We start from the raw sequence: 115,343 nt of genomic DNA, 5'->3' as shown, positions 1-115,343 counted from the left end.
AAGGGCTTTTTTGCGGGAATCGGATTGCCGCATGGAAAATTTATATTGATAATAGTGACCATGGACGGCATCTATCATCTTTTGCGAAGTGATACAACCTTGCAAAACAAAAATCAATAAAAAGGTTATCACCGCAGTACCCCTTAATTTGCGAGGCAAATACTTAACTAATTGTATCTTGTTTCTATTTACCATTCATTATAAATAAAATTAACACCTTATAGAACGCCTCAAAACTAACGTTTTCTGACCAGTATCCAACTGTTTGCAACAGGCCGCAGCATTTTTCCTGAAGGACTGTTGCGTACTTTATATTGATCGGTGCCCGGTTGTTTTACAATCATAGTCGTTGAACCGCCGCCATCCAGATTGACGGCATTTTCAGCACCTAGAAAACGCATTAATATACCCAGATCGGTTAATGATATCCCATTGCTGAACTCAGGTTGTCTACCATCGACGGTTACCAAATAGACCGTTTGCTTGCCTGAAAGGCCAAAAGCAGTTCTTGGGTGGTGTACCTTACTTAGACTACTGCTATCCTGCGCAAGTAACTTTCCATCTTTTAATAGTAAGGGTCTTGCCCCCAGCGCCTCTGTCAATTTTGAAGCCTTTTTTATAAAAAGTAAAGAATCCCCCATGATTATACGCCCCGATTTTAAAACACCGACAAATGCCACCATTTGTCTACCCGTCCCCTTGATGACTGTCCGATCCTTTACAACGGGCCCTAATGGCGTTCCGTTCTTCATATTAAAAAAGTCAGCATTTACACCGGCTAAAACCTCTCTGTCAGGGCTGCTTTCGGCCTGCATTTCTTCTGGTACTACCTGGCGACTGAACTGGTCTTTATTATTTGGAGTGGCTGCTTCCAGTAATAGCCTGTTTTTTTTAAGTCTGGCTTTAATTACTTGTACGACGACCTTTTTACCTCCACTATCCAGATAGCGAATCTCCCGTTCTTGTATACGGGGCGTGATTTGCCAGCTACTATCGAGTAAAAGTTTGGTTCCTGGAAAGCTAGTCTGCCGCTTTTGGCCATATACCATCACTGTACCCGCAAACATGGTGATCAAAAATAGGATTCGTTTCATCTGCTTATACTTAAATTTCAATAATTGTGTGAAAATAAAACAATTCTCGAGGTTTTAGGGTTATACTTCTGTTATCCTGCAAATCATTTTCTGAAAAACCATGTGATTATTTGTTCTTTTTTCAGAAGTTCTGACGAGTTGAAACAAATATGCAAATTTTTGAGACAGGAAAGACCGTCTAAAAAGTGTAATTCAGTCAAATTTGTAGCCTGATTGGTGGAAACGGGTAACCAGCCTCACGCAAAATATGCACAAGTCTGGTAAAAACCACTTCCAGCTTAACTGAATCCTGCTGAAATATAAATACAATTAAAGAGTAAACGCAAATTATCAAAATTCATGAATGCACGCAAATTGACCAGAACGATTCAAAGAGTAGTCAAACAGGCAGCAGTGGCCGGATCTGTCGTTTTGGGGATCACCAGCAGTACTGGCGCCATCGCACAAACAACCGGGCAGCTGGCGCCCAGTTATCCACTGATTACACATACCCCATATTTTAGTATCTGGAGTAACAAGGATGTATTAACAGACGGTTCTACTGTACACTGGACAGGCAAAAGGCAATCCCTCATTGGTATTTTGAAGGTAGATGACAAATATTACCGTTTTATGGGCAAGGAAGTAAAAGCCTATACCACGATTGCGCCTGCAGGGGACCAAAGTGCAAATGTTCAGGTTTCTTATACTACAAAACAGCCGGCAGCGAACTGGCAGGAACCGGACGCATCCACCAGTGACTGGCAAACGGGGTTGCTGCCAATATCTGATGATCAAAAGACAGCACGTACCAACTGGAATACGGACGATATCTGGATCAGAAGGACTTTTGATTACAACGGAGCGGACATGCAAGGTTTAAAAATCAAACTGCGTCACGATGACAATATTGTTTTATACCTGAATGGTCATAAGATTTATCAAAAAGAAGGTTGGCAGGAACACTTCGAATACAGTGATTTTAATAATAAACTGACAAAATACCTGCAAAAAGGCACGAATGTACTGGCAGCCCACGTCAGAAATACGGCCGGAGGCCGCTATTTTGACATTGGCCTTTCCAGAGAGAGGCAATCTGATTATAATACAACCATAGACGTGGCTAAGCAAAAATCTGTAAAAATTGAAGCCATGCAGACCATTTATCAATTTGATTGTGGTGATGTTAATCTGGCGGTCACCTTTACTTCCCCTTTATTATTACAACACCTTGATATACTGACCCGTCCGATATCTTATATTACCTATAAAGTGAGCAGCAAAGATGGCAAAAAACACCAGGCCGAAGTATACCTGAGTGCCAGCTCTGATATTGCTGTCAATACCCCTGATCAGCCGGTTCAGGCAATGGGGCTTAAAAACGGTTCACTTGATTTGCTGAAAGTTGGCACCGTAGCACAACCTGTTCTTGGCAAAAAAGGCGATGATGTTCGTATTGACTGGGGGTATTTTTATGTTGGCGCTGCCGCCAATCATACAAAGCAATCACTTAGCAGTAGTGTAATGAAAGGCATCTCTGAATTTTTAAAAGGCGGTCCCTCTGCCAGTGCTTCTAATACAACGACTCTTAATGGCAAACAATTAAGCCTGAATACAACCGTAAATCTTGGGACGACCGATGCCAGTCATTTTGCAACCGGTCACATGCTACTCGGCTATGACGAAGGATATGCGATTCAATATTTCCATACCAATTTAAGACCCTGGTGGAACCGCGATGGCAAAGGCAATTTCCCTGATCTGATGCAAAAAGCTGCCGGTGATTATAGTGCCGTTATGGGACTTGTTCAAAAAGAAGATCAAAGGATTCGTCAGGAGCTACAGATCGCCGGCGGAGAAGATTATGCCAGATTAGCCATTTTGGCTTATCGTCAAAGTATCGCCGCCCACAATATTGTGGAAAGTCCTCAAAAAGAGTTGCTATTTCTTTCCAAGGAAAACTTTTCCAATGGTTCTATTAATACCGTTGATCTGACCTATCCTTCTGCGCCTTTATACTTAATGTACAACACGGAATTACTTAAAGGTATGATGCGGGGCATCTTCTACTACAGCGAAAGTGGCAAGTGGACCAAGCCTTATTCTGCCCATGATCTGGGGACTTATCCCATTGCCAATGGCCAGACTTATGGAGAGGATATGCCCGTCGAAGAAGCAGGTAATATGGTTATTCTGGCGGCAGCCATTGCCAAAGTAGATGGCAATGCCAACTTTGCAAAAAAGCATTGGAAAACAATCTCTATTTGGGCCGATTACCTGGCTAAAGCCGGATTTGATCCTGCTAATCAGTTGTGTACAGATGACTTCGCAGGTCACCTGGCAAGAAATGTCAATCTATCCGCTAAAGCCATTATGGCGCTGCGCAGCTATGGATACCTGGCTGAAGAGTTAGGCGAAAAAGCAACTGCCCAAAAATACATTGCACTGGCAAAAAGCATGGTCCCTAAATGGATGCAGTTGGCTGATGACGGGGATCACTATACGCTGAGCTTTGAAAACAAAGGCACCTGGAGTCAAAAATACAACCTGGTTTGGGATAAAGTACTGGATTTCAACATATTCCCACAAGAAGTTTATAAAAAAGAAATCAGTTATTACTTGAAGCGCCAAAACAGGTACGGTGTGCCATTGGATAGCAGAAAAAGCTACACAAAATCAGACTGGATCATGTGGTCGGCCACCATGTCAGCGGATAAACATACATTTGAGCAGTTTATGCGCCCGCTTATCCGTTACATTAGTGAGACACCCAGCAGGGTTCCACTCAGTGACTGGCATGACACAAAAGATGGCCGACAACAAAACTTTCAGGCCAGAAGTGTAGTAGGCGGCTATTACATGCAGGCATTTAATTACTGGTTACATCACAAAAAATAATTTTGGCTTCTAAACGAATGGCAACCCGGCATTTATGGCAAACACCTTAAGTTCCGGGCTTGCTATTTAAATGCAAACAGAAACTTAAGCCGGGAATGCTTTACAATTTTTAATTATTTTTGAATGCTTACTGAACGCAACTTAAGACATTCATCAAAATTGTACCAATAGAGGTAATTGTTACCTTCTGTTGAACAATTCAAAACCCAACTATTATGCCCATTAGCGTATTTACACCAAAATCAAGTTCAAGGCTATCTGCAATTAAGCGACCGGTATTGATGATGGCCACAAGGACTGCAGCGCTGGCTATGGCTTGTTCCATCATAAGCTATTCAGCTGCCGCTCAACACCACAAAAAACAGTTAGTTGACTACGTCAATACTTTGCAAGGCACGAATTCTTCCTTCAAATTAACGCACGGAAACACTTATCCCACAACGGCACTTCCCTTCGGGATGCATACCTGGACCCCTCAAACCGGGAAAAACGGAGACGGCTGGAAATATCAATATACTAAAAATACGATCCGCGGTTTCCAGCAGGCGCATCAATGCAGCTCCTGGACCAATGACTATGCGGTGTTTTCTTTTATGCCGGTTATTGATTCACTAGTGGTTAATGAAGACAGACGGGCCACCAAATTCAGTCACGATCATGAGGTGGCAAAGCCTAATTATTACAGCGTCACTTTTGATAATGGCATTCAAACAGAATTGTCACCCAGCACAAGAGGTGCACATTTAAGATTTAGTTTTCCAAAAGGTCACGCTGCTTACTTGATACTCGACGGTTATACAGGGCTTAGTGGTGTCAAAATTGATCCAGACGGCAAAACACTTACGGGATTTGTCAATAATGGCAGGGGATTCCAAAAAGGCTGGAAAAGCTACTTTATCGCTAAACTTGATCAGCCCATCTTAAGTTATGGCACCTGGGAAAATCACCATGACACCAAACAGGCCGGGCAAAAAAAAGCGACAGGCGAAGGGGTAGGGGCTTACCTGCAGTTCGCCCCCGGCACGACCGTTCAGATCAAGGTAGCTTCTTCTTATATCAGTGCTGAACAAGCAGCCCTGAACCTAAAAAGAGAATTAGGACCGGATAAAAACCTGGAAGCGACTAGGAAAAAAGCCGCCAGCGTCTGGAATAAACACCTGGGTATTATTACCATGGAAGGTGGCACCCAGGAGGATTTAAAGACTTTTTACAGTTGTTATTTCAGGGCCAGTTTGTTTTCCAGAAAATTTTATGAAATAGATGCCAGTGGAAGGCCCTATTATTTCAGTCCTTATGATGGTAAAATCCATTATGGCTATATTTTTACGGATACTGGCTTTTGGGATACTTTCAGGGCGCAGTTCCCACTGAATGCCTTGTTATATCCAAGGCAGGAAGGTCGTTATATGGTAGAATTACTGGAAGCACAAAAACAGTGCGGCTGGTTGCCATCCTGGTCTTTCCCCAATGAACAGGGCAGTATGCTGGGCAATCACGCGATTTCCCTTTTGGCAGACGCCTGGGCTAAAGGCATTCATAGTTTCGATCCCAAGCAGGCATTGGACGCCTATTATCACGAGGCCAACAATAAAGGCCCCTGGGGACCTGCCAATGGCCGCGATGGCTATAAATATTATAACAAATTAGGGTATGTTCCTTATCCAGAGGTCAGGGAAGCCACTGCTAAAACCCTGGAATATGCCTATGATGATTTTTGCGCCTATACACTGGCCAAGGCGACCGGCCAGACCAAATATGAAAAGATATTTGGCAGCAAAATCTTCAACTACAAAAATGTCTTCAATCCACTGACCGGATTTATGCAAGGGCGCAATGCAAAAGGCGAGTGGAGCAAAAACTTTGACCCGATAGAATGGGGAGGTCCTTTTACAGAGGGCAATGGCTGGCATTGGGTCTGGTCGGTGTTCCATGACATTAAAGGACTGATTCACCTCATTGGTGGTGATGAGGCCTTCACCGCTAAATTAGATTCTGTATTCACCGTAAAAAATGATGTAAAAGTCGGTACGTATGGTGGGATGATCCACGAGATGACAGAAATGGTGCAGGCCAATATGGGCCAATACGCGCACGGCAACCAACCTATACAGCATATGGCCTATTTATATGATTATGCAGGCCAGCCCTGGAAAACCCAACAACATGTAAGAGAGATCATGCGCCGCATGTATAACAGCACGGAGAACGGTTATCCAGGCGATGAGGATCAAGGTCAGACATCTTCCTGGTATGTGCTGAGTGCCATGGGTTTTTATAGCGTATGCCCGGGCACCAATGAGTATGTCATTGGCAGTCCCTTATTTCAAAAGACGACGCTTCATCTGGAAAATGGCAAAACCTTTCAGATCATCGCTAAAAACAATGATGCCCAGCATGTATATATTGAAAATGCGACGCTGAATGGCAAGCCTTTCACCAAAAACTATATTACCAATCAACAGATCATGAAGGGCGGTAAACTTGTTCTGGAAATGAGTACAACACCCAATAAAAAGCGCGCAACCAGTGAACAGGACAGGCCGTTTTCCGTATCCAATACAGCTATTGTACAATAAGGAATAAAACTTATATTCAACCATCCAACTCATTAAAGCGCAATATGCAGGCAAACAAAATGCAACGTTCCGTTCAATTTTCCCCATCCGGGCTGCTTTTCAAAGCAGCCCAGATGGGCGGGGCGTCTATCATTTGGTTGCTATGTTTTTTGATACCCAGGACAACCCGCGCACAAACGCTACCGCCACCATCTGCAGAAAATATCCCGAAGATAAAGGCATTAAATTTCAGGCACTACGAAGCGGAGGATGGTCTATCCAATAATACTGTTATTTGCAGCCTGCAGGACCAGAGCGGTTTTATGTGGTTTGGTACGCCAGATGCGCTGAACCGATTTGATGGGACAAATTTTAAGGTATTCCGTTATGATCCTAGTCTTGCTCATTCAATTGGCAGTGGAGGCATTACTTATTTATTCGAGGATGGTACCAGCAGATTATGGGTAGGCACCGGTAAAAGCGGCTTATATTTCTTTAACGCGGATATGGATAATTTTTGGGCCATCGATGCACTGAAGGATCAATACATAAGAGCAATAGCACAAGACCTGTCGGGTCGCCTATGGATATCCGCTGGTGGCCGGCTTTACACGCTGGATCTAATGGATTCAACGGGCGCGCCCAAGGATAAAGCTGCACTGACCAAGGCGCCGCTAAAATGGATTCAATACAAAGGGGCCGAAGTCACCTCGATCAGTCTGCAACCCGGTGGTAAGATCTGGCTTGGGACATTGGGGGGAGAATTATTATATGTCCCAAAAAATGAAAACCATCCGATTGCCAATCCTTCTAAGGAATTAACAGGCAGCTCAGTAGAAAGGATATTGCCGGTAGGGGCTGATAGTTTACTCTTAGGTACCTCCAAAAAGGGGCTGATTGCCTATAATACCACCTTGCATCAATTTAGCCCTTCGCTGCTTTATAACGAGAATGGTAGCACTGAAATCTATGTGCGGGATATATTACAGTTTAAACCAGGCAATTTTTGGGTGGCTACCGAGGAAGGATTATTTTGTTATCAAGTGGCAGATCCGGCAACGAAAAAAAAAGCCAGCCTGCAACAAGTAAGAAAAGTATATGGTGATCCCTATTCACTTTCAGATAATGCCCTTTACTCCATTAGTAAGGACAAGGAAGGCGGCGTATGGATTACCAGTTATTTTGGTGGAATTAATTACCTGGCAAACCGGTCCTTACAATTTGAGAAGTATTATCCCGGGCTGCGCCACCGATCTTTCGCGGGCAATGTTATCCGAGAAATCACTAAAGACCGTTATGGTCATTTTTGGATTGGAACCGAAGATGCGGGGCTTAATCAAGCAGATTTCAAACACCATAAGTTCCGCCATATTGTTCCCGGTCCCAAAGGTCAGGCCGCCCATACCAATATCCATGGCATATTGGCCGATCAAGACCTGCTTTATATCGGCACTTTTGAACATGGCATTGATGTAATGAATGTCAAAACGGGTGCCTATACCGGGCATTATACCACTGCCGATGGAAGCGGCTTATTCAGTAATTTCATCAATTTAATTTACAAAACCTCTTTGGATAGTATTATGGTCTGTACTTCCAAAGGCTTGTATTATTTTAATTCCCAAAAAAGGCAATTCAGCCTGGTAAGGCAACTGCCTTTCGAAGAATTCTATTCTGCTTTAACTGAAGACAAAGCAGGCAGAATTTGGGTGGGTACCCATACGCATGGATTATACTTTTTAGAAAACGGCACCTGGAAAAGACTTAAAATTACCAGAGCAGGCAAAGATTTATTACTGTCAACGAGAATTCTCTACTTAAAAGGGGATAATCTGGGGCGCCTGTGGATCTGCACAGAAGACGGATTATTTGTGGTATCCGAAATGAAAAAAGTAAGAATATTTGATCGTCATCATGGATTTCCGTCCAATACAGTTTATGCGACTTTAATGGACAGCCTGGATAATATCTGGGCCAGCACCTCCAATGGCCTGGTCAAAATCTCACCTAACGGTTCCGAGATTAGCGTATTTAATAAAGCAGATGGTCTACTGAATAATCAATTCAACTACCAGTCTGCCTACAAGGATACGGATGGTTATTTTTATTTCGGCAGTCTGAAAGGATTGATCAGGTTCAATCCCTATACACAGCAGGAAAGTAATTTTATTCCGCCTTTATATCTGACGGATTTCCATATATTCAACCAGGAAGTGATGGTGGACTCTATGCACTCTCCACTTAAAAGATCCATTATCAAAACAAATAAAATAGAGCTAACGCATAAACAGTCTACTTTTAGTTTTGATTTTGCAGCCCTCAGTTATAATTCGCCTTCCAATCTGCAATACGCCTATAAAATTGATGGCCTGGAAAATAGTTGGACTTCCCTAAAAGACGCACAAAGTCTTTATTTCACCAATCTGCCCGCCGGTTCCTATAAATTATCCATCCGCTCCACCAATAGTTCTGGCAAATGGATGGATAATCAAAAAGTCATTGATATTACCATATTACCGCCCTGGTGGAAATCGCACCTGGCCCTGGCCGGATATGGAATTATTTTGCTGATAATGGTTCTTATGGGTATATCCTATAATAACCAAAGACACCGCACGCAAAACCAACGCAAAATGACGCTTTATTCCCTTAGAAAAGAGAAGGAACTGTACCAGTCTAAGGTGGATTTCTTTACACATATTGCCCATGAGATCCGTACACCGCTCACCTTAATCAAGGGCCCTATGGAGCAAATATTAAAGGAAAAAGATCATTTGCCGCACCTGGAAGGCTATATCGACCTGATGCAAAGAAATACCAACCGACTGCTCGCACTGACAAAAGATTTACTGGATTTCAGGAAAATAGAATCCTCAATGATGACCCTGCAACTCAAAGACAAAGAAATGGGCAGCTGGCTGGAAGATTTTATTAAACCCTATCAGGACGCCGCCATCCAAAAAGAAATTCACTTTTTGTATTTACCACCGATGGGACCGGTTCATGCCAAAGTGGACGAAGCGGCCGTCGCTAAAATGCTCAATAACCTTTTGGACAATGCACTCAAATACGGAGAACATGTCATCATGCTCAGTATTGATTTGACAAATGCAGCGGACCATTTTATTATCCGCATTAAAAATGATGGCCATTTAGTTCCCGAGGACATGCAACAAAAGATTTTTGAACCATTTTTCAGATGGAATCGCAAAAGGCAGATACAGGGATCTGGCATCGGCCTGTTTGTTTCCAAATCACTTGCTGAGCTGCACGCAGGATCACTGAGCTTTTCTATTCAGGAAAATAAATACAACACTTTTTCACTGTTATTACCCGTCCAGGTCATGCAATAATGCTTTAAGCCACTCTTTGTAAATCCATTATCATGTCGTATATTTATTAGTCCATCAAAGACGCTTCTATCATGTCAGTATTAACCTTAGATCAAGATAAACCGGCCATCTTAGTTGTGGACGACCAAGAAGATATTCTCTTATTTTTAAGTAGCTTATTACAAAATAAATACAGGGTATATACCGCATTTGATGGTAAGGAAGCCTGCGCAATTTTGGAATCCAAAGGCATTCATCTGGTAATTAGCGATGTAATGATGCCAGAAATGGATGGTTTTGAGCTTTGTGACTGGATAAAATCACACGAAGAGTTATCACATATTCCGCTTATCCTGTTGACGGCAAAAGACACCCTGCAGTCTAAAATAGAAGGTTTAAAAATCGGTGCAGATGCCTATATAGAAAAACCTTTTTCTGCCGAACATCTGGAGGTTCAGGTTAGTAATTTATTAAAACCAGAAGCCAGCTGCAATCCTTTTATACCAAATCGCCCTTGGCGCATTTAAGTCTGGATACGCAGGCAAAAGCCAGTGAACCTTTTTTGGAAGAAATTAAAGAAGTAATATACCAACACCTGGATAACCCGGACTTAGACGTTGTATTTCTGGCTAATATGATGCATGTCAGCAGACCTACCTTATACAGAAAGATCAAAACACTGTTTAATCTTTCCCCCAATGAAATGATTCATTTTATCCGATTAAATAAAGCGGCCGAGTTGATTGCTGAAGACCGCTACCGATTAAGTGAGATTGCAGAACAAGTTGGTTATCATTCCCTCGGTCAGTTTGGCAGGAATTTTTCCAAACAATTTAATATGACACCCTCTGAATTTTTAGAGAAAATCCGTCGTGCCAGATAGTCTTCTCTCCATTACTGCTACACTGTACCCGCCCACTCAGATTGAATCAAAAGCGCAAATCTTTGACCCAATTTAAAGACTTGTTAGTTTAATAATCTATCATATTTGCTTAGGCTCTAAAAACAGATACCAAACGAATCAAGACTTGTTTGAGAGCCCTTCTGATGATCCATTTGTGTGACATAGCGGATAATTGGACTGTGCGCATCGAATCAGCCACAACAATAGCATCAGCAAAGAACCTCTTGACTTAGCATAAATTATTTGGGTTTAGGTGTAGTGAAAAACTTCTCCGGTGCCTCGTTTTACTTACCATTTAACGGGGCAGGAGGGGTTTAATTTCAAAAATTAAAATATGAAAAAACTAATTTTACTTCTTACCGGAACTTTTTTATGGATTGCTGTTATAAATGCACAAACCAAAAGCAATAGTTGGCTCATCGATTTTGGTCCTGCCGGCAATACGAATAATTGCAAACCTACTGAAAGTCCTGACGCTAACGGTTTATACTGGAATAACTTTACCGGTAATAATAGTGGGTCTCAACTTCAATTAATCGATACAAAAGGGGGAAATAGTAATCTGGGCGTTCAAACCCTTCAGTCTTTCGTGGTAAACGGCGGCGATCTAATGGGGCCAACTTCCACCAGTAAGCTGGGGGATCTTTCCGTCGGGACCGCCACCATGGACTTTTTCTTTGCCCAAAACAACAAACCCAGTTTAAAAATAACCGGCCTGGATCCGCATCTTGGTTATAAATTCTATCTCTACGGTAGCCGGCTCAGTGATGAAACGCGTATCACCACTTATACGCTTACCGGTGGCAATAGCGCCTCAGGCGATTTACAAACATCAGGCAAGGATCTGGAAGGCGCCGGGCTGAATGGCAATATCAGTAAGGTATACAGTTCACCCATGTTGTTTGCTGATCAAAATGGCGAGATCCTCTTAGAAATCAACAATAAAACCAGCGCTTTTGGTTATCTTAATGCACTAAAACTGGAAGCCTACACAGATGCCAAAATCGATATTAAATCCATTGAGCTCTCGGGGCCGCTATTACCACCCTTGGCGGGACCTCGCAAATAACTGCTAAGATTACCCCATCTGACGCCTCCGTAACTTCTCTTAACTGGACGGTTGACGATCCAACCGTTGCCACCACCGATCAAAACGGGCTTTTAAAAGCCAAAGCAGATGGCGTGGTCACTGTTACGGCTACCAGCATGGACGATCCCACGGTGAAAGGAACACTGCAAGTTCAGATTTCTGGTCAGACAAAAGCCAGCAATGAAATCCTGATAGATTTTGGTCCCGCCGGTAATACGAATAATTGTAAACCCACTGCCAGTCCTGACGAAAAGGGCAATTACTGGACCAATATTACGGATAATAAATCCGGTGCCAAGGCCAGCCTGACAGATATACATGGTCAGGCCACGGGTATTACCTTTACCAACCTCGGGGAATTTGGCGCAAACCCTGATGCCTTAATGGGGCCACTAAGCGTTTCTGATCAATTAGAAGAACTTGGTGTCGGCACCGCAACAATGGATTTTTTCTATGTAGAAAATAAAACAACTTCCTTTCAGATTGGTGGCCTGGATCCGGATAAAGGCTACCGGTTCACCCTGTTTGGCAGCAGAGTCACGACAGAAACCAGGGTGACCGGTTATAGTTTCCATGGCATCCAGACGACTACCGGCACTTTGCAGACTTCGGGTACTGATCTGGGCGGGGCCGGGAATCACACCAATATCAGTAGTACTTATATATCACCCATTCTCTATCCAGATCAAAATGGACAGATTATTTTGGATGTCAAAAATAACGCCAGTGCTTATGGCTATCTCAATGACTTGAAACTGGAAGTATTTGACAATACGAAAGTAGCAGTCGATCATATTGAATTAACCGGCAATCCAATAACAGAGGCCGGCGGATCTACTGAGATTACTGCCAAAATCTTTCCAGAAAATGCGACGATAAAAGCAGTATCCTGGGCGGTGGATAACCCTGAAATCGCTGTTATTGATTCTACAGGTCTGTTAAAAGCATTGGGCAATGGTACTGTCCAGGTCACGGCAACCAGCAAAGCTAACCCAGCGATTACGGCCTCTATTACCATTAAAATCTCCGGCCAAATCGAAGTCAAACAGTCCGTGCTGGTTGATTTTGGCCCAGAAGGCAATACCCAGAACTGTAAGCCAACGGCAAGTCCTGACCAGTTAGGTCATTATTGGAATAATTTCACGGGCAATAACCAGGGCAACGCAATTTCACTGATCGATGGGCAAAATCAGACAACTGGACTCACCCTTACAACCACAAAAACTTTTAGCGTAAATGCGGGTGACCTGATGGCGCCCACCTCAGCCTCCGCCCTTTTAGGACCGCTTAATATAGGTACGGCCACCATGGATTTCTTTTTTGTGGAAAACAATACGGGCACCCTGGAAATTACTGGATTAAAACCGCTGATGGGTTATCGTCTGCACCTTTTTGGTAGCAGAATCCAGGAAGAAATACGCAAAACGGAGTTTACGATAACCGGACTTTCCATCTTTAAGGACACCTTACAGACCTCTGGCAAGGACCTGGAAGGAGCGGGGCAGCATGGCAATATCAGTCAGGTTAGTACGACTCCTATAATATTTTCGGATTCTACCGGCAAACTCCAAATTACCTTAAAAAATGTTGCCAGTACGTATGGATACCTGAATGCCCTGCAGTTAGAAAGTATCCAGGTGCCGATTATTGACCCTGTCAGTATTGCCATCATTGGAGCAGACATCAGCACTCCGGGAGGAAGTGAAGATTTACAGGCAACCATCCAACCTGACAATGCGACGATTCAATCGGTCTATTGGTCTGTAGACGATCCCACCATCGCAAAAATAGACGCAGCAGGTCACCTTAGGGCTATTAAAAACGGGACGGTTACCGTTACCGCCAGATCGAAGCAATACGGATCTGAGGTGGCAGCCCACAAAAAAATTACCATCAGTAACCAGTTTCAACAGCTGTATGTAACGGGTTCTGCGTTGGCCGACAACAAGGACAGCACTGATTTTAATACGCTGCGCCTGATTAAAAAAGCAGATGGCACAAATAGTGGTATTTTTGAAATTTTCACGCGTCTGAACGCTACCGGTTCTTTTTATTTCCAGACAGAAAATACGTCAAGTGGCACTCATTATGGCATGGGCGCAACGGATAACACCGTTGTTAAAGACGGGGCTGCCTTTGCCAGTTCAAAAGCTGCCATTGTCCGCATTCTGGTGAATATGGCAGAGGGCACTGTCAGTATTTTGCCCATTGATCAGTTAAATGTGCAAGGAGCAGCAGGCGCTGTGCCCTTAAAGTATACCTCCCAGGGTATCTGGTCAGCTAACGTATCCATGGATCAGGTTATTACAGATGGTGATAAAAATTTCAATTTTCAAATCGGGCAGACGGATGGCTTGAGCATTTACCGGATACCTGGAACAACTGATCAGATCGTCACCTCCAAGGAGGCTGCCTCACTGGGATATGCAACGGAGAAGATCCCGGCGGATATGAATACCTATAGCCTGACGGTGGATCTGAACAACCAACGCTATACCATGGCTTGTGCCAGCCTGGATCCTTTAAAAATCACGATTATGGGCTCTTCGGTCGCTTTTGGATATGGCGCTACGGACAATCATGGCTATAACTACCTATTCGGGCAGTTGCTGGAAAAGCGCGCTCAAGGGGAAGGGAGCAAACACTGGAATCTTATTAATCATGCCATCAGTGGCAACAATACCATTAATGTACTTGACAGATGGAACCGGGATCTGGCACTTGGATGTGGTAAATATGTGATAATAGGCCTCTCACTAGGTAATGAGGGCATTCATGAAAGTCAGGACAAGGAAGCGACTTATAATCAGTTTAAAGAAAATTTGCTAAAAATGATGGCTATGGCCAGGGCAGAAAATATGATCCCGGTCATAAATAACAATTATACGCGTTCTGATTATACACCCGAAGATTACGACTATATTAAAAAAATGGACTTATTTATCCATGAACTAGATGCGCCAAGTGTCAACCTTTTGGGTGCCATTGACGATGGGCAGGGCCATTGGGTACAAGGCTACCGCTTTGACGACCTGCATCCCAATGACGCTGGTCACGCGGAAATGCTCTACACCATTGTCCCTTCACTATTCGATGCGCTGGATGAGGGTAAGCCGCTTCCTGTAAGAGAAAATTCAGTGGGGACTAACTTAAATAATACAGACTCCGTATTTCAGATTCATTTCAGGCCAGAATACATTGTACATCCCTTTACCATTAGTTTTAGTGTAAAAACCAAAGGCAGTGGATTATTAGCCTCTTTTCGCCAGCTAAATAATCTAGGTACCCTGGCGGTGGATTCCTTAAGCGGTGTCCTTAAATATAGCGGTCCCAAAGGGCAGACCATAAAATCCACAACAGCCATAAATGATGACAATTGGCACCAGATTACACTCACACATTTTTATGCCCGGGGTGTCACCATTTTATATATTGATGGCATAATGGCGGGGCAGGCTGATGAACAGCTCTTACCATCAGACTTCTATCTAGGTGATGTCAAAGCAGCAGATGCAATTAGTTTTAAAGAGCTGTTTTTCTATAGAGCCGGTATGAGCCCGGAAGCGATCGGGGCCATGCAAGCGGGCAAAATGCTAAAATCCAGCCTGGAAATTTATGCACCACTAAGTGATGGCAGTCTGGATAATCTAGCCCAAAGCACCAATACGCTGGAATGGTTAAAAACAGCCAAACCACATCCTACCTTTCCCACCGACCCAACGGACCCGACGCAGGTCGATCCTTCTCAAGGTCCTGTTATCTTGTATCCCAATCCAGTCAAAGACAAGCTGCAATTTAGCGGGCTGAAGGCCGGCGCCGGCTATCAGCTAAAAATCTATACCATTAGCGGCAAATTAGCTCTGGCGTCCACGCTAGCCAAAGGAGCATCTGTTTCCCTAGCCAAACTACCCAGTGGCAAGTACTTTATTGTATTAGTGGAGGACAATACAAAGCATAAACAAAAATTCAGCATAATTAAACGTTAGCCGGTTACATTAAGGGCTTATTGCCGGCAGTACATTTGCCTAACACAAAAGCAGCATGTGTTTATAAACCTAAACATGTGCTGTTTTTATGTAAAAAAACAGGCGGGAGCAGCCATTATTAACAAACAATCGTTATCTTTATAGCAGATTTATAAAAAACACGAAAATCTATGGATAAATCCTTTCAAAACGCTGAAAAGGCAATATATGATATTCAGGATGGGGATACCATCATGCTGGGTGGATTTGGACTTTGTGGTATTCCGGAAAATGCAATCAACTATTTGGTGAAATCAGGGGTAAAAAACCTCACCTGTATCTCCAATAATGCAGGCGTGGACGATTTTGGCCTCGGACTGCTGCTGCAGTCCAGGCAGGTAAAAAAAATGATGAGTAGTTATGTGGGAGAAAATGCTGAATTTGAAAGACAGTTGCTTTCTGGTGAGTTGGAGGTGGATTTGGTTCCGCAAGGCACACTTGTAACACGTATACAGATGGCTGCGATGGGTATCCCTGCTTTTTTCACCAGGGCCGGGATCGGTACAGAAGTAGCACAAGGCAAAGAAATCAGGCATTTTGACGGAAAAGATTATCTGATGGAATATGCATTACACGCCAAATTCGCTTTTGTAAAAGCCTGGAAAGGAGACAAAATGGGTAATCTGATCTTTAAAAAAACCACCCGCAATTATTCGATGGCCATGGCCAAGGCGGCAGACATCACTATTGCGGAAGTTGAGCATTTGGTAGAGCCCGGAGAGCTGGATCCGGACCAAATCCATGTAGCAGGTATTTATGTACACCGGATTTTCCAGGGTGCACAATACGTGAAACGCATTGAAAAAGTGACGACCAGCGACTAGGTAGATAATGTTTTTATTGAAGACAGTGTGCCTGCAGGCTGCTTTCTTCAATAAAAAAGGATTCAAATATTCTTTAAAGACAATTAATATTTACAATATTTAAAAATACAAATGGCTTTAACTAAACAACAAATTGCCATGCGCATAGCCCGTGAATTAAGGGATGGCATGTATGTCAATCTGGGCATAGGCATACCGACACTTGTGGCCAATTACATACCGCAGGACATGACCATTGTTTTGCAAAGTGAAAATGGCATGCTCGGCATCGGGCCCTATCCCACAAAAGAGCAGGTAGATGCGGATCTGATCAATGCCGGTAAGGAAACGGTCACGATCATTCCCGGAGGAGCATTTTTCGATAGTGCAGAAAGCTTTGGAATGATCCGGGCCGGAAAGATTGACCTTACCGTATTGGGCGCTATGGAAGTCAGCGAAAACGGCGATATCGCCAATTGGAAAATACCCGGTAAAATGGTTAAAGGCATGGGCGGTGCCATGGATCTGGTTGCAGGTTGTGACAACATCATAGTGGCCATGCAGCATACCAACCGGTCGGGAGAAAGCAAGCTCTTACCTGCCTGCACCTTACCACTGACAGGCATTCAATGTGTCAGAAGAATCGTATCTGATCTGGCCGTTATTGATATTACGAAGGAAGGGTTTTTACTTGTAGAAAGAGCCCCTGGAGTGTCTGTAGAGGAGATTCAATCAAAAACAGCCGGCAAATTAAAGCTGGCCAGTGACAATATTTTGGAAATGCAATTTTAAAAATACTCGGTAAGCCGCAACCACAGGTGTAATAACGTTAATAACTAACAATGGAGGCCTTCTTTTTCAAGGAGACCTCCATTTTGTTTTAGCTATTTTATAAGATTAAGCACCACAATAAAAACAAGTAGTCCTTACCAATCCTCGCCATTAGCTGGCGGTGCACCATTTTTCTTTTGCAATTTTTTTCTGGTTTCTTTTTCCTGGCTGCGCAAGGCCTGCAGTAATTTATCTGCCTGTTGCTTGGTCATTTTCTGAGGCTGATTTTGCTGTTGATCCTTTTTTTGCTGCTCTTTTTGCTGATCTTGTTTTTTTTGTTGATCCTGTTTGTTTTTTTGATCCTGCTTTTTATTTTGATCTTTAGGTTTATTTTTTTGTTGTTGCTTCTTTAACTCATTGAGCGCCTTTTGGAGGTTCTCTCTGGCATTACTGTCATCAGGCGTCTTTAGTAGCGTCTTTTTAAAAGCATCTACAGCCTCCTGATATTTTTTATTCTTAGCAAGCGTAACCCCTTTATCATAATTTAGGCGCGCTTCCATAGCGGCATTATTTTTATTGGCTTTTAATGCCTGATCAAAATTTTTGACGGAAGCGTCCGCTGCTTTAAGTTTACTTTGAGCGATGGCCAGATTAATGCGGGCAATATTATTTGCCGGATTAAGTTTTAAGGCCTCTTCGTATTTGGAGACGGCCGTTTTCAGATCTCCGGCCTTATAGGCTTTATTACCAAAATAGACATCCTTGTCCCCCTTCTTTTGTGCAAAAGCAGTCATGCAGGTAAACAGGCATCCTATCAGGAGTATCTTTTTCAAATTCTACTGGGTTTTCTTTCCGTAATAAATAAATCAACAATTAGCAACAGTAAACCCGCAGCGATAAACAAAGGAAAATATTGGTAAAAATTACGATTCCCCACCTTGCCTTCCACAATGATTTTCTTTTCCATTTTATCTATCCGACCAGTGATCTGGCCAATGGCCGCCTGATCATTATTTAATAGCACATAACTACCGCCGGTTTTAGCCGCTATTTCTTTTAGTTCCTTTTCGTTTAACTTGGAGATGACAATATTTCCATCCTTGTCCTTTTTATCCTGGCCTGTGGCCGGATCAAAAATGGGCGCCCCTTTTGGCGTACCGATGCCTACAGTAAATACAGTAATGCCACTTTGATAGAGTTTGTTAATCGCCGCATCAGTGCCCTGGTCATGGGTTTCTCCGTCCGTCATCAGGATAACAGCCTTGTGCTTTTTATCCGGAGATTGCAAGGCCGCTTCAGCTGTTAATAGGGCCTGCGCTACCGCCGTCCCCTGAATAGGGACCATATCTGTATTAATATTAGGTAAAAACATATTCACCGCGCCAATATCACTGGTCAGCGGCATCTGTAATATAGCCTGTCCGGCAAAAACCTCTAACCCGACGCGGTTACTGCCTAAATTAGCCGTCAGCGACCGAATGAGTTGTTTAGCCCGGTCTAGCCTGGTGGGCTTAATATCCTGGCTTAGCATACTTTTGCTGACATCCAGGGCTATAATAATATCTATACCGGCAGATTTTTCGCTCCCTTTATCGGAAGGGTAGCGCAGACCAGCTGCCGCTACGATGCCAAGCCCTAAGGCAATAAAGACCAGATAGAACTTCAGCTTAAACTTACGGGCATCATAATACCTAAGCAGCCGGGCAACGAGTTTTTTATCGCCCAACGATTTTGCCACTGTTTTTTTCCATTTAAGCAGTGCATAAAATAGAAAAATAAGTGGAATGAGCCCCAGTAACCACCACAAATAAGAAGGATGTGCGAATGATAACATAGATTTTTTGCCTTGCTGCCTGCAATCTATTTTAAAAAAACTACAGAAAAAAAAGGGTTAATGGATTTTAACTTTTGCTTCGCCTATTTTTTACCTTCAAAAAAGCCGTAATGTTTTAAAACGGCCTTGGCTGTCTTCAATAAAGAGCCCGTTTCTGGGCGGCCGCTTATGGGTTGGCCGTGGATGACAAAAAAGTAAACATGCTTATTTTCTTCAATCCAGCCAGTGATCCAGCCCGTGTATTGTCCATTGGGTAGTCTGTCCCAGGAGGATTTATAGGCAAGTGTGTATAAAGTATTTTCCTCGCGCGTCATTAATTTTCGTACAATCTGCTGCACACGCTTTTGGAAGGGCAACTGTACAAAATATAATTTAGCGATAAATCCTAACTGCTCATCCGGGGTAATTTTAAGGGAATCACCCAGCCAGACAGCCTCTGTATCACTTTGCAAATTGGCCTTGCCATAATGAAGCGAGTCCAACCAGTATTGCAAGGTATCTTTGCCTATTCTGGCAGTGACAGCTGCCAGGGCACTGTCATTATGCTGCAAAAAAGCATCTCCCAGACTAATCGAATCCCCCCCATATACAACAGGGCTTTTTTCATCTAAATAACGGCCGGTTTCAATCCCCAGCAGGGTAGCCAGTACCTGAAAGCTACTACCCGGCGCATAAGCAGAATCTCTATAGGCCTTTAGGTTATATACAGTGAACTGCTCATGAACATTATCTAATAGTGCAAAAGTACCTTGCAGGTTATTTTGCTTAAAAAAGGATTCAGGGGCGCTATCCTTGGCAACATTATTTAAAGTACAGCCAGCGAAAAAACCACTAAGCAATACAGCTGTGATCAGTAAGGAACCAAAAAACTTCATATTTAAATTTTCGCAAAAGTAACCAACTTTCCGCTAAAAACTGGTTTCTAAAGCCTAAATCGACTCCAAATCGGCGCCATAGCTGATTCGTTGGCATCTTACTGTACCTGGTAAGTCCTGCCCGCTACCGCTTTAAAGGCGAAAATGCCATTTTGATCAGCAACCTTATTAATGGGTTGGTCATTTTGAGCGTAGATCCGCTTACCAGCTGGCAATAATACCCGGCAAGTACCTGTACGCAGGGCCGTAATCTCGGCATTAAATAGCCTATGCTCCTGCCAAACCATATCCACGACAAAACCACCTCTGGCAGCCAGACCCTTTATGTGACCAGCCGCCCAGTCAGCACCGGAAGGCAGTGCGGGTAAAAACCGGATCACATCGCCTTTGCCATGGCTTTGTAGCAGCATTTCTGCAATGCCTGCAACCGCCCCAAAATTACCATCAATCTGAAAAGGAGGGTGCGCATCAAATAAATTAGGATAGGTTCCGGCGCCCCCTTTCATTTTAAGATCCAAATTGGACACTGGCGTCAACAAACCTTTTAAGAGTTTAAAAGCGTGCTCTCCATCGCCCAACCTGGCCCAGAAGCTTATTTTCCAGGCCCTGGACCAGCCGGTTCCGCCATCTCCTCTGAGTTCCAGTGTCTTTTTTGCTGCCTTTGCCAGATCAGGCGTATCCCAAGGGGTTATTTCATCATAAGGAAAGAGCCCGAATAATTGCGAAGTATGGCGGTGATGCGGATCCGTGGACGGCCAGTCGTCCAGCCACTCCTGGACACCTCCATCGGTTGGGCTGATCTGATCTGGCGCCAATTGGGTAATGATCCCTTGAAGGCTATCTGCAAAAGCCTGATCACGTCTTAGTATTTGCGCTGCCTGGATGGTAGCAGAGAAAATATCTCTGCATATTTGCATATCCATCGTAGGCCCCATACAGGTTTGTCCTACAAATCCATCAGGCATCTTATAGGCATTCTCAGGAGAATTTGAAGGAGCGGTGACCAGCCAGCCATGTTTAGGTTCCCTTATTAAAATAAAGGTCAAAAACCGGGCTGCTCCTTTTAAAACGCTATAATATTGCCTTAAAAAGGCTGTATCCCTGGTAAAGCGGTAGTGCTCCCAAATATGATCACAAAGCCAGGCGCCGCCTGTCAGTGTAGAGCCCCAATCTGCCCCTTCTCCAGGTGAGGTAAAAAACCAGGGGTTGGTGGCCACATGAGCCACCCAACCTTTTGCCCGATAATAATTCCAGGCCGTCTTTTGTCCATTAGGTACTAAATGACGAGTAAACCGAAACAAAGGATCTGCCAGCGCCGGTAGATTGGTGGTTTCTGCCAGCCAATAGTTCATTTGCAAATTGATATTTAAATGATAATCCGCATTCCAGGGCGCCTGATACTCAACTGCCCAAAGTCCCTGCAGATTGGCAGGCAATAAACCCGGTCTGGAAGAGCTGATAAGTAAATATCGTCCAAAATTAAAATAGAGCACGGGAAGTGTTGGATCACTGCTGCCTTTATAATAGCGGATCAATCTTCTTTCTGTGGTCATCCTTTTTATGCTATCTGCTTCATTGCCAGTGGGCAGATAGAGCCTGCAGCGGTCAAAATACAGCTGATAATCCTTAGAGCTGGCCTTTGCAGCGGCTTCAAAAGCCAGCTTTGGCCGCCGATCTATCCCTACGGACGCTTTTAACGCTGATCTGGTCAGTGTTTCGATATTTTTATCTGGCTTGCAGATGCCGGAAGAAGGATCGTAATCAGTTCGTGTATCTACCCGAATAATACAGGCACTGGCCCCTTTAACCAAAATACTGCTATCTGTTTTTAATAACGCTCCGTTACCATTTTCAAGTCTGATATCAGCAGTATTGAAAAAACGCATGCCTGGTTTATCCCCATTGGGCAATCTGCCTTTCATAACAATCTGATGCTGGGTTATTTTTACGGACTGTACATGTTCTTTTCTTTGTAGCATTACGGATAGAGACAGCCCTTGGGGATTGCTTGTACTGATACTGATCCAGGTCAAATCATTAATTCTATCCGTAAAAACGACCTCTTTAATTAAAAATCCATCCTTTTTGTAGCTAACAGTAGCAGTTGCGTGGCTGATATCCAGCTTTCGTTTATAATCTGTTACGGGGCCCTTCTTATCTTTAAAAGCAATCAGTAAATCGCCTGCCGTCTGATAGGAGCCATAGGGATCATTAGCGCCATTGCCAAAGCCAGTTCCTTTGCCTGCTGCGGTAAAATGCTTTTGCAAAAGCGCCTGAGCTTTTTTATTTTCTCCCTTCAGTAAATAATCTTGTATCGGCTTAAGATACAGATGGGCATCTTTGCGGTCCCCATCCTCAGGCCCGCCAGACCAAAGCGTAATCTCGTTCAAAGCAATGCGTTCCGTATCGGTACGGCCAAATACCATGGCGCCCAGGCGGCCATTACCCAATGGAATGGACTGTGTAAAGGCCTTGGCTGGCTGATCAAAAACAACCTCAACATCGGGCGAATCTGCCGGATTGTTTTGTGCACAAAGTACATTTGGCAGGAAGGATCCGATCAATAACTGCATGAACCCGAGTAAATAGAAGGTTCTCAATCGCCTGGAAAAAAATTGAATGAACATTAGATATTTTTTTTAGCTTTAAGCCGCGCTTTAATGCGTAAATGTACAATTTGAGGCAGGATTATTTCACCAATATCCTGTCAATAACTAATACTATTTTAATTTTTATCTTATGTTACCGCGTAGAAGATTTTTGCAGTTAAGCACACTTGGCCTTGGAGGAATAATTTCCTCAGCCAGTTTTGGAAAAACAGCATCCTTAAAATCAGTGAATAAACCTATCGTGATTTCCACCTGGGATGCAGGCATTGCAGCCAATGTAGATGCCTGGAAAGTATTGTCCAATGGCGGTCGCGCCCTGGACGCTGTTGAAAAAGGCGTAATGGTTACTGAATCCAGCATTAACTGCTGTGTGGGACTAGGAGCGAACCCCGATAGAGACGGTATTGTAACCCTGGACGCCTCCATTATGGATGAACACGGCAATGCAGGAGCGGTCGCGGCCATTGAAAGGATCAAGCATCCGATCAGCGTGGCTAGAAAAGTCATGGAGAATACACCCCATGTATTACTGGCAGGTGCCGGTGCACAGGAGTTTGCACTGTCTCAGGGATTCCCGCTGGAACCGCAGGAATTATCGCCTTCCGCCAAAAAAGCGTACAATGATTGGCTTAAAAAATCTGAATATAAGCCAAAATCAATATCGAACAGGGAGAGGGCGGCAATAAAAGCGCATTCGCACCGCTTAAATTGAACAATGGCGATTGGAACCATGATACCATTGGTATGCTGGCCCTGGATCAAAATGGAAATTTAAGTGGCAGTTGTACCACCAGCGGCATGGCCTTTAAGGTCAGGGGGCGGGTAGGAGACTCTCCAATAATTGGCGCCGGACTATATGTAGATAATACTTACGGTGCCGCCGTCTCCACCGGGCTGGGGGAAGAAGTCATAAAATCTGCTGGCACTCATTTGGTGGTAGAATTTATGCGTCAGGGTTTAAGCCCCGACAAGGCCTGTAAATTAGCTGTAGAACGGATTGTAAGCAGAACCGGGCATACAAAGGCTAAAACTTTTCAGGTGGCATTTATTGCGTTAAACAAGCAGGGGCAGGTGGGTGCTTATGCCATCCAAAAAGGATTTAGTTATGCCCGGCAAGACGCTATAATAAATAATGAACTTATTGCTTCCAAAAGTATGTTCTAACAGCGAACATACTTTCAATATTATTTATTATCCTTTTACCTTACGCTGTAAAAACAAAAACAGGAGATGCTTTTCATTTAATAGCAATGCCTCTCCTGTTTTTGTTATCGCCTCCTTTTAAATTAAACGGTGCCTAGATCCAGGCGTCTTGTTTTTAGTTACACACCAGGGTCTTTATGCCGCTAGTTTTCAAAATATAGAAGTCCCATCAAATCCTCTTTTCGTTGGATAACAACTTTTGCAAGACTCCCTATATAAATCCATTATTCTAAGAAATGCCATTGTCAAAATAGTGCAATATAGAATTCAATAATAACCCTAAATCTTTCCATAAGGGCAGCATAGAAATATTAACCTGAAAAAATAAGTGGCGGGTTTATAACTATTATCAACAAGATTATGATTGTTTGATTGACTTGTTTGATTGACTTGTTTGATTGATTTGCTTGATTGATTTGCTTGTTTGCTACTCTCCAATAGTCGACTACTTGTACTAGCCAATCTCAAATTGTTCAAACTGAGAATTATTATTTATAATTCTACATTCCGGGAGAAGCCATCCGGTAAAAACAAATGTCCAATAGGTTCATCCATAATTGTTATCTAGGATCAATTTGCTAGATAGGTTAACAGCCAGGTAATTAATAAAAAACAATTAAGCAATTAAAATAAACAACACCAATTAATTTTACACATTTAATAGATATTACAAATGCACTGCGACCAACAAATAAAATAAAGCATTTTATTAAAAAAATGGCTCATGGAGGAGCCGGCAACTAATTGGAAGACCGGCGCCATATTTATTTTATACGATTAGCGTTTTCTTGTTCCATTTGCGAACACTAGTTCATCAAAAAAAATGAGACCTGTTATCAAACGCTTATAGATTTCGTTTAAAACTGCCCACAGCCGATTAAACATAAAACCTACCGTTTACCCCTAAACTCACTATTTATAATACTTTCAAAGACCTACACTTGGTAGTTTTTAAAAATAAAACATGCCTAAACCGCCAGCCATTAAAATGTTACCGCCTATAAATGGAAATCACCACTAACCGAAAATTGCTTTTTTTATTAATTAAAAAATTTAAGCTTTGCTGTATAAATATTTACATAGCACGCAACCTATTTACAAAAATTATCGTCTTAGTTATAATCAGACTATATTTAAAACTAGAAAAATCATTATCATCTATTACGGGAAGTAGCCTTATCATTTATAATTATCATGAAATCTTTTATACTAATCCTCATCAGCACCTTTATCACATTAACCGGGTTCAGCCAATCTACCATAAAAGGTAAAGTGCTTAATCAGGATCAGCAACCACTAGCTTACACAGCCATTTCCGTCGGCAAAAAAGATTCAGTTGAACGTTACATTACTTCCAAAATAACAGACAGCCTGGGTTTATTTACCATCGAAGTACCAAAGGCGGGCACCTACATCGTAAGAGCCACCGCGCTGGGCTATAAAGACAAAGTCATAGAAATAACCACCGGAAAGCCTGGCAACTTGGTGCTAACAAGAACGGAGCATCAACTCAGTGACGTATCCGTCCATGCCCAAAAGCCGCTGATTCAAAGAAAAGCAGATCGACTGGTCATGAATATAGAAAACAATCCGCTGGCCACCGGCAAATCTTCCATGGAAGCCATCGGGCTTGCCCCAGGTGTGCTGGTTCGCGATGGCCAGATCATGATCAATGGGATGACCGGTACCAGAGTCATGGTGAACGGTAAACTCCTCAAATTAAGCGGAGATGATCTGACTAATTATCTGACCTCACTTCGTTCTGATGAAATACAGTCCATTCAGATCATAGCCCACCCACCTGCTGAATATGACGCAGAGGGTTCCGGTGGGCTGATCAATATTATTTTGAAAAAACAAACTGAATTAGGGCTTTACGGAACAGTCTATGGTAATTACGCGCAAGGTAAATACCCGGAAACCTCAGAAGGTACACAGCTAAATTTTAAAAAGGGTAGGCTTGGGCTCTTTGCCAACTACAGTTACAATTGGGAAAAAGGGTTTAATAAACTTAACCAATCAAGAACATTCCCCAGTGATGGCATTTATACGGCGCAAAACAGAGGCATCACCAAGTCTAAGAACCAAAGGGTCCACACAGGTGCAACCTTTGACCTGACTGATAAACAGTATATAGCCTTGGACTATACCGGTTCATTCTCCAGAGATCATGATGTGTTTAAGGCAACGACCTTTATCAATTATGCAGCGCATCCGGAGATAAATTCTACCTCTAAAGGCTTATTTCCCAGTACCTACAATAGTGATTATAATGATGTGGGTCTAAATTACCATATTACAACAGATACACTGGGTTCTAGCTTTGAATTTCTATCTGATTATACACTCAATCATGGCAATTCCACAAATGAGGCAAATAGCAGTTTTTATAATGCTGACAATCAGTTCGTCAGTGATACCACTTTCAAAAACCTGACGCCTTCCAAAGCCAAGATTTTCACAGCGGATGCCAAATACAAGAAAATCTTCAAAAACGGAAGTACCTTTGGATTTGGCTCGAAAGTCAGCCTGACCACGATTCATAACGCAGCCTATTTCTCCTATATGGACCAGGATAACTGGGTCTCCAATGATCCACAGAATTTCATTTACAATTATAAAGAGAATATTGTTGCTGGTTACCTCAACTATAGCGGTCATGTTCTGGATATGGATGTGCAATTGGGGCTCAGAGGGGAGAACACGCAGCTTACCGGGACACTCTACGATACAGCCGGCACTCAGAAAAATCCTAAAAATTATTTTTCACTTTTTCCCAGTCTTTACCTGGTCAAAAAACTCAATAAAGAAGGGACAAATAGTCTGAGCGCCTCTTATAACAGAAGACTTAACCGCCCAGGATTTTCCTCTCTGAACCCTCATATCAGTTATGTGGATAATTATACATCCGGCAGAGGTAACCCGTACCTTACCCCTGAATTCACCAATTCTTATGAGTTGAGCTATACCCTTAAAAACAAATACATTTTTACGGCGGCTTATACAGACAGTAAGGATGTGATCAACAATGCTATATTACCTGAAAAAGATGATCCGGAAAAAATGATGCAGCAGCCCATTAATTCCGGGGCATCAAAAATCTGGATGTTTACTGCCTTTGCGCCTTTTCGGATTACAAAGTGGTGGATGACACAAAACACTATGCAAATCAGTAATCAACATGCAATTGCCGAGACCTTTGATCTACAAGAAAATATAGCCATGTTGCAATCATCGCAGATCTTTCAGCTGGGCAATGGTTATACCGTCAGCGCATCGGCTTATTACTTAAATAAAATAATTTTCGCGAATGCTGTTCTGCATCACTTGTTTAACACAGATCTGGCCATCCAAAAAAAGTTCTTTAACAACAAATTGACCGTAAAACTCGCAGGGAATGATATCTTTGGTACATCAAAAGTGAAAGGTCGGTTCTTCTATAATGATTTCCGCCTGAATTTTAACCAATTACAACAAAAACAAAAAATAACGCTTGGTCTTACTTACAATTTTAATTTAGGAAAGGCCTTTAAGGCCAAAGCAATTAAAAGCAGTAATGCGGAAGAACAGAACAGGTTATAAAATCCATAGCCGCATCATTACTGCCCAGCAATTTGATTACCAGTGATCTTTAGAAAAAATAAAGCGACACGCAACTCTTTGTCTCATGTTCTTTTTTTAAAGTATTATAATTATACAAAATAAAAAAGGAACCCCGCTGAATGTCTATTCAGCGGGAATTTTTTTGAGACCTATTGAACCGACAAATGGCTTTTGTTCAGTTACGCTGACCGATCTACAATTTTCCTTTTGCAAGCATAAAGAATTCAATCTTTGCATTTTTAATTTTCTTTTTGCTTGTCATTGTCACTACTGGTCGTTTTTATTTATTCAGCATATCCATGGAACGCTCGCTATATCTGTCGCCCCTTATTGGATAGGCATTTACCAGGGCTTCTATTTTTTGTAAGATGGCCGGACTCAGCTCTAGCGCTGTCGCTGCAGCATTCTCTTCCAGATACTTAATCTTTTGGTACCGGGAATAGGAATAATGTCTTCTCCCTGACTGAGTACCCAGCCAATAGCTAATTGAGCTGGCGTAGCACCCATACTTTGTGCAATCTTTGCAAATCCCTGGATCAGCTTTTGATTATTTTCCCAATTATCCTTACTAAATCTGGGTAAACTTTTTCTAAAATCATTATCCGCTAAGGCAGTAGGCTCAGCAATGGTAGCTGTTATTAGGCCTCTGGAAAGTGGGCTGTAAGGAATCAGTGATATTTTTAGTTCCCGGCAAGTATCCAAAATTTCTCCTTCTATGTCTTTTGAAAGCAAAGAGTATTCACTTTGTAAAGCAGCAATCGGATGCACAGCAGATGCCCTTCTTAACGATTCAGCCGAGGCCTCTGACAAACCTAAATACCGCACTTTGCCTTCATGCACCAGATCTGCCATCGCACCGACGGTTTCTTCAATAGGTATATTTGGATCCACCCGGTGGGCATAATAAAGATCAATGGTCTCAATCTTCAGCCTTTTAAGGGAGTTTTCAACGGCCTGTTTGACATAGTTTGGCGAACCATCGATATAGGTATTTGGATCACTGCTGGTGCCGCTGCCCCGTTTTTATGACGAAACCCGAATTTTGTGGCGATAAAAATTTTATCTCTATTAGGCACCAGGACACCAGAGATCAAAGATTCATTGGCGCCGTTAGCATACATATCGGCCGTATCCCAGAAATTAATACCCAAATCAATGGCGCGTTCCAATAAAAGACTGCTTTGTTTTTGATCCACCTGGTGGCCATAGGCAAAGTTTAAACCCATGCATCCGAGTCCGATTGCTGAAAGTGCTTCATTTGTGTTTGAAAGTTTTCTAAATTTCATCTTCTGATTTTTTTAGTTTAGTAAGTAATTAACTAGAACACAAAATTAGCAAGCAGCTTTCCCTCAGCATAACAACAATCACATAACTCCTTATAAAAATCAAACAATAAACAAACAACGCCCATTTAGCCAATCTAAAAAAAGGAGGCCAACATCAGGATTATTAATTTTCTTAAGCCGTATTCATCAGGCAGTTACCCGGTAGGAGGCAGGGGTTCGGCCGGTTACTTTGCGGAAAAACTGATTAAAATAGGACGGATATTCAAAACCCAGGGCATAACCAATTTCACTGATATTCAAATCAGTCTGCAAAAGTAGCTGTTGCGCCTGTTGTATCAGCCTGCCCGTGAGCCACTCAGAAGTGGTCTTACCGGTTACTTCCTTTAATGCCCTGTTTAAATGGTTTACATGTATAGAAAGATGCTCTGCATAATCCGCGGCCTTTTTCAGTTGCAGCCCTTCCCTTATATCCACTGGAAACTGCCTGTCCAGCATTTCCATAAAAAGTGCCGTAATCCTGGCAGCTGCATGGCTCGTGTGATTTAATTCATGCGGCTGCTCCACCGCCTTTCGCTTACTGGCTTCATGGATTAAAATTTGCACATAACTATAGATCAAGGCTTCTTTTTGGGTATAATCCGACATCGATTCCTGATCCATTTGCCGAAAAATCCAGCTAATTTTTTCACTTGCTTGTTTATCTAAATAATAAACGGGCCGGGTCTGTTTTTTTGTAAACAAATCAGGGATAACGCCACCAGGGCTATTCCTTACCAGAAAATCTGCTGTAAAAACGCAGTAATGCCCTAATTGTTCCCCTGGCTGTGCTTCCCAGCAATATGGAATCAATGGGTTAGAAAATAAGAGTGTGGGCGGCTTTACCTCTATGACCTTATCTGCATAATGCAGCAGCCCCTTATTTAGGATCAATGTGATCTTATAAAAGTCCCTTCTTCTGTAAGGCGTTTTAAATTGACATAAACTTCTATCAAAGACCCTAAAATCACCTTCTTTATGCGTGAAATCTCCGTCAACCCCCATTGGGAGTAAGGCCCGGTAGTCTACATCAGCGCATTTCGCTTGCGCGTCATTTTTCAGTTTAATTTGCGTTTCCCGGTTTTCCATTCCCAAATGTATATTATTTGGCTGGATATCTGAGCGGATTTAGGACCACCTTTATTTGCCCACTTTGATCCACCACCACTGCCCGGCCATTATGAAAATCAAGGGCCTTTTCAAAATCGGGCCGAATCACCAGTCTGCCTTGTTTATCCATATAGCCCCAATTTTGATTGATCTTAACCGCTAAAAGCCCTTCATGGTAAGCAAGATTGCTGTCATACATGCACCCAGCGGTCGTACAAAAAGGAATTTTGGCTACCTGTTTGCCGCTCAGATCAATTAGTAACATATATCCATCCTTGCCACCGGACTGTTCACCCAGCACCTGTACGATACAAACCCCATCAGAGAACCTGGTAGGTTCATTATCAAAGCGGGCTGGTATAACCACCTTTGCTTTGGTGTTCATAAAACCCCATTTATTTTGCCTATCCTGAAATGCCAACAGTCCTTCTATAAATCCACGACTAATATCTGGACTGAAACTGGAATCTATAGGACAAATAGTAGCGCCGGTAGGATCAATCAGTGTCCATTTATAAGTAGGCGGCCCGGAGGGTAGATTTAAATAAAGACTATCCAGTGTAGATGATAATTCATCAGCATCCTCCTTATGATTATTCTTATTCCTATTCCTATCTATATCCTTAAGCTTATCCGGTAACCAGTTAGCCACCGTATCAAGTGCCACCAGGGCGACTCCATCTGTAAATCCATTTGCCCTTAAATATTTACAATCTATTGAAAGTCTGCCTGTCGCATCCATATAACCAAACTTGCCATCTTTTTGACAAAGCATCAGCCCCTCATGAAAATGCGGCGGTTCAATATCCTGCCAGGATTTCACTTCACCTGCTTCCCAAACCGGCTCTTCTGTTATCAGCAGGCTGTCAGACATTACTTTGTTACCAGTAGTATCTATTGCCTGCCAACCCTCCTGATCCGAATAAACAATCGCTAAGTGATTATAAAAAGGTTCTACTTCCTTATACCGGCAAGGAATCACCATTTTTCCTGCCTTATCTATAAAACCATATAAAAGCGTATCCCCAAAATATTTACCCACCCAGGCATACCCATTTTTAAAATCTCCTGCCACATCAAAATCCTTTCGGGGCTTTATGGCAAAGTGCCCACTGGTATCCAGATAAGCAATGCTATCGCCAATAGTCCTAACCTTAGCCACCCCTTCCTGAAAATTACTGATCTGGGCAAAATCTGCCGGTAAAGGTAAAAACCGGGTACTTTGCCCCTTGACGGGACCTTGGTAAAAAAAAAGACCTCCCGTCAGTAAAAGCACGGCTAGCAATTGCTTTAATAAATTATTTTTAATATTTATAAGATTAACTTCCATCTATCCATTTTAAAACTTTCCCTTGTCTATCCTCATTAAAAAATACGGTCAAAGATAATGCAACAATAGGCTGGAGCGCAAAAATCAAATCAGCCATTTAGTTTTTAATAGGCCCAAATACTTTCCTGAGCTCAAATCATCCATCTAAATTTAATAACAAATACGGCCATCAAAACAGTGGTTATCAATACTAAAACAAAAACTATCCAAGCCAGCCAGCTTTTGATATAAACCATAAGCCCCGAAAAAGACAGTATGAGCGCCACCCCCAAACTGATTAATGCCACCAAAACAACCCTATCCCATCCGCCACTACCCAGCCCCTGATATAAATTGGTTTGCAGGTCTATCCAAAAATTCAGCCAAGCCAATAAAGCAATAATTGACAGCCAGGAACAAAGCCGCAATTGACGACGATTATGTCTGATAATTTGTAGGGAGTGCATGATAAAAAAGATTTTCCCGGGCCGCTATGGCCCGGAAAAGTAAATTAAGCTGCTTTTGAGTAACAACTATTTTGTGAACAATCAACAAAAAACAGGCAGCAACAACCCTCAGAGAAAATATCCTTTTAGTCGTCCGGCTGCATTCCATTCCACTAATAAAAAGAGCGCTCTTTACCAACCTGCTAATAGTTGAACGCTTCATCCTGAATTGCTTTAGGCTCCTTTTAATTTGTATACAGACACCTCCTTTGATTGTAGCTACCACCTGTAATGCTAAAATTAGTGTAGTACCGCACGGTATTATTAGATCCGTTCCGCGTTCGATTTATGGGGCATACCTTTTTTGAAAAGCCTCAATCGCCAGGTTTACTGCATTGCCAGCCGCTGTAAACCCTTGATTGATGCCCAAAAGCAGCGCCTGCTGCTTAGTAGTTGTACCAGTATCCGCCTTGCTTCTCAAGGCTATCAAGGATTTATAAGGCCCTGTAATAATTGTTTGATAGGCCGTAAGACTGCTAATAACAGCCAATTGCAGCGCATTATCGCCATTATAATCCCCAGTAGCATGGGCTGATTTTATGGCTGCTTCCAGCTGCTGCTGCCAGTTAATGCGAACCGTTTCTGCCTTTGCGTAATCTGTGGCCCCCATGGCCGTATTCATTGCGGCAATCTCGGCCTCATTTTGATTCATCAAGGTAATAAGTTGATTGCTATAGGCAGCAGGGTCCTTTTTTTTTGCGCCGCATCCCACCATCTGACCTAAAAACAATATCCATCCCAGTACAAAACAATACGAAAAAATGGGCGTCAAAACACCTCGGTTTTTAATCTTAAGCGCCATTTTTTTAATTAAGGTGCTTTTCAGTTGATCGGTTTTCAGGAGGTTGTTTTTTATCAGACGTCTTTTCATATATGTATTTTTTGCCGTTTTTATCATCTTTGAATTTTAATTATAATTAAACTTTAAATGGTTAACATTAAATATAGGTGCTGAACATAGGTCGCAGCATTGAAAGCATTTAGACAAAACTCCTCATCACAACGCTACCCACAAAATAAACAGCAGCTACCAAAGGCCTACAAGCAGAAAATCACCTGTCTACAAACTGTCTACCAATGAACAAATATCCTCATTATCAAATGGGTAGAAATTAATTTTTCCCCTATAAATAACAGATCTGCTAATATTAGCTCCCTTGAATTCCTTAATTTTGATCCATATTTTTTTATCCTTTTTATCCACAGACAGCATTTACTAATGGTAATGTTATTTTCGCTATCCTATGACCACACACTTTCGTATAAACAAACAGGTCGCTATATTCCCTAAAAAAAAGCGTTCTGCATTGATTTCACAGCTAGGGCCTACTGATCAGAGCAATCTTATATTATCCTGTTTGGTGCCAGTAGTGACCCTGCTATTCATATTGCTGGCTCAATCAGTCAACGCCCAGCAACTCATTATTGATTCTCTTGAGGCAAGGTTAAATATGACTGGCCAGTTAAATGCTCACCAGCGCACACTAACCCTGATTCGGCTGTCCAGTGCACTAGCGACGGATAGTCCTGAAAAGGCTCAAATCCTCAATGAACAAGGCCTGGCACTGGCCCGCAAAACCAATGATCGGCCTGCCATCTCATTTGCTTTTGCCCATAAAGTTGCACTTGATGTAAAGACCGCCAGAGCTGACAGGGCTGGTCAGGATGCAGACAGCGCCATTTATTACAGCCAGGGTGCTGCCGCCTTGATTCAAGGAATAGCCTGGTTTTACAAAGGGTTTATTCAAAACATTCAAAATCAGCCCGATCAGGCTAGAAAAAGCTGGGAAAAATCCCTTAGCTTTTTAAAAGGCAACAAAGGTGCCTTATACAGGGCGAATATCTACTACCTGATCTACGGCATTTACGCGGAAAGAAATGACAATAACAATGCGGCTCTATATGCAAAAAACGCTTTACAGGATGCGCTAATCAGCGGGGACGCTGGTATGACAACAGCCGCCTGGCAAATCAACGGGACCTTATATCTGGATCAATTTAACCGTAATAAAGACTCTTCAGTGCTGGATTCAGCAGTGATGGCCTTTAAAAATGCGGTCAGCCTTTACCAGCAGCAATCCTTGCGGATTAAAAACCCAAGCGTTGTGGTGCTTCCAGCCCTTAATCTGGCTGACATTTATATGGACCATTATCCCCCCTGGTATAAAGACAGCATTTTACAATATGTCAACCTCTCCCTGGCCGTTTCCAGGCAAACAGGAAATTTAACCATGCAGGCCAACTGCTATGATGTGATTAGCAGACTCGCGCTCAGAAAAGGAGACTTCAATGGGGCCGAGCAGGCCCTTTTGAAGGAAAAAGTCTTAACCGACAGTATGCAGCCTCCGAATTTTTATCAGTCAATGACCCTATATCAGTCGCTGGCAACCATTAAAGAAAAGCAGGGCAACCTGCAGGCTGCGCTGGGTTATTACAAACAGTTCATGGCCTTTTATAAAAAGGAATTTAACCAACAGCAATACCAGACCATTCAGCAGTTGGAAGCCAAATATCAGGATGAGAAAAAAAATAAAGCCATGCAGCTGCTGGTCCAGGAAAGCAAATTCCAGAAAAGGCAGTTTTATTTATATATCGGTCTGGCGATACTAGCCATCATTGGATTATTACTGTTGTTTTTAGCCTACAAATTTCGCTTAAAATATTCCCTGGAAAGAGAAAGGTTAAGGGAGGAAGAGGCGGCCAGATTAAAGGCAGAACAAAAACTCATCGAGCGGCAAAAAGAACAACTACAAAAAGAAGTGTTGGCGGGGACCATACAGGTAGAACATAAAAACGAACTACTGCAAAACCTCAAAGAAAAGCTCACGGCGCATACGGATGTTGTGAGCCATCCTGCTGCCAGACAATTGGAAAAAATCATCCACGAAGAGCTGCTGATGGATGAAAATTTTGATGAGTACCGCACTGCCTTTAAGGATATACACCCGGACTTTTTTTCCTGGCTGGAATCCAGCGCCGCCAGTAATGGCGCTCAGAAATTAACCGCCCTTGATTTAAAATACGCAGCCTATATCTACATGAAACTCAACTCCAAACAGATAGCAGGATTGCTGCATGTAGCCCCTAAAAGTGTCCGTATGGCTAAATACCGATTAAAACAAAAACTGGGGTTTGGCAAAGAAGATGATCTGGAAAGTTGTATTGCAAACTGGCAAAAGCCTGGCTATTAACCCCATTTTATTATCAGCGCCCAATCAGGACTGATCTAGTCAGAAGCCAATAACAAAATACTAATTTACAGACAGTTACAAAAATAATCAATAATACTTTTCTACTACACCCAGGCCGAAAAGCGCAAAATCATATTTGGCCGGGTCTTTTTGATCCAGCACTTTAAGCTTTTGTGTAAGTTCAACCGCAGCCCGCCAGTCGGTTTGTTTTCTGTCTAGTAGGCCTAACTTGCGGGCCACTTTGGCCACATGTAAGTCGATGGGACAGATCAGTTCACTCATGGGTATTTTTTTCCAGATACCCAGATCCACGCCCTTATGGTCCTCTCTGACCATCCATCTAAGAAACATATTAAGCCGTTTACAGGTCGCATTTTTCTCTGGCGTGGCTATATGCTTGCGTGTACGGTAGGGGAGATGGGGTAAGGAAAAGAAATAATGGTAAAAATGAATCAGGCTGGTCTTCATTGAAAAAGGTGCATTTTGGGGTAACTCCATCAAAAAAGCCGATTCCAGGGACTTAAAACGGGTATAATGTGCTTGAAAAAAAGATACAAAATAGAGCAGATCCGTATCATTGAAAGTGCGGTGCTTAAAACCCAGCAGTCTTTTTAAATCCTGCTCCTTATGGTTTAAACAAAACGCATAAGGAGCATTATCCATCCTTTCCATGAGTTCTGTCGCTTTTTTGATAATAATTTTTCGATTGCCCCAGGCAAAAATGGCCGCAAAAAATCCGGCTATTTCCTGATCTTGTTTTAGGCTAAAACGATGGGGTATACAGATCGGGTCTTCCTCAATAAAGGAAGGCCGGTTAAATTCCATGACTTTACTGTCCAGAAAGTGTTTTAAATCCATTGAACGAAGTACGGGAATTTCTGGGTTATTTACCGTACATGACGGCCTTTTTCCGTTTATCTAAAAATAAGCTAATGACACCGTAAACCATATTATATTTGTTCATCTTTGTTGCTATTTGTTTGTATAATCAAGCAGATACGCAGAAAAAGGCCTAAATGTAAGACGATACATGAATAAATTAAAGCTATTAGCGGCATTTTTAGCAGCACCTATGTTGATCTTTGCACAGCAAAACGACACCTGGGATTTGCAAAGGTGCGTCACTTATGCCCTGGATAACAATATCTCTGTTAAACAATCTGATGTTCAGGCAAGGCTGGACGCCCTGAATCTCAAACAGGCAAAAAGCAACCAGATCCCGACCCTCAACTTCAATACGCAGGGTGGGTATAATTTTGGGCGTTCCGTGGATCCGACCACCAATCAGTTTACGACCAATCGGGTATTATTTCAGAGCTATAGCCTCCAAACAGGCGTTACTTTGTTTAATTTTTTCCGCCTCAAAAACGATATCAAATCCAAAAAAATCCAAAGTGAATCGTCCGAGGCAGATGTCAATAGGGCCAAAAGTGATGTCACGCTCAATGTGGCAGCCGCTTATCTTCAATATTTGCTGGCCAAAGAACAAGTGAATATTGCAGAAGGCCAGATAAAGCTCACAACCAACCAATTAGATCTTACAAAAAAACAGGTGGCAGCAGGCGCTCTTCCGGAACTAAATGCCGCACAGCTGGCCTCTCAACTAGCCACCGACAGTAGCACTTATATCACCAATGTAACCACTATGGAGCAAAACAAGCTTCAATTACTGGCTCTTTTAAACCTGAGTGCTGATACGCATTTTGAGGTATCTTTACCGGATGTAGATAAAATACCCCTGGAGCCTATCAGTGAATTGCAACCGGGCCTGCTCTATCAACACGCATTGACCACTCAATACCAGCAAAAGGTAGATTCCCTGAAAATACTGGCGGCCAAATATGCGGCTAAATCAGCCAAAGCATCCATGTATCCGACCCTTTCTGCCTTTGGTTCTGTAGGAAGTAATTACGCCAGTTCTTATATGACCCAGAGTGGCTCTTTTCCCTATACAGATACACTGGGTAGTGTGAATATCAACGGGCAGAATTATTATACCACCGCCCAGGGTCAGATCCCTGTTTATAGCAAGGCGGGATATGGCAAGCAGATTTTTGATATCAACCTTTCTCAAGCCATTGGCGTTTCCTTAAATATCCCGATTTTCAATAACCGCCAATCCAGAACAGCCTGGGAGCAGGCCAAACTAAATATCCATAACCTGGAATTGCAAAGTGACCTGAATAAACAAACCTTGCAGCAGGACATCTATACAGCCTATACCAATGCCAAATCCGGCATCGAAAAGTATAATGCTGACACGAAAGGTGCCTCCTATGCACAGTACGCCTATCATCTGGCAGAACTCAGGTATGAAAACGGTATGCTCTCTGCCTCAGATTATCTGGTCTCACAAAACAATCTTTATACGGCCAAGATTAATCAGTCCGCAGCCAGGTTTGAGTATATATTCCGGCTTAAGGTGCTGGAATTTTATAAATACAATCATATAAATTTATAAAGCATTTATAAAACGAAAAGCACTACCCGCTTAGCCCATACAGCTAAACGGCTAACGCCAAAGCACAAGCATTCAATCAGCCTAATATTCAATACTATATTTTATCATTATGAGTAAGAAATTTAAATGGATCATCGTCATACTGGTTTTAATCATTGCCCTTTTGATTGTACTCAGCAAAATGGGGGTCTTTGGAAAAGACGAAGGCATAAAAGTCTCTGCCGAAAAAGCGTCCAACAGAACAATTACCGAGCTGGTAACCGCTTCTGGCCAGATTTATCCGGTAACAGAGGTTAAAGTATCCTCTGATATCTCCGGTGAGATTGTAGATTTACCCGTCCAGGAAGGAGATACGGTTAGAAAAGGGCAGGTGCTGGCCAAGATCTATGCTGATATTTATGCCAGTCAGCGCGACCAGGCCGCAGCCGTAGTGGCACAGTCAAAAGCACAGGTGCAAAATGCCATTGACCAGCTTTCCGGTTTAAAAGCCACCTTGAATCAAACCGAGGAAGCTTATAACCGCCAAAAGATCCTGCTGGACCAAAAAGTCATATCTAAATCTGAATTTGAACAGGCGGAGCAAGCTTATCTATCCGCAAAATCCAATTATAAGGCCGCTCAGGCGACCATTAATGCCAATAAATATAATGTTCAAAGTTCTGAAGCCAGTTTGCTAAGAGCACAGACAGACGTGGAAAGAGCGACCATTGTCTCACCTATGGATGGCATTATCAGCCTGATGGACGTAAAAAAAGGGGAACGCGTTGTAGGAACCGCACAGATGACCGGTACAGAAATGATGCGTATCGCAGATTTAGGCCAAATTGAAGTCCGGGTCAATGTCGGTGAAAACGATATTCATAAGGTACGTATTGGCGATAAGGCAAATATTCAGGTGGACGCTTATAACCAACGTAAATTCAGGGGTGTGGTCACTCAAATTGCCAATCCCCAACCCAATGATGCCACCTCAGCCTCGGCCACAGCCTCCACTACAGCCACCAACTATCTGGTCCATATCCTTTTAGAACCAGATAGCTATCGGGACTTGATTGGCAAAGGCAAGCCTTTTCCATTTAGACCCAGTATGTCCGCCAGCGCAGATATAGAAACCAATACGGAACAGGGCGTATTGGCAGTACCTATTAATGCAGTTACCACCAGAGATGCCAATGATCTGAAAAATACGGATTCCAGCAAATCAAAAGCAGCTGCGGCCACAAAAACGGCCAAATCTGATAGTGGCAGCAATGCTAGTAGTTTAAACCAGGGCGATACCGCCTCGGGTGGCACCAGCATCGATGACGGTACCGCTGAAGTGGTATTTGTGATTGGCGCCGACGGTAAAGTAAAACCGGTGGTTGTCACCACCGGCATCCAGGATATCAATTATATCCAGATTACCAGTGGCCTGAAAGCAGGCGATCAGGTCGTCACGGGTTCTTATGATACTGTCAGCAAACTACTGAAAGCAGGCGACAAAGTAAAGGTGGTTGACAAGTCCCAGCTAATCGATATTACCACTAAATAATTAACTGGCAGCTGAGAAAAGAAAGAGAAGCAGTAAGAACAGCAGGAACAGCAGGAACAGAAAATACAGTAATATATACCCGGCAGGCCAGTTACATTTATTAAAAAAAATAAATGTAACTGGCCTGCCGGATTTTTAAGGCATTAAACCGGTCACAATATTTATTTTTTTATAAGGACAAAAAACACAACAGTCTGTTGAATGCGCATTCATTACCACCGCTTGCTAAAGTAATCCACATAGATTCTGCCTAAATGGAATTCAGCCAGGGCCAATCTAATACCCGTTGCATAAAAAAAATAACAGCTTTTTAAAGCCATGGTTGCCAAAATTTTGCGACATTGAGACTCGGATAGTGGGAAGTAGTTAGATATAGCTATGAGTGGCTAGTAGTTGTTAATAGTCCGCAGCTAAAGTGAAAGGATTAGCGCAGCATACAAGGCGCTGGAAAATCGAAAATCATTTTAAATTAACACGGCACTGGACCGCTTTTAGAATTTACAAATAAGGAAAATGCACATTCATTGGCCTTTTTTCCATTTTCTATCAAACGTATAAATTAAAACCTCATGAAACTAAAAAACCAAATAGCGATTGTTACAGGATCTTCCAGCGGCATCGGCAGAAGTGTCGCAGAATGTATGGCGGCGGAGGGCGCCAAAGTTGTTATCAACTATCCTTTTGAAAAAGGCAAAGAAGCAGCACAGCAAATCCTGGACGGTATCCAGGCAAAAGGGGGAGAAGGGATGCTCTGCCAGTGCGATGTCAGTCAGGAAGACCAGGTAATCGCCATGTTTGAAAACACCATTAAGGCTTATGGAACGGTGGATATCCTGGTAAATAATGCCGGTATCCAGGTGGATAGTGCTTTTGAGACCATGACACTAAAGCAATGGAATGCGGTTATTGGTGTAAATCTGACCGGACAGTTCTTATGTGCCAGAGAGGCGATTAAAGAATTTCTAAGAAGAGGCGTAGTGGCTGAAAAGTCTTGTGCTGCCGGCAAAATCATCCATATGAGCAGCGTACACCAGGTAATTCCCTGGGCCGGCCATGCGAACTACGCCACCAGTAAAGGCGGGATTGATCTACTCATGCAGACCATCGCTCAGGAATTTGCCGGCCGCAAAATCCGCGTGAACAGTATCTGCCCGGGTGCGATTCAGACACCGATCAATAAGGACGCCTGGAGTACAAAAGAAGCGATGGACAGCCTGCTAACCCTTATCCCATATAACAGGATCGGAAAACCGGAAGATATTGGCAAGGCAGCCGTTTGGCTGGCCAGTGATGACAGTGATTATGTGACCGGCGCATCCTTATTCGTAGATGGCGGCATGACGCTTTTCCCTGGCTTTAGAACTGGTGGATAAGATTTGCAGGTAGAAAATCACCTGATTTGCTAGCTGCATTAAAGTGGCACAGCAAATAAGCGACCAACAATGATTTAACGAAAGCACCTAAAAAGCGGTATTACGTCGCATTTATAAATCGATTTTTTAATCTTTAATTTACCGGGAAGTGTCCACACCTCCCGGTAAATTAAAGTCCTATTCGCTTAGCTCCCCTTTAAGGCGAGCGGCATTTTAGAAAGCATTATGGCAGCAAAGCAAACAACTCAGCATACACCGCAAGATCAAAGTCAAGCTAAAAATAGCACGAAAAATAACCCTTCGGCCCAAGACGCTGCTACACAGCAAAATGCACAGTCCCATTCAAAAAACCAGCCGGAGTCCCTGCTAAATGATACTGCGGAAGGCAAAAGGTTGCAAGAGGCCAATTGGAAAAAGTGGGGACCTTATGTCAGTGACAGGCATTGGGGTACCGTCAGAGAGGATTATAGCGCAAGTGGAGACGCCTGGCGTAGTACAACACATGAAATGGCCAGATCCAAAGCCTGGCGTTGGGGCGAAGAGGCAATAGGAGGTATTTGCGACAACATGCAATATCTTTGTTTTGGCTGGGCTTTTTGGAACGGACAGGATCCTATTTTAAAAGAAAGGTATTTTGGACTCAGCAATTATGAAGGCAATCATGGGGAAGACGTAAAGGAACTTTACTATTATCTGGATAATACGCCTTCCCATGCTTACATGAAAATGCTGTATAAATATCCTTTTGCCCAGTTCCCATATGAACAGCTGCTTAGTGAAAATGCCAAAAGAACGCATAAGGATCCAGAATTTGAGTTAATGGATACCGGTGTCATGGATAATGGCCAGTATTTTGACATTCAGATCGAATATGCGAAAAATTCTGCAGAAGACATTCTGATACAACTTAAAGTAACCAACCGTTCAAAGGACAAAACTGCAACGCTGCATGTGCTGCCAACACTTTGGTTCAGAAATTACTGGAACTGGCAAGAACAGCCTATTAAACCAACCATGCAGGCAGATGGCAATCACCAGATAAAACTTCATCAGGAAGCACTAGGAGAATATCATTTTTACACTGAGCCTACGGGCGCTTTACTGTTTTGCGACAATGAAACCAATAATAAGAAATTATATGGCAGTGAAAACAAAAGCGTTTTTGTAAAAGACGGCATTAATGATTATGTAATAGATGGCAATGAAAATGCAGTAAACAATCAGCAGGGGACAAAGGTCTCCGTTTATACCAAGCGGTCTTTTGACCCTGGCGGTGTAGAAGTGTTTCGTTTCAGATTATCAAAGACCGCTTTATCTAATCCATTTAAGGATTTTGACGCCATTTATCAAAACAGGGTTCAGGATGCGAATGAATTTTATGCTACCCTGCAGCAGATCATCTCTGATCCTGAGGAAAAAAAGATACAGCGGCAGGCCCTGGCAGGCATGCTCTGGTCTAAGCAATTTTATCATTATAACGTATCCAAATGGTTGCAGGGTGATCCCGGCATGCCACCGCCACCAGATGCCAGAAAAGAGGGCCGAAACAGCGGTTGGCAAAATATTGATAATTTGAATATCATCTCCATGCCGGATAAATGGGAATATCCCTGGTATGCTACCTGGGACCTGGCGTTTCATGCGGTGAACTTTGCCATGATTGATTCTCGATTTGCCAAAAATCAAATGAAAATCATTACCCATGAATGGTATATGCATGCCAACGGGCAACTGCCTGCCTATGAGTGGGACTTTGGCAATGTAAATCCTCCGGTACATGCCTGGGCCACCTGGAGAGTGTACAAAATTGACGAGAAAAATAATGGCAAGCCAGATACTGATTTTTTAAAACTAGTCTATCATAAACTACTACTTAATTTTACCTGGTGGGTCAACAGAAAGGATGCCGAAAAAAACAACATTTTTGAGGGCGGTTTTTTGGGACTGGATAATATTGGTGTCTTTGACAGAAATGACGCTACCGCCCATGGCGTTCAACTGGAGCAGTCTGATGCCACTGCCTGGATGGCTATGTTTGCCCTGAATATGATGCGCATTGCGCTAGAACTCTGTAAAACTGATATTGTCTATCAGGATATGGCTTCAAAATTCTTTGAACATTTTCTCTCCATTGCCTATGCCATGGAAAATGTAAAAGGAGATGGCGAAGGGCTGTGGGATGAACAAGACGAGTTTTATTATGATCAGATCCATACTAAATACGGCGAAAATATTCGACTTCGACTTAGAAGCATTGTTGGTATAATCCCAATGTTTGCGGTAGAAGTCATCGATGAAGCCAGTTTGAGACAAGCGCCGCTTTTTATTAAGCGCATGAACTGGATTTATGACAATAGACCTGAGTTAGCCAATCTGGTTTCCAGATGGAAGGAGCAAAATAGTACCCTGCATCTATTATCGCTTTTAAGGGGACACCGGATGAAAAAGATCCTGGAAAGGATGCTAGATGAAAATGAGTTTTTAAGTGATTACGGCGTACGCTCTGTATCAAAATATCATAAAGACCATCCTTATACCTTAAAGATCGGCAACTTAATCTATAATGTAGCTTATACGCCTGGAGAATCCGACTCCAATATGTTTGGCGGCAATAGTAACTGGCGGGGTCCGATCTGGATGCCCATTAATTTTCTGATCGTAGAAAGTCTGCAAAGATTTCATTTTTACTATGGCAAGGACTTTAAAGTAGAATGTCCGACTGGCAGTGGCAATTACCTGACAATTCTGGAAATTGCTGAGTTTTTGGCCTGTCGTAATCTGCAGCTTTTCGCTGCGGATAAATCGGGTAGGAGGGCTTTTCTAAATGGAGATGAAAAACAACAAAATGATCCTGAATTTAACCAGTATATTTTATTCCACGAGTATTTTCATGGGGATACCGGTCAGGGACTTGGCGCCGCTCACCAGACTGGCTGGACCGGAATTATCGCTAAAATGATTCAATCCAAATATAACCAGAAAAGGGCCAGAAAAGAAAAATAAGATAGGTGGGATTATAGGTTTCTGGTAAACTTTAAAAAAGCGATTCCCAGAAAATAACAGCATTAAGCATACAGCACTGGTATATATTTTATTTTTAAATTTGATTTAAAAATCCAATTACCGAAATATCCAATTGGGAAAGATTGGGCACCGCTGCATAGCTACCCGCTAAATACTCCTTCTCAAAAGACTCGTCCTTACGAATACCTTTGAATTCAATTAATGTTTTTAAAGTACTTCTGCCATATTGATCTTTATTGACTAATACAATCTGATCGCGTCGCAGTTTACTACCCCGCATTAATCCAACGTCATGTGTGATCACGATTAACTGGGCATTATTAGGATTTGTTATCTTAGAATTGAATAAATTAAAAATTTTAAGCCTTAGATTTGGATGCAAGCTTGAATCAAATTCATCAATTAACAATGCTTGCCCATTTTTCAGGGTTCTTAAAACAATTGCCCCTATACCTAATAATTTCACACTTCCTTTTGATTCCCATTTAAAGAAATCATCTTGATGTATTTTATTAAAAGGCTTGTTATTATCTCCATATTTCTGATGCATTGAATTCAAAGGCTTAAAACCACTTTTGTAGTCTTGCATCAGTGGATGCCGTGCGTCCCCTTGCGATGATAAGGGCAAATCAGCTAATAAAAAATCATGAATACCTATGTCGGAATACCTCATGAAATTTTTTAAGGATTGCAATTCACTAGGATCACCTTTATCGAGTATATGTAAGGCAAGTTGTAATCCTGGCTTAGAATTAGTTCCATCTATTGTTATTGCGTTTAGGATAGCCTCTCTGATTTTTTTAAAAGATTCCTGACCTTTTGCAGCCACACTGGTCAGGAATAAAACATCAGACCCGAAAGTACGCTCTGTTTCTTTATCTAATAATTGCAAATAGGCACTCCCTTTTGTAATATACTTTTCATTACATTCAATGCCTGAATTTTTTCTAAAATAATACGGCTCTTCAGACGCTAATTGACCAGCTTCCGTACGAAATAGCCATTCAGATTTTATTTTTTCATCCTGGATTTGAAACCCAAATCTGTAAATACCATTATCAAAGGTAAATATTAATTGAAAGGACATTGGAGTCTCATCCTTGTTACCATTTAATCGAAATCTTTCTGACCATATTTTTTTTACCAATTCTTCTTGTTCTTCAGTGCTTTTAACCATAAGCATAAATGCTTCAAATGCCTGCGCTATATTGCTTTTCCCGCTCGCATTAGCACCATAAATAGCCTTGGTTTTTAGCATGCGCAAATCAAAAGAAGTAGTGAACACATTTTCCTCATCCATCCCATTGTCATTTTTTCTCTTATGTGCAGCCCGCATCGAAAAAGTCTGGAATTCCAACAGGGACTTGAAATTACCAAATTGAAAGTCTATGATCATTGAACAAAAACACAATCAATTTGTGAATTTTTCACAAATTCCAAACCAATAATCGCCCATAGATGTAAATAGATATTTTCTTAAAATAGGTCTCAAACTTTGCCCACCCAAACTCAAAAAATCCTTTGTAAAATCTCCAATACTTACCTAACTTCGCATCCGAAATTTCCTCGGGGTGCTTTTTCCTTAAGTGGAAGGCTGAGATCAAACCCGTATAACCTGAACAGGATAATGCCTGCGAAGGGAAGGCTGAAACCGCCCATCTGCAGAATTGACCGATAGTTTTGCAGCAGCAGTTCCTCTAATCTCCCCTCAATTTAAAGCAAATCCGTTCACATTTAAAAAGTGATGAAAAGACCCATTGTTCTTTTATGTGCAGTATTAGGGACGGTATTAATGAGCTTCGTACCTGGACTATTAAGGGCTCAAAATATTGATTTACAAGGAACTGTACTAAATGCGGATCGACAGCCCTTAGAAGGTGCAACAGTTAAGTATATAGCGATCAATAACACAGATTCAGGACGCGTTATTGCCGACAATCAAGGTCATTTTGCGTTACAATTAGCAAAGCAAACCAGATATATAATTTCACTTTCCTCAGTTGGCTATGAACCTTTACAAAGGGAGGTGCGCATCACCAACCATTCAATAGAAAAGGTATTTTTCCTTGTTTCTATTTCTACCACGCTAGACCCACTGGAAGTCAGGGCCACCAGAGCAGCGGACAATGCTCCCTTTGCTAAAACCAATATCACTGCAGCCGACATCAAGGACAAAAACCTAGGCCGAGACTTGCCCTACCTGCTAAACCAGACGCCTGGCGTGGTCGTTAATTCTGATGCCGGTAACGGTATTGGCTATACAGGCATCCATATCAGGGGTTCAGATGCGGCCAGGACCAATGTTACACTCAATGGTATTCCATATAATGATGCGGAGAGTTCAGGTTCTTATTTTGTAGATATGCCTGATATCGCCTCCTCCGTTAATTCCATACAGGTTCAAAGAGGGGTAGGTACTTCTTCTAATGGTGCCGGTGCCTTTGGCGCCACCATCAATATCAGTACCAACCAAGTACATGAACTGCCTTACGCTACCTTCTCCAATAGTTACGGTTCTTATAATAGTTGGAAAAACACCGTTTCCGCAGGAAGCGGGCTGATAGATGGTAAATTTACCGCAGATATCAGACTAAGCCATATCAGCAGTGACGGGTATATCGACAGGGCCTCCAGTAAGCTGGAATCCCTATTATTTTCTACAGCCTATATCGGAAAATCCACCACGGTCCGGTTTAATTTTATAACAGGTAAAGAAAAGACCTATCAGGCCTGGAACGGGGTACCAGGGGATTCTATCATGCGTAATCCCACCTATAATGAACTAGGCTATATCAAATCATCCAAATCCTATTACCCGAATCAGACCGATAATTATACACAGAGTCATTACCAACTCTTTATAAACCACACCTTTAATAATGCCTGGTCCTTTGCCATCGCTTCTTTTTTAACCAGAGGTATTGGTTATTATGAGGAATATAAAAATGAGGCGGATTATTCAGAATATGGGATTACACGGGCAGCGGATGATACCGCTTCCACAGATCTGATTCGCAGAAAGTACCTGGATAATTATTTCTATGGCCAGACCTTTTCCTTAGAGAGGAAGCAGGCCAAAGATTTACTCACTCTGGGAGGTGCCTGGACCAACTATGATGGCGGCCACTATGGACAGGTGATCTGGACAGCTAATGGCGGCACTGCACCAGATTATGAATATTATAATACCCCGGCATACAAATATGACAAAAATGTATATCTAAAATGGATGCATGATTTTGGGCAGTACTTTCATTTGTTTGCAGATATGCAATACCGCCACGTTTGGCATAAAATGAAAGGATTCAGTGGCCATCCGGATTTGACTGTCGAAAGAAAATTTGATTTTTACAACCCAAAACTAGGTATTTCTTATGCCAAAAATGGCACCCGCGCCTATTTAAGCTATGCCATGGCGAACAAAGAACCCAACAGAGATGACTTTGAGGCTGGCCTGACACATCAGCCCAAAAGAGAACAGTTGCAGGATGTTGAACTGGGACTTGAAAAAAAGGCAGACAAATATTTTTACGGCATCGGGTTATATTATATGGGTTACAAAGACCAATTGGTGTTAACCGGAAAGCTGAATGATGTTGGAGAAGCGACCCGCATTAATGTTCCCAGCAGCTACCGGGCAGGTATTGAACTCCAAGGTAGCTACAAACTGGCTAAATGGGTAGATATAGCAGCTAACCTTTCACTCAGCCGTAACAAAATAGATAAATACACCGCTTATTACACCAATTATGATGCTAACTGGAATGAGCTGGATCCAAAAGCAGAGACACAAAGCAATACGGATATCGCCTTTTCTCCAAATATCGTCGGCGGTTACAGTTTAAATTTGCACCCAATCAAATCCCTCACATTTTCTTTGGAAGGGAAATATGTCAGTAAACAATACCTGGATAATACCCAAAACAAAGACCGGATACTAAAAGGCTATTATAATCAGGATATTAGAGTTGTTTATGGTTTAAGCGGCAATTGGTTCAAACACATTCAGCTGATAGGACAGGTATACAACCTATTTAGCACAAAATACTACACCAATGGAGCCACTTACCCGGAATATGAGGGCGGAGAGATCAATAATTACCTGTATTACTTCCCGGCAGCCCCCATCCATTTTATGGCGGGTATACAAATTGAGTTGTAAGCAGTAAGTAAATTTAGATTGAAATAAAACTTAACCTATATCCAGGTAAATTCCAAAGTGTTCACAGTCGTCTGGGCCCAGGCGACTGTGAACACTTTGGAATTCTTTTTTTCAATAAGCGAATTGCAGTCTTCTATTAATCGAGGCGCAAAACGCAATATAGTTTTACCAATTAGGCCTTGATTTTTCATCAAAGAAAACGACCTTTGCGCTTATGATTAAAGATCAAGCACTTAATTTCAAGGTATATGATGCCATGTTGAGGGATTTTAACGAATCCATTCGGCCAAAAGATGAAAGAATACGTGAAAAAGTAGATATGTGCTACCGTTGGGACGGCCGTCAGGCAATCCTCTTTGAGATCAGTCCAGATTTTCGGGATCCAAAAAGGATGATGGAACGCGCTTTCGCGAAAATCCGCTATATCAAGTCTAAAGATCTTTGGAAACTTTACTGGATGCGCGCTTCCGGCAATTGGGAAAGCTATGAACCCAATCCAGAAGCTAGCGAGTTAAGTCCGCTGTTGGAGGTGATCAAAAAGGATAAATATGGCTGCTTTTTCGGGTAGCATTAGTAGATAGTCCAGAGCATGGCCAGGTAAATTTGTATAATGCACTAATCACTTAAAAAAATCCAGAACTGCAAGGAGGGGGGATACCTCCTCCTAAAAAGCCTTGTTTGTGTTTAGGTACTGATGGTTCAGATGCTAAACAGTTCCAAAGTCAATAATAAATAGGACAAAACTATATGCTATATGCTTTCTCCTTTTGGCTGTTTTGAGGGATTTTTTTTATTAAAAGGCTTTTCTTAAGACTTCTTGCCCAAAATCTCCTGACACCAAACTGCCTTTAAAAAAATACGCAATTTTATAAAACTTCATTATATTTACATTAAATGCAGATTACTATGCAGCAAATGCTAATTAACAGGTTAAAAATTGTGCTCGCTGAAAAGGGCAAAACGAGCAAATGGCTAGCAGAACAACTGGCAAAAAACGAGACGACTGTATCCAGATGGTGTACCAATGAGGTGCAGCCAAGTCTTGAAACACTGTGCCAAATTGCAAAACTGCTCCAAATAGATATTAGGGATTTAATCAATTCCACCAAATGACGACCAAAATTAAATTTAATTGATCAATGGCTTATTCAATAGGACAACGCATAACTACCAGAGACGAGGATTTTATTATCAAACAAATAGAGGAAAATGAGGGAAGTGCCATTTTAACGGTAGAAGGCATTTCTGAGTTGGTAAAAACCAAGCAGTTTAAATTTGACACCAATATTGATAAAGATATTAAGACCTTGGACCCTGTCAATACTGAACTAGTGGCAGACACCCATTACGGTTACCGCAAAACAAAGCTTTTTGTCGAAAACCATATCCGCAATTCACCTGTATATAGCAAACAAATCACCATTGCTCAAAAAGCAGCCTTTAATCTGGCCAGTTACCAGTTAGAACCTACGCTTAAAGCCTTTCATTTACCAAGACCCAGGTTATTAATAGCCGATGGAGTAGGGTTAGGTAAAACAGTGGAAGTCGGGATTTCCTTTCAGAAATGATCAAAAGGGGAAAGGGAAAGCGCATTATGGTTTTAGCTTTAAAATCCATATTAGCCCAGTTTCAGCAGGAACTATGGGACCGGTTTGCGATTCCTTTGGTTCGGTTGGACTCAGAAGGTATTTCAAGGATTAAATCAGAGTTACCGGCAACTAAAAATCCTTTTGAGTATTATGATAAAACCATCGTTTCTATTGACACTTTGAAAAATAATGCAAAGTTTCAGCATTATATTGAAAAGACCAGGTGGGATATTATCGTCATAGACGAATGTCATACGGTAGCAAATGCCAGTTCCCAAAGGGGGAGCCTGGCTCAACTATTAAGTAAAAAGTGTGAATCTTTGATTCTTACTTCCGCTACGCCCCATAATGGCAAAAGAAAGAATTTTGCCAACCTGATTAATATGATTGAGCCGCTGGCCATTCAAAACGAGGACAACTTCACCAAGGAAGACATTGAGCCTTATTATGTCAGGCGATTTAAAAACGATATTGAGGACGACAGCGTTAGGCAGAATTTCCAGGAAAGAGTCGTCCGGTCCATTCATGCGGAACTAACAGATGAGGAAAATGCTTTCTTAGAGGTCCAACAAAAAATGAAATTTGATGCCCTGGATGGCTTAAATAAACAGGAGGTCAAAAAAGAACTTTTTGGTTCGGAGCATAAGCACAAAAAGCGGGATTTGCTCTTTGCCATTGGGCTGTTTAAATCCTACATGTCCTCTCCTGAGGCTGCCCTAAGCACTATCCTACACCGAATAAAAAAATTGGAAGAACTCGATCAAAAATCAGATATAGGTCAGACTCGAGATAATCTGTTTTTATTAAAAGACTTAGAGCAGCAACTAAAACATATTATAAAGCAAGGCAAGGACGCTAAGTATAACGCCTTTAAACAAGCATTGTTGCAACTAAAATGGCAGGGCAAGAAAAAAGACTTCCGAATTGTGGTTTTTGCAGAAAGAATTGAGACCTTAAATGCCTTAAGAAGAAAACTACAGGCAGATTTCAATCTGGATGGTGACACCATTAAAGACTTTAATGGGTCCCTAACGGATATGGAACAACAGCGATTAATTGAAGATTTTGGCAAGGAAGATTCTGATATCCGGGTACTGCTAACCTCAGACGCAGGGTCTCAGGGGGTCAATCTCCATTACTACTGCCATCATATGTTCAATTATGATATTCCCTGGTCGCTTATTACGTTAGAGCAAAGAAATGGACGTATTGATCGCTATGGTCAGACCGAGACCCCTTATATTCACTATATGATCGCAAAATCAGAATTAGAGGGATTAAAAGACGATCTGCATATTATTGGTAAACTCAAGGAAAAAGAAGAAATTGTACATAATTCCCTGGGAGACGCCGCCTCCGTATATAAACTCTATGACGCGAACCGAGAAGCCGAGCTAGTTACGCAAGCGATTGCAACAGGGGACGAAAATTTATTGGAGCATGCGCCTGGTAATGAGCTAGATGATGATGCATTTGATGCCTTATTTGATGATAGAACACCCAACCGAGAGGTAGCTCATCCCATTATGGACACCATCTCTTTATTTGAGTCAGACAAAGCGTATTATACGGCACTCATCGAGCAATTGAAGGCCGATAAGTATTTGAAGCAGGATGAGGCTAATTTTGATGAGGACTTGCTGGAAGTAAAAAACACCAAAGAGCTTGACCGCATCATGTATGATTTACCCAAAGAGGCTAAACCTGCTAAAATTGGAGATGTATACCAACTATCCTTAAACAAAGAGGATGTCCAAAAGGCCATAGCAGATGCCAGGAAGAAAAAAGGAGAATGGGCCAGGTTCCAGACTTTATATGAGCTGCACCCGATCATAAAATACCTCATGACACAGCTGGAGGCCTCAGTGGATAAAGATGTGGCACTGGTCAATAAAATAACCAGTCTTCCCAAAAGCATGGCCTATTACCTTATTGAAGGTTCTGTGGCCAATGATCTTGGACAGTCCATTATTTCAGATTTCTTTGTGATACCTATGGGTATGGATGGAGGAATGAGAGGTCAGCCGGTTCCATTTGAAAAATTCCAAGAAGACTACGCACTTTCTAAAGAACTCTATACCCAGGATATCCCTGAAAAAGAGCTGCAGCAATTAAAAGAAATACTTCCAGAGGCAATTGAGAATGCAAAAAGGCTGCATATGAGGCAAAAGACACTTCAATTGGAACACGAAATGACTCTCAAGATGGCGGTTTATGAAGAAAAAATGAACAATTGGCAAAGAAGCAAGAGCAAGCAGTTAGAACTTGATTTTGGGGAGCAACCAGAGTATGGTATCATAAAAAATCGCAAGGCAAATCAAGAGCATTACATCCAAACAATTTTAGATCAGTCTAGCAGGTATTTTAAAGACCTGACTAGCCTTAATAGTGATGCTTATTTAAAAGTTTTGGCCGTATTCTATAACAACTAACTAATCTGAGACAATATGATTCATTTCATTAATAATATAGGTGATTATTTTGCTTCCAACTATTTTGATGATGGCTTTAGCAAAAAAGTTATCGAAAAATCCGGGTATAGCCACGAGGCCATTAAAGAGATCAATAAAAGGATGGCAGCCGTTAAGCCGCATTATTTTAAACTAAAGCAACAGTTTATTGAAAATCACTTAAGGCCCAAGGACAAAGTCAACCTAACCCACGGTTTTCATACAAAGATTTTAAACGCTTTAGGGTATGATGGCCATCAAAATAACTATGGCGAGTTATTCCCCATTACCTATAACACGGTAATCCCTGTCAGACAGATTTTGTATAGAGGGGATAAACCGCACCTGATGGTCATGGAAATGCATGCCATGATCAAAAGAACTGCAGAAGACCAGCCAGAAGGCCTTTTTGAGCAGTCTTATGTGTCGGAAGAGGAAAACGGCGCAGAAAAATCCACCAAGGAACAAAAATACCATCGCAGTCAATGGGCCGACATTTTCACGGTACCTGAGGGAATGCATATTTCCCCCATGATCATCAACCAGGCCGTTGGCCAGATCTTCTTATTGGACGAGTACCGCAGGCCTAAATACATTTTGCTTTGTGCTGGTAACCAGTATTATCTATTAGAGTCTGAAAACTGGTTTAGAGGGTCCTATTTGGAACTGGATTTAGAAGCGCTTTTTGATGACGCAGCGACCAATAAAAATGATTACAGTGTTTTCTATCTGCTGTTAGGCAAGGAATTATTGGCCCCAACTGCAGATATTGTACTGATGGAATCCTTGGAAGAGGACGCCCATAAGGCAGCCTATGAAGTCACCAAAGATTTAAAAGAGGGCGTCATTCACGCTGTTGAAAGACTGGCCAATGAAGCAGTGGTTGATCTAGTTAAACAAGGGAAGCAATATGAAGACATCAATGCAGACTGGTTGAAAGAAGATTGCCTGAATATGGTCTACCGGTTGCTATTTTTGTTTTATGCAGAATCAAGAGAAGACCTGGCAATATTACCAGCTAATGATGAAGTTTATGAACATGGTTACTCCCTAGAAATGTTAAGAGAGCTGGAGCAAGTACCACTTATTACTGAATCCAGCATTAATGGACACTTTTTCCATAAATCCTTATTTCAGCTATTTGACCTGCTCCATACGGGCTACCGGGAACATTGGGCCACCAATAAAAGCTTTAAAATCAAACATTTGGATTCTCCGATGTTTGATCCAAAAGGGTTACATTATTTAAATAATGTCAAAATCAGAAATATTGTCTGGCAGGACGTGATTTGTGAACTTTCCTTATCCAAAAAACAACAAAAAAAGGGACGCGGACGTATTTCTTATGCAAATTTGGGCATTAATCAATTAGGTTCCGTTTATGAAAGCCTGCTCGCTTTCCGCGGTGTTTTAGCGGCAGTGGACAATATTGAAGTGCACAGAAAGAAAAAAAAGAATGAGACTTCGGAGCAGGTTGTAAGTAACGACGGGTCATTTTTAGTTCCTCGTAGCCGCCTTGATGAGTTTGACCATGATGAGATTTATTATAAAGAAATGGCCGATGGGTCCGAGCAGTTAAAAGTTATCCCCAAAGGCAGCTTTATCTACCGGTTAAATGGACGGGACAGGCAAAAGTCTGCTTCTTATTATACGCCAGAAGTATTAACCCAGACGACCGTTAAATACACCCTCAAACCGATACTAGAGAAATTAGAAAAGGGAGAAATTAAGGCATTAGACCTGCTGGACCTTAAAATTCTGGAACCCGCCATGGGGGCAGCCGCCTTCCATAATGAAGTCATTAATCAGTTGGCACAGGCTTATCTAACAAACAGACAAAAGGAATTAAACAAAAAAATAGACCCCAATCAGTACCAACAGGAGACCCAAAAAGTAAAAGCTTACATCGCCTTAAACAATGTCTATGGGGTGGATATAAACCCAACTGCCGTAGAATTAGGTAAACTTTCGCTCTGGCTGAATGTGATCCACAAGGACATGCAAACGCCCTTTTTTGGCTACCGGCTAGGGGAAGGGAATGCTGTAGTGGGTAGTTGGTTAAAGGCATACAAAGTAAAAGAGTTTTCCATTGAACCGACCGGCACCACCAAAAAAGGCAATACATACGTAAAAAAACAGTGGTGGACCAAAAAACCAGAACATTTAAAATTTGGCAAAAAGCGTATTTTGCGTGATGAAGACCAGATTTACCACTTTTTGTTGCCTGATGAAGATATGGCTTCCTCTGCAAATATTAAACTACTGAAAGAAGCCTATCCTAATAAAAGCAAGCGCCTAATTGAAAGACGCCGGGATTTTGTGCAGCCTTTAGACGCCGATGAAATTAACAAGCTCAAAAAAATAGCTAATGCAATTGATGCGCTCCTTATTGCACATTATAATATCCAAAGAGATATTGCCATTATTACAAAATCAAATGCCGTATTTTTTGGATCTGAAGACATTGCATACAAGATGTTAGACTCCTATTCATATCAACAAAAAAAAGAATTTGCGGATAACAGATTAAAACCCAATGCGCCATACTATAAGCTAAAACAAATCATGGATTATTGGTGTAGCTTATGGTTCTGGGATGTGCGAAGTGCCGAAGATTTTCCCACCAGAGCAGAATGGTATAATGACTTGATTCAAATCTTAAACCTGGACTTAGACAATATCCATCAGGACAGTCCTGAACAATTAATTGACGAGGAGTTAATAAAAAGCTACCGTAAGGATAAAAAATCCATTGTAAAACAACTTGCGGAGGCACTAAAACAATCCACCTCCTCGCTATTTACTAATCAACGTGCCCAGCTAATTCAAAAATATGCAGCGCAGTATAAATTCTTTCATTATGAACTGGAATTCATTGAAGTATTTGTAGACAGAAAAGGTTTTGATGTGGCTGTAGGAAATCCGCCATGGCTCAAGATTACATTTGAGGAAAAGGACTTGATGTCTGAGATCTATCCCGAGCTGGAGATCAGAAAGATATCTGCACCAAAGGTCAAAAAATTACAGGCCGAATTCTTAGAGAATCCAAGCAGGCAAGATTTATATTTTACTGAAAACATTGAAAACGATGCATCGGCCGTTTTCATGAATGCCTTTCAAAATTATCCATTACTCAAAGGCCAGCAAACCAACTTGTATAAATGCGTATTGGAGAATGGACTGCATTGGATTAATAACGACGGCTTCTTAGGGCTTATTCATCCCGAAGGCATTTATGATGATCCAAAAGGATATGCATTAAGGGAGGAGGTTTATAAAAGATTGAGGTATCACTTTCAGTTCCAAAATGCATTCAACCTTTTTGCAGAGGTGGCGCACCGTGAAAAATACGGAATCAACATCTATGCAGGAAAATTAGGTATTCAAAAATTTTACTCAATCAACAACCTATTCCATCCGGCAACGATTGAAGGTTGTTTTATTGAGAACCCAACAGCTGCATTAGAGCCCGTTCAAGGAATAAAAATCAAGGATAGTGCAACTGGAAATTTTGTCTGGAACACGAAACCTCATCCATCAAGAAAAGTACTCATTGATGAAGAGGTATTAAAAATATTAGCTGCAACCTTTGAAAATAGCAAAAATTGGCAGGGGTCAAAACTAGTCAGTATCCATGCAAAAGGCATTGTTGACGTAATTAAAAAGATTGGGGAGTTTCCAGGCAAAGTGGCAGATATTGAAAATAAAATATCCGAAGGTTGGCATGAGACCAACGATGTCACAGCAGGTTTTATACAAAGGGACACAAAATACCCGGATTTTAGTAAATACGAAATGATCTATTCCGGGCCACATTTATTCGTGGGCAATCCGATGTATAAAACCCCGAGGGCAATTTGTGTGGAAAAAGCTGATTATGATATTATTGATTTAACATCCATTAAAGCTGATTACGTCGCTCGCACGAATTACACCCCACTGAATGTAACTGCGGGTTATGGTTCCACCATTAAAGGGTTTGAAGACGAAAACGGCAATTGGTTGGGTTATTATAAGGTGGCGTTTCGGGCGATGTTAAGCCAGGCAGGAGAAAGAACCTTATCGGGTGCAATTATTCCACCCAAAGGGACTCACATTAACACCATTAAATCTATAATATTTAAATCTTTACATTCATTAATTGAATTTTCTGGAGTAACGTCTTCAATTGTTATTGATTTTTTCATTAAAACTATTGGCAAAGCAGGATTATATGACAGTAGTCAACTTTTAAACCTACCATTGAATATTAATAATAATTATAATAGCGCGTTATATGTACGAACTCTTCTCCTCAACTGCCTCAATACCCACTACGCTGAACTCTGGGAGGAAAACTATGATCCAGCATTCACTAAAGACGCCTGGTCCACCCAAGACAATAGATTAAAGCCTTTTTCCGCTTTATCTAAGACTTGGTCCTGGAATACCCCGCTACGTAACTATTTTGAGCGCCGGATGGCGCTTGTAGAAATTGACGTAATCACCGCAATGGCACTCGGTCTTTCACTAGAAGAATTAATTTTAATGTACAACATTCAATTCCCGGTTCTACAACAAAATGAGGACGACACCTGGTATGACACAAAAGGCAATATTGTCTTTACCTGTAGTAAAGGCTTAACAGGTGTCGGACTGGACCGACCTGACTGGGAGAAAATTAAAGACCTTCCAGCAGGGGAGCAGTATGAACACACCATTACAAAATCAGCGCTCTATAATGGAGAAAAGGTAATCTATTACGCTCCATTCACTAAATGTGACCGGGTGGCGGATTATAAGCGCGCCTGGGCGCATTTTGAAAGCCGTTTATGACTGGGTTAATCACTGAGGGTTTACTGGTAGGCAATAGACCGGGCTGACCGTTTAAATAAGAAATCAAGTTATGCTAAGTATTCAACAAGCACTAGAAATAAAAGAATCCATCAAATCCTACCTGACAACTACCTTTAGTTTTCGGGAAAGAAATGTTGCCAAAGGTTTTGAGGACTTCATTGAGCATCCAACAGGAGGCATGTTCAAAGGACCATATTTGTCATTAAAACTCAGGTTCGTCAAGGCTAACCAGCAGGCTATCGAGGCTATTCCACTCATGATTAAACCCAGCTGGTCCCCATACGATCACCAGGTAAAATCCTGGGAGAGACTATCTACCATTGGTAAAATACCAGAGCCCACTATCGTGACGACCGGCACAGGTTCCGGTAAAACGGAGTCTTTTTTATTTCCAATCCTGGACTATTGCCACCATTATCAATACCGTAAGGGCATAAAGGTTATCATATTATACCCTATGAACGCCCTGGCCACTGACCAGGCGAAGCGCCTGGCAGAAATCATTTATAATGATCCAAGGCTAAAAGATAAAATCACAGCAGGCTTATTTGTGGGAGAGGGCAGAGGCCCCAAAGGCCAAAAACCCAAAATCATGGGTGAAACGAATATTATAGAAAACAATGACTATATATTAGATGCGCCTCCAGACATTTTGCTAACGAATTTCAAGATGCTGGATTATGCGCTTATGAAAAATAACTATCATAAATTATGGAACCATAATCTTAAAGATACCACACTATTAAAGTTTTTGGTACTTGATGAACTGCATACTTATGATGGCGCGCAGGGTACAGATGTTGCGAATTTGATCAGGCGGCTCAAGCTAAAATTAAAATTACCCGCAGGTCAACTTTGTCCTGTGGGCACATCCGCTACCATCGGATCGGGGCCAGAGGCTGCTGTAAATCTGGCCAAATACGCCACCAAGGTATTTGGTGAAGAGATTACAGAAAGCGCCATTATTACAGAAAACAGGATTTCGCCGGATGAGTTTTTCCTGGAAGACGATAAACTCAGTACATTTCTGCCTGAGCTACCCGTTCTTGAAGCGCTACAGTACGATGAAGAGCGTGGCTACGACTGGTTTATTAATAAAACCATTGATGCCTGGCAATTAAATAAGACAAGCCTTGCCCCAGGCTTGATGGGCCTTAAAATCGTCAAAGATTTGGTTATTGTAATCAATAAAACAACGTCCATTAAAACCATCAAGGATATAATTAGGGATCTTACGACTGCAAATGAAGCCTTTCGCAATTTGCCAGAGCAGGTCTCAGGATCAGGTTCAGTCTTTGATCCCAGACAGCGGGTCATCGAGTCACTCTGTACGCTGATCTCAGAGGCGAAAGACATTGACAATCCCAGATCACCATTCATGTACTTACAGGTACAGTTATGGATCAGAGAGTTAAGTGGTGTCCAAATGCAAATGGGTAGCGAACCTGTCTTCACCTTTAGGGATCAAGTAGATGCGGATGAGGAAGTTGTGGCACTACCGCCCTGGTATTGCAGAGAATGCAATAGCGCTGGATGGTTAGGGGTAAAAAGGGAGAATTCGGACACCTTCAGTAAGGATGTCCATGAAATCTACGAAAAGTATTTTAGTAAGAATAAAAACGTTTATTATTTACTTAGGGCGGATTCCTTATCTCCAGATAATATACAAATATCCGGTTATCAACCTACTGACGCTAATTTCAATCTCATACTTGATCCTAAATACTTAAGTCCAGCTATTGAAACGCAGCAGGGAGCAGCTGTTCAGTCTTTTAGAAAGGTTAATGACAATAAAATGGAGCCAACCTGCCCCTGTTGCAACGGTTCTGATACAATTTCTATTATAGGGACAAAAGTACCAACACTCAGCTCTATTGCGGTTAGCCAAACACTAGCCACTGATTTGGACGCAACGGATGAAAAAGGTCGAAAAATTCTTGCATTTACAAACTCAGTGCAGGACGCCGCCCATCAGGCTGGTTTTGTAGAAAGCAGAAATTACCGATTTGCATTAAGAACGGCTGTTCAAAAAATAATCAACCAGCTAGATGAACCTATAAGGCTAAATGAGCTGGTCGACAAATTCCTCGCTTATTGGAAAGAGCACGGTGATGAATCCGGCAAGGCGCCTTTAGATGGATATCTTTATCGGTTTTTCCCAAAAGACTACCTGGGTAAGCTTTCTCCTAAAAATTTCATTCAAAATGGCCATTATTCCCAACAGTTTCTTAGGGAATTTGACCTCAGAGTCCGTTGGGAAATCTACTGCGAGTTCGGTTATAACGCCAGGGTCGGGCGTACCTTAGAGAAAACAGGGGCCTCTGCAGCCTATTTTGACGCAGAAAAATTGGAGCAAGGGTGGGAAGTTATGCAGCCTTGGCTTGCGAGCAATGATACCAGCCAGGAAATTAATAAGGATACATTTATCACCTTTTCCAACCTGGTTTTGCACCGGTTAAAAAACCGCGGAGGCATCGATCATGCGTTCCTATCCAAATATCGCCAAAAAGATTATAATATTTGGGATTTAAACTGGCAAAGGGACGACAGACATTTTTTAAATCAACGTTTCGCTGAAAGAACCAGGTTTCCCAAAATTCTGACAACGGGTTCCTCTCAAAATACTAAATTAGATACTACAAGAACCTCAACCAACAACTGGTATCACGCATTCTTCAAAAAGTCCTTTACAACCGGGGCTTTCCTGACGACTGATTTTATCAATGATTTTTACTTGGAGTGGACCCGGGCACTTACGCAGGCTGGTATCCTCAACCACCAAACAGCCAAAGATCAGGACAATTACGCGATAAATCCAGCAGTGATTTGGGTGAATAAAGACACCAATCAATACACCTGTGATACGTGTGAGGACACGCAGTTTAGTAACGGACCGGTAAATCTTGTCCAGCAAGGCGCCTGTCTTAGTTATAGATGCACTGGGCATTATAACGCCTCTCCCCAAAATGAGAGCAATTACTATAAGGAGGTATATAATAGAAATAGATCCCCCAGGGTATTCGCTAAAGAGCATACCGGACTATTAGAAAGAGACGCCAGAGAGGCACTTGAATATGATTTTAAAAACAGAGAAAAACCGAATTCAGTCAATGCACTGATCGCTACCAGTACCTTAGAAATGGGGATCGATATTGGTAATTTGAACACGACTTACAATAATAGCATTCCACCACTACCGTCTAATTTTTTGCAAAGAGTTGGGCGTGCCGGTAGAAGCTCCGGATCAGCCACTGTTGTGAATTTCGCCAAAAATCAAAACCATGACCTGTATTATTTTACAGATCCGTTAGCGATGATGAATGGTGAGGTAAGCACTCCTGGTTGTTATCTGGAAGCCAAAGACATTTTAAAGCGTCATTTCACGGCATTTTGTGTGGACAGTTGGACTTCAGAGAATCCTTCGGATAATACAATTCCCGGCCAAATAAGGCTTTTAAAGCTCACGCATACTAGCCTTATTGATCCCAGTTTTTTTGTGAACCGGTTCAACAAATTCATTGAGACCCATAAAAGCGAACTAATTAGTTCATTTTTAAGTCAATACGATACAAATATCCAATATAATATTTTCCCGGAAATTGAGCAAAGCTTAAACACGGGTACTTTCTATGATTCCCTAATAAAGGTATTCGAGCGCCTCAAAATAGACTTACAAAAATTAGATGATAGAAGAAAGGACATTAACCAACAAAAGCGCACACTTAATCTCGCCAAAGGAGATCCACTGTTTGAAGATTTAAAAAAAGAACAAAAGAACATAAATGGACTTAAATCAACCATATACAATAAAAACATTCTTGAACACCTAACCAATTGTGGAATTTTACCCAATTATGCTTTCCCCGAAACAGGTGTCACACTTAATGCCAGACTGCATAGTGGTTCCAATGTCAAACAAGAATCGATCAGTCAAGACAAGACCTTTGAAATCGTTCGACCAGCCGTCAGTGCACTCAAAGAACTGGCACCAGAAAATTATTTTTATACCCAAGGCTATCGGTTTCAAATTTCAGGGGTCAATACCTTTAATTGGGGAGACCGCGCGATAAAACACACCAAACGTTTTTGTTCAAAATGCGATCATTTAGCGGACGATGCGAGTGCCAGCGCCGGCAATTGCCCCAAATGTGGTGATCCTTCCTGGTCTTCTTCTGCCAATACGCATACCTATGTTCAAATGACAGGAGTGGGATCTTTTTCCAATAGAGGTAAAGCGGCGCTAGATGACAGAAGTGACGATAGAGAACGCTACCCTTATCAAATGATGAGCCACGTGCTGCTGGACAAAGCTAGCTCAGAGGGTGCCTGGGTATTAAAAGATATTCCCTTTGGTATAGAATATGTCAAAAACATCCGGATATTGACGGCCAATTATGGCAGAAGTGATAGCAGTGATTCCAATAAAATAAATATTAATGAGATTGAAATCTTAAGAAAAGGGTTTGTCACCTGCAAAACTTGCGGCAAATCCGTGTCATCAACCCAACTATATAATGATGCCAGCGATTATCATTACGGGTTCTGCCGCCATAGGGACATTGTCTATGATTCCAAGCACCTACGCACGGATGTTTTTGAGGAAATATTTCTTTTTAAGGAAATGCAGACAGAAGCCTTGAAAATTGTTCTTCCCATACAAGATTTTGAAACGGAAACAGATATCAGTCTTTTTCAATCCGGATTAGAATTAGGATTCAAAAAATACTTCAAAGGCAATCCCAGTCATATTCATATCCTGCCTTATAAAGAGTACAATCAGAAAACCGATAAAACAGACAGGTTTTTATTGGTATATGACACCATACCGGGCGGTACTGGTTATTTAAAAGAACTCTTCAGCCCCGAAAGTTTTTCCCAGTTATTAAGGCTTGGTTATGAGGCCATTAAAAATTGTGAATGTCAGTTAAATGGTCATGATGGGTGTTATAAGTGCATCTATAGTTATCATAATCAGTACAATAGAGAAGATCTAAGTCGTGCCAAAGCAGAAAAGTGGTTCGAGAAGATTGTCCAAAAAGCCGGTCAGTGGGACCAAACCAATGCAGGGCTGACCTCCATTACCAATACAGGTAAAATTGAAGAATCAGAACTGGAAGAACGTTTTATTAAATACATTGCTAAGTATGCAGAAAAACTAAAAGGCTATACTTTTTCTGCAGTAAAAGAAGAAGGCGTCGTTTCTTATAAATTGGTCATTGACTCAGAAGATATCAAGGCTATTTATTGGATTAAACCCCAGGTGGTATTAGGGCCAAAAGATAATATCCAATTTAACACAAGAACTGATTTTATGATCAGCTGCGCAAAGTACAAGTGCAATGGCCAGGATTATCACTCTGAAATCAAAAAGATAGCGATCTATCTGGATGGTTATCAATTTCATGCATCTGAACAGCATAATAATTTTGAAAAAGATATTCAATTAAGATCAGCCATTATAAAAAATGAGCAATATAGAACCTGGACCCTTACTTGGGATGACTTGAATTATTTTGAAAAGCAACTAAAAGGCGATAATTCCTTAGCGATTGACCCTTTAGCCGCTTATATTCACACGCATGTCAGTCCCAATTTTCAAAAACTGCTGCCACAAATTAAAGATTTACAGCAGGCTAGAATTCCATATGCATCTGCTATAAATAACGTAGATCGGTTATTCTTTCAATTAATTCATCCCCCCATTGCGCCCAACAAAACTGCATGGTTTTACTTTTTGGGCTCCTGGTCAAAAAGTTTTCTAAATGTATCCTATGATCCGACCCAATTAAAACAGGTTTATAAAAAACAGGATATTCCAAATAGTTATATTAAAACAAACGCCAAAAAAGATTTAAACGGGCTCATTCCCGTCAATCAACCAGAAAACAAATTAATCATCGACTGGGATATCCTGGTTAATATTGGCACAAAACAGGTATACCAACATTTAATTATAAATAATCTCCAGGCAATTGATAAAGAAGACTGGCAGTTCTTCTGGAATATTTTCAATCTATTCCAGACCCCTCATATTTACGAATATAATAAAGAAGAGGAGGCCTTGGAGCTGGAGGATGACAATTGGAGCGAAGAACTTTTTGAAAATTATGCTGATTATTTGCATCCTATCATAGCTCAAGCCATCGAAAAAAACATCATAACCGTCGACAATAAGGATTTTATCGACAGCTATCTGGATAAGAATGGTCATGTACTGGCAGATGGGGAGCTCATCCTACAGGACATTAAAGTAGCTATTAATCCCAGTACCCCTGAATCTAAAAAGATTTTGGAAGAAAATGGATTTAAGATTTACAACAATGATGATTTAGATAATATTGATCTTTAAAAATAATGAACAATTAAAATATGAAATTATTTATATACGATAAATTTTGGGATGCATTTATCAAACTCAGCAAGGAGACCCAGCAGGCCACTAGAAATTTTATTGAAAAATTCCAGCAAAATTCTAAAAGTGCTGCCATCCATCTGGAGTCCATTAGCACTTTTAAGGATAAGACGCTTAGAACGGCCAGGGTGAGTCAAAAATACCGCGCTATTTTAAAAGAAGTGGTCCCTGATGATTTATATCTATTCCTATGGATAGACAATCATGACGAAGCGATGGATTGGGCAAAAAACAAATTGATTTCCTGGAATGAAAGGACCCAAGCTTATCAAGTCATTACTGTGGACGAGACGCAGGTCATCTCGACTACCAATCAGAACGCCGAGCATTTGCCGCAATTATTCATGGGTAAATACCCGCAAAGCGACTTACTTGAAATCGGGGTACCGGAAATACTCATGCCTTCTGTCTTAAAAGCGCAGGATATTAATGATTTAGAACAGCTTGAATCTTATCTTCCAGTTGATGCCTTTGAAAATCTATTTTGTTTACTAGACGGCGGTAACATAGATGTGTTAAAAACCGAAATAAAAGAAGGCGCTGTTGATGAAATAGCCAGTAAGAATAACGCCAGGTCCTTTATTGAGCTCACCGACAATGAAATACTTAATGAAGCCCTTCAAGGCTCTTTACATAAATGGAAATATTATTTGCATCCATCTCAGTCGAGCATCGTTAATGCTGATTATAAAGGCCCTATCAAGTTATCGGGAGGGGCTGGAACCGGGAAGACTGTGGCAGCACTTCACCGATTGAAGTATTTGGCAAAAAACAAATCAGACCAAAAACCTATTTTATTTACCACCTTTACAAAGGAGCTCAGTGATAATTTAAGGGAATTAGCCACTGCTTTAGAGATCCCAGCGAGTAGTTATGAAGTGCACAATATTGATCATTTAGCCTTTGCGATGGCTAAAGAATATAATTTACTGGATACAGCGACCAAGATTTTTGGTTTAAATACCCAAAAAGACGCAAAAGAAATTTGGATGGAAGTCCTGGACGATAATCTTACTGAACTCGACGAAGGCTTTTTAATCGATGAATTTGAAGAGGTGGTACTGGTCCAAAATCTTCACAGCAAAGAAGATTATCTTAAAGCCAGTCGTGTAGGCAGAGGCAAAGCGATCTCTAAAAAACAACGTATAGAGGTCTGGGATTTAATCGAGCAGTTTAAAGAAAAGAAGGGCGAGTCAAAGTATTACTACAAGGAGGAGGTTTTTAATTTGGTTTCAACCTATTTAAAGGATCACGGGATCACCAAATATGCCCATGTCATTGTAGATGAACTCCAAGATTTCACCAACGTAGAACTCAATTATATCAGGGCGTTGGCCCCCGAAGGCATGAACGACCTGTTTTTAGTCGGTGACCCCTTACAGAATATCTACCGCCGCAAGATTAATTTTTCAAAGGCCGGCATCAACATCAGAGGAAACAGAAGTAAAAGGTTAAGGATAAATTACAGAACCACAGAGGAAATCAATAAACTTGCTTTTAGCCTAGTTTCCAAGGTGGATTTCGACGATTTTGATGGCAATTCAGAGGATAAAACGGGCTACTTGTCCTTATTTCATGGTATGATGCCCACTTATAAGCTATATTGGAACAAACAACAAGAATTAGAAAATGTGACAGCTGAAATAAAACAATTGTTACAACAAGGCGTCCATTATGAGGAAATCCTTATTGCAGCTCGCAGAAAAGATTGCGTCAATGACTTCCGTAATCATTTGCATCAGCAAAACATCCCTCATGTGGATAAAAAATTACTCACAACAAAATCTGAGGGGATACGTCTAGGAACATTTCATGGTATCAAAGGCCTGGAATTCAAACATGTATTCCTGGTTGATGTAAATGACCGGACTTTACCCTACACGCCCACTTTTATTATGGAGAAACTAAGTGCAGAAGAACAAGCCCAATATATAAAATCAGAAAAAGCGCTTTTTTATGTGGCCATCAGCAGAGCGATTCAAAAGGTGAATATCTCTGGCATTGGTGCACCTTCAACGTTAATCCCAACCAGCATCACTGAAACCAAAAACAAATAGAAATAGGCCTTCTCATGAATATTTTACATAAGTATCCAATTACATTGACTATAGGCGCCCTGATTTTTTTTACGCTACTGAGCTACTCAGTAAAATCACAGGTGCCAAATCAGCAGGTAAAATTCACGAAGGACATTGTATACAAAACCGTAAACGGATGGCAGGGAAGACTGGATTTATATCAGCCCGTTAAGAAAGCTAAAAATGCCCTGGTCGTTTACATCCATGGGGGCGGTTGGATTCATGGTAAAAAAGAGGAAGAATACGATAAAATAAAAGTCTTTATCGATAACGGATTTTCGGTAGCCAATGTCGAATACAGGCTTGCGGGACAAGCACCTGCTCCAGCAGCGGTAGAAGATGTTAACTGCGCCTTAGTCTATCTGCTAAGGCATGCCAGAAAGTATCATATCAATACCAAAAAGGTCATCATTATGGGCGCCTCCGCCGGCGCCCATCTTGCATTACTGCTTGGATTGCAAAACACGGGAAAACCCTCTCCCTATAACGGAGAATGTAGCTATCCAAAATTTAAACCTGCCGGCATCATTAGCAAATATGGTCCCACAAATCTTATCACCTGGAAGGCGGCGACCTCCGCCGCCAGTCCTTTTTCTCAGTGGTTGGGGGATAAGCGGCTAGATACTAGTTTTGTCAAAGCCATGTCGCCCATTTATTATGTAAATCCACAGGTCAAACAGATACCAATACTGCTTGTCCACGGCAAAAAAGACCATACTGTCCCATTCCAGCAGGCAGTCACATTTTACCAGAAATTAAAATCCAATGGCAACCCCGTCGAGTTCCATGTTGTAGAAAATGGCGGTCATGGCAGGTTTGCACCGAAAGACGATGTACTGATGAACACCGCCATGATTGAGTTTATAAAAAAATGTATTGCTAAGTAAATTTTAAATAAAATTACACTGCACAGCCCCTCCCCCAAAAAAGACTACATAAAATAAAATAGCGAATCAGTTAGAACGACACCCCATACCTCAAATCAAAAGCCAGGAATGTTTATCTCGTCTAATCCTAGTCGCTTATGACTTTACAAATACAGTAAAATTTTTTGAAACTTTTTTGAGGTCACCTTGAAAAAGATCAAAGGTGAAAACATTATCGCCGTTTATGGAGAACAAAGAAAATTTTATACTTGTTATTATGAGTAGTGAAAACCAGATGGTGTCTATAAGGACAGCCGAGCTGTCGTCCTTATGCCGGGTGATCTTATTACTTCTACGTTCAAGTTGGAAGCTTTGCACCGTTGAGCAGAAAAATTATATTTCCTCAAAGAAGAATCGAGCAGACAAAACTGATATTATCCCATAAGTCTTGCGTTCCCGCACAGCGGCGGACGGGCGTTACTACAACAAACGCTAAAGCTCCTCTACAAGATATTCTTCTACGCCCCGGGTCTCGGATGAAAAAGAAATGCCTATGGCTATTTTTTTTCTGGGGTCAGCCGCGTAGGGCTGCAAATATCCCTTTTCTTTAATTTGAGCAAGTGCTTCAGCAGCCGTCCCGTCCAGCTTTAATTCCAGGACATAAATATATTTTTCGGTTTTGATCAGTACATCACACCTGCCGCCAGCATTATGCACTTCGCAGTAGACCTTTACGCCTACAAGCGTAAAAGTGAGAAAGGAGATAATCGTAAATATAGACTCCGTATCCGCCCGCCAGTAATCAAAGGGAATTCTGGCAATCAAGCCGTTCAGTTCCTTCACCAACGCTGCAGTATCCTTAGTATGTAATGCGGCTCTGATATTTGCCGCAAGCCCCTTTGATTCTTTCCAGGGCGCTCCCCGATAAGCGCTCAAAAGACCGTCAACAAGGCTTTCTTTTACCTCTCTGTTGGGGTAGCCCAGTTTGTATAGATCACCGTCATCCAACGTGCCTTTAATGGTCAAATAGCCTGTCTGAAAGAGCAGGGAACCCGGATTGGGATGTTCAGTATCAAAAGTAGACAGGGATAGATCGCTTAGCACCATCCCTTCTATATCATAAATCGTATGTTTCCTTAGTATTTTAACCAGAAAACCTGGCGTGCCGGTTTCAAACCAGTAATTCTGAAACTTACGGTACCTCATGTATTTAAGCAGAGAAAACGGGTTATAGACGGAGGTCTGTAGGTCCCAGGTATAGCCGTTATACCAATCCTTGATCTGAGCCAGGATATCGGGCTCCTTTTTCTGCAACTCCGCAATTTCCCCGGAAAAATTCTCTTCTAATTCCTGCTGGGTAATTCCAACGATGTTCCCAAATTGCTCTTCGAGGGTAATATTATCCAAATTATTGAGCCCTGAAAAAATACTCACCTTACTAAACTGACTCACACCCGTAATCAATAAAAACCGAATATACCGATCTGCATCTTTCAAAATAGAATAAAAGCTTTGCATGGTTGATCGGTTGGATTCTACAACTTCCGGCTGATCCAGAAAATCAATGATCGGCTTATCATACTCGTCAATAAGAATCACCACCTTGCCTTTGAGGGACGCCTTTTCAATGAGTTCTTTAAAACAATCCTTAATGTTGTCGCCTGCAATTTCTACCCCAAGATTTTCTGCATTTTTGGCAATAGCACGATCAATGGCTTCGGTAAGTCCCACGTATTCATACGCTAAATTGGCAAAACTAAAATGAATCACCGGATTGGACCTGGTCCAGTCCCACTGGTCATGGATCCAAAGGCCTTTAAAAAGCTGCTGACTGCCGCCGAAGAGTTCTTCAATGGTATCTACCAATAAACTCTTACCGAAGCGCCTGGGGCGGCTTAAAAAATAATATTCACCGGTGGTGACCAGTTGATGGATCTCTTTGGTCTTGTCTACATAGACATAACCGCCCTGCCGGATTTTCCGGAAATTTTGAATACCAATGGGGTACTTTTGTAACATATAGCGAAGATACGCTTATTCTCACTGATTTTGAGCCCAATCGGGGCAAAATCAGTGAGAAGGGGGCAAGAACCAGCCAGCAGGATAAAATATTTTATTTAATGCGCCAGCCCTGTAACTACTATCTGTTCAACCATAACATGGCCCAAATTCCTTAACTTAGCGCCATGGAAAAAAAACTATTTTTACTGGATGCCATGGCCTTGATTTACAGGGCCTATTATGCACTTATCCGTAATCCACGCCTGACCTCTCAGGGTAAAAACACCAATGCCCAATTCGGCTTTACCAATACCTTACTGGAACTTTTGAGTAAATACAAACCTTCTCATATGGCGGTTTGTTTTGATACGCATGCACCCACTGAAAGGCACACTGATTTCGAGGATTATAAGGCCAACCGGCAAAAAGCACCGGAAGACCTGCTTGAATCCATCCCAGATATTAAAAAGATTATAGAAGGTTTTAATATTCCCTGCATTGAATATGACGGTTATGAGGCCGATGATATCATCGGTACCCTGGCCTGGCAGGCGGCAGACGTCGGCTACAAAGTCTATATGGTCACTCCTGATAAGGATTATGGTCAGCTACTGACAAAAGAGGGTGTATTTATCTACAAGCCTGCCTACATGGGCAAAAAAGAAGAAATATTAACCGCCGAAAAAATCTGCGAAAAATGGGACATAGAAAGGGTTGAGCAAGTCATTGACGTTTTGGGACTAATGGGGGACGCCGTGGATAATATACCAGGCATCCCTGGCGTAGGAGAGAAAACCGCCGCCAAGCTGCTCAAACAATATGGCAATCTGGAAAACATTCTGGAGCACGCCCATGAAATCAAAGGGGCGCTGGGCAAAAAAGTACAGGAAGGCAAAGAAAGCGCCATTTTATCTAAAAAGCTGGCCACCATTATCACTGATGTGCCGGTTAGTTTCCATGAAGAAGACTTCTGCATCAAGGCCTTTAACCAACAGGCACTGGCAGATATATTCTCCGAGCTGGAATTCAGAAGCCTGGGCAAAAGAATTCTGGGAGAAAGCTTTAAGGTTGATGTCCATGTAAGCGTTCAAAGAGATTTGTTTGGCAATGTTGTGGAATCCACGGCGTCCGTATCGGAGATGGCCAAAAGCGGCGGGGACGCTTTTTTGCCCACCGAGGAGGTAACTGTTTCCATGGAAAGCAAAACCATTGAAAATACACCGCACCAGTATCATCTGGTGCAAGGTGACGCAGCGATTAATGATTTAATTGATACCCTCAAACAACATAAAGAAATTTGTTTTGATACAGAAACCACCGGTACAGATCCCAATAATGTAGAACTGGTCGGCATGAGTTTTTCCGTCAAAGCAGGGGAGGGCTATTATGTTCCCATTGAAGCGGATCAGCGGGAAGCCAACCGACAAGTTGCCCTTTTCAGCGGCCTGTTTGAAAATCCTGCTATCACCTGGATTGGCCAGAACTTAAAATATGATCTTTTGGTCATGAAATGGTACAGCCAGGATTTTAAAGGGGAGATCTTTGATACCATGGTCGCCAATTATGTCATTGAGCCCGATGGCAGAAGAAGCATGGATCTGCTGAGCGAAAAATATTTAGGTTATACACCGGTATCTATTACAGAGCTGATTGGCAAAAAAGGTAAAAACCAGGGCAATATGCGGGATGTCCCCCCTGAAAAAGCGGCTGAATATGCTAGCGAAGATGCGGATATTACCTTACAATTAAAGCAAGTCTTTGAACCATTACTCAAAGAAAAAGGCGTAGATAATGTATATTATCAAGCAGACCTTCCCCTGGTGAAGGTTCTGGCTGATATGGAATTCGAGGGTATAAAAGTAGATGAGGAATTTTTAAAGAACTATTCGGCCATCCTGGAAAAGGAAGCCGCCATCTTTGAAAAGCAGGTATATGATGCAGCCGGCGTCCATTTTAACCTGGCCAGCCCTAAGCAACTCGGTGAAGTCTTGTTTGAAAAACTAAAACTGGATCCTAAAGCTAAAAAGACCAAAACCGGCCAATATGCCACCGGCGAAGACGTACTCTCCAAACTGGCCGTGCAGCATACGATAGCTGACGATATTTTAAGTTTCAGGGAACTGACCAAACTTAGAAATACCTATGTGGATGCCATACCCCAGTTGATTAATCCTAAAACCGGCCGGGTGCATACATCTTATAATCAGACAGTAGTAGTCACCGGCAGACTGAGTAGCAATAATCCAAACCTGCAAAATATTCCGGTCAGAACCGTCAGGGGCAAAGAGATCAGAAAGGCATTTATTCCCAGAGATACTGACCACCTGCTGCTCAGTGCCGACTATTCGCAGATTGAGTTGCGGGTAGTGGCTGCCATCAGTGGAGATCAAAACATGTGTAATGCCTTTAAAAGCGGGGCAGATATCCATAGTGCCACTGCTGCAAAAGTCTTTGGCGTGCCTTTGGAGGCTGTTACCAAAGAGCAACGTTATAAAGCCAAAAGCGTCAATTTTGGGATCATATACGGTCAGGGGGCCTTTGGACTCAGTCAGAACCTGGGCATTACCAGAACAGAGGCCAAAGAGATTATTGACAATTATAAATCAGAATTTTCCGGTATCGCAAAATACATGGAAGATACCATTGCACGTGCAGGCCAAAACGGCTATGTAGAGACCCTGCTTGGCAGAAAGGCCTGGATCCGGGATATTAATTCAGCAAACTTCACGGTTAAAGGGTTTGCCGAAAGAGTGGCCATTAATGCGCCCATACAAGGTACAGCTGCCGATATGATCAAGCTGGCGATGATCAGCATTCATAAAGCGATGCAACAAAGAAAATTAAAGTCCAGAATGATCTTGCAGGTTCATGATGAACTGGTCTTTGATGTCCATAAATCGGAGCTGGAAGAGATGCAGGCGCTCGTCCTAGAGCTGATGCAATCGGCACTGCTCCTGCCTGAAGAAGTACCCGTTAAAGCAGAGATTGGCACTGGTAATAATTGGCTGGAGGCACATTAAACAAGGTTTAAGTGAAAATCTGGAGAAAAGTGAATAAAAATTGCGAAAATAATTGAATAGGGCCTTGAATGAAAAAGCGCTTCAAAGAGTTGGCATTCACCTCGCCCCATGCTTATAGACCGGGCAATTTTTGCAACAAATCAGCGTTTTTAATAATTGTATTATAATTATTTGGAAACGCATTTCTAAACAAAAAGGCTGTTTAGTAGGGTAGGGCCGTATTAAAAATAAATACAAGCTCTACTAAGCAGCCACAAGATAAAACCTCAACAGGTCCAAAGTTAAATGAGAAAAAGGATTCATTTTGTTCATTTTGTCCGCAAACACCTACTTCCGGCACTCATTATTAGCTGCATTTTAGCTAGCATGAGCGGCTGCCAAAAAGACCAGCTTTTAACAGGTAATACACTTTCTTTATATAATTCAGTAGATTCGGTTCAATTTAATGAGGTCTTTACCACCCAGCTGCAGCCAACACAATCTGTCAAAATATTTAATGGTAGCGAGCAGGCCGTAAATGTCCAGGAGTTGCAACTGGCAGGTGGGAAAAATTCACCTTTTAAGATCAATGTCAATGGCCAGGCAGGTACTGAATTTAGCAGCCTGAATCTCCCAAAAAACGATAGCTTCTATGTCTTTGTCACCGTGGCGCTGCCAGAAAATAATAGTGACGCCCCCTTTGAAGTCAAAGACAGCATTATCTATAACTATGGTAGCAAAACCGGCAAAATCATCTTACAGGCCACAGGCCTGAATGCCTTTTACCTTTCTGGCGGTACCCTTTCAAAAGATACAACCTGGACAAACAAACGTCCGATTGTCATTAACGGCAATTTGGCTATTGCCCAAGGCGCTACCCTTAATATTGAGCCAGGTACCAAGGTCTACACCAAAGCAGGCAAGGGCATTCAAATAAATGGCCGTCTGCAGGCTCTGGGGACCGCAGACAGCGCTGGTCAGATTCTGCTTACCGGCAGCAGGCTCGACATTCCTTATAATAACATGCCTGGAAGTTGGCAGGGCTTAAGTTTTGGCCCGAATAGCAAAAATAATAGACTGCAATTTGTCCATATTAAAAATGCCGTCAATGCCATTGCAGATACCTCCAGACCAATTACCGGTGCCCACACAGGCGATGAAAGTTATTTAACCCTGGAGGGTTGCGTTATCCTGCAAAGTAGCAAAGAGGCGCTACTACTTAGACATACAAGTGCGGTGCTTACGAATTGCCTTATTTATAACTCCGGTATCGGGATCCGGGCCATGGGGGGTACTTACCACCTTCAATATGTGACCATGGCAGGCTATAGCAATGATTATATTTACCACACAGATCCTTTGCTTTATCTGGCAGATCATCATGAAAATGGTCAGGCGGATCCACTGACGCTAACCGCCACCAACTGTATTATTACCGGAGATAACGACCCACTTGATGAGCTCTATTTGGATAATATAAATGACGCTTTTGATCTGAACTTTAAAAATGACCTGATCAAGGCGGCTGCACTGCCACCACTCGGTCATTTTACGGATTGCCTGCTAAATGCAGATCCTGCATTTACTTTAATCGATAACAGAAGAGCAGAATATGATTTTCAGTTACTTAGCATCTCTCCGGCAGTAGCAGCTGGCCTGCCCATTGCAGGTATAACAACGGATATGGCCGGTAGGTCCCGTTCTGCCAGCAGTCCATCAATGGGCTGTTATGAATTTAAGGAAGCTGCAACAGAGTAAATAACGATCCTGGCGTATATTTGAGAGTCATTATTCATATCAAAATCCACTCAAACAATGAAAAAGTACTATTTCTTAGGCTTATTAAGTATAGCGGTCCTTTTTAGTATGTCCTTTTGCAGCACTGGTAATTCAAGCCCAGTAGGGCAGGGCGGCACTGCAAATAATACGAACACCGGGATTTCCAACACAAAAACTAAATCGACCATGGCTAAGACAATCTATGATTTCAAAATCGCCTCCATTGATGGCGGCACCATTGATTTTTCCAAATACAAGGGGAAGTATATCCTGATAGTCAATACGGCCTCTAAATGCGGCTTTACACCGCAATACAAGGGACTGGAAAAGCTCTATAAAGATTATGGAGATAAATTAGTCATTGTAGGTTTTCCCTCTGACAATTTCCATGATCAGGAGTTTCATGACAACAAAGACATCCAGGCATTTTGTGAAAAAAACTATGGCGTAACTTTTCCTCTAACCACTCGGGTGGATGTGAAGGGAAGTGATATCACGCCGGTTTTTGATTACCTGACCCATAAATCCGAAAACGGACAACTAGATGCGGTGATCTCCTGGAATTTCAATAAATTCCTGATCGATCCTCAAGGGAAACTCCTGGCGCACTTTGATTCTAAAATCACGCCGGAAAGCCCAGAAATCACCCATTATTTTAAATAAATCCAAGGCTGGTTTATACAGCACCAACCGCCAGTTAACTGCTTTTCCCAATAAAGCAGTTAACTGGCGGTTCTTTTTTGACATCTAATTGGCATGATATGACAGCAACTGACCTAATTCATGTCAAAATATGATAAGCCATTTTTTAAAATTTTGCTTGAATCTGACAAATTTTACATTACATTTTTTTATCATTATTTATTTATGTAATATAACAAATACAATATATAAGGTCGATATTTTGATAATATTCAATGAATCTAAAAATCCTTTGAATATTCTATAAACAAGTAGGCTCTTAACAAACATTAGTTTAAACATCTTCAAAATTTTTTGATGAATATTTAGAAAATATAAAAATTATTGTCTAATTTTATGCCTGTTCGTCAAAATTGACGGGTATATTCATTCACTATTTGTTGTAGATATGTCAAGACCAGAAAATCAGCAGGGACTTTATGACAGCTCCTTTGAGCATGATGCGTGTGGAGTGGGTTTTGTAGCCAATATTAAAGGCAGAAAATCCCACCAGAATGTTGCTGACGCTCTAACCATATTAGAAAATATGGAACACAGAGGGGCCTGTGGCTGTGAGCAGAATACAGGCGACGGTGCCGGTATCATGATACAGACGCCCCATGAATTCTTTTTTGAGGAATGTCTGAAAATGGGCATTCACCTGCCCGCCTTCGGAAAATACGCTGTGGGCGTTTTATTTTTCCCAAGAGATTTAAGATTAAGAGAAGAGTGCCGGGGTATTTTTAACAGGGCCGTCGAGACCTTGGGCCTGGAAATCCTCACTTATAGAAAAGTACCGGTAAATACGACTGATATCGGTAATACAGCACTTTCTGTAGAACCAGAGATGGAGCATGTCTTTATTGCCTGCCCCGATCATATCACAGACCCAGAAGCATTTGAAAGAAAATTGTTCGTGCTGCGTAATTATGCAGTGCATACAATATTAAATACCGTCAAAAATGATGAGATCGGTTTTTATATCGCATCGCTTTCTTATAAAACAGTCATCTATAAAGGGCAGCTGACCAGTGGTCAGGTGCGCACATATTTTAATGACCTGAATAATAAAAAGGTCGTTTCGGCCTTTGCACTGGTACACTCCAGATTTGCAACCAATACCTTCCCCTCCTGGAAACTGGCTCAACCTTTCCGCTACATAGCGCATAACGGCGAGATCAATACCCTCCAGGGAAACCTAAATTGGCTAAAAGCAGGTGAAGGTGATTTTGTCAGTGATTATTTTACCGAGGAAGAAATCGATATGCTGTTGCCTATCGTCACTTCACAGCAATCTGACTCGGCTTGTCTGGACAATATGGTAGAACTGCTCACCTTAACGGGTCGCAGTTTGCCGCATGTTATGATGATGTTGATACCGGAAGCCTGGGATGGTAATGATCTGATGGATCCTGTTAAAAAGGCCTTTTATGAATATCATAGCTGCCTGATGGAACCCTGGGATGGTCCAGCCACGATATCTTTTACAGATGGCAAAATCATTGGTGCCACACTGGATAGAAACGGCCTGCGTCCTTCCAGATTCTGCCTTACCAGCGATGACAGGGTAATCATGGCCTCAGAAACCGGCGCCCTTATTGTTGATCCAGCCACTATCATTCAAAATGGTCGCCTGCAACCAGGTAAAATGTTTGTAGTGGATATGGAACAAGGCAGGATCATCAGTGATGAAGAATTAAAAACAGAAATTTGCTCTGCTAAACCTTACGCGGAGTGGTTGAATAAATATAAGATCCGCATGGAAGAGCTTCCAGAACCCAGGGTACAGTTTACCCATCTGGAGGATGCGCAGATTTTTAAATACCATAAAGCCTTTGGCTATTCTCAGGAAGATATCCATGATATTATCTCCCCGATGGCTATAGGCGGCAAAGAACCAATCGGTTCCATGGGATCAGATGCTCCACTGGCCGTTCTTAGTGATCAGCCACAACATCTGAGTGCTTATTTTAAACAATTATTTGCCCAGGTCACCAACCCGCCGATCGATCCGATCCGGGAACGCATGGTGATGTCTCTGGCTACTTTTCTGGGCTCATCCGGTAATATATTAAAAGAAGAACCTGAATACTGCCACACCCTGGCACTGAAAAATCCGATTTTAAATAATATCGAGCTGGAAAAGATCCGCTCCATCGACACGGGCAGTTTCCAGGCCAAGACCCTGCAGACTTATTTCAGGGCCAATGGTGAACCTGGTGCCTTAAAAGCCGGCATTGACAGGCTTTGCCGTTATTCAGTAGACGCTGTTAACGACGGATTTGAAGTACTGATCTTAAGTGACCGCGCTATTGACAGTGAGCATGCCGCTATACCATCACTATTAGCAGTATCCTCTGTACATCACCACCTGATCCGTAAAGGACTTCGTGGCAAAGTAGCCCTGGTGGTGGAAGCTGGAGATATCTGGGAAGTACACCACGCTGCTTGTCTGATCGGTTTTGGTGCAACGGCGCTTAATCCATATCTGGCGCTCTCTACCATTCGCTCCCTGAAAATAACAGGCCGTCTTAAAACGGATCTGACCGTCCATGAGCTGAAAAAGAATTACGTGAAAGCCATCTGCGAAGGCTTGTATAAAGTCTTCTCTAAAATGGGTATTTCTACCTTGCAGTCTTATCAAGGTGCCCAGATTTTTGAGATCATCGGGATCAATAAAGAAGTTGTAGGTCGTCATTTTACCGGCGCTACCTCCAGAATTGAGGGCATGGGGCTGGATGAGATAGCCAAAGAGACTTTATATAAACACCGGTTTGCCTTCAGCAAAACGGAAATTCCCATTGACAGATTACCCGAAGGTGGCCTTTATCAATGGCGCAGAAAAGGCGAAGTGCACTTATTTAATCCTTCCACCATTCACCTGTTACAATACTCTACCAGGATGAATGATTACAAGATTTATAAGAAATACGCCAAACTGATCAACGAACAGGGCAAAAAAGCCGTTACCCTGCGTAGCCTGTTTGCCTTAAAACCAAATAGACCTTCTATCTCTATTGATGAGGTAGAACCGGCAGAAAATATCTATAAGCGCTTTGCGACAGGAGCCATGTCTTTTGGTTCCATCTCCTGGGAAGCACATACCACACTGGCCATTGCGATGAACCGCCTGGGCGGCAAAAGCAATACCGGTGAAGGTGGGGAAGATGAGATCCGTTACCAACCAATGGAAAACGGTGATTCTATGCGGTCTGCTATTAAGCAGGTGGCTTCTGCCCGTTTCGGGGTGACCAGCCAATACCTGACAGAGGCAGATGAATTACAGATCAAAATGGCTCAGGGCGCTAAACCTGGTGAAGGTGGACAGCTGCCAGGCCATAAAGTAAATGACTGGATCGGACGCGTGCGTCACTCCACACCAGGGGTTACCTTAATTTCACCGCCACCACACCACGATATTTATTCCATTGAAGATCTGGCGCAGCTGATTTATGACTTGAAAAATGCAAACCGCGCTGCCAGGATCAATGTAAAACTGGTCTCCAAAGCAGGAGTAGGCACCATTGCTGCCGGGGTAACCAAAGCCAAGGCAGACGTGGTACTGATTTCAGGTTTTGATGGTGGCACGGGTGCCTCACCGATCAGTTCCATTAAACATGCTGGTCTGCCATGGGAATTAGGGCTTGCAGAGACCCATCAGACCCTGGTGAAAAACAACCTGCGTAGCAGGGTTGTTGTACAGGCAGATGGTCAAATGAAAACAGGTCTTGATATTGCTATTGCAACATTACTGGGCGCAGAGGAATGGGGTGTCGCTACCGCTGCACTGGTGGTTGAAGGTTGTATTATGATGCGTAAGTGTCATTTGAATACCTGCCCTGTGGGCGTAGCCACCCAAAACGAGACCTTAAGAGGTCGTTTCTCCGGCAATGCTGATCATGTCGTGAACTTCTTTAAGTTTCTGGTTCAAGATCTTAGAGAGATTATGGCGGAATTAGGTTTTAGAACCATCAATGAAATGGTAGGCCAGGTAGATTGTCTGGAAAAAAGAGAAAATATCACGCACTGGAAATTCTCCAAACTGGATTTGTCTCCCATCTTGTATAAACAACCTACAGACAGTAACTGTAGTGGTCTGTACCAGACCGAGCTGCAAGATCATGCGCTCGAAGAGGTGCTGGACTGGCAACTACTTAAAACGGCTGCACCGGCTCTAGAAAATGGTACTCCGGTTAAAGGTGACTTTGTTATCCGTAATATCGACCGTACAGCAGGAACAATCCTGTCTAATGAGATCACCAAAAAATATAAAGCCGAAGGCCTTCCTGAGGATACAATTAAATTGCACTTTACCGGCACTGCCGGACAAAGTTTCGGGGCATTTAATACACGGGGCGTCACACTGGAACTGGAAGGTGATGCCAACGATTATATTGGTAAAGGGCTAAGCGGTGCCAAAATCATCGTCTATCCTTCCAAAAAATCAAGTTTTGTTGCAGAAGACAATATTATCATCGGCAATACCGCCTTTATCGGGGCAACTTCCGGTGAGGCTTATATTCGGGGAAAAGCCGGTGAACGCTTCTGTGTAAGAAACTCCGGCGCGAAGGTCGTGGTCGAAGGCGTAGGAGATCACGGCTGTGAATACATGACAGGCGGTGTGGCCGTCATCCTGGGAGAGACTGGACGCAATTTTGCCGCTGGCATGAGTGGTGGAGTGGCCTACATCTATGATGTCAAAGGGCAACTACCCACACTATTCAACAGTGAAATGGCCGAACTGGAACCACTGGAAGAACAAGATATCGCACCGCTCAAAGCTTTGATTGAAAAGCACCTGGCTTATACGGACAGTAAGGTGGCCAGCTTTATTATCAGCGACTGGGAAAATCAGCTGAAAAACTTTGTCAAAGCCATGCCACGCGATTATAAAAAAGCACTTTTGGCAGCAAAGCAAACAGCCGCTGCCACTAAATAAAAGTATTAGCGGCCACCCGTTTACATAGCAACTGTGGCCGCTGATAAGTCAATTTTTACCAATAATAGATTATTTTATAATAAGGGGACGATGGGAAAAATAACTGGATTTTTAGAGCACACACGCGAGCTTCCTGAAAAAAGAAGTATTGCTGAGCGTGTTAAAGATTATAAAGAGTTCAATCAGCTCTATAAAGGAAATAAACTAGAGCAGCAAGCTTCAAGGTGTATGGATTGTGGTGTTCCTTTTTGTCACAACGGTTGTCCTTTGGGCAACCTGATTCCAGAATTTAATGACGCGGTCTACCGGGAAGACTGGAAAGAAGCATTTGATATATTATCCTCCACCAATAACTTTCCTGAATTTACCGGAAGGATTTGTCCGGCTCCCTGTGAAAGCGCCTGCGTTTTAGGCATCAATCAACCGCCGATCGTTATTGAAGAGATCGAAAAACATATCATAGAAAAAGCCTTTGAACTGGGTCTGGTAAAACCACGCACCTCCATTGTGCGTACCGGCAAAAAAGTAGCCGTCGTAGGTTCCGGCCCTGCCGGTCTTGCCGCTGCAACGCAACTAAATAATGCAGGACACCAAGTGACTGTTTTTGAAAGAGATGATGCACCAGGTGGACTGCTCAGATACGGTATACCGGATTTTAAACTGGAAAAGCACATCATTGACCGCAGGTTGTCTGTACTTGAACAAGAAGGGGTCACCTTTAAACTCAATGCCAATGTCGGTGTAAATGTCAAGCTCAATGATATCTTAAGAGAAAACAATGCGGTGGTACTGGCGGGCGGTTCAACCGTTCCCAGAGATTTGCCCGTGCATGGCCGTTCCTTAAAGGGTATTTACTTTGCCATGGAATTCTTAAAGCAACAAAACAAACGTGTTGCTGGCCGGGATCCACTGGCAAAACCAGAAATTGAGAGTAATATTCTGGATGAAAATGTTACAGCCACAGGTAAACACGTCATTGTCATTGGTGGTGGGGATACAGGTAGTGACTGCGTGGGTACTTCTAACAGACAAGGCGCCAAATCCATCACTCAATTTGAACTGATGCCCGTACCTCCTAAAGAGCGTACTGAATTTATGCCCTGGCCAACTTATCCTATGATCCTTAAAACCACTTCTTCCCATGAAGAAGGCGCTCAACGACATTGGGCGATTGCCACCAAGGAATTTATTGGTGATGATAAGGGTAACCTGAAGGCCATCCGGGTAGTTGATCTGGAATGGAAATCAGAAAATGGCCGGCCTTCTCAGTTTTTAGAAGTCAAAGGCAGCGAAAGAGAATTACCCTGTGACCTGGCCTTACTCGCAATGGGCTTTTTACATCCGTTGCAAACAGGCATGGTCGATGAACTAGGACTTGATCTGGATGAAAGAGGTAATATTAAGGCCACGGAAAAAGAATTTGCCACATCCATTCCTAAAATATTTGCCTGTGGTGATATGCGCCGCGGCCAGTCATTGGTTGTCTGGGCTATCAGCGAAGGCAGGGAGTGTGCCAGAAAGGTAGATGAATATCTAATGGGACATTCTGTGCTGGAAAGCAAAGATGCCAATTTGATTGTAAATAATGTTTAAGCGGTTAGATGTAAGGTAATTTCAGGCAGCACTAAAACGCCTGCACGGGTTACACAACAAATTGACGCTTTATAAATACCTTGTTTTAAAAGACAAAAGCAATCTAAGAAAATTTAGATTGCTTTTTGTCTTTTGTCTTTTGTGATTGCAAGTACCTACGTATTGCAGATACTGCTGCCAAACATAAGTAAATGGGTAAATGGGGCGCGGGGAGCGGGGAGCGGTGCGTAGGTAGTGGTAAGTTCAGGATTCTTGCTGGCGCCTCATTAACCTTACATTGAAAAAGCCCCTTTAATATTTACATATTTAAAAGAGGCCTTTTTGTAACCAACTATCTTTATTGCGCTATCTATTGCTATATTTATGAGGCGCGCTTTATTGCGTTACGAGGGTGCCTACATTCTGGCCTTCAATTACGGCTCGCAGGTTACCTGGTTTATTCATATCAAATACAATGATTGGCAGCTTATTTTCCATACAAAGGGTAAATGCGGTCATATCCATAATCTTCAGATTATTGTCGATACATTCCTTGTAGCTGATGGTCTCATATTTAACTGCCTCAGGGTCTTTTTCAGGATCAGCGGTGTAAATGCCATCCACCCTTGTTCCTTTCAAAATAACATCTGCCTTGATTTCTATGGCCCTGAGTGACCCACCTGTATCTGTGGTGAAATACGGATTACCTGTACCTGCACCAAAGATCACGACTCTGTTTTTTTCCAGGTGTCGAATGGCTCTTCTGCGAATATAAGGTTCTGCAACCTGATCCATCTGCAAAGCGCTCTGCAGGCGGGTGAAAATACCAATTTTCTCCAACATAGCCTGCATGGCCATCCCGTTGATAACGGTTGCTAACATCCCCATATAATCACCGTGCGCTCTTTCAATACCACTTTCTGCCTCATTCATCCCCCGATAGATATTCCCGGCACCGATAACGACTGCCACCTGAACCCCCATATCAGTAATGCTTTTAATATCATTGGCGTATTGTTCAATGATTTTTGGATCAAAGGGTTCTGTACTATTCTCGGCCTTCAGGGACTCTCCAGAGAGTTTGAGTAAGACACGTTTATATTTAGGGAGCATGGTGATTGATTTGTTTGTCTGCAAAATAAAGGGATTTTTTATGTACCGCCAACTGCTAATACAGCTCCTTTTCCAAGTTGGGGACCAATCGTGCAGAAATTGTGGAAAAGTCATTCTATCCTAAGTGTTTCTGATAGAATACTTTGACAGTTAGAAAATTAATATTTAATATTGTACACGGCCAGTATAGAAAACCAAACCTAATGGCTCTTTTTGCAATGTCTTTTCAAATCAATGCCAGATACGTTGAACAAATTGTCTTTGAGAACACTGCTCCCAGAGAAATTTATGGGTTATTGCTGGAAGCCATCTCACTGATCGGCTGGTCGCTGGGACCGGTAGCTGAGGAGAACATCACTGCCTTCCCGGGGATTTCAATTGTACCTTTTGGAGAAGTAATCCATATGGAAATCAATCACGATACCGTAACAGTTGCCAGCAGCTGTATTATGCCCCAGCTCTGGAGCTTTGGGCAAAATAAGCGTAATATCCGAAAACTGGGCCGGGCACTCAACCATTTGCTTAAAAACCGGACTTCCGAGCAATTAAATAGGCAATATATCATCGCCAGTTCAACATTCATTGCCGCCCGTCACGAAAAAGCTGCAAATGAGCGTTTTAATCAAATAACCAATTCCACCAGCAAGATTTCCGGATTTATATCCATATTTAATCCCAAACCAGGTTATTTTATCACCCCCATTCTGATTGATCTGAATATTCTCTATTTTCTACTGATCGGTTTTGCTGGCGGAGGCTTTTGGCACTATTCACTAAGAGGCTTTGACTATTTAGGGGTCAATTTGCTGGATTTAACACTCACAAAGCATCAGTGGTGGCGGTTATTAAGCTATCAGTTTATACACGCCGGTTTTTTACATTTGATCGGCAATATGTTTTCGCTGCTCATGATAGGAGCCTATTTAGAACCGCTGTTAGGAAGAGCCCGGTTTTTATTTTTCTATCTTTTATGTGGTGCTATGGGCGGCCTTTTAAGTATTTACATGCACCCATTCAACGGATCTGTGGGTGCTTCGGGTGCCATCCTGGGTATGTACGGTGTTTTTTTGGCACTGCTTTTATCCGACCTGATCGAAAAGCACACCAGGAGGGCCATATTTTCTACCCTTATTTTTTTTATCGCAGTGCAGTTACTCAGCGGATTGCAAGGTGCAGTAGATAACAGTGCGCACGTAGGTGGTCTGATCACCGGTTTTTTGCTGGGGCTTATTGCTATTGGTGGCATCCGTACGGAAAACATTTGGACAACAGCCAAAAGGCTGTCCATTATTTTGGTCTGTTCGATAGCCATTGTCTTTTTTTCTTTAAAAAAAATGCCCAATCCCGCCAATACTTTCCGGTCGATTATACAGGAATTTAATATGAATGATATCAGGGCACAGCATTATCTAAGTCTGCTGGATGAGGTCTCCGACGATGAAATTGTCCTGGAAATTAAATACCAGAGCCTGGGGTTTCTAAAACAAAATGCCAGGGTACTGGACAGACTTGAGCAGTTGCCCATCGGTCAAAATGGGCATTACCGGGTAAATCTGCTACGTAAATATTTACTGTTGCAAGCCAAAAGAGCCGCCAGTGAAATGTTATGGATATATTATGGTCGCAGAAATAAAAAATATATGGACCAGATCCACGCCTGTGATACTGAATTACACCGAGTCACCTATGAACTGGAAAATACCACCTGGACCTTCCAATAATTTAATAAAATTGCTGTTTGGCTCTATGGGCTAATTCATATAGCTGCCTGTAGTCGACTTAATTAAAACGGCCCAGCATATGCTTGTATAAGAAAATGGTTTTCTCCAAGCGCACCCTGGGCCGTCTTTGCTTATTTTTTCTTTGCTTTTAAAGTGTCTCTTTCAACCAAGTGAAAAATTCTCTTTGCCATACCAGGGCATTTTGAGGTTGCAACACCCAATGATTTTCATCAGGGAAGTAAAGCAGCTTGCTTTTGATGCCTCTGAGCTGTGCAGCCTGAAAGGCCCCCTGACCCTGTTCAATGGGCACCCGGTAGTCAATGCCGCCTTGCACGATCATTATAGGCGTATCCCATTTGTCAACAAAATTTACCGGGGAGGCAGCGTAAGATGCCTGCGCGGCTTTATTGTCCTTTTCCCAGTAATAGCCTCCTTTTTCCCATTTTTCAAACCAAAGTTCATCGGTGGTCCCGGTCATGGAAACAAAATCAAAGACCCCGTCATGGGCAATAAAGGTTTTAAAGCGTCCTTCATGCTTGCCTGCTAATTCAAAAACTGAATAACCACCAAAGCTTGCGCCTACGCAACCAATTCTTGATTTATCCACATAAGGCGCTTTGGCAATATCATCGGTCGCATCTAAATAGTCTTGAATAACCTCACCGCCCCAATGTTTACTAACAGCCGCATTCCAGGCTGTTCCATAGCCAGGCATACCCCTTCGACAAGGAATGACGATAATATAACCTTTTGAGGCCATCAGTTGGAAATTCCAGCGATAAGAGAAAAATTGGGTCGTTGGAGACTGAGGGCCGCCCTGGCAATATAACAGGGCGGGATATTTTTTTGTTTTATCAAAATCAGGGGGATAGACAATCCACAGCATCATCTGATGACCGTCTTTGGTCTTGATCCATTTGCGCTCAGTGGTGACAGGTGCTAAATGACTATAGGCTTCATCATCCACATGGGACAATTGCTTTAGGGCACCCGTCTCAATATTTAACGCATAGACCTCCGCCGCTCTTGAAATGTCTTCCTTTTCTACAATCAGTTCGTCACCCACCTGGGCCAGGATAGATTTTACATCAAAGTCTCCTTTGGAGATCTGCCTGATCTGAGGCATCATCTTAGTCAGTCCTATATCCTGAACAGAGAACACCTGCATCGTTCCATCTACAGGGGCGACAAAAAACAAGGTCCGGTCATCTGAGCCCCATTTAAAGGAGGCGACATTGATCTGATCCTTAAATCCGGTCAGATTCACCGTTAAATCTCCCGTACGCACAACCAGGTCTGTTTTATCCGCTTCATATCCTGGAGTCTTCATTTGCAACCAGGCCATTTTGCCTTTTTTATTAAAAGCAGGGGAGAGGTCATAGCCCAGATTCTTTTCAGTAAGATTCTGTGTTTTGCCGGTAGCAATATCATAGGCATAAATATCCGTATTGGTACTCTCAGCATAGGCAGTGCCATATTGCTTTTTACAGACATAGATAATTTTTTTACTGTCGGGTGTCCAGATATAATCTTCGGGACCGCCAAAGGGTTGCTGCGGGCAGAAATAAGGCTCTTTTTCCATGATATCCTTTTTCTGTCCTTCTACTGGTTTGCCATCTTGGTAAGGTGCAAAAAAGACATGATCAAAGCTCCCCTTGAACCATTTATCCCAATGACGATAGTTTAAAGAAGTATATACTTGGGCAGAGGTCTTTTGCAGTTCAGGATAGCGGTCGCTACCCAGTACTTTCTCCAGCTTGACCGCTTCACTACTCAATATATATTTGCCATCCGGAGAAATCCGGTCGTTTGCGAGCAAGGCATTTTTTTCGTCTTCTGTAATTTTTGTAGCTGCGCCACCAGCCAGTGGCATCCGAAAATAAGCGCTTTCCATTTTATTGTCCTCAATATCTGGCGTGGATACTTTGTAGATAAGCGATTTTCCATCCAGGGTGATCCCCTGGGCGCTTACGCGCCCCAGGGACAATAACCCTTCGGGGGTCAAGGGAGCTTTTTGTGCGGTGGCCTGTAACATGGTGAATGCGGCTAATGTGATTAATATTTTTTTCATGTGTTGAAAATTAATGAAGGCCAGGGTAGCTGTTTTAACTTTAAATACCAAACCTACTACCTGTTAGCCAGGAGGGCAAAAATAGCTAAATTTAAAGGAGAAAGAAAATTGAGCAGCATTAAGGGCCAAATTGTTCTTAAAGTTGGTAGGGTTAAAAGCTGTTTTCTATCGAAGCTTATGTTAAAAGACAAATAAGTGACAGAGGCTATAGGTGGAAAAATAGGGAAGATCTTATTTTTGCAACACTTTTATAAGATACTTTTTATCAGGGCATTGCCCCATTTTATATCAAAGAATTTAAAACATGAGATTATTATCCCATTCAGTTGTACGAATGCTCTGCGGTGGACTATTCATACTATCCTCTTGTGGCAGCACCCAAAATAGTGAGGCCGCTAAAACCGCAGCCGCACAGCAAGTAATAGCGACAAAAGGTCATATTTTGCCTATAGATACGGCTGCCAGTAAGGTCCTTTGGAGAGGCTCTAAGCTGATCGGTGCTGACCACTCTGGCTATGTGCCGCTCTTAGAAGGCCAGATCAGCGTCCAGGGATCGCAGATAAGTGGTGGAAAAATCACCATGGATATGAAGGCGCTTCAACCAACTGATCAGGATCTGGAAGGTAATACCAAGTTAAAAGCGCATCTTTCTTCTCAGGATTTCTTTTCTGTGGATTCATTTCCGTCCGCTTCCTTTGAAATTACCAAAATCGAACCGGGGACCAGTACAAGCAGTGTTACACCGGATAGTGGAAAAGATGCAAAAGCCGCTGGTATTCAGACAAATACAACAGTAACAGGCAATATGACGATCAAAGGTATTACCAAGTCTATTACTTTCCCGGCCGAGGTGCATGCAGATTCCACAGCTGTTGACTTTCGGGCGGCCTTTGCCATTGACAGAACCAATTGGGGGGTTAATTACGGGTCTGAAAACTCCATAAAAGATAAGATAATCAACAAAAACATTGATTTTCAAATAAATATAAAAGCAGGCAAGTAATAGGTAGGACATATTAATCCCGCCTATCCATTATTTTTATTCTATATTTTTTCTTAATTTTATTGATAATAACCGGTTAGGGCCGATGATTATTTGTCTATGCCGGCTATTATTCGTAACTTTGCCGCCGATTTTGGGGATAATTATGTTATAATATTGAAAATTAAATATAATTTTGAAACAAATCGACCTTAGGGTACGTTTTATATCTATCATTAAAGCCATTATATAATATGAGGCAGCTTAAAATTGCCACTCAGATCACCAACCGTGACTCGCAGGCCGTAGAAAAATATCTTCAGGAGATATCCAAAATCTCTATGATTACACCTGAAGAAGAAACTACGCTGGCTCAGCGCATCAAAATGGGTGATCAATGGGCTTTAGACAAATTGGTTCAGTCCAATTTGCGCTTTGTGGTATCTGTCGCTAAGCAGTACCAGCACCAAGGCTTATCCCTTAGCGATCTGATTAACGAGGGCAACCTCGGCTTAATTAAAGCGGCACAACGCTTTGACGAAACCAAAGGTTTCAAATTCATCTCTTACGCCGTATGGTGGATTCGCCAGTCCATTTTACAAGCGTTGGCAGAGCAGGGCAGACTCGTCCGCCTGCCTCAAAACAAAATTGGCACGTATAACAAGGCTAACAAAGCCTACATGGCATTCGAACAAGAACATGAAAGAGAGCCAAGTACGGAAGAACTAGCCAGTATCCTGGAAATGAGCGAGACAGAAATCAACAACATTTTCCAAAGTAACACCAGGCATACATCTCTGGATGCACCAGTGCACGAAGCAGAGGATGTGGCCATGGGGGACCTTTTGGAAGGTGCGGATGACACCGATGATGATGTCATGAAAGATTCGCTGAGAGAAGAAATTCGCCGGGTACTAAAATCACTGAGCCCAAGAGAAGCGGAGATTGTCAATGCTTATTTTGGCCTGGAAGGTGAAAACGGTATCACCATTGAGCAGATCGGTCAAAAATACGATCTGACCAAGGAGCGTATCCGTCAGATTAAAGAAAGAGCGATTAAACGCTTACAAAAAGCCCGCTATAGCGGTGCCTTAAAATCCTATTTAGGATAAAGACCAGTATTATTTTTTAAAAGGTGCTTTTGCGGTTTAGCAAAAGCACCTTTTTTATTGCCCTTATCGCCTACATACTGCTCAACCTCCCTCCAAACAGGTCGTTATGCGTTTTACTATTGGACGATTGCGACGAAAGCAGACAATTGAAGAGGCGGGCACTAATATATATTATGTATAACATAATATATATTAATTGCTTATTTTTGTCTTGACATTCTAATTCAAGGTATCTTTGAAAATATTTTAAATGAATACACATAAATGGATAATGAAGTTTTTACCTCCATCAACAACAAAAGCCTGGTAGACCGGGTAGAGGCAAACCTGATAGATTTATTACATCAGCGAAAATTAAAAGTTGGTGATACGATTCCAAAGGAGCTTGAATTGGCAGCGGCACTAGGTGTCAGCCGAACGGTAGTCAGGGAAGCACTGATGCGCCTGCGTATGATGGGACTGATTGAAAGTAAAAAGAAAAAGGGTAGTGTTATTACCAATCCGGATATATTCGGTAATCTGGCCAAAAGCCTCAATCCTTATGTCTTAAGTGAAGATACGCTAAAAGAAATATTTGAGATCCGCCTGGTGCTGGAAATTGGGATGGCTGATTTGCTTTTTAAACATGTAACCCCTCAGGATATTAAAGAGCTTAAGGAAATTGTCAAAAATGAGCCCAGCTCCACCAGCGGCGAAAAGTTTGAGGCTGCTTATGAAATTAAGTTCCATGGCAAACTCTATAAAATCTCCAAAAATGAGACCCTAATAAAATTTCAAAGCCTTCTATTACCCATTTTTGATTTTGTGGAGAAAAGTGATTTAATTGAACCAGCTCAAAATCCCAAAAAATTTGTGTCTCATAAACAATTGGTCAGTATTTTAGAAAAGGGAACACCTGAGGATTTTAGAAGTGGTATGCGCGTGCATTTATCCAGCCATTTTGCACGCCTGGAAAGAAAAATAGGATCCTAACGGATTGCCATATCGTTCAATTAAGCAAAACAAACAAGCCGCAGATAATGGGTTAACCAAAACTGCGGCTTGTTTGTTAGTTCATTATTAATACTTTGGATATCCTGGTGTTTGTTGCAAGTCTCTATTATTGGTCAGTGCATTTCTGTCGATTGGCCAAAGGAGTTTATAGGCCTGTGAAGAAGAAAGCGATGTGTGTTCAAATACGTACTGATCACCCATACTTCTTAAATCATACCACCTTTTTCCTTCCAACATAAATTCCAGTAAACGCTCCTGTAATACCGCTTCTTTAGGGTCTGCGTCAATTGCCTGATTGGGATACCCCTGAACAGCTGCATTATAATTATCGCCAAAGGCGCGCTTCCTGACTAAATTTATATCTGTCGTCGGGTCCTGACCAAGCAAAATCTCAGCCTCCGCTTTTAAAAGCAACAGATCTGCATAACGGTAAATAGGAAAATCGTTGGTATAATTGCGGACACCTGAGGATTGCTCGCCAGCATATTTTTTCATAAAACAACCTGCTATGCTATAACTGCCATCCGAATTTTTATTATATGCTGGCTGGATGTTCCACCATTTTCTGGAATCCTTATCGCTATAGGCGCGAAAAGAAGCAATTCTTGTCGGGCAACGCAGCAGTCCACCCCAGTTATTGGTAGCATCAAATTTCATATGATGGACTGAATCATAAAAATTTTGAATCAGGCTTGCTTGCGGGACGAAATTGCCGATAAATCCCAGGGTTGATTCATTGAGTTTATTGGTACTGGCAAAAATAATTTCACTATTTCCTTTTTCGGTAAATACATCCCCATAGACGGGTAATAAGCTTAAAGTGGGAATATTTTTTTGAATATCAGTTAAAGCAGATTCGGCAATTGTCGCATCAGTCTTTCCTCCCTGTCTATTTGCCGTCCAAAGATACACTTCAGCCTGCAGCATGCGTGTAGCAGCCTTTGACCAGAAACCTTTGTCCTGCCTGAAGCTGTAATCATCGCCAAAATCAGCCAGCGAGCTATCAATATCAGTTTTAATCTGAGTCATTACATCCGCCGCAGGTGAGGCGGCCTTTGCCAATGTAGAAATATCAAAACTCGCAATTGGCTGCGTTTGTAATACCACGTCTCCCCAGCTTCTGTAAAGTTGAAAGTAGTAAAAAGCCCGCATACCGTAACCTATCCCCAAATAGTAAGCCTTATCCTCAGCTTTGACGAAAGAAATTGTCTTTAACTTACTAATAAGTATGTTCAGCTGATTGATATTATTATAAAAACCACCAAAATTACTGACCCCTGCATTATCCAGATCAAGGGTTTGATTCCACATATTTTCAAAACCCTGCGTGGCTTCACCAGTAAAAGCTCCGGAAGTTCCTGGATCAGGGCCATAAGACCCTGCTCTTAGCTCTCCTAGGTATAACATCGCCGCATTATCCGCTCTGAACCGGATATGAATACCGGTTACAAAGGCATCCACCTGATCAGCCGTCTTCCAATAACTGGCATCACTGACTGTACTTACCGGTGAGAGATCCAGCTGCTTGGAACAGGAACCCAACAAAAAGGCCCCGCCAATCATTATTAATAGAATATACTTTTTCATCTGTATATATTTTTATTTTATAAAATTGTTTTAAAGTCCGCAGAAAACGACGCGTTTTAAAAACTGATTTGTGCGCCAATAATAAGGGACCTTGGAATCGGGTAAGCGCCTACATACACCCCTGTAATCGTTCCACTCGCATTAGTAGGAGGTTCAGGAGATGGTCCGGAAAATCCACTTAGATAAAACAGGTTATTACAACTGATATATAACCTGGCCTCAGATAAAAGCCGAGTTCTTTCCAGCAATTGCTTTGAGAAGTTATAAGAAAGGGTAATCTCCCGGCACGCTAAATATCCACCAGGTTCGTACAAGTTAGAATTATTACTATTCAAGTTCGTTGCCGCATTATTAATCCGGGTGTAGTTTTTCTTACCGGCAGGGGCAGACACCTGGTCAGCATAATACACTTTAGGAATATCGGTATTTTCGTTATCTGGTGACCAGGATTGTTTTTGCAGATCGATATAATTAAAAGTTCCTTGATAGTTTCCCAAGGTTCTTGCCATCAAATCATTGTATATAATATAATTAGTTGCAAAATCAAAACGGGCATATAATGAAAGGTTTTTATAGGACAGATTTGTAGAAAAGCCCCCTGTCCATTTAGGGAATATATTACCCATATATACCTGATCCAGAGAATTGATCGTATCGTTACCATCAACATCCAGCCAATTTACATCACCTGCCGTAATTTTGCCGGAACCCCCTGTAATGCCGGGCCCCGAAATTTGAGCAACGGCGTCATAGCGTGTATTAGCGAGCGCCGCCACTTCAGCCTCATCTTTAAAAATACCTACTTGCTTAAATGCGTAAACATCGCCAATGGACTTTCCTTCCTGATAACCGCCAACCCAAATAGCTGAATTGGTTTTAGGATCCCAGATCTGCAGGCCACCTTGTCTGTTGTTTTCGTTACCGTTGTATGGTAGTTTTAAAATTTTGTTTTTATCATAAGAGGCATTGGCACTCATTGTCCAGCTAAAGCCATCAGGATCGTTGATAATATTTGCCTGCACACTAAATTCCAGACCTCTGTTTTGCAAGGTTCCCAGATTTGTCCTGAACGAGGAATAACCAGTATAACTTGGCAGCGAAAGATTAGTCAACAAATTACTGGTAACCCTGTTGTAATAATCAAAGGTAAAAGTAATTTTACCAGCAAGAAAACCAGCGTCCAGACCAATATCAGTGGTTGCGCTTTTTTCCCATTGCAAGTTTGTATTCACGACGCCAGTATTCAAAAAGCCTGCGCTACCATTATAATTGCCCTGAGAAGCATATACACCCTGTACTTCATAATAACCCAGACCGGCTATATTGCCATTCACGCCATAACTAATTCGGGGCTTTAAGGTCGTAATGACGTTACTGATTGCAGCATTTTTATAGAATTTCTCATTCTGGATATTCCATCCACCCGAAAAACCAGGGAAATAGCCCACGCGATTTTCAGGGGCCAGACTGGAAACGGCATCTGATCTGAATACAGCCGCAAATAAATACCGGTTGTCATAACTATACTGGAGTCTACCAAAAGTCGACACAATCGCAAACTGCGTCTGGCTGCTTCCATTAGATCCATCTGCCGGAAATAAGGTGGACGCATTGGCAGTGGTTATGTCATCCGTAGGCGCATTTTGTCCATGCACATACAATGAATAGTTTTTGAGTCCGTAATACTCCGCACCCGCCATGACACTAATATCATGCAGTCCGCCAAATGTATTATTATAGTTGATCGTTGCATTATATTGCTGTTGAAATGCCCGGTTATTTGTATTATACGCATCTCTTGTATAAGAGGAAAGCTTACCTGCAAACAGGTCGGTATAATTAGACGTCGGAAATTGATAAGATTGATTGGCTATGTCATTATAATAAATACTTCCAGTTCCTTTCACATATAGGTGCGGGACGATATCCCATTTTATGGAGCCGTTGGCCGTAATTTTATTATTGGTATTGGTCCTTTGCGTTTTTCCAAGCCAGTAAAGGGGATTGCCATCACTGACACCTACCCCTGGATTGGGCTGTGTGTGCGCTGAATCCAGCCAGGGATTAAAGGTAGGCCAAAGTGCCATTGTTCGGTAAATCACATTGGCGTCTGAGGTTGCAATACCATATTGACCTGCAGTAGATAAATTCACTCCTGTAGTGATTTCAACATTAGGCTTAATTTTATAGGAACCGTTAATGGTACCGGTAAACCTTTTATAGGAAGAACCAACGATAATACCGTCTTCATTATAATAATCAAAACTGGCAAAATATTTTCCCTTATCATTACCACCCATGGCGCTAACATAGTGATCCTGGGTGTGCGTGTTTCTAAATACCAGGTTCTTCACTTCCCCTGAATGATCCTTATAAATGATCGAGTCATTTCGCCCTTGACCGTCTGCATTATATGGGTCTGCCATTTTCTGCCAACCTTTTGTAAGCAGGTACCGATTATCATCGGATAATAACTGGATATCAAAAGATGCCAGGTTTGCAGCATCTGTCAATAAACCATATCCTCTTGATTGGTTGACCTGGGCGAGGGTACGGCCTGAATTCAGGTTACCCAGCCTATTATAATAAATATAATCATGTGCATTCAGATATTGATAATCACCTCCATTTTGATTGTAACCAGCGGTATATTTATAGGTAAGTCTTGAATGGCCAGCTTTGCCTTGTTTAGTGGTAATCAAAATAACACCGTTATTCGCGCGTGCACCATAAATTGCTGTGGCAGAGGCATCCTTCAAAATTGTAACGGAGGCGATATCTTCAGCAGCAATATCATTATAGGAGCGGATAATACCATCAATAACCACCAAAGGATCACCAGGTGCACTAATGGAGGCCCCGCCTCGTAAAATAATTTTAGGAGAGGCTCCGGGTGTTCCGCTAACATTTACAACCTGTAACCCAGGAACCGAACCTTGCAGGGCAGAACCAATATTGGCCCTGGGTGCGCTGGCGAGCGTTTGATTGTCCAGGGTAGCAATGGAGCTGGTCAAATCTTTTCTCTTTTGCGTGCCATATCCCACCACAATAATGTCATTTAGGCGACTTTCCTGTTGTTTTAAAAGAACAGTCAGCGTGTCGCTGGTGCCAACTGTAATCGTCTGCGACTCATAACCAGTAAATCCTATGGTGAGCTGCGCCTTCACTGCTGCCTGAATGACAAAGCTGCCATCAGGCCCTGAAAAAACGCCATGTGTACTCCCCACAGCAGAGATACTCGCACCTGATAAAGGTTGGCGATCAGCGGCTGACAATACGTATCCGTGTATTGACTTGGTTTGAGAGAAAAGCAGTAGCGGACAGCTCAAAATAATAAACAGCCACATTGCCACCACGTAAATGGTCTTCCCATTTATTGATTTGATTTTTTTATTTGATAGGGCATGTTAAAAAATTATTTTTTAAAAATTATTATGTATGACATAATTATTTTGCATAATTAGGTTAATTTTTATTAACAACCAAAAAAATGAACCAAATTTTTTAAATCCCTGAGTGACAGATCTTTCCCCCAAAATGACCATTAAAACAAACCGGCCCATTTCAAATTGAACCGATTTTTACTCCTTTGCATGATCAAAGAGCCTTCATTGTTAATTAAAATATGAATGGTGCATTTCGGTTGATTTCGCTTTGCATCAGCTTTTGCCGGCGCCTAAAGATTAAAATGGAGTGGCGTTTTGGAAGAGGACCAAAATATTAATTTTAAGGGTAATCAGGTAGGACAAAATAAAGCAATCAATGTTTTGTGCGCAGTCCAGTCTTAAATTAAATCCTGAGGTAAAATTGTGATAAGTTGTAATAAGCTGATTGTTAGGTCGTATAACACGGCCTAATCAATATGTATTTTTTGCCATTAAATAGGTAAGGGAACAGCCTTTTATCTGACACCCCGAATCGCCGCTTGAGCAATTATTTCAATCAATCCGTCAATATGATTACAATGATTTAGAAATGGCCTTCCATATATTAGGTAAAGCTGGTAGACAGAGATTTAACTACTTTTATTAAATAACATCTCTTCTTTGGTTAAATACAGGTGTTTATCTTACGGTTTGTATTGACCGTTAATATTGGGGGCTATGGCAACTACCTGCTCAAATAATACGTCACCGTATTGTCCATAATCAGTGGATATTCAGAAATCGTAAGTGAATCTTTGGAGAGTGCCCGGATTAAATAGCCTCTATTTGCCTTATTTAAAAACAGCACCCAGGCCGTATCCACCTTTTTTGTTGTACCAGCCTGTGCACCTGTTTTAGGCACAAAACGATAGCGATCCTTAAGTGCATTTTCTCCCTCAGTCATCCAACTGATCCCACCAAGTGAATCCAATTGCCACTGTTGTTCAATAGTCGTATCGCATTTTAAACCAACAAAGGAAGAGCGGCACATTCTGTCAAGTGTCCATGTTCCCGCAAACAATTGTCGGATGGCTGTTGTATCTGCACGCCGCATAGCCGTTTGTAGATTAAAAGCCCCTTTTGGGCTAGTTGTACTACTGATTGTTTGACTCGATTTTTTAACCGGACCACAACCAAGTATAACTGCGCCAATGGCCCAAACAAACAAAACCATTTTTGTTAAAAACATGCCTCTGTCTAGCACTTTACTGTCTTTTTGCATCATCTATTTTTTGTTAGCTATGGCAAATACTACATAAATCCTGCCATGCATATGCTAACGTCTCCAATAAAAAATAGCCCCCGGCGCATAGCCCCCGCATAATTATGCGACGATCTAATTACCAGGGGCTTAGGGCTCCATTTATCTAAAACTAACTAAAAACCATATTTAGGGATCACCATTAAAACCAACTACCTGTAAAGGCTTCACTTGTCGTCCTTTTATCCGCCCTGGCTTTTCTTCTTCGCACTTCCTTTTGTGCTTAAACATGGTATAAAATACCATCGGTAAAAATAGTAAGGTGAGAGGAGGTATTCCCATAAAGGAGACCCAGGTGCCCCCAAAATGTCTGCGCATTGGCCTTCTGAGCCGCTCTGCAATCAGGTACATCCCTGGCAGAATAAACAGGGTCATAAAAAATGCAAAGGCCAGTCCAAAGATAATGGTCCAGGAGAGTGGCTTCCAGAAAGAAGCATTGTCTCCACCAAAGAAAATATGTGGATTGAGATCAGAAAACAGGGTCACAAAATTAATATTAAAGCCAATGGCCAACGGTACCAAGGCTAAAATAGCAGCCAGGGCAGTCAACATCACCGGAATAATGCGCGTTTTACCGGCCTGTACGACGGCCTCTCTTGTCTTAAGTCCTCTGCTTCTTAATTCATCTGCAAACTCAATGACGAGTATCCCGTTTTTCACCACAATACCCGCTAAGCCCACAATACCGATGCCGGTCATCACCACCGATACTTCCATGCCTGTGATGGCATAACCCAAAATAACACCAATAACGCTAAAGAGAATTTCGGTCAGAATAATCACAGATTTGCTCACGGAATTAAACTGCAGTACCAGTAAGAAAACAATGATCATCAGGGCAATTAATAAGGCTTTACCTAAAAAGGCGCCTGTTTCTGCCTGTTGTTCCCCTTCACCGGTTTGTTTAATGGTAACGCCATCTGGTTTATGCTTAAACTGCTGAATGTGTTTGGCCAGTTGCTGGTTAACGGCAGTAGGGGTGAACCCTTGCAGCACATTGGATGTCAGCGTAATTACTCTTTTCTGGTTTTTGCGTTTGACACTACCCAGCGTATTGGTAAAATCAATTTTTACCAGCGAGCTGATAGGAATGGACTTAAACTGACCACTGGCCATATCCATAAAACTGATATTCATATTGAGCAGGTCACTTAAATTATTTCGCTGTGCCTTCTCATTGCGCAACTGGATTTTATATTCATCTTCTCCATCCTTAATTTTAGAGACTTCCAGACCAAATAAAGCTGTTCTGATCGCTTGGCCGATCTGTGCGGTAGAAACGCCTTCCCGCATGGCTCTTTCCCGGTCAACGGTAAAACTAATTTCTGGATTGGTAAGGTCCACATCCATTTTTAATTCCTCTACGCCTGGCGTCTGAATAGAATCCAGATAATTTTTTAAGGCGACTGAAGTACTGATCAGGTCATCAAAATTCTCACTGGCAACTTCAATATTGACAGGAGGATCAGTAGGAGGGCCATTTTGTTCCTTATTAACGGTAATCTCTGCCCCTGGAATTCCTTTAACCGCCGCGCGGATAGAATCCAGATAAGGCCCTGTTGGGACACCGTTTCTTTCACCAAACTCTACAAAACTCACCTGGATACGACCCAGTTCCGGACGGGTGCTTCTGTCACCGCTATTGGGATCGGCTGCGCCGATAGCGATATTGGTGATCACACTCTCTACGACGGGATTTTTTCGGCCATTGTCCATACCCAGAACATGATAGACTTTCTTCTCCAGGGTCTTTGTCACAGAATCAGTATAATCGACGTCGGTTCCTACCGGCATTTTTAAATAGACATAGATCTGATTGGGTGCACTATCCGGGAAAAATACCACCGGTACCTGTCTGGCTGCAAAAAACAGAAAAGACAGTATCATTAGTCCAAAGGTGGCCACTAGCAGCCATACTGGTCGCCAGCCTTTTAAGGCCCAGCGAAGCAGTCTTTCATAGCTGCGCATAATTGCCGGTAGCACCTTATGTTGAAATCCATGTATCCAGCCGTCCAGTACGTATTTATTCAGGATAGAAAGTAGTACAATAAAAATAATCAGGTTCCCGACAAAAGGCTGCCCGAAAATATCCAAAATAAGTCCTACGCCAAGCGCTACCCAGAAGATAGGTTGCTTGAAAATCGCTGATTTAGGCGGTTTATTTTCCTGTTCACTGTGATTCATAAAATCGACCGCAAAAACCGGATTCATAATAAAGGCCACTACCAGCGAAGCTGCCAGCGTAAAAATCAGCATGGTTGGCAGATAAATCATAAACTTGCCGATTATGCCCGGCCAGAATAGCAGCGGGAAAAAAGGCGCCAAAGTCGTTAAGGTCCCTGCCAGTACCGGTATAAAGACCTCACCAGCCGCCATTTTTGCCGCCTGTACGGAGGAGACCTTGCCTTTATTTTCCGAGAAGATTCGATGGGTATTTTCGATCACCACAATCGCATCATCCACAATAATCCCAAGGCCAAAAAGCAGGGCAAACAATACAATAAAGTTCAAGGTCACGGCCGAACCTACAATCAGATTGGCACCCGGCAAAAATACAAAGGCCACAAACATACTTAGCGGAACGGACAAGGCTACAAAAAATGCATTGGTCACACCCATAAAAAACATCAGGATAATCAATACCAGTACAAAGCCAATAACAATAGAATTTACCAAATCGGTAAATGAAGTTCTGGTCTTGGTACTTTGATCACCCGTAATGCGCACATCCAGGTCTTTGGGAAACACTTCCTGTTTGACCTCATCTGTGATCTTTTTCACCTGGTCGGAGGTCTCTATCAGGTTTTCCCCTGATCTTTTAATGATATTTAAGGTTATGACATTTTTACCATCCAGGCGTGCGTAACTTTCATGTTCCTTGACAGTATCTTTGATATCAGCAATGTCTTTCAGGTAAATGGGTGCGCCTTTGGAATTTCTAAGCACAATGTGACTAAGATCTTCAGCCGTCTTTATCTGACCTTTCACCTGCAGCGTTCTTTTCATATTGCCTACGCGAAGTAATCCACCGGAGACGTCCATATTCTCTCCTTGTACGGCAGAGGCAATATTGCTAAAGGTAATTCCGGCCGCCTGCATTTTAAGGTTGTCCACATTGATCTGAAATTCTCTTTCTGGTGCACCGACCATATCTACCCGGTTGATTTCGGGTAGTTCCTCTAAACGGTCCTGCAACTCATCAGCATATGCTTTGAGCCGCATCATATCATAGTTGCCACTAACATTGACATACATAATGGGTTGATCAGAAAAGCTCACTTCCATGGTGGTGGGTTCCTCTGTCAGGTCCGTAGGCAGATCTTGTTTGGCTTTATCGACCGCATCTTTTACCTTTTGCAGGGCAACATCTGTTTTTACATCCGTACCAAATTCAACGACGATGGCTGAATAATCTTGCTGGGAGGTGCTGGTTACTTTATTGATCTTAGCACCCGTGATTCCTTTAATTTGTTTTTCAATTGGTTGGGTTACCAGATTTTCAATATCCTTGGGCGAGTTCCCAACATAAATCGTCTGAACATAAATGGTTGGGATCACAATATCCGGGAACTGCTCCTTAGGAAGTGTCACAAACTGGAAAACCCCGGCGATGGAGACAAAAAGCATCAACAAATAGATCGATGTTTTATTTTTAATACTCCAGCTGGTTGGTTTAAATTGCTTGAAATTTCCATGTAAATTCTCTAAAGATGGCATATGCTTAGTTGAATGATTTATAAATGTGGTTTATCCAACGGGTTGAGACTATAGCCCACCATTATAGGCTGACCGTCATACAGACTCTGGAAGCCCTCACTGATAATGACATCACCAGGTTCCAATCCAGAAAGCACCTGCAGCTGGTCATGATACATTTGCCCTACTTTTACATACCTTTTTTTAGCCATCATTTTATCCCCTTGCCCAAAAGCCACCATGACATATTTGCCTTTTTCGTCGTTTTGGATGGTATTGGTAGGTATAGTGATCGTTTTTTCATCCGTATAATCTTTGATCCGCGCCATGGCGACCTGTCCTGGACGCAGCGCCGGATCCTCAGGCACTTTCCCTTCGATATAAAAAGTTCTGGTAATCGGATCAATAAGACGACCCACCACATTTACTTTGGTCACCAGGTCCTTATCGCCGACATCGGGAAGCGTTATATGCATCAGTGAGCCCATTTTTATTTTTCCGGCATAGTTTTCAGGAACATTGATGGTCACTTTTAAATCGTCATTATTGACAATCTGGATCTGATTGCCCGCCGTAAAGAATTCACCAACCTTTACGTTTAGGGTATTAATCACACCGCTGATTGCTGCCCGAACAGCCGTATTATTGACCTGTTCCTGCGCAATCTCCATATTGGCATTTGCGGCCTTGTATTGGCTCTGCAGGCTTTCCAAAGCCGTTTTGGCATTGAGTACCTGTAATTCGGTGCCGATATTTTCTTTCCACAGACTTTGCTGTCTTTCAAAAACAGTCTTTGCCTGTTCTAGTTGCGCCTTGATACCGGCTACCTGGCCTTGCGCCGCAATGACGGATTGCCTTTGTGAGGCATCATCCAGTTTTAAAAGCAATTCTCCTTTACTGACCCGGTCTCCCTGCTTTACATAGATTTGTTTAACAACACCTCCTTGTCCTTAGGAGCGACATAGGCTACATTTTGGGCATCAATCTTTCCCTGCAAGTCAATAAAATGATTAAAGGTACTGTTGGCAATCGTATCAAGTGCGACCAGTTTACGTTTGGCCTGAACTGCATTGGGATCAATCTGCTTGATTTCTTTTTGCAGCTTTTCAATTTTAGTCGTCAGTGCATCTTGATCAGATTGCAGTTTAGCCAGTGCTTCCTGCTTTTCTTTCAGCAATTTAGACTTGTCTTTACGATCATTACCACCACAGCTAGTCAGCAACAATAAAACTGCCATCAAAAATACAGTTAAACCAATACGAAAATTGGCCTGTAAGGCTGGTGCCGCCACTGCGCCGGTATACCTGGCAGGTACATTCTCATTCATTTTGACAGCGCTTGGTGTAGTAGGGGGGTATATCCAATTATTTTTCATCTATCGGGTATTTATTGATAATTGCTAAGAATTCTTTATTTAAAAAGTTTTTGTATTACCGTATGAAGTGATCTGTTTTACCTTATAATTTGCCAGTAGCTTTCAAAAAATCCACCTTTGCAATGACCGCATCATAGAGTGCACTGATATAATTAGTTTGAGCGGCCTTTAGATCTGTTTGTGCCGTATTAATCTCTGTCTGTGAGCCGGCACCAACTTCATATTTTTTCTTGGTCTGGTCATAGACTTTTTGCGCCAGTTCCATATTTTTTTTCTGGTAATCCATAATGGAAATAGCCGAGCTAAAATTGTTTTTGGCCGTCTGAATCTCATTGTCGATTGTCTGACGCAGATTAAAAAGCTGATTGTCTGCTTTTAGCAATTCAAAGCCGGCTTGTTTGATCTGGGCATTTTTAGAGAATCCAGAGAAGAGTGGTATATTTAAGCGCAGGCTGATGAACGAGGATGTAAACCAGTCTCCTGCAAAGCTAAGATCATTTTGTTGGTTTTGTTTGGAATAGGAGGCTGCCAGGTTCAAAGTAGGAATCTTGCTGTATTTATAGCGTTTAACATTGAATGCATCGAGCTTCCTTGAAAGTTGCAAGGCTTTATAATCATTACGTTGATTATAATTAAAATCATTACCAACAAGAATACCGGATTTGATCTGGTCCTCGCTTAAGGTATCAGTGAGTATCAGTTTATCAGAAATGGGCATACCAAGCAGTATTTTCAACCCATTATAACCGTTGGCAATGGTAACCAGTAGTTTTTGTTTTTCCGTTTCAAGGTTGGTTAATTGTACATCGCTTTTATCTATATCCAACTTCTCGGCTACTCCATTTTCATACATGAGTTGCGTATCATGCTTTAATTTGGAGATCCTGTCAATATTGGCCTGGATAAGTCCCATTTGTGTCCGGCTGACCACCAGCTGATAGTAGATTTTGTAAATATTGGTACGGATATTTTCTTTGGTTACATCTGCCTGCGCCTTTTTCCAGTCCATAGATGTCCGTCTTGCCTTTAACCCGATAAAAACCTGACCATCAAATAAAACCTGATTGGCATCTACACCCGCTGTGGTATTATAAGTAGTTCCAAAGGTAACTGGTACAAAAGTACCGGCCGGTTGCTGCATAAACTCACCAGGCAAAAGCACGGTCTGCAATTTCAGGTTATCTGTAATTGAGCCACTGGCTGTAACCGAAGGCAGGGCTGCGGCCGCTACTTGCCGGTTGGATTGCTCCTGGATTAGGATATCCAACAAGGCATTTTTAACCTGGGTGTTGTGTTGTTGGCCATACTGTAAAGCCTCCTCCAGGCTAAATCTGTGAACGGCGTCCTCAGGCAAGTCGGCTTTTACCGGACTATTCACGGACACGGGCCTTTCAAGTGAGTCCGCTACTTGCGCTCGGGCCACATTGTTTTTTGCCAGAACCATGAGACAACCAGCCAGTGCCAGTGATTTGAGCAAATGCTTCATAAATAAGTTCAGTTAATGATTAAAACACATATATTCAATAAAATAATTAAAATTCCCCTGCGATGAATTTGTATACCAGCATTCCCGGATACAGAACCATTCACCAAACGCGTAAATCAACGCCGCTGCTACACGAGTTTATCACTTTTTATACCAATTCCGGCGCCTGCCCCGCAAGGCCTCAGAAAGCTATCGCTTATATTAATCGTTTTTACGGCGCTTTTGCACTTCTATTGCTTCTCCTTTGTGGATCCAGTGCAAACACAAACGGAATAATGTTTTATTTGTTCTTGTTTTTCTTTTTGTCTTCGATTTTCCTTTCAGATCAGTTTAAACGCCACCACATTTTAGCTGCACGATTCACCTTAAAGAGCTTAGGTGCTTTTTACTAAAATCTCATTTACACTGTAATTATAGTGATTTGATAGTGATGCTATCCAATCCTTAATTAAATCTTGAACCGGCGTAAAAATAGCGGCAATATGGGTAATAGCCTATGATTATTAAGCGAATTGAGGGATTTTTTCGATAAACGGCGGGTTTTCCTCGGTAAGGAGCGAAATTAACCGAAACGAAGACCAATATTAAACGCAAAGACCAATGGATTGAGCTATATGCAGACACAAATTATTACTGAACTAAAAAAGGTGGCCATCACCTCTTCTGCATGGACTGGGAATATAAGGCAAGTATCGCTCAGATCATGATTGGCATTTTCGGCGACATAGCCGATCAGCCATTTTCTGATTGTTTTGGCGACGCCTTTAAATAGCCTGAATAGGCAGCTTTCCTTTCAGATTATTCAATATTTAATAAAGCAATTTAAATTGAATACGAGTGACTTAGACAAACGCCAATAGGATAATGCCTAACATTTGCTGGTAATTAAAGCTCATTTTAATGGCCATTAGCCATCTGTTTATCACCCCATTGTTTAAGGTAAGTGATAAATGGAATAAGCTCTTTGCCAAATGGGGCTAAGGTATATTCCACCTTGGGTGGCACTTCATGATACACTTTTCTATGGATCAAAAGATCACCTTCCAGTTCTCTGAGTGTTTGCGTCAACATTTTGGTTGTAATATCAGGCAGGGTTCTGCTCAATTCCCCATAACGCAATACGGTATGTTCATGCAAATACCACAAGATCCTGCCTTTATATTTACCGCCGATGCGCTTAAAAGCATAATCCACAGAACAAGTTGCTACCTCTGGACAAATTTTCTCTTTCTTTTTCATTTTTTATTGCATTGATAATCAATAATACATACATTTTGGTATGTAGCATACAAAAAAGTACATACTTGTTACAAAGATAGCATAAATCTACTTTTGCGGTTCATATAAAAATTATATAAAATGGATTTAAGATTAAAGGATAAAGTAGCCATCGTTACGGGTTCATCCAAAGGAATTGGCGCAGGGATTGCAAAAGCATTTGCTAAGGCAGGCGCCAAAGTTGTCGTCAATTACGCAAAAAATAAAGAAAGCGCCACTCAGGTAGTCAATTCCATCACAGTAAACGGCGGAACGGCTATTGCTATACAGGCGGATATTTCAAAATTTACAGATATCCAAAAGCTTTTTAAAGCAACCAATGATGCGTTTGGTCAATTGGATATTTTAGTTAACAATGCAGGTGTATTTAAAATTGAGTTATTGGATGTGATTACGGAAGAAAGTTTCCATTTGCAGGTCAATACCCATCTTATGGCGCCAATCTTAAGTATACAACAAGCAGTAAAAATGTTCAGCGCAAATGGCGGAAGTATTATTAACATAAGTTCTACTGTAAGTCAAAATCCGCTGCCTGGATTTATGGTTTACTCCGCCGCTAAAGCAGGCATTGATAATGTGACCAGAGTATTGGCAAAGGAATTAGGCCCTAAAAAGATCCGTATTAATGTGATTGCACCCGGAATTACAGAAACGGAAGGTAATTATGAAATGGGCATTCTTGGTGGCGATACAGAAAAACAGATGGTGCCGCTTACGCCTCTTGGCAGATTAGGTCAACCTGATGACATTGCCAAGGTCGCTGTTTTTCTGGCATCCGATGAGGCAGGTTGGATAACCGGTGAAAGAATTACCGTATCAGGGGGGCTTCTTTAATTGTTTAAAGGGTCTTAATAAAAAAGCACTTGCCTCAATTTTTTTTTGAGACAAGTGCTTTTTTATTATGCAATATTCAATTTTGCCAATTGTTGAATTTGATACACGTACATCTGGCAAATCCTTGGTGCTTTTGCAAAGTAAGATATCCAGGCAAATGACTATTGGCCTGTTTTTACACTTTGCCCACCTTATGACCTTTGATGGCAAAAAATAAAATAAACAAATAACATGGAATCAGTATCCAGAATGCAGATTGCATGCCTGTATGTGCGCCAATCATGGTCCACAATTTTGGCATAATGGCCCCACCGGCGATACCTACAATAAGCAGGGCAGAGCCGGTTTTCAGGTACCTGCCCAGTCCATCAATGGTCAGCGGCCAAATGGAAGGCCACATCGGCGCATTGGCCAGCCCTAGAAGCGCTAGTGAGGCGATAGAATAATAGCCAGGAAGAAAGATCACGCCGAGAGAAAAAATTACCCCCAGAATGGCAGATATTTTCAAGGCTTTAGCCTGGTTGATATATTTTGGAATCAGTACAATACCCGCCAGATAGCCTACCAACATACAGATCATGGTATAGGTCGTAAAGTGTTTGGCTTGTTCTATGGGAATATGTAGACCGGTATTCCCGTACAGCTGGATAGTATCACCAGCGATCACTTCTACACCAACATATAAAAACAAGGTAACAAAGCCCAGCCATAAATAAGGATATTTAAAGATACTTGACCGGTCTTTGCTATGATGCGCCGGATTGGTCTCTACCTCACTTTTAATATCTGGCAGGCTCGAAAAATAAATAGCGATCGCCAGAATTACAAAAACAATTGCAATAAAGATATAGGGGCCTATGATCTTGCCCGCCAGTTGATCAAGCAGTGCATTTTTCTGATCCAGAGATAAATGACTTAAGTTATCAGCGGAATAAGCCTCCATGCCATTTAGTAATAATGCACCCATGATCAAAGGAGCAATAGCACCCGCGCCTTTGTTACAGATCCCCATCACACTCATTCTTTTGGCAGCGCTCTCAATGGGGCCCAATATGGTAATATAGGGATTGGCCGCCGTCTGCAACAGCGCCATGCCGATCCCCATTACAAAAGCCCGGTTAAAAACATACCGAATGTCCTGGAACCAGCCGCCGGTATAAAAAGCAGTGCTCCTAAAGCCATAATGGCCAGCCCCAGCATCATGCCTTTTTTAAATCCTGTATACTTAAGTATCCCTGCTGATGGGAAGGCCATTACTGCATAAGCAATATAAGAGGCAAAGGTGACTAAAATTGCCTGGTTAGGGGTTAATTCACAGGCCGTTTGCAAATAAGGGATCAGGGTACTGTTTACCCAGGTAATAAATCCGAATACAAAAAACAGCACCCCAATAATAAGTGTCGGAATCAGATAGCTTCTTGATGAACTTTGTTGCATGTTAACATTTTTCTATTAAAATGCTAACTTATGTAAATTCGTATAATATCCCGGTCATAACAGGGACCTAATTTCATGCAAACGATTGATATAAGAGGGTCGGGGCGGCAAATGAGGGGATATATTTATCTTTACGATACCAAAGATCAATAAATACCTTCCCGGATCAAGTCATGTACATGCAAAAAGCCCAGAAAGCATCCATCTGGCTGTGTAACAATTAACTGACCTACATCCCATTTAGTAATCATTTCCATGGCATTGATAGCCAGCATATCGGCGGTGATGGTTTTAGGGTTTTGTGTATAAATATCTGAAGCCAAAATGCCTGATAGCGAATCCGTTCTTTCCAACATTCTTCTTACATCACCATCTGTTACAATACCTATCACTTTATCTTTGTCATCTAAAACAGCGGTGGCGCCTACACGCCCCTTTGAAATTTCAAGGATCACGGCCTTAAGATCAGTTTCCCGATGAACTGCCGGTCTTGCGTTATGGGTATACAAATCCGCCACTTTTAAATGCAATTTGCGCCCCAGATCGCCACCCGGATGAAGTCTGGCAAAATCAGCCGGTTTAAACCCGTTTATAGCCATCAGACAAATGGCCAGCGCATCTGCCAGCACCAACTGTGCAGTTGTACTGGAGGTAGGCGCCAGATTATGTGGACAGGCTTCCTTGGTGATACCAGTAGAAATTACAAAATCACTGTGGGTGGCTAAAAAGGAAGCTTTATTGCCCACAAGGGCGACCAGACCGCTGCAAAGTGTACGCACCAGGGGAGCCAATACCTTAATTTCTGCGCTTTCACCACTATTGCTGATCAAAAGTACCATATCCTCCTGGCTGATCATCCCCATATCGCCGTGAATCGCATCGGCTGCATGCAAAAATGTCGCTTTTGTCCCGGTAGAATTTAAAGTTGCCACCAGTTTTTGAGCAATAATGGCACTTTTCCCGATACCGGAAACAACAATATGTCCTTTGCAGGCCGACAGCTGCTGAACGGCCTTTTCAAAATCAGCATCGATCCTGTCCAACAACCCTTCAATTGCGTCTTTTTCCGTCTGGATGACGGTTGATGCAATTTGTAAAATATCACCGCGTTTGGTTGTGGTAAGACTGGGAGTCGCCGGTTGCTGTTTATGGTCACTCATGGTTCAAAATTAGGGATTCCCAACAGATTATAATTCAATGTGGGTATTATTTATATAGAAATTGACAATCAAGGGGTACCTACTTGCATGATAATAGAGATGGATAAGCTGGATATATTCCACGGCGGTAACACACTGCTTCACCTTGCTTTTTGCAAGGCGTCTTAGCCAGATTGTTAACTTTACATGGAAGAATCCTCTAATTATCATAGCATTTTAGTAGAGTATTAGCAAACCTGGCTTAAAGCCATAGCAACAACCGTTCGTCAGTGTTAAAATATATATACAATGTATAAGATATACCCAATCTATACTAACTTCGCCTACCTTAAAACAGGGAGCGGGTAATCAAGGTAAATTGCAAGATCCTAAGGAAATCTGAGATATTCTTCGTAGATTACTGCTCTATATTATTCAATATTGATTTAAAAATGGCAAAAAGCACAACTACTTCTAAGAAGAAGCCGACGGGTACTGCAACAAAAACAACAAAACAAAATCACACGCATGATATATCTGCCGGTCTGCAGTCCAATTTTGGATTTGATCAGTTTAAAGGCAGGCAGGAGGAAGCGATCCACAGCTTGCTTAACGGACACGACACCTTTATTATCATGCCGACCGGTGGAGGAAAAAGCCTTTGTTACCAGTTACCAGCCATGATTCTGGAAGGTTGTGCCATCATAGTCAGCCCACTGATCGCCCTGATGAAAAACCAGGTGGATCTGGTACGTGGTTATAGTGAAAATGAAAATGTGGCGCATTTTTTAAATTCATCTCTGAATAAAAGCCAGATCAAAGCCGTCAGAGATGATCTTACCGCCTGCAGAACCAAATTACTGTACGTTGCCCCGGAAACACTGACCAAACAAGAAAATATTGATTTTTTCAAAAGTATTCAGATCTCCTTTTTTGCCGTAGATGAGGCGCATTGTATTTCAGAGTGGGGGCACGATTTCAGGCCTGAGTATCGCAGGTTAAGAGAAATGATGGATATGATCGATCCATCCTTGCCGGTTATTGCGCTGACAGCTACTGCTACGCCCAAAGTGCAAAGTGATATCATCAAGAATCTGGGGCTGAAAAATCCCAATATATTTATCTCTTCTTTTAACAGAAAGAACCTGTATTACGAGATCCAGCCTAAGATCAAACTGGATCAGACCATTAAAAGCATTGTTCGTTTCATCTCCCAAAATAAGGGTAAAAGCGGCATTATTTATACACTGAACCGTAAAACGACAGAAGAACTGGCGGATATTTTGAACGCCAATAATATTAAAGCGGTCGCCTATCATGCGGGCCTGGATGCCAAACTCAGGGCCAATAGACAGGATGCCTTCCTAAAAGAAGATGTACAGGTGATCGTTGCTACTATTGCCTTTGGTATGGGGATTGACAAACCAGATATCCGTTTTGTGATCCATTATAATGTTCCCAAATCCATTGAGAACTATTATCAGGAAACGGGGCGCGCCGGCAGAGACGGCCTTGAAGGTAAATGTATCCTCTACTATTCTCATAAAGATGTCGCCAAGCTGGAACATCTGATGCGGGACAAACCGCTCTCTGAAAGAGAAGTGGGCGCCCAGTTAATTAATGAGACCCTGGCCTTTGTGGAAACTTCTGTTTGTCGCCGTAAAGTGCTTATGCACTATTTTGGCGAAGAATGGACCCAGGAAAACTGCGGACAGTGTGATAATTGCCTGAATCCCAAAGAAAAAATTGAAGCCAAGAAGGAAGCGATCAGCGTCCTTAAAGTGGTTAAGGCGCTGGACGAGCGTTTTAATATAGAATACAGCGTGGATATACTGACCGGCCGGTTGACCCCAACGGTTACCATGTATCGTCATGAACAATTGCCGGAATTTGGTATTGGCAAAGATAAAGATGCACATTTTTGGAACAGCCTCATCCGTCAGATGCTACTGGAGGATATTATTCGCAAGGATATTGAGGATTATGGCGTCCTTAAATTTACACCAAAGGCTGAAAAGTTCCTTAAAAAGCCTACCAGCTTTAAAATCGTACTCAATAACAACTTTGACGATGCGGTAGCGGATGATGAAGAAACAGAAACAGGCGGAGCAGGAGCCCATGCAACAGACGAACATCTCTTTGAAATGCTTAAAGAGCTCCGTCAAAAAGAGGCCAAGAAAAAAAGCCTGCCTCCATTTGTTATTTTCCTGGAGAGTTCCCTGCATGATATGGCAACTGTCTATCCGACCACTCTGGAAGAACTGGAAAAGGTATCCGGTGTTTCCAAAGGCAAGGCGCTGAAATACGGTAAGCCATTTGTGACACTCATCGCCCAGTATGTGGAGGAAAATGACATTACCCGCCCTGATGATTTTGTCATGAAAAGCGTGGTGAACAAAAAAAGCAATAAAATTTATATTATTCAGAACGTGGACAAGAAAATCCCGCTGGATACAATTGCTAAAAACAAGGACCTACGTCTGGATGAATTATTAGAAGAAATGGAGACCATTGTGGCCAGCGGAACCCGTCTGAACCTGGATTACGCTATTGATGATATGCTGGATGAAGATGAACAAGATGAGGTCATTGACTATTTCCGCAGTTGTGAAACTTCTTCTTTGGATCTGGCCCGTGAAGAACTGGAAGACAGTGATTATAACTGGGAGCAGTTAAAAATCATGCGAATCAAATTCCTAGTCGAATACGGAAATTAATTAAATTCTCAATATTTTTTGGATAGGGCCCGCACTAAAAACGGGTCCTATTTTGATAAAATCACTACCTTTCCATTTCAGGAGAACTTCTAAGTTAAGATTTCCGCAAATTAAACATTGTTTGAATGGGCATCGTACGCAGACAGAGTACTTATTCCACAATTTTCACCTATATAGGGTTTGCTATTGGTGCCATCAATACCATGATTCTTTTTCCAAAATTCTTCAGTACGGAGGCTTTTGGGTTAACAAGGATCATGATTGAATTTTCCCTGTTCTTTTCTGCATTTTCTACTTTGGGGAGTTTAAATGCGCTGTATAAATTCAATCCCTTTTATAAAGATTTTTTACCCAAAGGAAAAAATGACTTGCCTTATCTCACGCTGATGGCCAATTTGATTGGCTGCGTGCTGTTTTTAATTGCCGCGCTTGGATTTGAACCCTTTTGGGAAAAACATTTTGGACACGGCTCTCCACTTTTTGTAACGCATTTTCGGCTGGTCATTCCTTTTACGATCTCCTACACCTTTATCATGCTGCTAGAGGCTTATTGTTGGGTCATAAAAAAAACGATTATTACAAATATTGTTAAGGAGCTCTTCTACCGGCTGACCACCACTGTTTTTATTTTACTATACATCCTGCATTGGATCAGCCTGGAGACCTTTTTCACCTTATTTAGTTATTCTTATGTACCTGCTTTACTTGTATTAATTTATGTGATATACAAAAATGGCGGTCTGACCATATGTGCCAAAATCAGCCGGGCAACCCAGCGACTTTACAAAAAAATCCTGGTTTTTGTCACCTATCATTACAGTGGTATGCTCATAGGTGTGCTGCCCAGAACAATTGATGGGCTATTAATCGCAGGAATGACTGACCAAGGTCTTGAGAACCTGGCTATTTATAGCATCCCAATCTACCTGGCCAGCATTATGGATGGTCCTTTCAGAAGTATGGTGGGGATCACCACTACACTAATTGCGGAAGCCTGGAAAAATAAAGATATGGCCAAAATCAAGGAACTCTATCAAAAGACTTCTATTAATTTGTTGATTATTGGCCTGGCAATTTTTGGCATTTTACTTCCCAATATTGATAATTTGATCCGTTTTAACCCCGCTTACGGCATGGCCAAGGCTATATTTATTGTAGCCGGACTCGCCAAAATTATTGATCTGGGGATGGGGATGAATGCCCAGATTCTAGTATTATCCAAATACTGGAAGATGGATTTTTATTCTAGCGTGATTTTTATTGTGGTCAATATTATCCTGGATTATTTTATGATCCTGCATTTTGGGGTGATGGGAGCCGCCTATGGCAGTGCTATCGCCTTGATTTTTTACAATTTAATTCGTTTTTTCTATCTGTGGTGGCTATTTAATTTGCAACCTTTTGATCGTAAAACACTTTACGTGCTGCTTATTGCTGCGGCAGCGATATTTATTACCTGGCAAGTGCCATTTATGGGCAACCTGTTTTTAGATGCCATCATTAGATCTGTGATCTTTGGTCTGCTCTATGGTCCGGCCGTGCTTTATTTTAATATTTCTGAGGATATAAATGCCATGTATAAAGGAGTTGTGCAAAAATTCCTGCGTAAATCCTGATAACCTAACAAGTATTTGCCTAAATTGCTCAGGCATAGCATTAATTTGCCCACAAGTGCAAAAAAACAGTTAAAGCAAGGCAATTAAGAAAAGGGGTGTTTATTTTATTAATATTATTCTTATGGGTATAAAACTGCGGTTGATTTTTATGAATTTCCTCCAGTATTTTATCTGGGGAGCCTGGTTAATTACAATTGGCGTCTATTGGTTCCAACATAAGCATTGGTCCAGTACTGATTTTGGCGCCATCTTTTCCACCATGGGGATTGCCTCCGTTTTTATGCCTGCACTCACTGGCATTATCGTCGACAGGTTTGTACCGGCTCAGAAAATGTATGGATTTATGCACCTTTTGGGCGGTTGTACACTGCTCATGATTCCGTCCATTGATAATCCGGTCATATTTTTCTGGGCACTGCTGGTCAATATGATTTTTTACATGCCCACGATCTCTTTATCCATCACCGTGGCCTATAACGCACTTAAAAAGGAAAAACTGGATGTTGTAAAGGATTATCCACCCATTAGAATTTGGGGCACCATTGGCTTTATTGCAGCCCTTTGGGTAGTCAGCCTGACCCACAGTGAAGCCTCAGCCAATCAGTTTTATATTGCCAGCGGGACTTCCTTTTTGCTGGGTATATATGCTTTTACGCTACCAGACTGTCCACCACTAGGTAAACACACAAAAGGCAAAAGTTTTGTTGAAGCACTGGGATTGAACGCTTTTAAACTTTTCAAGGATAAAAATCTGGCCATTTTCTTTTTATTTGCTATGCTGCTGGGCGCCGCCCTGCAGCTGACCAATGCCTATGGCGATACCTATATCCACGATTTTGCCGGTGTTACTGCCTATAAGGATACCATCGCTGTTAAATATCCGGCGATTATCATGTCCATCTCCCAAATTTCTGAGACCTTATTTATACTGGCCATTCCCTTCTTTTTAAAACGATTCGGCATCAAATACGTAATGCTGATCAGTATGGTTGCCTGGGTACTCCGCTTTGGCTTACTAGGTCTGGGCAATCCCGATGATGGCTTATGGATGATTATCCTTTCCTGCATTATTTATGGGATGGCCTTTGACTTTTTTAATATTTCCGGGTCTTTGTTTATTGAAACTCAGACGGATCCCGGCATCCGGGGATCCGCCCAGGGCTTATTTATGATGATGGTCAATGGGTTTGGGGCGCTGCTGGGCAGCTATGGCAGCGGCATACTGATTGACAAGTTCTTTACCCATCCGGATGGAAGTAAAGAGTGGTTTGGGATCTGGATGACGTTTGCCGCCTATGCACTAATACTTGCGCTGGTATTTCCCTTTATATTTAAGGGAACTAAACTTAAGGCTAACAGCGAGGAAGTACTTTTAAAAGCGCCACACTAACCCAACAATTACAATAACAATTCTAGCCATTTATTCAGTCTTTGGGAGGTAAATATTACTGTCCAAATCTGGAGGTATTCTCAGCGTCTATGACACCAAAAATAGGGGCATGACAGTCAGATTAGTGTAGTGCTTAACTTTAGCAGAGAAGTCCGTTTGTCTTGACCTAATAAACCTTCTATTTATTTTTCTTTCCCCTTCGCTGGCGAATGTCCTCTTTCCAGCTATAACCTAACAACGAATCGTTGCCTTGTTAACCGATTTTAGGCCCAATCGGGTAAAAATTGGGACAATTTTCCACCTTACACTTGACATAAATTGTTAATCTATGCAGAACCCTTGCAGATCTTCAAAATCTTTCGTAAATTTCACTGAATTAATATTTTATGCGGGGCTACAACCCCTTTTGAATTTGTAAATTAACCCTTCCAAAGCCTGATAACCCGGGAAAAACAACTGATCCACCCACCAGGTAAGGAACTTCACATAATATTTGCAGCAGTATGTGCTGCATATAAGTCACTACAGTCTTATAAAGACGTAGAAAGAAAGAAAGCGAATGAAAACAAAGATATCAACTACAGCCAGTGGCTTACTTTTACGCATGCGGTCCTATTTTCAGGGGGAGAGCGTCCTGAAAAAAACTTATAAAGAGGAGCAGCCATTGCGCTCTGAACTGTTTAGTGCGTGGCAGATGCAAAAACATGGCACTAAGGTCGCTGCCAGCCACCGGGTTATGTCTGGCAAAAACAGCGACAAACTCCTTAAAAGACTAGACAAAAACGAAGATGTCTTATTGCAGGTACGGGATCTGCTGGTGGAAGCCCTTCGAGACAAACTTCCCCTGACGCCTGCCAGTGAATGGCTACTGGACAACTTTTACTTAATTGAAGAACAAATTTCCATAGGACGCAAGCATTTGCCAAAAGGGTATAGCCAGAACCTGCCGCATTTACTGACCGGCGCTAGCGCCGGTTTTCCAAGGGTTTATGATATCGCCCTGGAAATCATCTCACACAGCGATGGGAGAGTAGACCTGATCAATCTAAGCAGTTTTATCAATGCGTATCAGAAGCAAAGCAATTTAACCCTGGGTGAACTTTGGGCGATTCCTATTATGCTCAGGCTGGCCTTGATTGAAAACTTAAGAAGGGTGGCTGTCAGTATCGCACTTGACCGCATTGACCAGAATATAGCGGGCTATTGGGCTGGCAAATTACTGGAGGATGCAGAATCCCAACCCAAAAATATTATCCTGACAGTGGCTGATATGGCCAGAACCGGTCCGGTACTGTCCAGCTGTTTTGTGGCTGAATTTACCAGAAGGTTACAGGGAAAGGGCGCAGGGCTGGCCCTGCCCCTTAGTTGGGTAGACCAACAGCTGGTAGAAACAGGATATACCAGTTCCGAGCTGATCCATATGGAAAACCAATCCCAGGCAGCAGATCAGGTATCTATGCGCAACAGTATTGAAAGCCTTCGACTGCTGCGCACCACGGAGTGGCGGGATTTTGTAGAAAGCATCAGTTCTGTGGATCAGGTGCTAAAAGAAGATGCTGTCTATAGCCAGATGGACTTTACCACCAGGGATACCTATCGCCATGTCATTGAATCGATCGCCCAAAAAAGTCCGTTATCAGAAACGGATATTGCAAATATTGCGCTCCAGCTTTCGAAAAACAGTAAGGACAATCAAGAAGATTACCGCAAAAGGCATGTTGGTTATTATCTGATTGACAAAGGCATCGGACAAACGCAAAAAGAGGCCCGCATGGTCTGTACTTTTTCAGATAAGCTTAAGGCATTTGTGCTGGGTCGCCGCTTATTTTATTATAGCGGGGGTATTGTGATCGGCACACTTGTATTATGTCTTTTGGTCTGTTTGTTTGCATATCAACACCAGGTACATTACGGCATTATACTGATTGTTTTTATTTTAAGTTTTATAGGGGGTAGTCAGTTAGCTATTGCACTGGCTAATTGGATTGTTACCCGAACAGTAAAACCAAGGATGCTCCCCAAGATGGAGTATGGAAGTGCTGTGCCAGATGAAGACGCAACTTTAATTGCAGTCCCTTGTATGCTCACGAGCCTCACGGGTATAGAAGAATTGGTAGAAGCGCTGGAAGTACGCTATTTAGCCAATCCACATAAAAATCTTTTTTATAGCCTGATAGCAGACTATAAGGATGCAGATAAATCTGTATTACCCGATGACCACAATTTATTGCAACATGCTATTAAAAACATTGAAGGACTCAATAATAAATATAAAGGCTTCGTTAAGACTGAAGGGCAGATCAATGCGGATGGCCATACAAATCCTTCGGCTTCCAATACACCAGACATCTTCTATTTATTTGTACGTAACCGAGAGTGGTCTGAAGGCGAAAAAGTCTGGATGGGCCGGGAAAGAAAAAGAGGAAAATTAGGAGACCTGAATCAGTTTTTGCTGCAAAGAAAAAAAACTCAGCCAACGCAAAGCGATAATCATACGCTCTACCAAGACCAAGAGCAGATGCAACAGCCGCAATACATGGGTGCTTTTGCCTCCATTACTGGCAACTTAACGCACTTGCCCGCCATCAAATATGTCATTACCCTGGATGCAGATACGAGACTTCCCAGAGAAGCGGCTGCAAAAATGATCGCAACGATGGCTCATCCGCTCAATCAACCCCTGTATGACCTGACAAAAGGCAGAGTCGTTGCCGGTCATGGCATTTTGCAACCAAGAGTAGCTGTCACGCTACCTAAATCCACCAGTTCCTTATTTGTCAGAATGCACAGCATGGATTCTGGACTGGATCCTTATACCCGGGTCAGTTCAGACGTTTATCAGGATCTTTATGGCGAAGGCTCCTTTATCGGCAAAGGTATTTACCAGGTAGAGGTTTTTGAAGAGGCCCTGGCAGGCCGTTTTCCGGAAAACCGCATCCTGAGCCATGACTTATTGGAAGGTTGTTATCTGCGCTCTGGATTGATTAGCGACATAGCATTATTTGAGGATTATCCAGACAGATATCTTTTGGACAGCTCCAGGCAGCACCGTTGGATCAGGGGCGACTGGCAAATCCTGAGTTGGGCGCTTCCCTGGGCACCTGGCGCAGATGGTCGCCTGCACAAAAATCCGCTCTCCGGATTATCTAAATGGAAAATCGCAGACAATTTAAGGCGATCTTTGGTTGCCCCTTCACTGGTCATATTATTATGTATTGGATGGTTGATGCTTCCCTATCCCTGGCTATGGACAACCTGCGTGATTGCTGTATTTGTCGTGCCTATTTTATTAAATTCACTGTGGCATCTTCTACACAAGCCCAAGGATGTAGACATGAAACCTCATCTGCGGGAATTTGCCTGGAAGACCTGGGAAAACTTTTTAATTGAGCTGTTTTATATTGCCTGCCTGCCTTATGAAGCCTGGCAGCATCTGGAAGCTATAGCCATAACGATTTGGCGCATGACCTTCACCAAAAAACATTTATTGCAATGGACGCCTTCAGGCATGTTAGCACGTAAAAAGCGGCCCGCACTGACAGGGGTATACGCAGCGATGTGGACTGCACCTTTCACTGCCCTGGTAATCGCCATTTTTCTATATCAATTGTCTACGGATTCTTTTCTAGTGGCGCTTCCTGTGCTACTGTTATGGCTGTTTGCTCCGGCACTAGTTTGGCGAACCAATCAGCCCAAAAGACAAAATCGGGAAGTACTCAGCGAACAAGATCTCGATTTCTTACACCAGATCAGTCGAAAGACCTGGTTATTCTTTGAGACCTTTGTCACCAAGGAAGAAAATTACCTGCCTCCTGACAATTACCAAGAGGAGCCAAAAGCGGTCATCGCCCACCGGACATCCCCTACTAATATGGGGCTATCACTACTGGCAGCCTTATCAGCCTATGACTTTGGGTATATAGCTTTATGTGAGCTGATCGCCCGAACGGGTAGTACGCTAAAAACAATGCAGGGGCTTGAAAAATATCAAGGTCACTTTTATAACTGGTATGATACCCTTACCTTACAACCATTGCCACCTAGATATATTTCTGCGGTAGATAGCGGTAATCTGGCCGGTCATTTAATTACCTTAAGACAGGGATTACTGCAGCTTAGCTTTGATCCTATTATCTCCACTCAGGTATTTAAGGGATTAAATGATACCCTTTTAATGGACCAGGGACCTCACAAGGACCTTGATGTCTATCTAATTATGCAGCGCAAGTTGCAGGCTTGCCTGGCCACTGTACATGCCAACCAGCATGATCTATTATTCTATTACCGTAATTTTATGGAACTGGCGGCCTTATCAGAGCAGCTGATCCAACAGCATCAGACGAT

At 42.2% G+C, this 115,343-nt stretch carries 68 protein-coding genes, 1 pseudogene and 1 riboswitch (2 of these 70 running past the window's edge); of the genes and pseudogenes, 42 read left to right on the top strand and 27 right to left on the bottom strand.

Annotation, left to right across the window (positions count from 1 at the left end):
* Positions 1–78, bottom strand: partial view of a hypothetical protein gene (locus FSB73_RS16800; protein WP_146784787.1) — the 5' portion only. 459 nt of this gene lie to the left of the window's left edge; 78 of the gene's 537 nt are visible here — the first part of the coding sequence; it begins with the start codon at positions 76–78; its stop codon lies off the left edge, out of view.
* A gap of 158 nt (positions 79–236) precedes the next feature.
* Positions 237–1,094, bottom strand: a complete 858-nt coding sequence (locus tag FSB73_RS16795; protein WP_146784784.1) for a phosphodiester glycosidase family protein — start codon at positions 1,092–1,094, stop codon at positions 237–239.
* A gap of 339 nt (positions 1,095–1,433) precedes the next feature.
* Between FSB73_RS16795 and FSB73_RS16790 the strand changes: the two genes are divergently transcribed.
* The 10 genes and pseudogenes from FSB73_RS16790 to FSB73_RS16755 all read left to right on the top strand — a co-directional run bounded on the left by FSB73_RS16790 (position 1,434) and on the right by FSB73_RS16755 (position 17,472).
* Positions 1,434–3,971 carry a glutaminase family protein gene (locus tag FSB73_RS16790; protein ID WP_146784781.1) on the top strand — a complete coding sequence of 846 codons (2,538 nt, stop codon included), beginning with the start codon at positions 1,434–1,436 and terminating at the stop codon, positions 3,969–3,971.
* A gap of 215 nt (positions 3,972–4,186) precedes the next feature.
* The gene (locus FSB73_RS16785) at positions 4,187–6,547 is read left to right on the top strand and encodes a GH92 family glycosyl hydrolase (protein WP_225974099.1); all 2,361 of its coding nucleotides are present in this window, start codon (positions 4,187–4,189) and stop codon (positions 6,545–6,547) included.
* 44 nt (positions 6,548–6,591) lie between these two features.
* Positions 6,592–9,879 (top strand): ligand-binding sensor domain-containing protein, encoded by a 3,288-nt coding sequence (locus tag FSB73_RS16780; protein WP_146784778.1) that lies wholly within the window; start codon positions 6,592–6,594, stop codon positions 9,877–9,879.
* Positions 9,880–9,950: 71 nt separating this feature from the next.
* Positions 9,951–10,385 carry a response regulator gene (locus FSB73_RS25335; RefSeq protein WP_225974098.1) on the top strand — a complete coding sequence of 145 codons (435 nt, stop codon included), beginning with the start codon at positions 9,951–9,953 and terminating at the stop codon, positions 10,383–10,385.
* Positions 10,373–10,741 carry a helix-turn-helix domain-containing protein gene (locus FSB73_RS25330; protein ID WP_225974097.1) on the top strand — a complete coding sequence of 123 codons (369 nt, stop codon included), beginning with the start codon at positions 10,373–10,375 and terminating at the stop codon, positions 10,739–10,741. The genes FSB73_RS25335 and FSB73_RS25330 overlap by 13 nt, the downstream gene beginning before the upstream one ends.
* Before the next feature lie 355 nt (positions 10,742–11,096).
* On the top strand, positions 11,097–11,831 hold the full coding sequence (locus tag FSB73_RS16770) for a hypothetical protein (protein WP_146784775.1): 735 nt from the start codon (positions 11,097–11,099) through the stop codon (positions 11,829–11,831).
* A pseudogene (locus FSB73_RS27710) lies at positions 11,801–11,929 on the top strand (Ig-like domain-containing protein); the annotation flags it as partial. The gene FSB73_RS16770 and the pseudogene FSB73_RS27710, both read left to right, overlap by 31 nt.
* A gap of 15 nt (positions 11,930–11,944) precedes the next feature.
* Complete coding sequence (locus FSB73_RS16765; RefSeq protein WP_146784772.1) at positions 11,945–15,838, top strand: Ig-like domain-containing protein; 3,894 nt, start codon at positions 11,945–11,947, stop codon at positions 15,836–15,838.
* 170 nt (positions 15,839–16,008) lie between these two features.
* Positions 16,009–16,701: a CoA transferase subunit A gene (locus FSB73_RS16760; protein ID WP_146784769.1), complete on the top strand. Its 693-nt coding sequence runs from the start codon at positions 16,009–16,011 to the stop codon at positions 16,699–16,701.
* Positions 16,702–16,812: 111 nt separating this feature from the next.
* Positions 16,813–17,472: a CoA transferase subunit B gene (locus tag FSB73_RS16755; protein ID WP_146784766.1), complete on the top strand. Its 660-nt coding sequence runs from the start codon at positions 16,813–16,815 to the stop codon at positions 17,470–17,472.
* A gap of 134 nt (positions 17,473–17,606) precedes the next feature.
* Here FSB73_RS16755 and FSB73_RS16750 read toward each other — a convergent pair whose 3' ends face one another.
* From FSB73_RS16750 to FSB73_RS16735, 4 genes are all read right to left on the bottom strand, one after another.
* Positions 17,607–18,284: a tetratricopeptide repeat protein gene (locus FSB73_RS16750; protein WP_146784763.1), complete on the bottom strand. Its 678-nt coding sequence runs from the start codon at positions 18,282–18,284 to the stop codon at positions 17,607–17,609.
* Positions 18,281–19,285: a vWA domain-containing protein gene (locus FSB73_RS16745; protein WP_146784761.1), complete on the bottom strand. Its 1,005-nt coding sequence runs from the start codon at positions 19,283–19,285 to the stop codon at positions 18,281–18,283. Before FSB73_RS16745 ends, FSB73_RS16750 begins: the two co-directional genes overlap by 4 nt.
* Positions 19,286–19,368: 83 nt before the next feature.
* Entirely contained in the window at positions 19,369–20,160 is a 792-nt protein-coding gene (locus FSB73_RS16740) for a penicillin-binding transpeptidase domain-containing protein (RefSeq protein WP_146784758.1), read from the bottom strand.
* Positions 20,161–20,258: 98 nt separating this feature from the next.
* Positions 20,259–22,787 carry a glycoside hydrolase family 95 protein gene (locus tag FSB73_RS16735; RefSeq protein WP_225974096.1) on the bottom strand — a complete coding sequence of 843 codons (2,529 nt, stop codon included), beginning with the start codon at positions 22,785–22,787 and terminating at the stop codon, positions 20,259–20,261.
* Positions 22,788–22,899: 112 nt separating this feature from the next.
* On the opposite strand from FSB73_RS16735, the gene FSB73_RS26850 reads away from it, so the two are divergent.
* The 3 genes from FSB73_RS26850 (at position 22,900) to FSB73_RS16725 (ending at position 27,554) form a co-directional block, all read left to right on the top strand.
* Complete coding sequence (locus tag FSB73_RS26850; protein WP_262712355.1) at positions 22,900–23,481, top strand: isoaspartyl peptidase/L-asparaginase; 582 nt, start codon at positions 22,900–22,902, stop codon at positions 23,479–23,481.
* Positions 23,478–23,933: an isoaspartyl peptidase/L-asparaginase gene (locus FSB73_RS26845; RefSeq protein ID WP_262712354.1), complete on the top strand. Its 456-nt coding sequence runs from the start codon at positions 23,478–23,480 to the stop codon at positions 23,931–23,933. The genes FSB73_RS26850 and FSB73_RS26845 overlap by 4 nt, the downstream gene beginning before the upstream one ends.
* 1,233 nt (positions 23,934–25,166) lie before the next feature.
* The gene (locus FSB73_RS16725) at positions 25,167–27,554 is read left to right on the top strand and encodes an outer membrane beta-barrel family protein (protein ID WP_146784755.1); all 2,388 of its coding nucleotides are present in this window, start codon (positions 25,167–25,169) and stop codon (positions 27,552–27,554) included.
* A gap of 405 nt (positions 27,555–27,959) precedes the next feature.
* Here the strand turns inward: FSB73_RS16725 and FSB73_RS26840 are convergent, their stop codons facing one another.
* From FSB73_RS26840 to FSB73_RS16705, 5 genes are all read right to left on the bottom strand, one after another.
* On the bottom strand, positions 27,960–28,499 hold the full coding sequence (locus tag FSB73_RS26840; RefSeq protein WP_262712655.1) for an aldo/keto reductase: 540 nt from the start codon (positions 28,497–28,499) through the stop codon (positions 27,960–27,962).
* Between the two features lie 2 nt (positions 28,500–28,501).
* On the bottom strand, positions 28,502–28,861 hold the full coding sequence (locus FSB73_RS26835) for an aldo/keto reductase (RefSeq protein WP_262712353.1): 360 nt from the start codon (positions 28,859–28,861) through the stop codon (positions 28,502–28,504).
* Between the two features lie 186 nt (positions 28,862–29,047).
* Positions 29,048–29,986: a helix-turn-helix domain-containing protein gene (locus tag FSB73_RS16715; protein ID WP_146784752.1), complete on the bottom strand. Its 939-nt coding sequence runs from the start codon at positions 29,984–29,986 to the stop codon at positions 29,048–29,050.
* Positions 29,987–29,999: 13 nt separating this feature from the next.
* Entirely contained in the window at positions 30,000–31,337 is a 1,338-nt protein-coding gene (locus tag FSB73_RS16710) for a WG repeat-containing protein (RefSeq protein ID WP_146784749.1), read from the bottom strand.
* Positions 31,338–32,108: 771 nt separating this feature from the next.
* Positions 32,109–32,693, bottom strand: a complete 585-nt coding sequence (locus FSB73_RS16705; protein WP_146784746.1) for an LIC11966 family surface protein — start codon at positions 32,691–32,693, stop codon at positions 32,109–32,111.
* A gap of 436 nt (positions 32,694–33,129) precedes the next feature.
* Here FSB73_RS16705 and FSB73_RS16700 point away from each other — a divergent pair, with 436 nt between their 5' ends.
* Entirely contained in the window at positions 33,130–35,013 is a 1,884-nt protein-coding gene (locus FSB73_RS16700; protein ID WP_146784743.1) for a helix-turn-helix transcriptional regulator, read from the top strand.
* A gap of 87 nt (positions 35,014–35,100) precedes the next feature.
* Here the strand turns inward: FSB73_RS16700 and FSB73_RS16695 are convergent, their stop codons facing one another.
* Positions 35,101–35,871: a TIGR02757 family protein gene (locus tag FSB73_RS16695; protein ID WP_146784740.1), complete on the bottom strand. Its 771-nt coding sequence runs from the start codon at positions 35,869–35,871 to the stop codon at positions 35,101–35,103.
* Positions 35,872–36,043: 172 nt separating this feature from the next.
* On the opposite strand from FSB73_RS16695, the gene FSB73_RS16690 reads away from it, so the two are divergent.
* From FSB73_RS16690 to FSB73_RS16675, 4 genes are all read left to right on the top strand, one after another.
* Positions 36,044–37,474: a TolC family protein gene (locus FSB73_RS16690; RefSeq protein WP_146784737.1), complete on the top strand. Its 1,431-nt coding sequence runs from the start codon at positions 36,044–36,046 to the stop codon at positions 37,472–37,474.
* Positions 37,475–37,583: 109 nt separating this feature from the next.
* Positions 37,584–39,005 (top strand): efflux RND transporter periplasmic adaptor subunit, encoded by a 1,422-nt coding sequence (locus FSB73_RS16685; RefSeq protein ID WP_146784735.1) that lies wholly within the window; start codon positions 37,584–37,586, stop codon positions 39,003–39,005.
* A 569-nt stretch (positions 39,006–39,574) separates the two neighbouring features.
* A complete protein-coding gene (locus FSB73_RS16680) occupies positions 39,575–40,378 on the top strand; it encodes an SDR family oxidoreductase (RefSeq protein ID WP_146784732.1) in 804 nt (267 codons plus the stop codon).
* Positions 40,379–40,603: 225 nt separating this feature from the next.
* Positions 40,604–43,381, top strand: a complete 2,778-nt coding sequence (locus FSB73_RS16675; protein ID WP_146784730.1) for an MGH1-like glycoside hydrolase domain-containing protein — start codon at positions 40,604–40,606, stop codon at positions 43,379–43,381.
* 94 nt (positions 43,382–43,475) lie between these two features.
* Here FSB73_RS16675 and FSB73_RS16670 read toward each other — a convergent pair whose 3' ends face one another.
* Positions 43,476–44,702 carry an AAA family ATPase gene (locus FSB73_RS16670; protein WP_158639584.1) on the bottom strand — a complete coding sequence of 409 codons (1,227 nt, stop codon included), beginning with the start codon at positions 44,700–44,702 and terminating at the stop codon, positions 43,476–43,478.
* A 257-nt stretch (positions 44,703–44,959) separates the two neighbouring features.
* Positions 44,960–45,061, top strand: a riboswitch (TPP riboswitch).
* Positions 45,062–45,146: 85 nt separating this feature from the next.
* On the opposite strand from FSB73_RS16670, the gene FSB73_RS16665 reads away from it, so the two are divergent.
* The 9 genes from FSB73_RS16665 to FSB73_RS16630 all read left to right on the top strand — a co-directional run bounded on the left by FSB73_RS16665 (position 45,147) and on the right by FSB73_RS16630 (position 65,816).
* A complete protein-coding gene (locus tag FSB73_RS16665) occupies positions 45,147–47,564 on the top strand; it encodes a TonB-dependent receptor (RefSeq protein ID WP_146784725.1) in 2,418 nt (805 codons plus the stop codon).
* 214 nt (positions 47,565–47,778) lie between these two features.
* Entirely contained in the window at positions 47,779–48,132 is a 354-nt protein-coding gene (locus FSB73_RS16660) for a DUF3024 domain-containing protein (RefSeq protein ID WP_146784722.1), read from the top strand.
* Positions 48,133–48,470: 338 nt separating this feature from the next.
* Complete coding sequence (locus FSB73_RS16655) at positions 48,471–48,677, top strand: helix-turn-helix transcriptional regulator (protein ID WP_192904069.1); 207 nt, start codon at positions 48,471–48,473, stop codon at positions 48,675–48,677.
* A gap of 26 nt (positions 48,678–48,703) precedes the next feature.
* Positions 48,704–49,132, top strand: a complete 429-nt coding sequence (locus FSB73_RS25325) for a hypothetical protein (protein ID WP_225974095.1) — start codon at positions 48,704–48,706, stop codon at positions 49,130–49,132.
* A 26-nt stretch (positions 49,133–49,158) separates the two neighbouring features.
* On the top strand, positions 49,159–51,585 hold the full coding sequence (locus FSB73_RS16650; protein WP_225974094.1) for a helicase-related protein: 2,427 nt from the start codon (positions 49,159–49,161) through the stop codon (positions 51,583–51,585).
* 15 nt (positions 51,586–51,600) lie between these two features.
* Positions 51,601–56,418, top strand: coding sequence for an Eco57I restriction-modification methylase domain-containing protein (locus FSB73_RS16645; RefSeq protein ID WP_146784719.1), 4,818 nt, complete (start codon positions 51,601–51,603; stop codon positions 56,416–56,418).
* Positions 56,419–56,488: 70 nt separating this feature from the next.
* Positions 56,489–62,788 (top strand): DEAD/DEAH box helicase, encoded by a 6,300-nt coding sequence (locus tag FSB73_RS16640; protein ID WP_146784716.1) that lies wholly within the window; start codon positions 56,489–56,491, stop codon positions 62,786–62,788.
* 20 nt (positions 62,789–62,808) lie between these two features.
* The gene (locus FSB73_RS16635) at positions 62,809–64,908 is read left to right on the top strand and encodes a UvrD-helicase domain-containing protein (protein WP_146784713.1); all 2,100 of its coding nucleotides are present in this window, start codon (positions 62,809–62,811) and stop codon (positions 64,906–64,908) included.
* Positions 64,909–64,922: 14 nt separating this feature from the next.
* On the top strand, positions 64,923–65,816 hold the full coding sequence (locus tag FSB73_RS16630; RefSeq protein WP_146784710.1) for an alpha/beta hydrolase: 894 nt from the start codon (positions 64,923–64,925) through the stop codon (positions 65,814–65,816).
* A 471-nt stretch (positions 65,817–66,287) separates the two neighbouring features.
* Here FSB73_RS16630 and FSB73_RS16625 read toward each other — a convergent pair whose 3' ends face one another.
* On the bottom strand, positions 66,288–67,814 hold the full coding sequence (locus tag FSB73_RS16625) for an ATP-binding protein (protein ID WP_146784708.1): 1,527 nt from the start codon (positions 67,812–67,814) through the stop codon (positions 66,288–66,290).
* Between the two features lie 167 nt (positions 67,815–67,981).
* Between FSB73_RS16625 and polA the strand changes: the two genes are divergently transcribed.
* The 5 genes from polA (at position 67,982) to FSB73_RS16600 (ending at position 79,787) form a co-directional block, all read left to right on the top strand.
* Complete coding sequence (polA, locus tag FSB73_RS16620) at positions 67,982–70,816, top strand: DNA polymerase I (protein WP_146784705.1); 2,835 nt, start codon at positions 67,982–67,984, stop codon at positions 70,814–70,816.
* Between the two features lie 285 nt (positions 70,817–71,101).
* Entirely contained in the window at positions 71,102–72,553 is a 1,452-nt protein-coding gene (locus tag FSB73_RS16615) for a hypothetical protein (RefSeq protein ID WP_146784702.1), read from the top strand.
* A gap of 57 nt (positions 72,554–72,610) precedes the next feature.
* Positions 72,611–73,237, top strand: coding sequence for a glutathione peroxidase (locus FSB73_RS16610; protein ID WP_146784699.1), 627 nt, complete (start codon positions 72,611–72,613; stop codon positions 73,235–73,237).
* 427 nt (positions 73,238–73,664) lie between these two features.
* Positions 73,665–78,194 carry a glutamate synthase large subunit gene (gene gltB, locus FSB73_RS16605; protein ID WP_146784696.1) on the top strand — a complete coding sequence of 1,510 codons (4,530 nt, stop codon included), beginning with the start codon at positions 73,665–73,667 and terminating at the stop codon, positions 78,192–78,194.
* Between the two features lie 90 nt (positions 78,195–78,284).
* Positions 78,285–79,787, top strand: a complete 1,503-nt coding sequence (locus FSB73_RS16600; protein WP_146784693.1) for a glutamate synthase subunit beta — start codon at positions 78,285–78,287, stop codon at positions 79,785–79,787.
* Between the two features lie 375 nt (positions 79,788–80,162).
* Here the strand turns inward: FSB73_RS16600 and pyrH are convergent, their stop codons facing one another.
* Positions 80,163–80,903 (bottom strand): UMP kinase, encoded by a 741-nt coding sequence (pyrH, locus tag FSB73_RS16595; protein ID WP_225974093.1) that lies wholly within the window; start codon positions 80,901–80,903, stop codon positions 80,163–80,165.
* Between the two features lie 179 nt (positions 80,904–81,082).
* Between pyrH and FSB73_RS16590 the strand changes: the two genes are divergently transcribed.
* Entirely contained in the window at positions 81,083–82,600 is a 1,518-nt protein-coding gene (locus tag FSB73_RS16590; RefSeq protein ID WP_146784690.1) for a rhomboid family intramembrane serine protease, read from the top strand.
* 148 nt (positions 82,601–82,748) lie between these two features.
* On the opposite strand, the gene FSB73_RS16585 is transcribed toward FSB73_RS16590, so the two are convergent.
* The gene (locus FSB73_RS16585; RefSeq protein WP_146784687.1) at positions 82,749–84,671 is read right to left on the bottom strand and encodes a S9 family peptidase; all 1,923 of its coding nucleotides are present in this window, start codon (positions 84,669–84,671) and stop codon (positions 82,749–82,751) included.
* A gap of 304 nt (positions 84,672–84,975) precedes the next feature.
* Here FSB73_RS16585 and FSB73_RS16580 point away from each other — a divergent pair, with 304 nt between their 5' ends.
* The 3 genes from FSB73_RS16580 (at position 84,976) to FSB73_RS16570 (ending at position 87,737) form a co-directional block, all read left to right on the top strand.
* Positions 84,976–85,674 (top strand): YceI family protein, encoded by a 699-nt coding sequence (locus FSB73_RS16580; protein WP_146784684.1) that lies wholly within the window; start codon positions 84,976–84,978, stop codon positions 85,672–85,674.
* Between the two features lie 233 nt (positions 85,675–85,907).
* Entirely contained in the window at positions 85,908–86,765 is an 858-nt protein-coding gene (locus FSB73_RS16575) for a sigma-70 family RNA polymerase sigma factor (RefSeq protein WP_091393883.1), read from the top strand.
* A gap of 264 nt (positions 86,766–87,029) precedes the next feature.
* Positions 87,030–87,737, top strand: a complete 708-nt coding sequence (locus FSB73_RS16570; RefSeq protein WP_146784682.1) for a FadR/GntR family transcriptional regulator — start codon at positions 87,030–87,032, stop codon at positions 87,735–87,737.
* Between the two features lie 87 nt (positions 87,738–87,824).
* On the opposite strand, the gene nanU is transcribed toward FSB73_RS16570, so the two are convergent.
* From nanU to FSB73_RS16540, 7 genes are all read right to left on the bottom strand, one after another.
* Positions 87,825–89,345, bottom strand: coding sequence for a SusD family outer membrane lipoprotein NanU (gene nanU, locus FSB73_RS16565; protein ID WP_146784679.1), 1,521 nt, complete (start codon positions 89,343–89,345; stop codon positions 87,825–87,827).
* A gap of 56 nt (positions 89,346–89,401) precedes the next feature.
* Positions 89,402–92,692, bottom strand: coding sequence for a SusC/RagA family TonB-linked outer membrane protein (locus FSB73_RS16560; RefSeq protein ID WP_146784676.1), 3,291 nt, complete (start codon positions 92,690–92,692; stop codon positions 89,402–89,404).
* 763 nt (positions 92,693–93,455) lie between these two features.
* The gene (locus FSB73_RS16555) at positions 93,456–93,995 is read right to left on the bottom strand and encodes a hypothetical protein (RefSeq protein ID WP_146784673.1); all 540 of its coding nucleotides are present in this window, start codon (positions 93,993–93,995) and stop codon (positions 93,456–93,458) included.
* A gap of 165 nt (positions 93,996–94,160) precedes the next feature.
* On the bottom strand, positions 94,161–97,748 hold the full coding sequence (locus FSB73_RS16550; RefSeq protein ID WP_225974092.1) for an efflux RND transporter permease subunit: 3,588 nt from the start codon (positions 97,746–97,748) through the stop codon (positions 94,161–94,163).
* Between the two features lie 17 nt (positions 97,749–97,765).
* Positions 97,766–98,614, bottom strand: coding sequence for an efflux RND transporter periplasmic adaptor subunit (locus FSB73_RS16545; RefSeq protein WP_262712352.1), 849 nt, complete (start codon positions 98,612–98,614; stop codon positions 97,766–97,768).
* 29 nt (positions 98,615–98,643) lie between these two features.
* Complete coding sequence (locus FSB73_RS25320; protein ID WP_225974091.1) at positions 98,644–99,102, bottom strand: hypothetical protein; 459 nt, start codon at positions 99,100–99,102, stop codon at positions 98,644–98,646.
* Between the two features lie 82 nt (positions 99,103–99,184).
* Positions 99,185–100,588: a TolC family protein gene (locus FSB73_RS16540; protein WP_225974090.1), complete on the bottom strand. Its 1,404-nt coding sequence runs from the start codon at positions 100,586–100,588 to the stop codon at positions 99,185–99,187.
* Positions 100,589–100,650: 62 nt separating this feature from the next.
* Between FSB73_RS16540 and FSB73_RS16535 the strand changes: the two genes are divergently transcribed.
* Entirely contained in the window at positions 100,651–100,980 is a 330-nt protein-coding gene (locus FSB73_RS16535; protein WP_146784670.1) for a hypothetical protein, read from the top strand.
* A gap of 505 nt (positions 100,981–101,485) precedes the next feature.
* On the opposite strand, the gene FSB73_RS16530 is transcribed toward FSB73_RS16535, so the two are convergent.
* Complete coding sequence (locus tag FSB73_RS16530) at positions 101,486–101,827, bottom strand: winged helix-turn-helix transcriptional regulator (RefSeq protein WP_146784666.1); 342 nt, start codon at positions 101,825–101,827, stop codon at positions 101,486–101,488.
* Positions 101,828–101,947: 120 nt separating this feature from the next.
* On the opposite strand from FSB73_RS16530, the gene FSB73_RS16525 reads away from it, so the two are divergent.
* The gene (locus FSB73_RS16525) at positions 101,948–102,700 is read left to right on the top strand and encodes an SDR family NAD(P)-dependent oxidoreductase (protein WP_146784664.1); all 753 of its coding nucleotides are present in this window, start codon (positions 101,948–101,950) and stop codon (positions 102,698–102,700) included.
* Between the two features lie 175 nt (positions 102,701–102,875).
* Here FSB73_RS16525 and gluP read toward each other — a convergent pair whose 3' ends face one another.
* The 3 genes from gluP to FSB73_RS16515 all read right to left on the bottom strand — a co-directional run bounded on the left by gluP (position 102,876) and on the right by FSB73_RS16515 (position 105,297).
* Positions 102,876–103,805, bottom strand: a complete 930-nt coding sequence (gluP, locus tag FSB73_RS16520) for a glucose/galactose MFS transporter (protein ID WP_225974089.1) — start codon at positions 103,803–103,805, stop codon at positions 102,876–102,878.
* Positions 103,805–104,137, bottom strand: a complete 333-nt coding sequence (locus FSB73_RS25315; RefSeq protein WP_225974088.1) for an MFS transporter — start codon at positions 104,135–104,137, stop codon at positions 103,805–103,807. The genes gluP and FSB73_RS25315 overlap by 1 nt, the downstream gene beginning before the upstream one ends.
* 146 nt (positions 104,138–104,283) lie before the next feature.
* Positions 104,284–105,297 (bottom strand): KpsF/GutQ family sugar-phosphate isomerase, encoded by a 1,014-nt coding sequence (locus tag FSB73_RS16515; RefSeq protein ID WP_146784660.1) that lies wholly within the window; start codon positions 105,295–105,297, stop codon positions 104,284–104,286.
* 431 nt (positions 105,298–105,728) lie between these two features.
* Between FSB73_RS16515 and recQ the strand changes: the two genes are divergently transcribed.
* The 4 genes from recQ to FSB73_RS16495 form a co-directional block, all read left to right on the top strand.
* On the top strand, positions 105,729–107,993 hold the full coding sequence (gene recQ / locus FSB73_RS16510; RefSeq protein ID WP_146784657.1) for a DNA helicase RecQ: 2,265 nt from the start codon (positions 105,729–105,731) through the stop codon (positions 107,991–107,993).
* Positions 107,994–108,118: 125 nt separating this feature from the next.
* Positions 108,119–109,609: an MATE family efflux transporter gene (locus tag FSB73_RS16505; RefSeq protein WP_146784653.1), complete on the top strand. Its 1,491-nt coding sequence runs from the start codon at positions 108,119–108,121 to the stop codon at positions 109,607–109,609.
* Positions 109,610–109,730: 121 nt separating this feature from the next.
* Positions 109,731–110,999 carry a nucleoside permease gene (locus FSB73_RS16500; RefSeq protein WP_146784651.1) on the top strand — a complete coding sequence of 423 codons (1,269 nt, stop codon included), beginning with the start codon at positions 109,731–109,733 and terminating at the stop codon, positions 110,997–110,999.
* Between the two features lie 559 nt (positions 111,000–111,558).
* Positions 111,559–115,343, top strand: the 5' portion of a protein-coding gene (locus tag FSB73_RS16495) for a glucoamylase family protein (RefSeq protein WP_146784649.1). It continues 2,410 nt past the right edge of the window; the window shows 3,785 of its 6,195 coding nt (coding positions 1–3,785); its start codon is at positions 111,559–111,561; its stop codon lies beyond the right edge, outside the window.

Origin of the sequence: Arachidicoccus ginsenosidivorans (assembly GCF_007971385.1) — a bacterium.
GTDB classification, from domain to species: domain Bacteria; phylum Bacteroidota; class Bacteroidia; order Chitinophagales; family Chitinophagaceae; genus Arachidicoccus; species Arachidicoccus ginsenosidivorans.
The sequence above is the reverse complement of the archived record's forward strand: the minus strand, read 5'-3'. Positions and strand labels throughout refer to the sequence as shown.

Excerpts from the sequence above, each read along its gene's own strand:
- FSB73_RS16555 (WP_146784673.1), bottom strand. The coding sequence starts at position 93,995 with ATGATGCAAAAAGACAGTAAAGTGCTAGACAGAGGCATGTTTTTAACA.
- FSB73_RS25315 (WP_225974088.1), bottom strand. The coding sequence starts at position 104,137 with ATGCAACAAAGTTCATCAAGAAGCTATCTGATTCCGACACTTATTATT.
- FSB73_RS16655 (WP_192904069.1), top strand. The coding sequence starts at position 48,471 with ATGCAGCAAATGCTAATTAACAGGTTAAAAATTGTGCTCGCTGAAAAG.
- nanU (WP_146784679.1), bottom strand. The coding sequence starts at position 89,345 with ATGAAAAAGTATATTCTATTAATAATGATTGGCGGGGCCTTTTTGTTG.
- FSB73_RS16735 (WP_225974096.1), bottom strand. The coding sequence starts at position 22,787 with ATGTTCATTCAATTTTTTTCCAGGCGATTGAGAACCTTCTATTTACTC.
- FSB73_RS16755 (WP_146784766.1), top strand. The coding sequence starts at position 16,813 with ATGGCTTTAACTAAACAACAAATTGCCATGCGCATAGCCCGTGAATTA.
- FSB73_RS16705 (WP_146784746.1), bottom strand. The coding sequence starts at position 32,693 with ATGAAAAGACGTCTGATAAAAAACAACCTCCTGAAAACCGATCAACTG.
- FSB73_RS16680 (WP_146784732.1), top strand. The coding sequence starts at position 39,575 with ATGAAACTAAAAAACCAAATAGCGATTGTTACAGGATCTTCCAGCGGC.
- FSB73_RS16535 (WP_146784670.1), top strand. The coding sequence starts at position 100,651 with ATGAATTTGTATACCAGCATTCCCGGATACAGAACCATTCACCAAACG.
- FSB73_RS16770 (WP_146784775.1), top strand. The coding sequence starts at position 11,097 with ATGAAAAAACTAATTTTACTTCTTACCGGAACTTTTTTATGGATTGCT.
- FSB73_RS16505 (WP_146784653.1), top strand. The coding sequence starts at position 108,119 with ATGGGCATCGTACGCAGACAGAGTACTTATTCCACAATTTTCACCTAT.
- FSB73_RS26850 (WP_262712355.1), top strand. The coding sequence starts at position 22,900 with ATGTTACCGCGTAGAAGATTTTTGCAGTTAAGCACACTTGGCCTTGGA.
- FSB73_RS16725 (WP_146784755.1), top strand. The coding sequence starts at position 25,167 with ATGAAATCTTTTATACTAATCCTCATCAGCACCTTTATCACATTAACC.
- FSB73_RS16630 (WP_146784710.1), top strand. The coding sequence starts at position 64,923 with ATGAATATTTTACATAAGTATCCAATTACATTGACTATAGGCGCCCTG.
- FSB73_RS26835 (WP_262712353.1), bottom strand. The coding sequence starts at position 28,861 with ATGAAATTTAGAAAACTTTCAAACACAAATGAAGCACTTTCAGCAATC.
- FSB73_RS16660 (WP_146784722.1), top strand. The coding sequence starts at position 47,779 with ATGATTAAAGATCAAGCACTTAATTTCAAGGTATATGATGCCATGTTG.
- FSB73_RS16500 (WP_146784651.1), top strand. The coding sequence starts at position 109,731 with ATGGGTATAAAACTGCGGTTGATTTTTATGAATTTCCTCCAGTATTTT.
- FSB73_RS16795 (WP_146784784.1), bottom strand. The coding sequence starts at position 1,094 with ATGAAACGAATCCTATTTTTGATCACCATGTTTGCGGGTACAGTGATG.
- FSB73_RS16760 (WP_146784769.1), top strand. The coding sequence starts at position 16,009 with ATGGATAAATCCTTTCAAAACGCTGAAAAGGCAATATATGATATTCAG.
- FSB73_RS16640 (WP_146784716.1), top strand. The coding sequence starts at position 56,489 with ATGCTAAGTATTCAACAAGCACTAGAAATAAAAGAATCCATCAAATCC.
- FSB73_RS25335 (WP_225974098.1), top strand. The coding sequence starts at position 9,951 with ATGTCAGTATTAACCTTAGATCAAGATAAACCGGCCATCTTAGTTGTG.
- FSB73_RS16690 (WP_146784737.1), top strand. The coding sequence starts at position 36,044 with ATGAATAAATTAAAGCTATTAGCGGCATTTTTAGCAGCACCTATGTTG.
- FSB73_RS16685 (WP_146784735.1), top strand. The coding sequence starts at position 37,584 with ATGAGTAAGAAATTTAAATGGATCATCGTCATACTGGTTTTAATCATT.
- FSB73_RS16590 (WP_146784690.1), top strand. The coding sequence starts at position 81,083 with ATGGCTCTTTTTGCAATGTCTTTTCAAATCAATGCCAGATACGTTGAA.
- gltB (WP_146784696.1), top strand. The coding sequence starts at position 73,665 with ATGTCAAGACCAGAAAATCAGCAGGGACTTTATGACAGCTCCTTTGAG.
- FSB73_RS16715 (WP_146784752.1), bottom strand. The coding sequence starts at position 29,986 with ATGGAAAACCGGGAAACGCAAATTAAACTGAAAAATGACGCGCAAGCG.
- FSB73_RS16745 (WP_146784761.1), bottom strand. The coding sequence starts at position 19,285 with ATGTTATCATTCGCACATCCTTCTTATTTGTGGTGGTTACTGGGGCTC.
- FSB73_RS16675 (WP_146784730.1), top strand. The coding sequence starts at position 40,604 with ATGGCAGCAAAGCAAACAACTCAGCATACACCGCAAGATCAAAGTCAA.
- FSB73_RS16695 (WP_146784740.1), bottom strand. The coding sequence starts at position 35,871 with ATGGATTTAAAACACTTTCTGGACAGTAAAGTCATGGAATTTAACCGG.
- FSB73_RS16600 (WP_146784693.1), top strand. The coding sequence starts at position 78,285 with ATGGGAAAAATAACTGGATTTTTAGAGCACACACGCGAGCTTCCTGAA.
- FSB73_RS16550 (WP_225974092.1), bottom strand. The coding sequence starts at position 97,748 with ATGCCATCTTTAGAGAATTTACATGGAAATTTCAAGCAATTTAAACCA.
- FSB73_RS16670 (WP_158639584.1), bottom strand. The coding sequence starts at position 44,702 with ATGGATGAGGAAAATGTGTTCACTACTTCTTTTGATTTGCGCATGCTA.
- FSB73_RS25325 (WP_225974095.1), top strand. The coding sequence starts at position 48,704 with ATGGCTTATTCAATAGGACAACGCATAACTACCAGAGACGAGGATTTT.
- FSB73_RS16610 (WP_146784699.1), top strand. The coding sequence starts at position 72,611 with ATGAAAAAGTACTATTTCTTAGGCTTATTAAGTATAGCGGTCCTTTTT.
- FSB73_RS16575 (WP_091393883.1), top strand. The coding sequence starts at position 85,908 with ATGAGGCAGCTTAAAATTGCCACTCAGATCACCAACCGTGACTCGCAG.
- FSB73_RS16540 (WP_225974090.1), bottom strand. The coding sequence starts at position 100,588 with ATGAAGCATTTGCTCAAATCACTGGCACTGGCTGGTTGTCTCATGGTT.
- FSB73_RS16615 (WP_146784702.1), top strand. The coding sequence starts at position 71,102 with ATGAGAAAAAGGATTCATTTTGTTCATTTTGTCCGCAAACACCTACTT.
- FSB73_RS16580 (WP_146784684.1), top strand. The coding sequence starts at position 84,976 with ATGAGATTATTATCCCATTCAGTTGTACGAATGCTCTGCGGTGGACTA.
- FSB73_RS16780 (WP_146784778.1), top strand. The coding sequence starts at position 6,592 with ATGCAGGCAAACAAAATGCAACGTTCCGTTCAATTTTCCCCATCCGGG.
- FSB73_RS16665 (WP_146784725.1), top strand. The coding sequence starts at position 45,147 with ATGAAAAGACCCATTGTTCTTTTATGTGCAGTATTAGGGACGGTATTA.
- FSB73_RS25320 (WP_225974091.1), bottom strand. The coding sequence starts at position 99,102 with ATGAAAAATAATTGGATATACCCCCCTACTACACCAAGCGCTGTCAAA.
- FSB73_RS16515 (WP_146784660.1), bottom strand. The coding sequence starts at position 105,297 with ATGAGTGACCATAAACAGCAACCGGCGACTCCCAGTCTTACCACAACC.
- polA (WP_146784705.1), top strand. The coding sequence starts at position 67,982 with ATGGAAAAAAAACTATTTTTACTGGATGCCATGGCCTTGATTTACAGG.
- FSB73_RS16560 (WP_146784676.1), bottom strand. The coding sequence starts at position 92,692 with ATGTGGCTGTTTATTATTTTGAGCTGTCCGCTACTGCTTTTCTCTCAA.
- FSB73_RS16650 (WP_225974094.1), top strand. The coding sequence starts at position 49,159 with ATGGTTTTAGCTTTAAAATCCATATTAGCCCAGTTTCAGCAGGAACTA.
- gluP (WP_225974089.1), bottom strand. The coding sequence starts at position 103,805 with ATGGGGATCGGCATGGCGCTGTTGCAGACGGCGGCCAATCCCTATATT.
- FSB73_RS16645 (WP_146784719.1), top strand. The coding sequence starts at position 51,601 with ATGATTCATTTCATTAATAATATAGGTGATTATTTTGCTTCCAACTAT.
- FSB73_RS16635 (WP_146784713.1), top strand. The coding sequence starts at position 62,809 with ATGAAATTATTTATATACGATAAATTTTGGGATGCATTTATCAAACTC.
- FSB73_RS16570 (WP_146784682.1), top strand. The coding sequence starts at position 87,030 with ATGGATAATGAAGTTTTTACCTCCATCAACAACAAAAGCCTGGTAGAC.
- FSB73_RS16710 (WP_146784749.1), bottom strand. The coding sequence starts at position 31,337 with ATGGAAGTTAATCTTATAAATATTAAAAATAATTTATTAAAGCAATTG.
- FSB73_RS16790 (WP_146784781.1), top strand. The coding sequence starts at position 1,434 with ATGAATGCACGCAAATTGACCAGAACGATTCAAAGAGTAGTCAAACAG.
- FSB73_RS16530 (WP_146784666.1), bottom strand. The coding sequence starts at position 101,827 with ATGAAAAAGAAAGAGAAAATTTGTCCAGAGGTAGCAACTTGTTCTGTG.
- FSB73_RS16625 (WP_146784708.1), bottom strand. The coding sequence starts at position 67,814 with ATGTTACAAAAGTACCCCATTGGTATTCAAAATTTCCGGAAAATCCGG.
- recQ (WP_146784657.1), top strand. The coding sequence starts at position 105,729 with ATGGCAAAAAGCACAACTACTTCTAAGAAGAAGCCGACGGGTACTGCA.
- FSB73_RS16525 (WP_146784664.1), top strand. The coding sequence starts at position 101,948 with ATGGATTTAAGATTAAAGGATAAAGTAGCCATCGTTACGGGTTCATCC.
- FSB73_RS16585 (WP_146784687.1), bottom strand. The coding sequence starts at position 84,671 with ATGAAAAAAATATTAATCACATTAGCCGCATTCACCATGTTACAGGCC.
- FSB73_RS16785 (WP_225974099.1), top strand. The coding sequence starts at position 4,187 with ATGCCCATTAGCGTATTTACACCAAAATCAAGTTCAAGGCTATCTGCA.
- FSB73_RS16740 (WP_146784758.1), bottom strand. The coding sequence starts at position 20,160 with ATGAAGTTTTTTGGTTCCTTACTGATCACAGCTGTATTGCTTAGTGGT.